This window comes from Streptomyces sp. MNU89 (assembly GCF_020982505.1).
Lineage (GTDB): Bacteria > Actinomycetota > Actinomycetes > Streptomycetales > Streptomycetaceae > Streptomyces > Streptomyces xinghaiensis.
Genome location: NZ_JAJKLL010000001.1, coordinates 1,716,699 through 1,830,775, shown reverse-complemented (window position 1 = coordinate 1,830,775; position 114,077 = coordinate 1,716,699). Strand labels below are relative to the sequence as shown.

Sequence of the window (114,077 nt, the reverse complement as noted above, 5' to 3'; positions counted from 1 at the left end):
ACGATCGTCTCCCGCGCCCGCGACCAGTCCGGTTCCGTCCAGTCGGCGCCCAGCGCGTGCGTCACGATGCCCCACACCTGGCCGGGCGGCACCTGCACAGACCCGATGGCCAAGCCCGCGGTGGCGGAGACCCCCAGGGTGACGGCCAGGACGACGAGGGTGACGGTGAGACCGGCCCGGCCCGCCCGCCTGTCGCCCTCTCGCCGTCGTCGCACGGTCTGCTCGGTGCCGGCCTCGACGACCGGGGCCGTCACGCGAAGCTCTCGGGATGGATACCGCGGGCCAGGTCCTCGACCGCGTGGGCCGAGCGGATGCCGACCAGTGTCGCGGTCAGCGGCAGGACGACGAACCGCTTGTTCCTGACGGCGGGCACGTCCTTCAGGGCGGGCTGGGAGAGCAGGAACTTCTTCTTCTGCTCGACACTCCCGGCGTCGGCGTAGTCGTAGACGGCGATGACTTCGGGCTTGCGCGCGACGACCTGCTCCCAGGAGACGTCCCCGAAGACGTCGTCGAGGTCGGCGAAGACGTTCCTGCCGCCGGCCAGCCGGATCAGTTCGGTGCCCAGGCTCTTGCCGCCCGCGGTGAAGGCGGTCTTGTCGCCGCTGTCGTAGACGAAGACGCGCGTCCCGGGTTCGTCCTCGACCTTGGTGGCGGCCTTGTCGACGCGGTCGGTGAGGTCGGCGATCAGTTCGCCGGCCCGCTCCGGGACGCCGAAGATCCGGCCGATGGTGCGGATCTCGTCGTAGGTGTCCTTCATCGTCACCCGCCTCTTCCCGCAGTATTCGCGGTTGAGGTGGGTGTCGATACCGGCGTCGGCGAACGCCTTGCGGGAGCGGCCCTCGTTCTCGGCGAAGGCGCTGCCGTAGCCGCCGTAGACGAGGTCGGGCTCGGCTTCCAGGATCGTCTCGAACGACGGTTCCTTCCTCGCCAGCTGGGGGATCGCCTTGTAGTCCTTCTCCAGCTCGGGCAGGACCGCCGAGTCGGGGAAGGCGGTGCCGACCATACGATCCTGCAGGCCGAGGGCGAGCATGAGTTCCGCCGGGTGCTGGTGGATGGTGACAACGCGGGAAGGCGGCTTGTCGTACGTCGTCTTCACACCGCAGTTGTCGACGGTGACGGGGAAGCCCGCGGCCGGCGAGGCCGTTGCCTTGGCGTCCTCGGCGGTGTCCTGCGGCGAGCCGCAGCCGGCGGTCAGCAGGGCCGCCGACAGGGCGACGGCAGCGGCCGTCGCACGCAGGGCATGCCGCTTGTGGGCAGAGGTGGACAGCGGGGGACGGGGCGTACCGTCGTACACGTGAAGCCTCCTGGGGAGTCCGCGCTCCTCGGATCGGGCCCGCGACAGGCCAGTGTCCTGACTCCCGGATCGACGCCTCCCCCTGCCTTCCCGCGCCGTGGACGCAGTGGCGTGTAAAGGGGTGCACTCCCCGGTCACAGTGGCGGGACCGTGCCGGACTCGCACCGGCTTCCTGTCTCCCGTCGCGGTGATGACCCGCCGATACTACGGTCTGGCGAGAAGCGGCCAAAAGGGCGTGCGAAACCGCCCGAGCGCCCCTGCCCGGCCCTCACGCCTCGCGGACCGCCCGCAGCACCAGCCGCTCGGCGTTCTCGTCGTAGGGGCGGCCGTCGAAGCCACCGAAGATCTCCACCCGGCCGAACCCCGCCTCCTCCACATCCGCCGCAACTCGACCGCGCGGACGTCGCCTCGGCAATCCCGGTCACCTTGGCGACACTGCGGCACGTACTGGATGTACCTGCTCAGCCAGGCGTTCGGCCGGTCCGGTCTGCTGTGGGCCCGGGGCACGGTCATGCTCGGCCTGTTGCCGTCTGGGCCCCGCCCCGCCCGGCTGCCGGTCTCCCGGCAGGTCCTGGAACGCTGGCACCGCACTTCGTCATCGTCGTCCACGTCCTGAGCGTGTGGCACACCCTGCTGTACGGCACCAATCTGGTACGGCGAGTGGCCGCGCACCGTGCCGGGGCTGCTGCAACTTCCCGTCGCCGTGCTGCGCCTGCTGCGTCCCGCCCGGCGGGCCGAGCGACTGGGCGCACCGACGCGCCGCGAGGGCGTGTCGGTGCCGGGCTGGTTGGTGCGGGCCGTCGGCCGGATGGTCGCCGGGGCCGTCGTGGTGGGGCTGCTCATCGTGGTGGCCTCCGGCCACGACGGCGGCCGGGAACGCCCGGCCGAGCCGCCCGCTACGAGTCCGCACGCTCATGAGCCCGAATGATCCGGGCCGGCCGGTCGATGGGATGATGACCGGCGACAGGGCGACGACGGTCCGAGGAAGCCGGTGCGAATCCGGCGCGGTCCCGCCACTGTGATCGGTGAGCGAACCCCGTACGTGCCACGGCCCCGTGAGGGTGGGAAGGCCGGGGCGAGCTGCGACCCGAGAGCCAGGAGACTCACGTCGTCGCCTCCTCGAAGGACACCGGGGCGGATCTCCCCGGAGAGAGGGTGGTTCGGCGTGCCCGAGACAAGGGGCGGCGAGGCGTTCGGCGCCGAGGTGGATGCGCGACCGGCCGGCGGAGTGCCGTGCCGGGTCGTCGTGTGCCGGGACTGCTGCTGCGGCACCGCCAAGGTGACCGGTGTGGACCATGCGGCACAAACCGCACGCCTGCGTACCGAGGCGCCTGTGCGCATCTCCGCCTGCCTGGACGTGTGCGACCAGGCGAACGTCGTCGTCGTACAGCCCTCCTCCGCGGGCCGGGCCGCCGGAGCCCGTCCGGTGTGGCTGGGCCTGGTCAACGACCCGGACGCGACGGAGGACATCGCCGCCTGGGTACGGGCGGGCGGCCCCGGCGTCGCGTCCCGCCCGGACATCCTCGACCTGCACACCTTCACCCCGCCGCGCCGCCGCACGGCTTCCTGAGCACCGGCGAGCGCTACGGCTCAGAGGCAGCGGGACGACGCAGCGGGCGGGATGGTGCGGGCCGGGGAAGACGACGATGACCTTGCCGTCGTGCGACGGACGGGTGGGCCCGGATCCAGCTCTGACGGTGGTGAAAGGCCAGCTGGCGAATCGTCTGGTGCCGTGCCCTTGCCGGTGTCTTCGGTGGGAGCACGGCACCTGGACATGCACCGGTGTGTGGTGAGCACTGTGCCCGCGGTCACTCCCGGGCCGAGCCGGCTGAGAGAAGGTCCGCGAGTTCGTTCTCGGCCAGTTGCAGTGGGGCGAGGCGAGCGAGGTGCTCATCACTGAGGCGCAGCATGGACGCGGCGACGTTCTCCTCGAGATGAGCGATCGAGGATGTGCCGGGGATGGGGCAGAGCACGCTCGACCGGTCCAACAGCCAGGCGAGAGCCACCTGCGCGGGCGTTGCGTTCAGCTCTGCCGCCACTTCGGCGACGATGCTGTTGGCGAGGGCCAACTGGCCACTCATGATCGGAAACCACGCGATGAAGGGAATGTGCTCCCGTTCGCAGTGCTCGAGGACGTCCTCTCCCACACGGGCCGCCACATTGAAGATATTCTGCACGGCCGCCACATCGATGACCCTCTGCGCGGACTCGATCTGGTCGACCGTGACGCTCGACAGTCCGAAGTGGGCAATTTTGCCCTCGTCCTGAAGTTCCCGCATCGCGCCTATCTGATCGTCGAACGGCACCTGAGGGTCGATACGGTGCAGGTAGAGAAGATCGATTCGATCCGTACCCAGGCGGCGGAGGCTGGCCTCACACTGCTGGCGCAGATAGGCGGGGCGTCCGATGGGCTCCCACACCCCCGGCCGTACCTGGGCCTGACCTGCTTTGGTCGCGATCAAGAGATCATCGGGGTACGGGTGCAGTGCTTCACGCAGGATCTCCTCGGTCACGCCGAAGGCATAGGAGTCCGCGGTGTCGATGTGGTTGATGCCGAGCTCGACCGCACGGCGCGCGACTCGGATCGCGTTCCCGCGGTCCGCGGGCGGTCCCCAGATCTTCTTGTCGGCGAGGCGCATCGCGCCGAACGACATGCGGTGAATCGTTCGGTCCCCGATCCGGACCGTCCCGGACCCTTCGATCTGCTGTTGTACATCGGTCATGGCTCTCATGATCCAACCGTTGGTCCAGCGCGGACCACTCGACAACGGACACAGAACTTGAACATCACGCCATGGTGGCCGTCTTCGGGCGCTGCCCTCGGGCCATGCCGAACGTGCGGCGATAACGGCCGGGCGGCATCGCCGTGAGCCGGGTGAAGTGGTAGCGGAGTGCCGCTTCCGAGCTGAAGCCACTGGTCTCGGCGATCCGGTCTATGGTCCAGGCGGTGCGCTGCAGCAGTTCCTGCGCTCTGCGCACCTTGGTACGTTGCAGCCATTCCATCGGTGAGATACCGACCGCATCGCGGAACCGGCGGGAAAAGGTGCGGGTGCTCATACAGGCGTGCTCCGCGAGGTCAGCGACCGTGGACGTCTCGTCGAGATGCTCCTCCGCCCATCGCAGGGTGTCCTGCAGAGAGCGCGTCCGGCCGGGCACCTCCCACCTCGCGTACTGTGACTGATCGCCGTCTCGGCGGAGCGGTACGACCATGAACCGTGCGATCTCCGCCGCGAGCGCCGATCCGTGGTCCTGTTCGATCAGGTGCAGCACCAGGTCCAAGGCCGCTGTGCCGCCTCCCGAGGAGAAAAGCCCGCCGTCCTCGATGAACAAGCGTTCCGGTTGCACCCGCACCATCGGGTGGAGTGCAGCGAGTTCGTCGGCCCAGTGCCAGTGCGTCGTGGCCTTCAGGCCGTCGAGCAGACCCGTGGCCGCGACGAGGAAGGTTCCCAGACACAGGGACACGACGCGCGTGTCCTTCGCGTGTGCGCGTCGGACCGTCTCGATGAGCACGTCCTGCGTATCGAGGTACTCCGGATACGCGGGCACGATCAGTGTGTGTGCCGACTCCGCCCAGGACAGGGGGCGATCAGGGAGGAGACGGAAACTCCTGGCATGCCCGGTGCGGGTGACAAGAGGGCGTTCGGGGCCAGTCACAGCGACTTCGTACAACGTGTCGCAGGCATGGTCGTTAGCGGCCGCGAACGCCTGCACGGCCAGGGCCACTTCGAACGCCCCTACGCCGTCATGACTCAGAACGGCCACGCGATGAGGGGTCGATCGACTGGTGCGTGTCATGAGGTCACCCTTCGACAATCAGACGTTTGTTGAGCGAAGGACGCGCCGGCCGAAGCGGTCCCTGAGTCTTCTCGCCAATCGATGTCTTCGACCGTGAGGCCGACTGCCACGGTCAACGCGGCGTCGGGGCCCCACCATGTCGGGTCGGCCGCTGGTGATCCGGACACCGGGCGGACTCCCCACCACTGCTTCCGTCGCGACTGCCCGCTCCGACCACTCCGGTGATGTGTTGAGCTGCCACAGTGAACGGACGCCGACCAAGGCGACGGGAGCCGAGGAGACGCGGCCGGCCTGGCCGCTGTCGTGAAGAAGCCGGGTCCGCGATCCGTGCTCCCGGTCTCCCACACGGATGTGGTCGCTGCTCGAGGGCCTTGGAGCTCCAGCCCGCGATGTCCGTGTCGGTGGTGCTCATGGCTCGCTCCTCAGACGGGTTCGGGTTTTCCGGCGGGCGATACGCGAAGTGCGCTGCTCCGGGCCGAGCGGGCGCCGGACGGCGCCGGGCGGCTTCCGCACCATCAGCTTCGGCGCGTTCGGCCACCGGAACCAGGCCGCCATCTCCCCAGGCCGACCGTACCCACGGCGAGCGCCGCCCGGCACGGTCGCGAGCGAGGAACGGCCCCGAACGACCTGCTCAGGAGGCAGGACGGTGATCATGCCCCCCCCGTGACGGTGGGTGCGCGGCACCCAGGACGCTCTCACCTGGGGGGACGGCGGCCTGGCAGCGTCGCGCCGCAGGGCCGAGGGTGGACGCATGACCAGCAACGACACGCCCCGCGATCCGCACCCGTATGTCGGGATGTGGGTGACCGCGGACGGCTACATCCGCCAGGAACTGCTGCCGAACGGCCGTTACGACGAGGCCCGCGGCAACCGCCGGAGCGCCTACACCGGCCGCTACACCGTCACCGGCAGCCACCTCGACTACGTCGACGACACCGGCTTCACCGCCACCGGCGACGTCCGCGACGGCGTCCTCTTCCACGAGCACCTCGTGCTCTACCGCGAGAACGACCCGCGCGCCCGGCAGCGAGCCCGGCATGACCGGGATGCAGCCGCAGGTGACCTGAGCCGTCACCACCAGGCTCACGAACGCCCGCGGCCCTACGGCGGCACAGCGGTCGAGCAGCTTGTCGGGCAGGCCTGCCGGTGAGCGGATCTCCCGTACGGGACCGCGAAGCCCTCGTCGCCCTGCACGCAAGCCCGAGTTCCACCGGTGCTCTGTTCACAGGGTCGCCGCCTTCGAACCGGAAGGCACGGACAGGGGCATGGCCGTGGACATGACCACCGGGCCAAGCGGGACCTGATGAGCGGACCAGCAGGCACGGCCGCGTCGATGTCCTGGTCAACAACGCCGGTGTGATGCCACTGTCCAAGCTGGAGGCACTCCGGCTCAACGAGTGGAACCGCATGATCGACGTGAACATCCGCGGCGTGCTGCACGGCATCGCTGCCGCACTGCCGGTCATGCAGGCCCAGCATCACGGTCAGTTCATCAACGTCGCCTCCATCGGCGCTCACCAGGTCTCCCCGACCGCGGCCGTCTACAGCGCCACCAAGCACGCCGTATGGGCCATCTCGGAGGGTCTGCGGCTGGAGGTCGGAGGTGGACCCTGTCACCACCAGGGACTTCTGGGTGAAGCGGACGCCGATGCCCGCAGGCGCAGGTACGCCGGGGGCGCATCGCCGGGGCGAGCTCGGCGAACGGGCTGCCGTCCGCGATCCCGGCTGGGCGAGTGGAGCTGCCGGCCGCGCCATCGCCATCGGAGTTCGCGGCTGACGTACGCCTGACCAGGCCGAGACATTGCTCTGTCCGTGACGCTCATCTGACGCTCCGGGCTTTCGGCACCGGCCGGGTGCCGGCACCCGGCCGCGAGACAGATCGCTCCACTCCGGCGCCAAGGGGTGGTACCGCCCGGCCATGTGACGGTGTGACGTGCGTCGTTCCGCGGAGGGGACCCGCGCAGCGTTCCGGCGTCGGCAGCGACGCCTGTGAGAGGTATTGACGTCGTTGAACGGTTCCCTATGATTCAGATTGGTCGATACTTCGACCCTTGTTCGTTATGTCGAACAAGAGAGCCGCTCCATCGCACAGCAGCGCATCTCCGGGCCGCACCCCCCTCGAACGTCGAGCCGCAAGGAGCCTGCCGCATGGGTATGTCATGTCATGGCCTGATCAGCCTTCCCGTCGTCGCGTGCCGGCGACCGCCACCGACTTCGTCACCGGCGCGGTCCTCCCGCTGAGGGGCGTCTCTCCCACCGCAGCCGCTCCCGCCCAGGGGTCGGCCCGCGTCACCGCCGGAAGTACGCGAACCCGGCGATCAGGGAGGGCTTCGCGGACATCGATGTCCTCCGTGCCGGAATCACCTGCTGCGCCTCGGCCTCGATCCCCCCGCTCGCCGGGCGCGCCCACCCCGGGCGCCCGTGCGGCCCGAAGGTGCCGGGCGCCACCTGTCTTTCCGGAGGTCGCGAAAGGCCGGGAAGTCACAGGCGGTCTGCCGTGGTGTCCGCGGACCGCTGCACACCGCACTGCACCGACAGTCCGGACGCCTCTCGCGAGGTCAACCGGAACCAACCGCCCAAAGATGAGGAACCCCCCATGCTCCGCAGAGGAAGTTTCAGCCGCAGGCATCCGTCTGTGGCACCGGCCGCCGTGGTTGCGGCCTTGTTCGCGTTGGCGGCGACGCTCGTCGCGCCCCCGGCTCAGGCGACTGCCGGCGGCGCCACGTGCGCTCTCCCGTCGACGTACCGGTGGACGTCGACGGGCGCACTGGCGCAGCCGGCGCACGGATGGACCTCGCTGAAGGACTTCACCGCCGTGAAGCACAACGGCAAGTACCTGGTCTACGGGACGAACTACTCGGGATCGTCGTACGGCTCGATGGCGTTCAGCCCCTTCACGAACTGGTCGGACATGGCGTGGGCCGGCCAGAACGGGATGAACCAGTCCACGGTGGCTCCCACGCTGTTCTACTTCGCGCCCAAGAACATCTGGGTGCTGGCGTACCAGTGGGGTCAGTGGCCCTTCATCTACCGCACGTCGAGCGACCCCACCAATCCCAACGGCTGGTCCTCTCCGCAGCCGCTGTTCACCGGGAGCATCTCCGGCTCCGACACCGGCCCGATCGACCAGACCCTGATCGCCGACGACCAGAACATGTACCTGTTCTTCGCCGGTGACAACGGCAAGATCTACCGGGCGAGCATGCCGATCGGGAACTTCCCGGGCAACTTCGGTTCGTCGTACACGACGATCATGAGCGACACGAAGGCCAACCTGTTCGAGGGCGTACAGGTCTACCGGGTTCAGGGACAGAACCAGTACCTCATGATCGTCGAGGCGATGGGCGCGAACGGGCGCTACTTCCGCTCCTTCACGTCCAACAGCCTGAACGGCTCGTGGACCCCGCAGGCCGCCAGTGAGAGCAACCCCTTCGCGGGCAGGGCCAACAGCGGTGCCAACTGGACCAACGACATCAGCCACGGTGACCTGGTCCGCAGCAACCCCGACCAGACCATGACCGTCGACGCCTGCAACCTGCAGTTCCTCTACCAGGGCAAGGACCCCAACGCGGGCGGCGACTACAACCGGCTGCCGTGGCGGCCGGGTGTCCTCACCCTGCAGCGCTGACCTTCCCGGACCTGCTGACCGGCGCTCACCGCCTTCGAGGGACCTCAGCCGCGCGGCGGCTGGGGTCCCTCTCACCCTGCCGATCGGCGCGTGAGCCCCGGTAGGACCTGACTCCCCGCCAGGTCACCACGGCGAGCGCGGCGAACAGGACGTTCATGCTGCACGTGAAGGTCCACTCGGCCAGTGAGCCGCCCGCGCCCGCGGCCGATTCCAGTGCGGAGAACAACCCCGTGCCCACCGGATGGAAGACGACGCACAGGAGCAGGAACACCCAGAACGGCAGCTTCTGCAGCGGGTTGGACCACGCGACGACGGCAAGGGCCAGAGCGGCCACCAGAGCGGTGAGGACATCGATTCGATCCATGGGACGATCCTTTCGCCCCGGGGACGATGCGGCGTCGGCCACCGGGAGGAACGTCGTCTGGGCCGCAGGACAGAGAACACCGGTACGGTGCGCGGAACCGGTCCCGGCCCTCCCCGGGCCCAAGGAGCCCTGGTCCCCGCGGAGGTCGGGCTCGGCTGCCGGGGGAGCCGGTTCACATCGCGGCGACCATGGTGTGGGTGTCGAGGACGGTCTCGAAGTGCACGGGGACGCCGTCCCGCAGGCGCCACAGGTGCACGAAACGAGTCCGCATCGGCTTTCCGGTCGCCAGGTTCGTGCCGCTGTAGTGGCCGAGCGCGATGACCCGGTCCCCGGCTTCCACGATCTCCGCGGGGGAGACGGTGAAGTCCCGCCACTCGGTGACGAAACGGGAGAACACGTTCTCCAGCACCTCCTCCCGCCCCCGGTATGTGCCTCCGTAGTGCAGACCCGGCGGAACGACCCATTCGATCCGCTCGTCGAGTCCCGCGAGCAGCGCGCTGACGTCACCCCGGGCGAGCGCGTCGTACAGCGCGTTCACCACCGTGCTTCCTGCGGAGGTGTGTTGGTCGTGCTGGTGCGTGGTCATGGGGGACCTCCGTGCGATGTCGGTGTGCGGCTCGGGGCGCCGGCCGGCCCGCCGCCGGGCGCGGAACGCGGTTCCGGGCGCGGCGGCCGGGCTCGTGCCCCGCCTCCGCAGATCCTTCTCGTGCACCGGCCGGCGGACATCGGCTGATCGACCTATACCGCCCGGCCGCCTGCTGCCGGCCCGGTCGCTCCGCTCGCATCGCGGCTGCCGGAGCGCGCCCTGTGCGCCGGGCCCGGCGCGGGCAGGTCCGGGGCGCCCGGGCGGGACGGTTACGCTTCTGCGGTGGAAAAGGTTCGGTTGGCCGAAGTGCTGGCGGCGCTGTCCCTGACAACCGACTTGGCCGCGGGCATGACCTTCGAGAAGGGGCTGCGCACCTGCGTCGTCGCCACCGTGTTCGCCCGCGACGTCCTCGCAGGCGACCGGGAGACCTGCCGGGTGGTCTACGAGACGGCACTGCTGCGCTCGGTCGGCTGCACGTCGTTCGCTCCCGAACTCGCGGCGATCTTCGGTGACGAGGTGGCGTTCCAGAGCGCGCTGAAGCACCTCGATCCGGGCGACGAGGTGCCGCTGACCGAGCAGTTGCTCCGGCTCGGCGACTGGACGCGTGAGCAGGCCCAGCAGTTGACGGACACGCTGATCCAGGTGCTGCCCACGGCCGGGGTGGAGGCCATGCGCAACGGCTGCGAGGCCGGCCGGGCGCTCGGTTCGGGCCTCGGCGTGCTGCCGCGGACCCTCGCGGCGTTGGACGACGTGTACGAGCGGTGGGACGGACAGGGCATTCCCCTCGGAGCGGCCGGTGAGCACCTCTCCCTCGCCGCCCGGGTCGTCCACGTGGCCGAACAGGGGGTCCTGGGCCATGCGCAGGGCGGCGAGCCGGCCGCCGTCTCACGGGTGGTCCGGCGCGCCGGCGGCCATCTCGATCCCGCACTGGCGCGTGCGTTCGCGGCCGACGCCGCGAAGGTGCTCGCTCCGCTGCGTGAACCCGACGCCGTCGCCTCCGCGGTGGCCGCCGAACCCCCGCCGTACGTCACCGTGTCCGCCGAGGAGGTCGCCGGCCTGTGCGCGGTGCTCGGCCGGTTCGTGGACCTCAAGGGCACGTGGCTGGTCGGGCACAGCGAGCACGTCGCGCGGCTGGCGGAGAGCGCCGGCCGGCTGGGAGGGCTCGCCGCCGACGAGGTGACCCGGTTGCGCTGCGCGGCGCTCCTGCACGACCTGGGGCGGGCCGGGATCTCCGCCGACGTGTGGGACCGGCCCGGGCCGTTGAGCACCGCCGACATGGAGCGGGTGAGGATGCACACGTACTGGACCGAGCGGGTGCTGGAGCGCGTGCCCGCGCTCGCTGCGCTGGCACCGGTCGCCGCCGCGCACCACGAGCGTCTCGACGGCAGTGGCTACCACCGCGGTGACGCCGGGACCCGTGTCTCTCCCGCGGCCCGCATTCTCGCCGCCGCCGACGTGTTCGCCGCGCTGACCGAGCCGCGGGCGCACCGGGAAGCCTTCACCGCCGACGAAGCCGCCCGGCACCTGACGCGGGAGGCGGACTCCGGCGCCCTGGACCGCGCCGCCTGCGACCTCGTGCTGCGGGCGGCGGGCGGACGGCCGTCCCCGCACCGCCGTCCGGCCGGGCTCACGGCTCGGGAGATCGAGGTACTGCGGCTGGCCGCCCGCGGGCTGACCAACCGCCAGATAGGTGCGGAGCTGTCCATTTCGAGCCGCACCGTGGGCCATCACCTCGGGCACATCTACGACAAGACCGGGCGGCGGACCCGGGCCGGGGTGGCCGTCTTCGCGATGGAGCAGCAGCTCCTGCCCTGACCGCCGGTTGCGACACGGCCGAGGACCGCGTCGTCACCCGCCGTGGCCGCCGTCCTGGGGGTACTGGGACCAGGCTCCCGGCCGCGCCGGAGCCTAACCTGAGCGGTATGACCACCTCGAAACTGGGCGAATACCTGCGGAGCCGGCGCGCACAGGTGACGCCGCCCGACGTCGGTCTTCCCCAGGACGGACGGCGGCGCGTCCCCGGCCTGCGCCGTGAGGAAGTCGCGATGCTGGCCCGTATCAGCGTCGACTACTACCTGCGACTGGAGCAGGGCCGTGAGCGGCACCCGTCGCCGCAGGTCCTGGACGCCCTGGGCGACGCGCTGCTGCTGGACGACGACGGCCGGCTGCACCTGTACCGGATCGCGGGCATGACCCCGCTCCCGCGCCACCAGGGCGGCATCGAGCGAGCGGACCCCCAGCTGCTGGCGCTGGCCGACCTGTGGGACCGCACACCGGCCCTGCTCCTGGGCCGCGCGTACGACGTCCTGGCCGCGAACACGCTGGGGCGGGCCGTCTTCCCCCATCTCCCGCCCGGCGCGAACGTGCTGCTCACGATGTTCCTTGACCCGTCGGTCCGCTCGTTCCACGCGCACTGGGAGAAAGCGGCGGCCAACGCGGTCGCGGGATTCCGCTTCCTGGAGGGCGCCCGGCCGAACGACCCGCGGATCCACGAGGTCCTGCGGACGGCCTCGGAGAGCAGCCGCGAGTTCGCCGACCTCTGGCAGAGGCGCGACGCACGGGGCAAGAGCGACGCCGCGAAGGTCCTGCTGCATCCCGAGGTCGGCGAGCTCACTCTGCGCATGCAGACCTTCGACGTGCGCTCCGCGCCGGGGCAGCAGCTGATCGTCTACCACGCACAGGAGGGCACCCGGACCGCGGAGGCGCTCCGTCTGCTCGGCTCGCTGGCGGCGACCGGCCACCCCGCACACCGGGACGACGCGCCGAAGCGGGCCACCTGAGGGTCCGCTCCCGGCCGCCGGTATAGGCCGATCAGCCGATGTCCGCCGGCCTGATCCCCGGGAGAATCCGCGGAGGCGGAGCACGGGCCCGGCCGCCGGGCCGCGCACGGACCGGGTGGAACGACCGGTCGCACGGGCCGCAGCCGGACCACCGGGCTCCCCACCGCTTCACTTCACCCACCGCAAGAGAACACGAGAAAAGGACCCATCGTGGCAACCAAGCGCTCAGCACACACGGCCTGGGAAGGCGACCTGCTCCACGGCAAGGGCGTCGTCACCTTCGACTCCTCCGGCATCGGCGAGCAGCCGGTGTCGTGGCCGTCGCGCGCCGAGCAGGCCAACGGAAGGACCAGCCCGGAAGAGCTGATAGCCGCCGCCCACTCCAGTTGCTTCTCCATGGCGCTGTCGCACGGCCTCGGAGAGGCGGGCACCCCGCCCACCCGGCTCGTCACCTCCGCCGACGTGACGTTCCAGCCCGGCGAGGGCATCACGGGCATCCACCTCACCGTCGAGGGCACCGTTCCCGGCATCGACAACGAGGCGTTCGTCGCCGCGGCGCAGGACGCCAAGGCCAACTGCCCGGTGAGCAAGGCCCTGTCGGGCACGACGATCACACTCTCGGCCGAACTCGTCTGACCGGACGGAGGCCTCCCGGGGGTACCGCGCGCGGCGGAAGCGCGCGGTACCCCCGCTTCGTCGTGAGTGTCGTGAGTATCGCCGGACTCCCGCGCGGACCGCGGAGCGTGTCAGCCGAGAACCACCCGGGTCCCGAGGGTGTTCAGCAGGGCGAACTGGTCGGCCGCGGCGGTGCCCGCGGGCGGGGAGCAGACGGCGATGCGCAGGTCGGCGCCGGGGACGGTGAGGGTGTCGCAGTCGACGGTGACCGGCCCGAGGTCGGGGTGGTGCACGGTCTTGCTGTCGGTGGTGTGGAAGCCGACCGTGTGGGAGTGCCAGAGGTCGTCGAAGCGGGTGCCGGCGGCGCGCAGGTCCTTGATCAGTGCCGTGAGCCGGGCGTCCTTGGGGTAGCGGGCGGCGGAGGAGCGCAGGTCGGAGACGAGGGCGGTCTCGAAGCGGTCCTCCTGAGCGGGGGTGTGGGTCACGCGGGTGGGCTGGTGGGTGAAGTGCCGCCAGGCGATGTTGCGGTCCCTGCCGCGCCAGGGGGAGGGGTCGCCCATGAGGGCGGCCCACAGGGGGTTCCAGGAGATGAGGTTCCAGGCGGCGTCGTGGACGCTGAGCGGGCTGCCGTAGAGCTGGTCGAGGAGGCGCTGGACGCTGGGCGGCAGGTGCGGGGAGATCTGGCCGGTGGTGGGCGGGGCCTGGCCGGCCAGCAGGTAGAGGTGGTCGCGTTCGGTCTCGTTCAGGCGCAGGGCGCGGGCGAGGGAGGCCAGCACCTGCGGGGAGGGGGCGGTGGCCCGGCCCCGCTCCAGGCGGACGACGTAGTCCACGGAGAGACCGGCGAGCTGGGCGAGCTCCTCGCGGCGCAGCCCGGGCGCCCGGCGCACCCCGCCGAGGGGGAGCCCCAGGTCTTCGGGGCTGGTGTGGTCGCGCCAGTGGCGCAGGGCCCGGCCGAGGGCCGCGGGATCGTCGTTCACCCCTCCATTGTCCGCCGTTCCTGAACGAACAGCCTGGTACTGGCGGACCCCCCGCTGAGGAGGGCTCTCCCTGTCCCGCCGGGTCGCCCGCAGGCTGAACCGCATGACAACCATCACCGTGATCACCGGGGCCAACAAGGGCCTCGGATACGAAACCGCCCGCCGCCTCGTCGAGGCGGGTCACACCGTCTACGCCGGAGCCCGCGACGCCCACCGCGGCGAGCAGGCGGCCAAGGCCCTCGGGGCCCGCCCGCTGCTGATCGACATCACCGACGACGCCTCCGTCGCCGCGGCCGCCGACCAGGTGCGCGCCGAGTCGGGCCGGGTGGATGTCCTGGTCAACAATGCGGGCATTGCCGGGCCGGCCGCCCCGGCCGACGAGCTGACCGCCACCGACCTGCGGCAGGTGTTCGACACCAACGTCTTCGGCGCGGTGCGCACCACCCGCGCCTTCCTGCCCCTGCTCCAGCAGGCGGCCCGGCCCGCGATCGTGAACGTCTCCAGCGCACTGGGCTCCCTGACGATCAACGCCGACCCGGCCGCCCACGCCGAACTGCTCCCCGCGTGGGCGCCGCTGCTGGCCTACAACTCCTCCAAGGCCGCACTGAACATGCTGACCGCCGTCTACGCGCAGTCGTTCCCGCAGGTCCGCGCGGTCTCGGTCGACCCCGGGTTCACCGCGACCGACCTCAACGGCCACCAGGGCACCCAGAGCGTCGAGGAGGGCGCCGCGGCGATCGTCGCCGCCATCAGGGCCGTGCCCGGCACACCGAGCCCCGCCTTCGTCGGCGCCAACGGCCCCGTGCCCTGGTAGCCGCACCGCGTTCCGGAACAGCCGGCCTCCGCCCGTCCGCCGCGACTGAGCGCGCCGCTGCTCCCCTGGGTGCGGCACGCTCAGTCGCGGAGGGCGGCCCCGGCACACGCTTCCGGGGCCGCGCGGGGAATCAGCCCCGGTGCATGATGTAGCCGACGTGGTGCAGTTCGTCACCGCGGAAGTACCCCACGGCCCAGAAGCCGAGGTCGTCCAGGTAGTCGATCCGGTCGCCGTCGATCCAGTACCGGCCCTGGTAGGCGTGCGGCCGGCCGCCGCGGGTCTCGTCGTAGCGGCCGTCGGCGGTGAGTTCCTGGTGCAGGAAGTCGTCCTGGTCGATCCAGACGCCGACCCGCGGGCTGCCGGTCAGGTCCGGTGAGGCCGGGATGCCCAGTTCGGGGGCGGTGGCCCGGCCGGGGGCGTCGCTGCCGGCCCACAGCACGGGCCGGCCGGCCGCGATCAGGGCGCGGACCTGCTCCGGCCGGGACGTGAGCGTGGCCAGGGCGCCCGGCACATCGGCGGCCAGCTCGTCGGGCACCACCACCAGGTCGCTGGTGTTGCCCGGGGTCAGCGTCGCGACGTGCTCCGAGCGCCGGCCCCGGCCGCCGGCCAGCGCCACGGTGTCCACGACGGCGGGGACGATGGTCATACCGGTGGAGTCGACGACGATGGCGTTGTCGTCCTCCGCCGCGGTGAACAGGGACGGGCCGACCGCGACGATCAGGGAGCCGACGAACAGGATGTCGGCACCGGTCATGGTCCCGATCAGCGGGTCCATCGTCAGGATGCGGGCGCCTGTGAACAGGACGGGACGCCCTGTGTCGTCCGAGAGGATCTCGTCGAGGGCCTTGGAGTTCCAGCCCGCGATGTCCGTGTCGGTGATGGTCATCTTGCTTGCTCCTCGGGCGGGTTCGGATCTGTGGGTGCGGTGTGTGTGTGGTGCGCCCAGGGCGCTGCTACGAGCCGGGCTCGGCGGTGGTGGTGCCGGGCGGCTTCCGCCTCCTCAGCTTCGGTGCGCTCCGCCACCGGAACCAGGCCGCTCTGTCACCGGGTCCACCGCACCCACGGAGCACCGCCCGGTGCGGTGGTGATCGGGAAGCGGCCCAGGACAACCGCTCGGGGACGGGAGGGCGGCCACGGCCCCGCGGAGGGTGGGTGCGCGGCACCCGGGAAGCGCTCACCCGGGGGGACGGCGGCCTGGCAGCGTCGCGCCGCAGGGCCGAGGGTGGACCCATGACCAGCAACGACACGCCCCGCGATCCGCACCCGTACGTCGGGATGTGGGTGACCGCGGACGGCTACATCCGCCAGGAACTGCTGCCGAACGGCCGTTACGACGAGGCCCGCGGCAACCGCCGGAGCGCCTACACCGGCCGCTACACCGTCACCGGCAGCCACCTCGACTACGTCGACGACACCGGCTTCACCGCCACCGGCGACGTCCGCGACGGCGTCCTCTTCCACGAGCACCTCGTGCTCTACCGCGAGAACGACCCGCGCGCCCGGAAGGGGACCCGGCCGTGATCAGGATCCAGCGGGGGGAGACCTGAGCCGCCGGCACAGGGCCAACTCTCCGCGGACACGGCGGTTGTGCCTCCGGCGACGTCTATGGAGGACCGTGCGGTGCTGCTGGTCCCGCGCCGTGGGGCCAGCATGGACCGGGACGCGCTGTCGCCGGAGCGCTGGCGCATTCTCGCGCCGGCTGGGGCGGACCCACGATGCGCTCTCCGAATGGAGTCTCGAGACCGCCGTCAGGCCGCAATCAGCGCGCTGGACTCTCCTCTCGCGGGAGGTGGCGCACGACGGCGTCAGACGCGCCGGCAGCGATCTCGAAGCTCGGAGATGACGGCCTTCTCGCGCGCGTTGACGGCACCGTCCACGGTGGCCACCCGGTCGGCCGCGTCGAGGAGGTCGCTCAGATCCCCCGGCTCGGCGTCCAGACGCTGCCACACCTCGGCGGGGTCGATGTCCACGAGGTGGGCGAGTTGTTCATCGACCACCTGATGCCGGTCCCGGACCAGCCTCACCAGGTGCCGCATCAACAGCGACTCATCGTCGGCGATCTTGCGGTCCGCCCTGATGACGAGCCATGCGACCCACAGCATCAACTGCGGGTGCCTGCTGCGCTTGCTCAGACCCTCGGCGAGTTCGATCACCCGCGCCTCGTTCCGGAACACGGCTTGCGCGTGCCGCCCCGCGAGCAGCGTCGTATAGCGGTTCAGCACAACCGCCAGGGGAACGCCGACCACGGGAATGCCGATCTTGATGACGTTGCGCTGCAGGAGGTATTTCCCGACGAACGGGAGCCCCTTCGCGGTGCTCAGTACCGCTTTGGAGTAGTAGCGCTTGATCACCGGCCGTACCACGGCCGGAACCGCCTTGACCACGCCTTTCTGGACCGCTTCCCCGCTTTTGATCGTGAAGGCCACGCGTATGAGCTTCCACATGTCCTCGGGGTCGGACAGGTCGAGCGGCACCCGGTAGAGGACGGCGATGTCGTAGGCCAGGCGGAGCTGGAGCCGGGTGGTGAACGCGACATCCACCATCATGGTCGTGACGGCGGCCGGGACAGTCGCCGGCGAGGCACCGCCAAGGCTCCCGATGGTGGCGGCGACGGCCGCCGTGTAGGCCCCGGCGGAGAGCCCGCCTTCGAGCGCGGCGTACCGAGCAGCCATCTTGATCCGCTGATCGACGATGGCATCCGCGGGTACCCCCTCGTACCGCTCCTGGAAGTACTGCCAGTCGACCTTGTCGGTGTAGGAACGCAGGGCCTCAGCGCTGAGCTTGGTGAACCAGCCGCCCGACTTGATGTCGTCCGCACTCAGCCCTTTGATGAACTTCCGTAGCTCTGCCCGCTCCTGCTCGACAACCCTCCGGTCGGCCTCGTCGTCGCCGGCGTCTTCAGCGTCGATCGGAGCTTCGATCATGGCAAGTCCCCCCAGGTGGTTCAGCGTCCCGCTGGGTTGCCTGGTGTGGATGAACCCGCTGACGTCTCGACACGGTGACTCAGTCAACAGCGAAGCTGTCGTGGATCTCACGTGAGGGGCAACCCTAGCGCGATATCAGGCGGTTGGTGCCCTCACGTCGACATCCGTTCCGACCGCCTTCACCGCGGCGGACCGCCTCACACGGCCTGGCGATCCCATGTTGGTTCGGAGCGTTGCAGCCCGAGCCCTGCATCCGGAAAGTCTTCGGCAGCCGCCTGCCACCGCTGACCGACGGGCAGCTCGACGATCAGGGCGTGGCTCGTCCGGAGCGGCAGCGCCTGCTCACGGGGAGAACGAACACCGAGTTCGGGTTCATCATCGAGCCGAACCCTATGAACGCCACCGACTTGGCCTGGTTCAAGAGCAGCGTCGATGTCAGTGCCCGCTCATAGAGTTCAGGCACTACTCGGGGAGCAGCGGAGGGGGAGCGGAAGCGTGTCCGCCAACAAGATCCAGCACAAGGTGAACCACGTCGCGCTGGTCGTGGACTGTTCGGGGTCCATGTATCAGCACCAGAGCCAGCTCATCCGCGTGGTCGACGAGTTCGTGGCGGGCCTGAAGGCCGAGTCGGACAGCCTCGGTCACGAGACGCGGATCAGCCTCTACTCCTTCGACCACCGGGTGGAGAACCTGGTCTGGGACATGGATGTGAAGCATCTGCCGTCCATGCGGGGTCTGTACAAGGTCAACAACGGTGCCACGGCTCTCATCGAGGCGTCGCTGAAGTCGCTGGACGACCTCGGTCACATCTGGGAGGAGTACGGCGAGCACAGCTTCCTGCAGATCGTGGTGACGGACGGCGAGGAGAACGCCTCCGGCGGCGACCGGCGGCACGACGGTGACATGGCCATCCTGGGCCCCTGGCTCGACAGGATCACGGCGAAGATGGGTTCGCTTCCCGGCCACTGGACGTCCGCGATCCTCGTCCCGAACTCCCTGGCGAAGCGCACCGCCCAGAACTACGGCTTCCCGGCCGGCAACATCGCCATCTGGGACGCGGATTCCCACGAGGGCGTCGAGGAGGCGATCGGCACCGTGCGCGCCGCCGCCACCAGTTTCCTCCGGGGCCGTGAGCAGGGCGTGCGCGGTACGAAGAACCTGTTCGCCGTCGGCCAGGACATATCGGTGGACGAGGTGCGGGCCACCCTCGAACCGATCCCGGCCGACCGGTACCGGCTCCTGAAGGTCGACAAGGAGATGGAGATCCGGCCCTTCGTCGACTCGCATCCGGGCGTGAGGTACGAACGCGGTGCGTGTTACTACCAGTTGGGGGCCAGAGCACTGGTGCAGCCCAACAAGGAAGTCGTCGTGGTCGAGAAGGACACCGATCGCGCCTACACGGGCGACGCGGCACGCAGCCTGCTGTTCGGGTCGGGTATCCAGGGGACCGTCTCCGTGAAGGCGGGGAACAACCCCAAGCTGGAGGTGTATGTGCAGAGCCGTTCGGTGAACAGGAAGCTCAAGCCGCAGACTCGTCTGCTCATCATGCTCTGAATTCCGGGACTGGGGTGCCGTTGGTCCGCCGCCCGGTGGACCGCCCCGTCGTAGGACGACGGGGCGGCACCGGTCGGTGGGCGTGGTGTCACCAGTTCTTGTGCCGGACCTCGCCGAGGTCGCAGAAGGTGCAGTCGGGGCTCAGGAAGTCCTCCGTGCGCCGGAACTCCTCGTCGGCCAGGCGCCAGCGCAGCCAGGCGCTGATGATGTGCCGGCCGTTGCGGGTGGCATAGACGTGGTCGGTGCCGTCGAGGACGTTGAACCACACCGGCACATCGGTGTTGGTGTAGTCGCGTTCCATGTTGGCGGTGGCGAAGTCCTCGTCACCGCCGATGTACAGGGCCGGGTTCCGGAGGTTGTCCGGGCCGTCGCCGTCGAAGGAGCCGCCGGCCACATGGATGGTGGTCTCCAGCCGCGGCTCGTCGGCCACGTCGAACGTCCCGATCGAGCCGCGGGAATGGCCGCCGAAGGCCACCTCGGAGGTGTCGAGGTCCTGGTACAGCGGGCTGCCCGGGTCGGTGTTCCGTTCCTCCAGCCAGTCGAGAGCGTCGACCATGTAGGCGCCGCTGCTGGAGGAGACCTCGCTGTAGACGACGAAGCCGTGCGAGGCCCAGAGGCGCAGCATGTCCTCGTAGTCGGCGGGAGCGGATCCCGCCCCCGGGCCCCAGACGAGGATCGGGTGGTCCACACCGTCCCGGCCCGCGTCCGCCGGGTACACCAGCCACCCGTCGTCGCCGGGGCCGGCGCCGCTGTCGACGGTCACGGCGTACGGCCCGGGCTCGGTGACGTCGTCCACCGGGGGCAGTGATCCGGGCGGCGGGTCGGTCGGGTCCCCGCCGCCCGCGGCCTCGACCAGCACGTCGTCGACGGTCAGCGTCTCCAGGGGGCTGTCGGCGTCCAGGGAGAAGCGCAGCCGCAGGTAGCGGCCGTCGGCCGAGGCCGGGAGGCGGAACGCCGCCGCACCCGTGGCGGTACGCGCCGATTCCAGTGCGGTGAACGAGCCGCCGTCGACCGAGTAGGCCGCGGTGAACGACTCCCCGGGGTCCAGCCCGTAGGCCGCCCGGGTGTAGGAGACCGTCACGCCGCTGTATCCGGCCAGGTCGATGGGCGCGGACGTGATGGCCGGGTCGGTGAACAGCGATCCGCTCAACCGCGCGCCGTAGGTGCCGACCCGGACGGAACCGGAGGCGGTGAAGGTGCCGAGCCCGTCGGAGAAGTCCTCGCTGTGGACCGGAGTGGCGGCGGACGCGGGGTTCGCGGGAGAAGCGCCGGCGGCACCCGCGGTCAGGATGCTGAGGGTCAGTGCGCCGAGGGCTCGCAGGCGCCCGCGGATGCGCGACATGTCTGGTTCCCTTCTGCCTGCGTCGACGGTCCCCGCCGACGCGCCGTTGTGTCGGTTGCGCGAGTTGTGCCTGCCGCCGATCGCTGGGGACTGTTCCGGAATCGGCCTGCGCCGATTCAAGTGGGAGTCACGGGAGGGGACATCAGTGAAACCACCGGTCCCGCCGCGGCGGGCGGGTCGCGGCGGCCGGGTCAGGAGGGCGGCGGGCCGAGGCCGGCGGGGAGGTGCAGGCGTCCGTCGTGGACTTCGGCGATCTGGTCGACGGCGGTGAGGTGGGTGCGGTCGTGGGTGACCAGGATCGTGGCGGTGGCCTGCTGGTGGGTGAGGCGGGTGATGAGGTCGAGGACGGCGGCGCCGCGTTCATGGTCGAGGGCGCTGGTGGGTTCGTCGACGAGGAGGACGGTGGGGTCGTTCATCAGGGCGCGGGCGATGTTGACGCGCTGGCGCTGGCCGCCGGAGAGCTGGTGGGGGCGGCGGCCGGCCTGGTCGGCGAGGCCGACGGCGTCGAGGAGTTCCATCGCGCGTGTGCGGGCGGTGCGGGGTTTGCGGCCGTCGATCTGAGCCATGACCTGAAGTTGCTCGGCGGCGGTGAGGGAGGGCAGCAGGTTGGGCTGCTGGAAGACGATGCCGATCTTGTGGCGGCGCAGTTCGGTCAGTTCGCCGCGGGTGAGGCCGGTGGTGCTCCGGCCGTCGATGGTGACGGTGCCGGTGTCGGGGGTGATCAGAGTGGCGGCGACCGCGAGGAGGCTGGACTTGCCGGAGCCGGAGGGGCCCACCACGGCGGTCAGACTGCCCTGGGGGACCTCCAGGCTGACCCGGTCGAGAGCGGTCAGGCGGGTGCCGCCGTCGGGATAGGTGAGGGTGATGCCGGTCAGGGTCAGGCTCATCGGGCGCTCCCCAGGGCGGTCAGCGGGTCGACGGAGGTGATACGACGGATGGACAGGGCGGCGCCGAGCGCGCCGAGGAGGACGATCACGACGGCCGGGATCAGGACGGTGGCGGGGGTGAGGAGGAACGGCACGGCAGAGCCGGACACGAGTGCGCCGAGGGCGGCGGCGATGCCGGTGCCGATCAGGGTGCCGCCGACGAGCAGGACGACTGCCTGGCCGAGGGCGTCCTTGAGCAGATTGGCAGTGGAAGCGCCCAGGGCCTTGAGGACGGCGACGTCACCGCTGCGCTGGATGGTCCAGACGGTGAAGAAGGCGCCGATGACGAGGGCGGAGATGGCGAACAGGAAGCCGCGCATCAGCTGCAGGGAGCCGTTCTCGGAGGTGTAGGAGCCGATCGCGGACAGCGAGTCGTCGGTGGAGACCGTCTTGGTGCCGGCCTGGCGGTCGGTGGCGGCCGTGTCGGCTCCGGAGGTGGTGCTCAGGGCGATGACGGTCCCGGTCGGGCCGTCGTCGTTGCCGGTGGGCGGCGCGGTCTTCTGCCAGGTGGCCAGACTGGTCCAGATCACCGGGGTGTGGCTGAAGTGGGCGTCGCCTGCGACGGCGGCCACCGTCAGACGCCGGCCTGCCAGAATAAGGGAATCGCCGGCCTTGACACCGAGATCGTCGGCAGCCGCGGTGGACAGCACCACCGCGCTGCCCGTGATCTTGTCGCTGTCCGGGGCGAGGCGGGAACCGGGCTCGACGCCGAAGGCCGAAACCCCGGTGCTCCTGTCTCCCGCGGTGGCCTTGGTCGTGGTGATCCCCAGCGGCTCGGCGCTTTCGACACCGGGCGCCTCGGACCACTTCCGCCACTGCTGCTCGGTGACAGTGGAGTCGGCGTACGACAGATCCTGACCACCACGTGGCGCCTGGAAGGCGATCTTGTCGGCGGGCAGGGACGTGATCGCGGAGATGTTCTGCCGGCCCAGTCCGGCCGTCAGCCCGGACAGCAGCCCGACCAGCAGGGTGATCAGTACGATGACGGTCCCCATCAGGGCGAAGCGCCCCTTGGCGAACCTCAGGTCTCTCCAGGCGACAAACACGGCCTTGGCCTGTCCTTTCCGGCGGTGGAAGCGGTATGACTCCACCGTCGCCGCCGGCCCCCTGTGCGCGCGTCTGGCGCAGGACGACACTTGGCGGGCCGAAAGACGGCACACGGTTTCCAACTTTCGATGGAGCCCCCAGAGCGCCGGCCTCCGTAGCCTGGAACGCACTGTGAACACCACCGCCCCCGCCCTGACCCCGACCACCCGGGCCCTGGCCTGGTGCCTGCACCTTCTGGTCGTCGGTCTGCTCGCCCTGGCCGCCGGCCGGGCCGCAACCGACGACAGGCCCCACGCCGGGTGGATCGTCGCCGTGGCCGTAGCGTGTGGCCTGGTCTATGCGGCTGGCCCGGCGCTCCCTCGGCTGAGCCGCTCGCGGCGGGCCGCCGCGCTGTGGCTGGTCGCCGTGGGCGCCTGCTGGCTGGTGCTCCTTGCCCTGTCCGCCGACGGGGTGTGGGTGGCGTTCCCGCTGTACTTTCTCCAGCTCCACCTGCTGCCCCGCCGTGCCGGCGTGGCCGCCGTGGCCGCCACCGCGGTGGTGGCCATCGCAGGCTTCGCCGTGCACCAGGACTCCTTCAGCGCCGCGATGGCGGTAGGACCGGCCCTCGGCGCCGCCGTCGCGGTGGCCGTGGTGTGGGGGTACCAGGCCCTGTACCGGGAGAGCGAACACCGCCGACGGTTGATCGAGGAACTCACCGCCACCCGCGCTGATCTGGCCGCCGCCCAGCACACCGCCGGCGTGCTCGCCGAACGCGACCGCCTGGCCCGCGAGATCCACGACACCCTCGCCCAGGGCCTCTCCAGCATCCAGCTGCTGCTGCGCGCCGCCGAACGCGCACTGCCCCAGGCCCCACAGAACGCGGCCCGCTACGTCGACCAGGCACGGCAGGCCGCCGTCGACAACCTCGCCGAGGCCCGCCGCTTCGTCGCCGCCCTCACCCCTCCCACGCTGGAAGGCACCACCCTGGCCGGCGCCCTGGAACGCCTGTGCACCACCACCTCCGCCCGGCACCGGCTCACCGCACGCTTCCGCCTCGCCGGCGACCCCGCCCCGCTCACCACCGCGCACGAGGTCGCGCTGCTGCGCATCGCCCAGTCCGCCCTGTCCAACACCGTCCGCCACGCCGAGGCCACCACCGCCGAAGTCACTCTCAGCTACCCCGGTGACCACGTCGCCCTCGACGTCGTCGACGACGGACGCGGCTTCGACCCCACCCTCCTGCCCGCCGCCGACCCTGAGGCCGGCGGGTTCGGGCTGGCCGCCATGCGCGCCCGCGCCCAGGCCCTCGGCGGCACCCTGACCATCGAATCCGCCCCAGGCCACGGCACCGCCCTGGCCGTCCAGCTGCCCTTCACCCCGCCAGCCGACACCGAGCCCGAGGCCCGCCCGTGACCGACGACACGCCCATCCGCCTGCTCTTGGCCGACGACCATCCTGTTGTACGGGCCGGACTGCGCGCCGTGCTGGAAACCGAGCCCGGCCTCGTCGTCATGGCCGAAGCCGCCACCGCCGAGGACGCTGTAACCCGCGCCGCCGAAGGCGACATCGACGTCGTCCTGATGGACCTGCAGTTCGGCAAGGGCATGGGCGGCGCCGAGGCCACCGCCCGGATCACCGCCCGCCCGGGAGCCCCCCGCGTGCTGATCGTCACCACCTACGACTCCGACGCCGACACCCTGCCCGCCATCGAAGCCGGCGCCACCGGCTATCTCCTCAAAGACGCCCCGCCCGAGGACCTGGCCGCCGCCGTACGCACCGCAGCCGCCGGACGCACCACACTCGCGCCCACCGTCGCCGACCGGCTGATGAACCGGCTCCGCACCCCGGGCACCACCCTGACCCGGCGGGAAACCGAAGTCCTCGCCCTCGTCGCCGACGGCCTGTCCAACCAGGCCATCGGCGCACGCCTCCACCTGACCGAAGGCACCGTCAAGTCCCACCTGGCGCGGGTCTACGCCAAGCTCGACGTCGACTCCCGCACCGCCGCCGTCGCCACCGCCACCGACCTGGGCCTCATCCGCCGCTGACCCAAACACGTGCGCTCATGATCACGGCTGGCCGGCCCCATCCTGCCGCCCGAGTTCCTCGGTGCTTCGACGCACAGCCCGGCCTCCTCGTCGTGCCCGACCCCGAACACCCCGGGACGGTCCGGGCCCTCGGTGCGGTGCCGAACGGACTGCGCGCCGCCGTCGGCCCGCTCGTCGCGCCCGACGAGGGGGCCCGCTCACTGCGGTGGGCTCTGGACGCCCTGGCGCTCTCCCGGCGCGGTGTCCTGCCCGGCACCGGGGTGGTGCGGTGCACCGACCACCTGGCGCGCACCGGCGCACCGGGGCCCGCGGGTCACTGCCCGGGAGCAGTCCGCCCCCTCCGTGACGCTGCGGAGGCACCCGCGAGGTCGGCGCCGGTGTCGGCGTCCCGCCGGGAGTGGCCGACGCCGTGCCAGTCCAGGCACATGACGGTCGCGTCGTCCTGGAGGTGGCCGTTGTTGGCCTCGACGATCGCCGCGATGAGAGTGCGGGCGGCCTCGCGGGGATGCAGCGCGCGGGTGCGCAGGATCAGGTCCGACAGATCGAGGCTGCTGGCGTTGCGCTCCAGCATGCCGTCGGTCAGCATCACGAGCCGGTCGCCCGGCAGCAGGTCCAGCGACTGGACCCGGTAGGTGTGCGGGACGGGGAAACCGAACGGCATGTCGATCTCCGGGGCGATCTCCCGCACCTGTCCGTTCCGCAGCCGCAGCGGCCAGGGGTGCCCGGCGTTGATGAACTCGGTCTTCCCGTCGATCAGGCTGATGCGCAGGAGCTGGCCCGTGACGTAACCCTGGCGGCCGTGCTCACGCATGGCCCGGTCGGCGTCGCGGGCCTGATCGGCGAGGCCGGCACCGGCCCGCCGTGCCCGGCGCAGGGCGCCCACCAGGAGTGTTGCCAGCAGCGCGGCGTCGACGTTGTGCCCCATGGCATCGGTGACGGAGAGCTGGACGGTGTCCCGGTCGATCACGTAGTCGAAGGTGTCGCCCCCGACGTGGTCGGCCGGCTCCAGCGCCCCGGCCACCGCGAACTGCGCCGCCTCGCACGCCAGCGACGCCGGGAGCAACCGGTGCTGGATCTCCGCGGCCAGGCTCAGCGGGATGGTACGGCGGCCCCACTGGTACACGTCGGTGAAGGACCGGTTGGCGATGACGATGTACGCCAGGGCGTGCGCGGTCTCGCCGATCTCCCGCATCACCTCCCCGTCCGGCGCCGCGGGAAGGAACAGTTCGAGGAGCCCGATGGCGTCCCCGCGGTTGGTCACCGGGGCGACGACCCTCACCAGCGCGCCGTCGCCCCTGTCCTCCACGCTCGGCCGCTGAGTGCGGATCACGTCCTCGTAGAGAGTGCCCCGGAGGGTGATGCGCCGGGCGGGTTCATCGGTGTCGACGCTGCCCGCGGCCCCCAGCCGGACGACCGAGCCGCCGGTGAAGTCGGTGATGAGGAATGACACCGAGGCGGCCCCGAGGTGTTCCCTGAGCATGCGCGCGACCACGTCGAGCGACTCCACGGGCGCAGCGGTCTCCGCCGCCGCCAGTGTCCCCGCCAAGGTCATCGGCCTGCGCGCGCCACCCCCGTTCCCGGGCGTGGTGGCCGGCTCACCGACCCCGTCGGGCCCGCTTGCGGTCACGGTGACTCCTCGCTGTTCGCTGGTGCTCGGGGACCCGGCCGGGATACGCCGGGGACCGGCGCCGAGCCCAGTGCCGGGCAGATGTCATTGCACCACAGAGCCCCTGAACGGAGGTGCTGGTTCCTGGCCGGCCGTTCGCCGAACGGTCCGGTGCCGCGCGCCGTTCGGCCGTGACGGAAGGGGGAACCCGCTTCACGTCCGCCGGACACTGGGCCGAGGAGTGAGAGGGACGACCCGAGGGAGCCCGGCATGGAAACCACCCTGGGCGAGCAGCTTCTGCTGCTTTCGCTGGACGACGAGTCGGGGGCGGAGCAGGAGTCGGCGAAGGTGGCGTTGGCGGTCTCCGCGGCCACCCTGGTGGAGCCGGCGCTGACCGGCCGGATCGATGTCACCGGTGACAAGGTCACCGTCCTCGACCGGGCACCGCTCGGTGAACCCGCCCTCGACGCCGCGCTCGCCGAGATCGCCGGCCGGGACAGGCCCGGCGGGACCGGGGACTGGATCAACCGCCTCAAGGGCGACGCGGTGGCCGGAGCCCGCAGGGGCCTGCTGGACAAGCGCCTCGTCCGGGAGGAGCGGAAGAAGGTGCCCGGCCTCTTCCCCGTGCGCCGCTACCCGGAGGCGGACGGCTCGGCGGAGGCCGTGGTGCGGCGGCGGCTGGAAGAGGTGGTCCTCGGCGGTGGGGCCCCCGACGACCGCACGGCGAGCCTGGTGGCCCTGTTGCACGGCGCGGGACTGCACCGGCTGGCCTTCCCGGACGCCGACAGGGCCGCGGTCAAGAAGGCCATGGCGGCGGTCGCGCACGGCCGGTGGTCGGCGGAGGCGGTCCGCCGCGTCATCGAGGCGGCGGAGAACGCCCTGACGGTGATCGTCACGACGACCGTGGTGACCACGACGACCATGAACGGCTGACGGCTGACGCCGGCCCGCCCCGCGGCTGTGGACCCGGGTGACGGACTGGGCGCACACCCCCGCCCCCGGCTGTCGCGGCGCTCGGCCTGGTCACCCTGCTGCTCGCCGGCGTGCTGCCGTCCCTGACCGGCCGGACTCCCGCGGGGCTGCCGACCACGCTCCCGAACAGCCCTGACGGTGTGAGCCGTTGGGGCGGTGCCGGACGGACCGCGTCTCGCTGTCTCCCGCCGGTGCCCGGCGCGACGGGGAGCGGAGGCCGTCCGCGGGCGACCGCGCCGGCGGCCGGCTCCGGGGTGCGGCTCGGCGAAGCGCGGGCGGACCCCGGGGCGCCCTCTTGCCGTCTTGACGCCCACCGCGCCGCATCTGATGGTGTGGCGGCGGGGGAGCGCTCCCATGGGCGTTCCCCCGCCCCGGTCATGAGCCGTCCAGGACAGCGAAGGGAACCGCACATGCGCAGGTCTCGTCACCTCTCCCGGCGGACGTTCCTCACGGCCTCGGCCGCGGGCGCCGTCACCACCGTGACTTCTCCGTCCCCGGCGTCCCCGGCGTCCCCGGCCCGCGCCTCGCGGCCGTCCACCGCCCCGGCCACGTACCGGACGGTGGGCCGGGTGAAGGAGGCGGCCGACGGATACGTGCGCTACAGCTGGCCCGGCATCTCCTTCGAGGGCCGTTTTCGCGGCACCGGCGTCGGCGTCGTGCTCGACGACGCCGTCAACGACTACGACGTCCAGATCGACGGAGAAACCGTCACCACCCTGGTGACCCCGGGCCGGACCATCTCGTGGATCAACGGCCTGCCGGACGGCGAACACGGTGTGCGGCTCGTCAAGCGGACGGAGAGCACCTGGGCCGTGGGCCGGTTCGGCGGGTTCACCGCCGTCGGGGGAGGCGGGATGCTGCCCGCCCCCGCGGCGCGGAGCCGGCAGATCGAGTTCATCGGAGACTCCTACACCGCCGGATACGGCAACACCTCGGACACCCGCGACTGTTCCGCCACCGGCGGTGTCGACCGGAACACCAACGCCGACCTCGCCTTCGCCGCCCTCACCGCCAAGGCCCTCGACGCCGATTACCAGCAGAACGCCTTCTCCGGCCGGGGCATGGTGCGCAACTACAACGGCGGCGAGCCCGGCACCGACTACCGCACCTACTACGACCGGGCGTTGCTGCACGTCGCGGGCGACGTGTGGGAGAAGCCGGACACCTGGACCCCGCAGGTCGTCGTCATCGGCCTGGGCATCAACGACTTCTCGACCCCGCTCGGGACGGGTGAGCCCTGGGCCACGCAGGACGATCTCATCGCCGCGTACGAGAGCGCCTACCACGGCTTCCTCGACAAGCTGCGCGCCCGCTACGGCGCCGGGACCCACCTCGTGGTCAGCGCCACCTCCGTGTCCGGCACCACCGCCTTCGCCGACACCGCCGAGCGCATTGTCCGGAACCGCGTCGCGCGGGGCGACGGCGGGGTGGGTTACTGGTACTACGACGACCCGGCCCTGGACCGCCTCGGCTGCGACTGGCACCCGTCCCTCGGTGACCACCGGATCATCTCCGGCCTGCTCGAGCAGTACCTCGCCACGCTGCCGCTGGACTGGTGAGCGGCGCGTTCACGAAGTCCGCGCCGGCGAGCGGGGTTCTCGACCCCGCGGTCGTCCTGCGGCGCGGCAACGCCGTTACGGCCGAACGGTGCCGAGGGGACGGACCGCGCGGTGTCCCGCCGCTGACAGCCGCCGGCCGGCGGTGGCCGGGCTCCCTCCGCGGACACGGTGCGGCGCACCCGTGTCCCGCCAAGTCCTGTAATCGTGCGGGTTCGGCCGGATCGATGCTTGTGCTCGGTGGTGACCCCCCTCTTCAGGGGCTTCTTAGGTTAGGCTAACCTGTGTCGCGTGTCCGGTGGTGAAGAGATATCCGCGACCCCGAGCCCCCGTGGTCATCAACTGACGGCCACCGGGGTCACCGTGGCGTACGACGGCACCGACGTCGTGCACGACGCCTCGATGACGCTGCGGCCCGGTGAGGTCACCGCCCTGGTGGGCCCGAACGGAAGCGGTAAGTCGACACTCCTGCGCACGATGGCGCGTCTGCTGCGGCCCAGGACCGCCACGCTCGTCCTCGACACGGACACCGACGGTCTCGCCCTGAGTTCCCGCGAGTTCGCGCGCCGCGTGGCCCTGCTGACCCAGGGCCGCCCCACCCCCAGCGGGCTGACGGTGCGCGACGTCGTCGAGTTCGGCCGCTACCCGTACCGGGGCCGCTGGGGCAGGGCGGACCCGGACGGCCCCGCCGCGGTGGACCGCGCACTCGCCATGACGGGCGCGTCGGAACTCGCCGACCGCGGCGCCGAGCACCTCTCCGGAGGGCAGCTCCAGCGGGTCTGGCTGGCCGGCTGCCTCGCCCAGGAGACCGGCGTGCTCCTCCTCGACGAGCCGACGACCTACCTCGACCTGCGCTACCAGGTCGAACTCCTCGACCTGATCCGCGACTTGGCGGACGACCACGGGATCGCCGTCGGCACGGTCCTGCACGACCTGGACCAGGCCGCGGCCGTCGCCGACCGGATCGTCCTGCTCGACGAGGGACGCATCGCCGCCGAGGGCCCGCCCGAGGACGTCCTGACGCCGCGGCGGCTCACCGAGACGTACGGCATCCGCATCGACGTCGACACCGACCCCGTCACCGGCCGGCTGCGCACCCGCGCCATCGGCCGGCACCACACGCGAACCGAAAGGCTCAGTGCCACCCCATGAGACGCCTCCTCCTCGCCGCGGTCACCGCCGCGGCCCTCACCCTGACCGCCTGCGGGACGACCGAGCCCGCCGCCGACGGCACGGCGGAGAAGACCGCCGAGCGCATCACCCTCACCGACGCCTCCGGTTCGGAGGTCGAGCTCGACGGGCCCGCCGAGAAGGTCGTCGGCACCGAGTGGAACATCGTCGAGAGCCTGATATCGCTGGGCGTCGACCCCGCCGGCGTCGCCGACGTCAAGGGCTACAGGACCTGGGACACCGCGGTCCCGCTGAAGAACGAGCCCAAGGACATCGGCACCCGGGGCGAGCCCAGCTTGGACACCATCGCCGCCCTGAAGCCGGACCTCGTCGTGGCCACCACCGACCTGCCGCCGGCCGCCGTGAAGCAGCTGCGCAAGATCGCCCCGGTCCTGGAGGTGCGTCCCGCCGACGCCTCCGACCCGATCGGGCAGATGACCGAGAACCTCGACCTCATCGCCGAGGCCACCGGCACCACCGAGCGGGCCGGGAAGCTGAAGAAGGAGTTCGACACCAAGATCGCCGAAGGGAGGAAGGCCCTCGCCGGCGCCGGTCTCGACGGCGTCCCGTACGCCTTCGCCGACGGCTACGTCGTCTCCAACCAGGTCTCCATCCGGCCGTTCACCAGCGGCTCGCTCATCGGCGCGGTCAACGAGAAGCTCGGCCTGGAGAACGCCTGGACCGTCAAGGGCGACAAGGCCTACGGCCTCGGCACCACCGACGTCGAAGGGCTCACCGGGCTGGACGACGACGTGCACTTCGCCTACATCGGCAACGACGGCGACAAGAACAGCAACCCCTTCGCCGGCGCCCTCGCCGACGACAAGGTGTGGACCTCGCTGCCGTTCGTGAAGAAGGACAACGTCCACCGGCTGCCCGACGGCATCTGGATGTTCGGCGGCCCCGAGTCGATGAACCAGTACATCGACTCCGTCGTCGCCGCGCTGACGCGGTAGCCCGTGACCGTCACCGCGACACCTCCCGTCACCCGTCCGGCGGCGGCACCGTCCCGGACGGGTGCGGCCGCGGTGACGGCCGCACTGCTCCTGCTGGTCACCGCCCTCGCGCTGGTGGACGTCACCGAGGGCACGGCCGCCGTGGGCGCCCCCGAGGTCTGGAAGGCGCTCACCGGCCGGGCCGACCCCGCCGACGCGTCCGTCGTCATCGCCTCGCGGCTGCCGAGGACGGCCGCCGGGCTGCTCGTCGGAGCCGTGCTCGGGGCGGCGGGCGCCGCCCTGCAGGCGGTCAGCCGCAACGTCCTCGCCTCGCCCGACACCCTCGCCGTCAACGCCGGCTCCTACCTGGCCCTGGGGCTCGCCGCCGCCACCGGCGTCTCGCTCCCGCTGCTCGCCTCCTCCGGCGTGGCCTTCGCCGGCGGTCTCGCGGCGGCGGCCGTGGTGCTCGGGCTGTCCGGCCTCGGCTCCGGCACCGTCCGCCTCGTCCTCGCGGGCAGCGCTCTCACCCTCGGCCTCACCGCCGTCACCCAGGGACTGCTCCTGCTGTTCCCGCGGGAGACGGAGGGCCTCTACGCGTGGAACCAGGGCAGCATCGCCCAGAACGGTTTCGACGGCGTCCTGCAGACGGTGCCCCTCGCCGCCGCCGGGTTCGCCGGGCTGCTGCTCCTCGCCCACCGGATCGACGCCCTGGCGCTCGGCGACGACGCGGCACGCGGCCTCGGCGTCCCGGTGCGGGCCACCCGCATCGGCGCCGTCGTGCTCGCGGCTCTCCTCTCCACGGCCGCCGTCACCCTCGCCGGGCCGATCGGCTTCGTCGGCCTGTGCGCGCCCGCCCTCGTCCGCCCCTCGCCCGCCGGTTCCGCACCTTCGCCCGGACCCGTGCCGCCGTTCCCCTGGCCGGCCTCGTCGGCGCCGCCCTGGTGCTCGGTTCGGACGTGGTGCTGCGCACGGCCGTCGAGGCCGACACCGCCGTCGCCGTGCCGACCGGCGTCGTCACCGGCCTCCTCGGCGCCGTCTTCCTGATCGTCATGGCCACCCGGCTCCGGGACACCTCCGGCGCCGCGGCCGACCGGGTGCGCATCAGGAGCCGGGCCGTCTTCCTCACCACCACGGCCGTTCTCGCGGCCCTGCTCGCCGGCGTGGTCATCGCCGCCGTCCTGCTGGGAGACGCCAAGCTGCTGCTGGGCGACGTGACCAACTGGGCGCTCGGCCGCGCCGGGCAGACCACCGGCTTCGTCCTCGACACCCGGGTGCCGCGCGTCCTCGCCGCGCTCCTCGCGGGCGGGGCGCTGGCCCTGTCCGGAACCCTCGTCCAGGCCGTGACCCGCAACCCCCTCGCGGAACCCGGCATCCTGGGCGTCTCCCACGGGGCCGCGCTGGGCGCCGTGCTGCTCGTGACGACGGTGCCGGCGGCCGGGGCGTGGAGCGTGGCCGGAGCGGCCTTCGCGGGCGCCGCGGTCAGCGCCGTTGTCGTCTTCGGGCTCGCCGCGCGCGGCGGGTTCCGCCAGAACCGGCTGGTCCTCGTCGGATTCGGCGTCGCCACCGGAACGGGCGCCCTGATCAGCCTGCTCATCGTGCTGACCGACCCCTTCAACGCGACGAAGGCGCTCACCTGGCTCTCGGGCTCCACCTACGGCCGGACCCTGCCCGACGTGGTCCCGCTCGCGGCAGCCCTCGCCGTGGGCCTGGCCGTCGCGGCCGCGCGGCGCACCGAGCTCGACCTCGTGTCGCTCGACGAGGACACCCCGCGCCTCCTCGGGCTCGGCCTCGCACGCGGGCGCCTCGGCTTCCTCTCGCTGAGCGTCCTGCTCAGCGCCACCGCCGTCGCCGCCGCGGGCACCATCGGCTTCGTGGGGCTCGTCGCCCCCCACGCGGCCCGCGCCCTCGCCGGCCGGCGGCACGCCCGGGTCGTCCCGGTCGCGGTGCTCCTGGGCGCCGTCCTGGTCTGCACCGCCGACCTGGTGGGCCGCACCGTGATCGCGCCCGCCCAGCTCGGCGCCGGCCTCATGACCGCCGTGATCGGCACCCCGTACTTCCTCCACCTGCTGGTGCGCACCCGCCGGTAGCCGCGCCGCCGCAATCGTCCCGCCGCCCCGCCGTCGCCGAATCTCAGAGCGCTCTGAGGTTCCGTCGCTAGCGTCCCCCGCATGGTGCGAGATTTCCTGATCATCGGGGCCGGACCGGCCGGACTGCAGCTCGCGGCCCTCATGGAACGCGACGGCCGCGACTACGTCGTTCTGGAGCGGGGGAGTGGACCGGGGACGTTCTTCACCCGGTATCCCCGGCACCGCCGACTCATCTCGGTCAACAAGGTGCACACCGGGTACCCGGACCCGGAACTGAGGCTGCGCATGGACTGGAACTCGCTGCTCAGTGACGATCCGGAGCTTCTCTTCACGCGCTACAGCGAGCGCTACTTCCCGCACGCCGACGACATGGTGCGCTATCTGGCCGACTTCGCGGACCGTACCGGTGTCCGCGTCGAGTACGGCACGGAGGTCGTCCGCGTCTCCCGTTCGGAGGACGGCTTCACGGCGCTCGACGGTGGCGGACGGGAGTGGCGGGCGCGGCGGATCGTCGTGGCCACCGGCGTCTCCGCCGTCAACGAGCCGCCGATCCCCGGCATCGGACTCGCCGAACGCTACGACACCTTCGACCCGGACCCGGGGTCCTTCACCGGTCAGCGGGTGCTGGTCATCGGCAAGGGCAACTCCGGCTTCGAGACGGCCGATGCCCTGATGGAGAAGGCGGCGGTGATCCACGTCGCCGGGCCGCACTCGGTGCGGATGGCCTGGCAGACCCACTTCGTCGGACATCTGCGGGCGGTGAACAACAACTTCCTGGACGGCTACCAGCTCAAGTCGCAGAACGCGGTGCTCGACGGCAGCGTGGAGAGCATCGAGCGGACCGGCGACGGCCGGTTCCGGGTGATGTTCCGCTACGCCCGGACCGCGGAGCGACTGCGCGAACTGCACTACGACCGGATCATCGCGTGCACCGGCTTCCGCTTCGACGCCTCGGTGTTCGACGCGGACTGCCGTCCCGCTCTCGTCATCGACGACCGGTTCCCCGAGCAGACCTCCGCCTTCGAGTCGGTGAACGTGCCGGGCCTGTACTTCGCCGGAACGCTGACACAGCAGCGGGACTTCAAGAGGTCGACCAACGGCTTCGTCCACGGCTTCCGGTACGGGACGCGCGCCCTGCACCGCATCCTGAACGCGCGGTACCACGGCGCGCCGTGGCCGGGTGAGCCGCTCGCCGCGGCGCCGGAGGCGATCGCCGACGCGATCACCGCCCGCGTCAACCGCTCGTCCGCCCTGTGGCAGCAGTTCGGTGTCCTCGGCGATGTCGTCAGCGTGGACGGCGACCGGGCCCGGTACGAGGAGGAGGTCCCGCTCGACTACGTCACGGACGGCCTGCTCGGTGGAGCGCCGCACCGCTTCACCGTCGATCTGGAGTACGGGCCGGACCACGACCAGGCCGACCCGTTCGACGCCACCGTGCCCCGCGTCGCGGAGAACGACGCAGACCACGCGATGGACTCCACCTACCTGCACCCCGTCGTCCGCCACTACCGCGACGGCGTCCTCTCCGGCACCCACCATCTGGCGGAGAACCTGGAGAACGACTGGAACATCCCGGTGGTCCACCAGCAGCCGCTCACCGCGTTCGTGAAGGGCTGTCTTGGCTGAGCAGTTCCCCGGCGCCGTCCTGGATCTCCTCGGCGCGGCGGGGGACCGGCCGGTGTTCGAGCACGCCGGCCGGGCGGTCTCCGGGGACGAGCTGCTCGGTATGGTGCGGCGCGCCGCGGGCTGCCTGCGGCGGCACGGCGTGGGGCCCGGCGACGGCGTCGCCATGCTGCTCGGCGTCGGGCCCGGGGCGTTCGCGGCGATCACCGCCGCGCACACGGTCGGCGCCCGCGTCGTCGGCGTGCGGCCCGGGCTGCCCGAACGCGGCCGGGCCCGGCTGCTGCGGGACACCGGTGTCACGGTCACCGACCGCGCCGGCGGCCCGGACGCCGCGCGGCCCGGCCTCGTCCTGCCGCTCGGTGAACTCCTCTCGGCGCCGGACGACGGCCGCCGGCCGCGGGTCGCGGGCCGCCCGCGGGACGTGGCCCGGCTTCTCCACACCAGCGGCAGCACGGGCGTTCCCAAGGCGTGCGCGCAGACGTACGCGGCGATGACCGCGGCGTGGGCACTCCGGCCGGACGCCTGGCCGCCGGCGATCCGTGAACTCGCCGGGCGCATGGACCGGTTCCTGGTGTTCGGCACCCTGGCGAGCCAGGTGATGATGGAGTACGGGCTGCTGGCCCTCGCGGCGGGCGGCACCCTCGTCACCGCCGACCCGCCGGACCTGCCCGGCGCGATCGTGCGGCACCGGGCGACCGCGAGCGTCATCACCGTGCCCCGGCTGGTGAAGCTGGTGGCGGACCAGCGCGCCTCGCCCGCCGATCTGAGCAGCCTGCGCGCGCTGATGGTGTCCGGCTCCCCGCTGGAGCCGGGACGCCTGCGCGAGGCCACGGACGTGCTGGGTCCGGTGGTCTTCCACGGCTACGGCCAGACCGAGACCGGCATGATCTCCATGGCCACCCCGTCCGACGCGCCCGGCTCGCTCGGCGTGCCGCCCGTCGAGCTGGAGGTCCGGGACGGCTCCGGCCGCCCGGTCCCGCCCGGCACGGACGGCGAACTGTTCGTCCGCACCCCGTCGCAGAGCACCGGCTACTGGCGCGAACCGGGCCTCACCGCCGAGGTGTTCACGGACGGCTGGGTGCGTACCCGCGACCTCGGCCGGCTCGACGCCGGCGGCCGGCTGTGGCTCACCGGGCGGACCCGCGATGTGATCATCGTGAACGCCGAGGTGCACTACGCCGGACCGGTGGAGCGGCTGCTCGCCGGTCATCCGGCGGTGGCCGAGGCGTATGTCGTCGCCGTCCCCGACGACGGCACCGGGGAGGCCGTGCACGCCTTCGTCGTGCCCGCCGCCGGTGCCGTTCCGCGCCTCGACGAGCTGCGGGCGCTGGTCGCCGGGGAACTGGGCGGGGCGTGCGCGCCGACCCGTCTGACGCTCATCGACGAGGTGCCGCTCACGCCCGCGGGCAAGCCCGACAAACGGCGGTTCACGGCGCTCCGGGGCCGGTCCGGCGACCCCTCCCCGCTCGGGCCCGGCCGCTTCCGGCATGGTGATCAAAGGCCGTGAAAACCCTCACAACCGGCATCACTGGTTCACAAACGGTCGGCAGTAGTGTCGTTGCCGTCCCAGTCAGTCCAATCTTGGGGGAAAACGCACATGGCATCGAACGCCTTAACGAAGGCCCTGTTAGGGACCCTCACCGCCGCCGCCCTCGGCATCGGCACCCTCGCCGGCGCCACCACGGCCACCGCCGCACCCGCCCAGCAGGTCCCCACCCGGACCGTCACCGTCCAGGCCGTCAACAACCTCGGCCTGACCACCGCCGAGGCCCGGAGTGTCCAGTGCTACGTCCGCGACGCCGGATTCAGCCCCGGCACGATTGACGGACAGCTCGGCACCAACAGCTGGAAGGCCTGGCAGCGCTTCCTCAACAACCGCGGCTTCAACGCCGGAACCGTCGACGGCGTCGTCGGACCCAACACCATCCGCGGCCTCCAGCGCTTCCTGACCTACATCGGCTACGACACCGGCGGCATCGACGGCATCGCCGGACCCAAGACCAAGGCCGCCTGGAAGGCGTTCTCACGCCTCGGCGGAGGCTGGTGCTGACCACCGCGCCGTGCTGACCACCGCGTCGCCGCGCAAGGCGGCGTCCCGCACCGCGTAGCAGTGCCCGGGCCCTCCGGTCTCCGCATCGGCGGAGACCGGAGGGCCGCGGGCGAGCAGGGGGCGTGAGTCCTGCCCTAAGCCCCGACGGCATCCCGCACCGTGCCCCGCGGGGCTCGTTCGCGCCGGTCGAGGAACGCCAGCAGCGGCGGCGCCATGACGGTGGTCACGATGGCGACCACCACCAGGGCGCTGAACATCGCCTGCGTCACGATCCCCGCCGCCAGACCGAGGTTGAGCGCGATCAGCTGCATCAGACCCCGCGCGTTCATGAGTGCCCCGACCCGCAGGGCCACCCCGTTCGGCTCCCCGGCGGCCCGGGCGGCGAGCCAGCAGGCGCCGAACTTCCCGGCGACGGCGACCACCACGCTCCCCGCGGTGAACAGCAGCACCGAACCGTCGCCGAGCAGGGCGAAGTCGGTGTTCAGCCCGGAGTAGGTGAAGAACAGCGGCAGGAACACCGCGCCCACCGGTTTGAGCGCGGCGACCGTGTGGTCCAGCCGCTCGGAGCGCGGGAACACCACGCCGAGGCTGAACGCGCCGAACACCGCGTACAGCCCGATGACATCGGTGTACCAGGCCGCCAGGAACAGGGCGCCGACCAGTACCGGCAGCAGGTTCTCCGGCGCCGTCCGGTCGGCGAGCAGCGAGGTGCGGTCATGCAGGCGGAGGAACACCGCCATCGCCACCAGGAGGCCGAACGCGCCCGCGACGGCGATCGACACCAGCCCGGCGCTGCCGGCGGCGATGCTGAACACAGCGGCGAGGAGCACCCACGCCACGGCGTCGTCGACGGCACCGGCGCCCAGGGCGATCGACCCGAACCGGCTGCCGGTCAGGCCCCGTTCACTGATGATGCGGGCCAGCATCGGGAACGCGGTCACGGCGAGCGCGACGCCGGTGAACAGGGCCGACACCACCAGCGGCACGCCCTCGGCCAGGACGCCGCTGCGCTCGCCGGCCACGACGACGAGGGCCGCGCCGAGCAGCACCGGGACCAGCACCCCGGCCGCGGAGATCAGCCCGACGGGCCGGGCGACGCCGCGCAGCCGGTCGACGCGGAAGTCCCAGCCGACGTGGAACATGAACGCGACCAGGCCGATCTGCCCGACCACATAGAGGACCGGGCGCAGTTCCCCCGGGAAGAGACCCGCCTCCACGCCGGGGAGCAGGGCGCCGAGCACCGACGGGCCGAGGACCACCCCGGCGAGCATCTCGCCGACGACGGGCGGTTGCCCGAGCGGGCGCAGCAGCCGGCTCACGAGCCGGCAGACGGCCAGGATCACCACGACGGAGAGGAAGAAGGCGGGCGCGAGCTCCGCGGGCGTCATCCGCCTTCCCCTTCCGGGCGGCCCGGGACGGGGCGGGCGACCGGGCAGCGCGTGGCCGGCCGCTCCTCGAAATGGCGTGCGGCCGGCCGCAGCCGGCGGGCGTGCAGCACCATGACCGTGCCGAGAACCAGTTGGCGCACGCCCCGGGTGACGTCCTCGACCCCGTCCCGCAGCCGGAGATACGTCCGCAGCGCCCCGAGCCGGCGGGCCCCGGGGGAGAGGCCGCGCGGAATCAGCAGGCAGGGGGCGCGGTGCGGCAGGGATCTGGTGTGCGAGGCGGTGGAGTCGAGCCGGTACCGGCCGAGCACCTCGCGGACCGCGGCCCGCAGCACCACCGGGGACAGCCGCCACGCCGGGCAGGGCCGGTTCGCGGCCACCCCGAACGGGATGTGGTGGGCGTGCTTGGCGGACAGGGTGGTCCAGCGGTCCGGGTCGAACACCTCCGGCCGGTCGTATCCCGTGGCGTGGTAGCCGGGGTAGCTGAAGCACACCACGGAGCCGGCGGGCAGCACGGTGTCCGCGTCGAGGGGGATCTCGCCGGTGGTGATGCGGTGTGCGATGCCGAACAGCGGGTAGAGCCGCATCGTCTCGTCGAGCACCCGGGTGAGGTACCGCTCGTCCGAGGGGTCGGCCGACAGGCGCTGCTGCACCGGGTGGTGGCGGGCGAGGGCGAGCAGGACGTGCGCGGTCGCCTCGGACAGCTGGACCACGGCGGTGTTGAAGAAGGTCCCCTGCAGATAGTGCACCTGTTCCCCGGGCGTCAGTGTCTCCGGCAGCCGGTGCGGTACGTCGCCGGCCGCGACCCGTGCGTGCAGATACGCGGTGAGCCGGGCCCGGCGCCGCGGATGGCGCAGGCCGGTGCACTTCAGGGCGGTGACCACGTCGTTCGCGTGCGCGGTGATCAGCTCGCGGGCGTGCGGCGGGCACGGCTCCCTGAACACCAGTTCGTAGCAGAAGGCGGCCCACGCGGGCATCACCAGGTCCCGCAGCCGGACGAGGCTGATCCGGGTGTCCGGCAGCGCGTCCAGCACCTGCGCGACGGCGCGGCCGGCCGCCGCGGCGAGACCGGCGGAGTTCCCGGTGAGGATGCGGCGGGTGGCCGCGGCCACGTCCTCGTAGCGCTCGCCGGCCTCCAGGTGCTCCTGGTGCACCTCCGGTCCCGGGGACAGCCAGTACCAGAACAGGTCGGACAGGCCTGCCCCCGCGCTTCGCCCGTTCGCGGACGGATGGCAGTACACCCGCTCGAACACCTCCGGCCCGTACCCGGCGCCCGGCAGGGTCACCACCCGGTCGCCGTTGACCTTCTCGAAGATGCGCACGCGCAGCGCCACCACGCCGCGCGGCAGCCACCAGCCGTCCGCGGCGGCCCTCTTGGGCTCTCCGCTCACCCCGTCTCCGCTCACCACGTCTCCTCCCTCCGGACGACCATGTCCCCGCGCAGATCGGCGTTCCGGCGCCCCCCGCACAGGGCGAGCGTGTGGTCGTACTCGTCGCGCAGCGCCGTGAGGACCCGCCGGACCCCGGCCTCGCCCTCGGCGGCCAGGCCCCACACCACCGGCCGCCCGACGCCCACGGCCGACGCGCCCAGCGCGAGCGCGACGGCGATGTCCCCGCCCCGCCGCACACCGCCGTCCAGCAGGACCGGGACGCGGCCCGCGACCGCGCGGGCGACCGCGGGCAGGCAGTCCACCGCCGCCGGGACGGTGTCGCACTGGCGGCCGCCGTGGTTGGAGACGATCACCCCGGCGGCGCCGTGCTCGACGGCCAGCAGCGCGTCCCGCGGGTGCAGAACCCCCTTGAGCAGGACGGGGAGTGCGGTCATCCGCCGGGTGCGGTCGATGTCCCGCCACGAGACCGCCGGGGACATGGCGATGGCGGCGGGCCGGCCGGGCGGGGCACCGGGCAGGCCGCGCATGTTCTCCGCGGCGTATCCGGGCGGCAGGTCGGTGAACCCGTTGCGCAGGTCCCTGGTGTGCCGGCCGAAGACCGGTGAGTCGACCGTGAGCACCAGCGCCGTGCACCCCGCGTCCTCGGCACGCCGGACGAGCGTCTCGGTGACGTCGCGGCGGGGGTTCGGATAGAGCTGGAACCACACGGCCGGGTCCGCGGCCGTCTCGCGCGCGGCCGCGACGACGTCGGCGACGGCCGTGGTCGCGGCCGTCCCCGTGACCAGGACGGCTCCCTCGGCCGCGGCGGCGCGGGCCGTGGCGCGTTCGCCGTGCCGGTGCGCCAGCCGGTGGAACGCGGTCGGCGCGACGACCACGGGGGACGCCCCCGGGGCCCCCGGCAGGCCGACGGCGGTGTCCCGCTCCTCGCTGCCGCGCAGCACCCTCGGCAGCAGCGCGTACCGGTCGAAGGCCCGTTCGTTCGCGGCGAGGACCCGCTCCTCGCCCGCGCCGCCCGCCACGTAGTCGTAGGTGACCGGGTCCAGAGCCGCGCGGGCCGCGTCGTGCAGCTCGCGGAGCGTCACGGCACCACCCGGGCGTGCGACGGGGCCACCGGGGAGGCCGGGTTCGCGGGGGCCGCCGGGCGGAGCCGGCCGGTCAGGAAGGCGCGGAGCGGGGCGCGGTGGATCTCCTCGCTGTCCCACTCGTTCTCCAGGTTCTCCGTGAGGTGGTGCTCGGCGGTGAACTCCCCGCCCCGGTACCAGCGGAGGACCGGGTGCAGATAGCGGCCGTCGAGCCCCCGCACGTCCTGCTGGGACGTGCGGCCCGCGCGGACGTCGAAGGGGTCCACCCGGTCGTGGTCGGCCCCGTACTCCAGGGTGATCACCGCGTGGGCGGCCACCTCCCCGAAGTCGCCGGCCCGGACGGCGTCCGGCACCTGGCCGACCGGGACCTCCTCGGCGTAGCGCATCGTCCCGTCGGGGGCGGTCAGCAGCAGGTCGCCGAGGACACCGAACTGCTGCCACAGCGCCGAGGACCGGTTGACGCGGGTGATGACCGCGTCCACGGCCCGCTCCACGGTGTCCCCGAGGTCCGTCACCGGCCAGGGCTCCCCGTGGTGGCGCTGCCGCAGCACCCGGTGCAGGGCGCGGACCGAGTAGCGGAAACCGTGGATGAAACCGGTGGTGGCCTTGCGGAACTCCCGGGCCTGCATCAGCGTCCCGGCGAAGTACAGACCGGGCACGTCGACCGACTCGCCGACGGGCGTCACGGCCGGGAAGCGCCCGTTGACCGCCAGCCCGGGCCGGCAGCCGTCGTCGAACAGCGAGGCGTCGAAGCGGAATCCGGTCGCGACGATCACGCGGTCGTACCGGATCTCCCGGACCGCCTCGTCGACCCGCTCGAAGGCGACCGGCACGCGGTACCCGTCCGCGTCGCGGCGGACGGCGAGCACCCGGCCGTCGAGGACCGCGTTCTGCGACTTGAGCTGGTAGCTGTCCAGGAAGTTGTTGTTCACCGCACGCAGGTGCCCGACGTAGTGCGACTGCCACGCCAGCCGCAACGACCCCGGGCCGACGACATGGATGACCGCCGCGGTCTCCATCAGGGCGTCGGCCGTCTCGAAACCGGAGTTGCCGCGGCCGATGACGAGCACCCGCTGCCCGGTGAAGGACTCCGGGTCCGGGTCGAAGGTGTCGTAGCGTTCGGCCAGTTCGATGCCCGGGACCGGCGGCAGATACGGCAGGGACACCCCGGTGGCGGCCACCAGGCGCCGCGCCCGCCACGTCCGTCCGGTGCGGTCGAGCGCCGCGAACCCGTCGTCCGAGCGGGAGACGCGGACGATCTCGGTGCCGTACTCGACGCGCGCCCCGGTCCGGTCCGCGAAGTCCGCGAGGTAGCGCACCATGGTGTCGGCCGGTGGGAAGTACCGTCGGCTGTAGCGGGTGAACAGCAGGTCCGGATCGTCGCTCAGCAGGGAGTTCCAGTCCATCCGCAGCCGCAGCTCCGGATCCTCGTATCCGGTGTGCACCTTGTTGACCGAGATGAGTTGACGGTGCCGGGGGAACCGCGTGAAGAAGGTGCCGGGACCACCGCCGCGCTCCAGAACGACGTAGTCCGCACCGTCCCGCTCCAGGAACGCGGCGAGCTGCAGCCCCGCGGGTCCCGCTCCGATGATCAAATAGTCGTACGCCATGGCCCCGGAAGCTATCCACCGCATCTCAGAGCGCTCTGAGATTGCCCCGTTACGTTTCCGCCGTGCTGACCACCACGGACACCGTCCCGCTCACCGGCCCCCCGGACTCCGCCGCCCTGCGCCGCGCGGCGGCACCGCTCACCGTCACCGTCGACGACGAGGTCCGCGCACGCGTCACCCGGGGCCGCCGCTTCTTCCACGCGGCACGCCACGGCAACGGCAGCGGCGGCGGGGACCGACGGATCTACGGCGCCACCACGGGCTTCGGCGCCCTCGCCGGATTCGCCGGCCGCGCCGACGAGGCCGACCAGTGCGACAACACCCTGGCGCACCTCGGCGCGGGCCAGGGCCCGGACCTGCCGCCCGGCATCGTCCGGGCCGCCCTGCTGCTGCGCACCTCGTCACTCGCCCGGGGCCTCTCCGGCGTGTCCGTCGAGGTCGTCGAGCGGCTCGCCGCCATGTTCGCCACGACGTTCTGCCCGGCCGTCCCCCGCTACGGATCGGTCGGGGCGAGCGGCGACCTGATCCCCCTCGCCTACGCCACCCAGGCGCTGCGCGGCCGCGGACACGCCTACCTGGACGGCCGCCGGATGGCGGCCGCCGCCGCGCTGGCCGGAGCCGGACTGCGCCCGCTCGCCCTCGACGGCCGCGACGCGCTCGCGCTCGTCAACGGCACCTCCGTCACCACCGCGGCCACGGCACTCGCCCGCGACGCCGTCCGGGCCGCGCACCGCGCCCTCACCGCGCTCACCTGCCTGCTGGCCGACGTGCTCGGCTGCGACCCCGGCTTCCTCGACGCCGACCTGATGCGCGCCTACGGTCACCCCGGCGCGGTCGACGTCGCCGCGCGGATGCGCCGGACGCTCACCGGCACCGCGCCCTCCGGCACCCGCCCCCTGCAGGAGCCGTACAGCATCCGCTGCGCCCCGCAGCTGCTCGGCGCCGCGGAGGACGCGCTGCGTTACGTCGACGGCGTGGTCGCCGCCGACCTCGGCGGCGTCAGCGACAACCCGCTGTTCTTCCCCGGCGGCACGGGGAGGGGCGGCGGGGACGGCACGGCGGCTGAGGGCAAGGTGGTGCACGGCGGGAACTTCTTCGGGCAGCCCGCCGCGTTCGCCGCCGACGTGCTCGCCTCCGTCACCGCCCAGCTGGGCAACCTCGCCGAACGCCAGCTCGACCTGCTGGTGGACCCGGCGCGCAACGGAGGGCTGCCGCCGATGCTCGCCACCACCCCGGGCACCCAGCACGGCCTGCAGGGCGTGCAGTTGGCCACCACCGCGTTCGTCGCGGAGATCCGCCGCGCCGCGGCACCGGCCGGCGTGCAGAGCCTGCCGACGAACCTGCACACCCAGGATGTCGTCCCGTTCGGCACCCAGGCGGCCCTGCGCTCCCATGACATGGCGGAACTGCTCGGCCTGCTGTGCGGGTCGCTCGCGCTCGGACTGCGCCAGGCCGTCTACGTCGGAGCCCGCCGCCCCACCGCGCCCCGGTGCGCCGCACTCCTCGACGCCCTCAGCGAGGCGGTGCCCCCGGTCGACCCGGACCGCCCGCTGGACGCGGACGTCCGCGCCGCGGCAGACCTCCTCGCCACGCCCGGCCTCCTCGCCACGAGCGGCTCCCCGGCCACGAGCGCACCGCCCGCCACGGGCGACCGGCCCTGACCCGCCGCCACCGGCCCTTCGGGGCGGGCGGACGCCCGGACTCGGGAAGCCGGATGGTGAACCGCGCGCCCCGCCCCGGGCGGCCTGTGGCGGCGACCGTGCCGTGGTGGCCGGCGACGATCTCCTTCAGCAGCGCCAGCCCCAGCCCGTACCGGCCGCCGTCGCCGCCGCGGTGGAAGCGCTGGAACAGGCGTTCCGCCTCGGCCGGGTCGAAGCCGGCCCCGGTGTCCGTGACGGTCAGCTCGACCACGCCGCCCGCCCGCGCCAGGGACATCTCGATCCGCCCGCCCGGCGGGGTGTGCCCGATGGCGTTGGCCAGCAGTTCGCCGACCGCGCGGCGCAGCGCGGACTCCACCCCGTCGACGTACAGGCGGTGTGGCGGCCGCGCCACGACCACGGTGAGCCCGCGGTCCCGCGTCCGGTCGGCCTCCTCGGCGGCCACCGACCGGGCCAGTTCGGCCAGTTCGACCGGACGGCACTCGGACCGCCGTGCCGGATTCGCGCCGAGGCTCGCCGACAGCAGCAGATCATCGATCACCTCGCCGAACCGGCCGACCGAGCCGACCAGCCCGGCCAGCCCGTCACGGTGCGGGGCCGGCAGGTTCTCGGCGGCCGCCTGCCGTGCCAGTACCTGCGCCTTCGTGTACACCCGGGTGATCGGGGTGCGCAGCTCGTGGCTGGCGTCCGTGACGAACCGGCGCTGCCGCGTGAGCGCCTCGGCCAGCGGGGCCACCGCCCGGCGCCCGAGGACCAGCCCGGTCAGGGCCGCGGCGACCAACCCCACGAGCTCGGCGACGCCCAGGGCGGACCACAGGTGGGCGCGGTCGGCCAGCTGGAAGCGCAGATCGAACACCGCCTGGACCACGGCGCCGTCCGCCCGCCGCTCCGTGCGCACCAGATAGATGGTGTGGTTCCGCTCCACGGTGCGCTCCACGGCCCGGTGGGTCCGGCCCACCCGGTCGACGTCGGCGCGCAGGGGGAAGCCGGCCGGGGCGTTCGCCAGCGGCTCCACCCCGGCGGCGAACAGCCAGGTGCACACCGGCGGGCTCGACAGGTCCCCGTACTGGGCGCCGTAGCGCAGCTCCCGCCACACCTGGTCGTTCTGGGCGCGCACCATCACCGTGTGGGCGATCCCGCCGATGGCCGTGACCAGGAGCGTGATGATCCCCCCGGTGACGAGGGCGATCCGCAGCCGTGCCCGGCGCACCGCCGCCCACTCCGTCTTCGCCGACGCCCTCACAGCGACCCCAGCCGGTAGCCGAGTCCGCGGACCGTGCGCACCACCTGCCGGCCGAGCTTGCGGCGCAGGTAGTAGACATAGGTGTCGACGATGGAGGACGCGGGCGCCTCCTGGAACACCAGCCGGCGCAGCTCCGGCCGGGAATGGACGAGGTTGGGGCGCGAGGCCAGCGCCCACAGCAGGGCGAACTCCCGTGCGGCGAGGGCGATCCGCTCACCGTCGGCCAGTTCGACCTCCCGGGGGCCGACGTACAGCCGGCCCGAGCCGATGCGGAGCACGTCGGTCGCGTCGCGCCCTCTGCGGCACAGGGCCCGTAACCGGGCGCTCAGTTCGTCGAGTTCGAACGGCTTGACCAGATAGTCGTCGGCGCCGGCGTCGAGCCCGTCGACCCGGTCGTGCACGGTCCCCAGCGCGGTCAGCAGCAGCACCGGGGCGCGGACCGCCCGGGACCGCAGCCTGCCCAGCAGGTCGAGGCCGTCCAGCGCCGGCAGCCGCCGGTCGACGACCAGGGCGTCGTACCGCCGGGTCAGACCGAGGTGCAGGCCCCGCTGCCCGTCGGTCGCGACATCGACGGAGTAGCCCTCGTCCCGCAGCACCCCGGAGAGCAGGGACACCAGCTCCCGGTCGTCCTCGATCAGCAGCAGCCGCCACGGGTCCCGCGCACGTCCCTGTGCCACCGTCCCACTCCCCTTCACCTCCCCGCCGCCCCGCCAACGACCGGGCCCGGCACGGAGATTCCCGGATCCGGGCGGGGTGCGGCCGGGACGGGGGCCCGACCGGCGGGATCGCGCCACCGCGCGGTAACCCGTCAGTCGCCCCGGGCGGCACGCCGCCGACGCGGCGGTCCCCTCCCGGCCGGGGCCGCACCCCCGGGCGCAGGACGATCCGGTCCCGCCGGCGGCCCGCGGCACGGACGGTGGACGCCCGGCGGACCGGCCCCTAGGTTCGCCGCATGGGAGACGTCTCGCGCCGGCGCCTGATCCTCCTCGACGCGGCGGCCGCACTCGGGTTCGCCCTGCTCCCGCAGTTGTCGGTGCTGCGGCCGGACACCGGCGGCACACCCGGCGGGCTCACCGCCTGGCTGCTCTCGCTCGCCGCCGCGCTGCCGCTCGCCGCCCGCCGGCTGTGGCCCGTCCCGGTCCTCGCGGCCGTGCTCGCCGCCTCCTGTGCCGCTCTTGCCGCCGGTCTCGGCCCGGCCGTCCTCCTCGCTCCCGCGTACGCGCTCTACCCGGTCGCCACGACGCGGCAGAGACGGCCCGGGCGGTCGGCCGTCCTCATCGGCGGGGCCAGCGCGGGCGGCGCGGCCCTGCTGGCGGTGACGGGCGGGCAGGCGTACGAGGGCGGGACCCTGGCGGTGCAGCTGCTGTTCGGCCTGCTGGTACTCGGCGCCACCTGGGCCGCGGGGACGGCGGTCCGGGAGCGGCGGGAGAGCCTGCGCCGGGCCATCGAACAGGCGGCCGAGCAGGCGAAGACCGAGGAGCGCATGCGGATCGCCCGGGACATCCACGACGTCGTCACGCACAGCGTGGGCCTCATCGCGATCAAGGCCGGTGTCGCCAACCACGTGGTCGCCACGCGTCCCGAGGAGGCGCGCGAGGCCCTGACGGTCATCGAGGAGGTCAGCCGCAGGGCACTGCGCGACATGCGGGCCACCCTCAAGGTGCTGCGCCGGGAGCCGGGCGGGGGAGCGCAGGACCTCCGGCCGGTCCGCGGCCTGCCGGACCTGCCCTCCCTGGCCCGCACGGCCGAGGCGGCGGGTGTCCGGGTCGACCTGCGGACCGACCGCGCGGAGGAACCGCCGGACGGCGTGGCGCTGGCGGCGTACCGGATCGTGCAGGAGGCCCTGACCAACGTCGTCAAACACGCCGCCCCGACCCGGTGCCTGGTCCGTGTGACGGCGCGGGAGGGCGTACTGACGATCGACGTCACCGACGACGGCCCCGGGCCCGGGCGCCGGGCGGCCGTGCCCGGCGGTGGCATGGGCCTCGTCGGGATGGCGGAACGGGCTGCCGCCCACGGCGGGACCCTCACCGCCGGGCCCCGCCCGGGTGCCGACGGCTTCCGGGTCCTCGGGACACTGCCCTACTGACCTCCGTTCCCCGGCGTGCGTCCCGGCGTCCGTTCCGGCGCGCGCCTCTGGCATGCGCTCCCGGCATGGCCCCCGGGCACGGGCTCCAGGTATGGCCGAAACCGCTCTCATACCCCGGTATGGGTCCGTCCCGGGAGAGCGGCCCGGCCGCTCCCGACCCCGGTCCGATGTGCCCGGGCGGCGGCGGCCGGAAGACTCGTCCCGTGATTGACGTCGAGAACCTGACCAAACGGTACGGGCCGACCACTGTCGTGGGCGGCCTCACCTTCACGGTGCGGCCCGGAGCCGTCACCGGCTTCCTCGGTCCCAACGGCGCCGGGAAGTCGACGACGATGCGGATGATGCTCGGCCTGACCCGCCCGGACGCCGGATCCGCACGGGTCGGCGGGCGGCCCTACAGCGAACTGACCCATCCGCTCCGGCACGTCGGCGCCCTGCTGGAGACCTCGGCCCCGCACCGCGGCCTGACCGCGCGCGACCACCTGCTCTGGCTCGCCCGGAGCAACCGGATCGCCCGGGGCCGGGTCCGCGAGGTCCTGGAGACGGTGGGCCTCGCGGACGCGGCCCGGCGGCGCGTCGGCACCTTCTCCCTCGGCATGGGCCAGCGGCTCGGCCTGGCCGCCGCCCTGCTCGGCGACCCGCCCGTGCTGGTGCTCGACGAGCCCGTCAACGGCCTCGACACGGAGGGCATCCGGTGGCTGCGCGACCTGCTGCGCTCGATGGCCGCCGAGGGCCGGACCGTCCTCGTCTCCAGCCACCTCATGGCCGAGATGTCCATGGTCGCCGACCACCTGGTCGTCATCAGCCGCGGCCGGCTCCTGGCGGACACCGGCATGGCGGACTTCATGCGGCGCCACGGACGGCCGTACGTGCGCGTGCGTACTCCGCACGCCGAACGGTTCGGCAGGGAACTGGAACGCCACGGTGCCACCCCGTCCCGTACCCCCCACGGCGCCCTGGACGTGGTCGGCATGGCGGCCGCGGAGATCAGCCGGCTCGCGGCGGAGGAGGGCTTCCCGCTCCATGAACTGAGCACTCACGCGGGCTCGCTGGAGGAGATCTACCTCCAGGTCATCGGCGAAGAAACCGGCGGGGGAGGAGCCGCCGGCGGGGGAGAGCCCGGCAGGGAAGCCGGCGGCCGGGAAGGAAGGAACACCCATGTCTGAGACGCTCGCGGCCGTCCGTGCCGAGACCACCAAGCTGCGCGGGATCCGCGGCACGCAGCACTCGCTGCTGCTCTTCGCCGGCCTCAGCATCCTCATCGCCGCCCTAGGAGGCTGGTCCGCTAAGGGCGCGCTGGAATCCGGCAACCCGAGTCTGCGCTCGGACTTCACCCCCCGGCAGGCCGGGCTGGACGGTGTCCTCTACGGCCAGTTGGCGCTGATCGTGTTCGGCGTGCTTGTCGTCACCAGCGAATACAGCTCCGGCATGATGCGCGTCTCGCTGCTCGCCGTGCCCCGGCGCGGCCGGCTCTACGCCGCGAAGATGGCCGTCACCGCTGTGGCCGCGGCGGCCGTCGCCGTCCCCGTCACCGTCCTCGGCTATCTGGTCACCCAGCTGGCGCTCGGCTCGCACGGCGCCACGCTCGGCGCGAGCGGCGTCCCGCGCGCCCTGGCCGGCGCGGCCGTCTACCTCACGTTGATGTGCCTCTTCGCGGCCGCCACGGCGTCGATCGCCCGGAATGCCGTCATCCCGCTGGCCGTCCTGCTGCCGATGGTGCTCGCCGGGACGCACATCCTCTCCCTCATCGGAGCGACCAGGGAGATGGCCCGGTACTTCCCCGACCGGGCCGGAAGGGAGCTGCTCACCGTCGGCTCGTCGGACACGGTCTTCGGTTTCACGGTGCTGCTGGCCTGGACCGTCGCGGCGCTCGTCTGGGGCTGGGTCCGCCACCACCGCTGGGACGGCTGACGCGGGGACCGGCGTACCGTGAAATGCCGTGGCGGTGAGGCGAGTTGATGCTGATGCCGCAACCGGTGGAACGGGCGCAGGCCGTGGCGTCCGACGAGCAGGCGGGGACGAGAGGAATGGCCCAGTCGGTCCGGGTGCTGATCGCCGACGACCAGGCGCTGCTGCGCGGAAGCTTCCGTGTGCTGGTCGATTCCACACCCGGCATGGAGGTCGTCGGCGAGGCGGGCGACGGCGCCGCGGCGGTGCGGCTCGCCCGCGAACTCGTCCCCGATGTCGTCCTGATGGACCTGCGGATGCCGGTCCTGGACGGCATCGCGGCGACCCGGGAGATCTGCTCGGACGAGACGCTGGCCGGTGTCCGGGTGCTCGCCCTCACCATGTTCGACATGGACGAGTACGTGTACCCGGCTCTCCAGGCGGGCGCCAGCGGTTTCCTGCTGAAGGACGCCTCGCCGTCCGACCTGGTCGGCGGCATCCGCGTCATCGCCACCGGGGAGGGCGTCCTGGCCCCGACGGTCACCCGGCGCCTGATCCGCACCTTCTCCCGCCGCGGCGAGGCCGCCCGGCCGGCGCCGCGGCTCGTCGGACTCACCAAGCGGGAACAGGAAGTCCTCGTGCTGATCGCCAACGGGCTGTCCAACGCGGAGATCGCCGAGCGCCTCGTCATCAGCATGCCGACGGTGAAGACCCATGTCGGCAGCCTCCTGGCCAAGCTGCACGCCCGGGACCGCGCGCAGCTCGTCATCATCGCCTACGAGAGCGGCCTCGCGGAGCGCGGTATGCCGTCGTGACCCCCGGTTCGCCCAAGTCCCCCCGGGGCGGGCAGGACTCGGCGGACGTGGCCAACGGTGGCGGAACCGAACCGAGTTGGCCGGCCCGTCAGCGCATCCGCCCCTCAGCCGCTCCGTACGGCGCGGCGGGAGCGGGCCAGTGCCGGCCCGCCGAGGGATGTGGCGATCAGCCCCAGCAGCAGGGCCACGACGGACCCGCCGAGCCCGTTGCCGGTGCCGAGACCGCCGCCGGCGGTGGCCGCGAACAGCCCGCCGAGGACCATGGCCACCGGACCCGCGGTCAGGGCCACGAGGGCTTTGCGCCGCCCGTTGCCGGTGCCCGAACGACCGCCGGGGCGGGCCAGGGCCAGCGCTCCGGCCACCACCCCGATCAACCCCGCCACGGCGGCCGCGGTGCCCCCGAACCGCCCGGAGGCCAGAGGGCCGGCGGCCTCCTGGACCGGTGTGTGCGCGGCCGCCGGTGCGGCGAGCACGAGGACGGCGAGGACGAGCCCGCCGAGCAGGGCGGCGCCGGTCATCGCGGGCTTGTCCCGGAACGGCCCCGGGGTTCTCGAACTGCTCATGTCCCACTCCTCTTTCACGCGTCTCGGCCGGGCCTTCGCCCACCGTCCGATCGTGGCCGCCCGGGGTGTCGCCGGTCGTCCCGCAGGCGGACGCACTCCGTGCTGCCGCCGGGGGCGCAGCCGGCTGCCGCGGCTGCCGCAGTCGCGGCGGAAGTACCGCAGGCGCGGTAGGCGGCCGGTCGTCCATGAGCGGGATCCGCCGTCGGCGGCCCCGGGCTAGGGTGCCCGCATGGACACAGGGCGGTTCGGGGTCCCCGCCGGTGCCGCGGACGGGGTGATCGCCGTCGGTGTCGCGGCGGCGCTGCTGGTCACCGGGGTGTCCGGGCAGCAGTCCGCCACCGGCCCCGCGCCGCTCGGCCACGGACTGCTGGTCGCCGGCGGCCTGGCGCTGGCCGCCCGCCGCAGGGCGCCGGTTCCCGTCCTGGCCGTCACCGGGCTGTGCGCGGTGGGCTACCAGGCGGCGGGCTTCGATGTGCCCGCCGTCGCCTACCTGTTCGCCGTCTACGCCGCCGTACGGGCGGGGCACCGCACCGCCACGATCGTCGCGTCCGTCGTCATGCTGGCCGCCCTTCCGCTCGCGGCCCTGGTCTCCCTGCACGACACGGGCGAGGCCCTCGCGCGGGCCCGCGGTGCCCTGGAGCTGGCCTGGCTGATCGCGGCCGGCGCGGCCGGTGAGGCGCTGCGGCAGGCCGAGCGGCGGGCGGACGAGGCCGAACGCACGCGCGAGGAGACCGCGCGGCGCCGCGCCGACGAGGAGCGGCTGCACATCGCGCGGGAACTGCACGACTCGCTCACCCACCAGATCTCGGTCATCAAGCTGCAGAGCGAGGTCGCCGTCCATGTGGCCCGCAAGCGCGGCGAACAGGTGCCGGAGGCCCTGCTGGCCATCCAGGAAGCCGGGCGCGAGGCGGCCCGGGAACTGCGCGCGACCCTGGAGGCGCTGCGCGACGACGGCACGTCCCCGCCGCCCGGGCTCGACGACCTCCCGGACTGGTGGAGCGGGCGGGCCGGGCGGGGCTGGAGGCGTCGCTGACCATCGAGGGACGGCGGGAGGACGTGCCGGCCGCGGTGAGCCGGACCGTCTACCGGATCGTCCAGGAGGCGCTGACGAACACCGCCCGGCACGCCGCCGCGGCCACCGCCTCGGTCCGGGTCGACTGCCGGCCGGACGTCCTCGCGGTCCGCGTCGACGACGACGGCGCGGCCACCCCGGACGCCGCCCCGGTGCCCGGCGTCGGGCTGCTGGGGATGCGCGAACGCGTCACCGCGCTCGGCGGCCGGCTGCGCGCGGAGCCGCGCGACGGGGGCGGCTTCACCGTCCGGGCCGAACTCCCCGTGGACCGGGCGCCGTGATCCGCGTCCTGCTGGTCGACGACCAGCCGCTGGTGCGCAGCGGGTTCCGCGCCCTCCTCGATCTGGAGGACGACATCGAGGCGGTGGCCGAGGCGGGCGACGGCGCGGAGGGCCTGGCCCTCGCCCGGGAGCATCTGCCCGACGTCGTGCTCATCGACATCCGGATGCCGGTGATGGACGGCATCGAGGCGACCCGGCGCATCGCCGCCGACCCGGCGCTGTCCCGGGTGCACGTCGTCGTCCTGACCAACTACGGCATGGACGAGTACGTCTTCCACGCGCTGCGCGCGGGTGCCGCCGGGTTCCTCGTCAAGGACATCGTGCCGGACGACTTCCTTCACGCGGTGCGCGTCGCGGCCCGCGGCGACGCCCTGCTCGCACCGTCCATCACCCGCAAGCTGATCGACCGGTATGTCACCCAGCCCCTCCCCGGCGACCCGGGCACCGGGCTGGAGGAGCTCACCAACCGCGAACGCGAGGCCGTCGCCCTGGTCGCGCAGGGACTGTCCAACGACCAGATCGCGGCCCGCATGGTGATCAGCTCACTGACCGCGAAGACCCACGTCAACCGGGCGATGACCAAGCTCCACGCCCGCGACCGCGCGCAGCTCGTCGTCCTCGCGTACGAATCCGGCTTGGTCACTCCGCGCAGCCGGTGATCAGGCCAAAAAATTATGATGGCTGCAACTATGATAGTTGTAGCTATCATAGTTGTTGGAGGTGTTGCGGTGGCCAAGCCGGAGCGACTGTTCGCGCGGGACGCCGAGTGGCGCGAGCTGGAGAGATTCGCCGCGTCGGAGCAGCAGGGTGCCTCGCTGGGGCTCGTGTACGGGCGGCGGCGGCAGGGGAAGACGCTGATGCTGGAGCTGCTGGCGCGCCAGTCGCGGGGTTTTCTCTTCGCGGCGACGCAGCAGAGCGAGGCACAGAATCTCGCGGATCTGGGCTCGGCGTACTCGGCGTTCCGCGGGCTGCGGCGGCCGGTGCTGTTCGCCGACTGGCGGGAGGCGCTGGACGAGCTGCTGCGGATCGGTGAGGACGCCCCGGTGCCAGTGGTGATCGACGAGTTTCCGTATCTGGTGTCGGCGTCCCCCGCCCTGCCCTCCTATCTGCAGCAGGCTCTCAGCCCGCTGAGCCATGCCAAGGAGCACACCCGGACCCGGCTGATCCTGTGCGGCAGCGCGCTGACCACGATGGCGCAGCTGCTGGGCGGAGGCGCCCCGCTACGCGGGCGGGCGAGCATGGAGCTGGTGGTACGGCCTTTCCGGTTCCGGGAGGCGGCCTCCTTCTGGGGCGTGGAGGACGACCCGGAGCTGGCGTTCCGGCTCCACGCGCTGGTGGGCGGGACCCCGGCGTACAAGGAGATGTGCGGGGGTACCGGGCCGGCGGACCTCGCGGACTTCGACGGGTGGGTTGCCCGCCGCTTGCTCAACCCGGCCTCCGCCATGTTCCGCGAAGGCGGGCTGCTGCTGCGTGAGGAGCCCTCGATCTCGAATCCGACCTCGTACGCGGCGGTCCTGGCGGCGGTCAGTGCCGGGCATCACCGCAGGTCGGAGATCGGGGGTCTCCTGGGACGGCCGAGCGGCGCGCTGGCGCACCTGCTCTCCGGGCTCCGGGACATCGGCCTGCTGGAGCAGGTCGAGGACGCCATAAGAGACAAGCGCAGTGTTTTCCGGGTCGCCGAGCCCGCGGTGCGGTTGTACCAGCTGCTGATCCAGCGGCACGAGCCGGAGCTGGTGGTGGGCCGGGCCGACCGGGTCTGGGCGGACAACGCCGACACCGTCGCCGGGAAGATCTACGGCCCGCACTTCGAGGAACTGGCCCGCCGGTGGTGCTTCGAACACGCCGCACCAGAGAGCCTGGGCGGCCGGGCAACCTGGGTGCGCCCGACCGAGATCGCCTGCCGGGAGCACCGCCGCGGGCACGAGCTGGATCTCGTGGTGGCGGAGTCACCAGCGTTCGGGCCCGAGCGGATCACCGCGATCGGTGAGGCCAAGGGGACCGCCACCCCCGTAGGTCTGCCGCAGTTGGAACGGCTGGAACACCTGCGTGGGCTGCTGCCGAGCGCCCGGGTGGGGGCACTGCCCAAACTCCTGCTCTTCGCCCGCTCCGGCTTCACCGAGGACCTGCGCCGCGAGGCCGGCCGGCGCGGCGACGTCGAACTCGTCGACCTGTGGCGGATGTACCGGGGAGAGTGACGCGGGGGTAGGAGGGCGGGACGCGTTGAAGGCCGGACTCGGTGGAAGCCATGGCAGGGCGCCGCCCGGGATGGCGCGCCGCCCCGGTCCCTGCACATGGCACCACTGCCGGACCCGCCATCACTCTCAGGAGGACGCCCGCCGTGCAGCCGCTTTCCGCTGTTCCTCTGCTCCATTCTTCCGCGGTGGTCGGCATCGGCTCGCGGCAGGCGTGGTACCCCGCCGGAGCCCCGCCCGACGGGTCCCGCCCTCCCGGGGCGGAACGCCGCGGCGTGCTCAGCCGGCCGCGGCCCCGAACCACTGGGGCAGCCGGCCGAGCAGGTCCCGCTGGTCGTCGCCGACCCACGCCACATGGCCGTCCGGCCGCAGCAGCACCGCGGGGACGTCCAGTTCCTCGCCGGCGTCGATGACGTCGACGACGTGGTCCACCCGGTCCTCCCAGCCGGCCACCGACAGGCGGCCGGTCTGGTCAAGCAGCAGCCCCCGGCCGCCGTGCATCAGCCCGTAGAGGCGCCCCCGCCGCAGCCGCACGTCCCGCAGCCGCCGGCCGAGGAGTTCATGGCCCTCGCCGAAGTCGTAGCGGACCGCGACCGCGGTGATCTTCTCGATCAGATACCGGTTCACCTCCTCGAACTCCATCAGTTCGGCCAGCAGCCGGCGCACGGCCCGGGGGCCCGGCTCGGAGGACAGCAGCTCCATCTGGGCGCGGGTGTTGTCGAGCACGGCGGCAGCCACCGGGTGCCGTTCGGTGTGGTAGCTGTCCAGCAGCCCTTCCGGTGCCCAGCCGCGGACCTCGGCGGCCAGTTTCCAGCCGAGATTGAACGCGTCCTGGACGCCGAGGTTGAGCCCCTGTCCGCCGGTCGGCGGGTGGATGTGCGCCGCGTCGCCGGCCAGCAGCACCCGGCCGGTGCGGTAGCGCTCGGCCAGCCGGGTGGCGTCACCGAAGCGGGAGAGCCGGCGCGGTGAGTGCACGCCCAGGTCGGTACCGGCGAACTTCCGCACCTGCCGCTTGAGTTCCTCCAGGGTCGGCGGGGCCGTGCGGTCCTCGGCCACTCCCTCGGCCGGCACGATGAGCCGGTACACCCCGTCCCCCAGGGGCATGGTGCCGAACCGCCACTGCGTTCTGCGGACCTCCGCCACCACGGCGGCCAGCTCCTCCGGTCCGACGCCCACCTCCACCTCGCCCAGCAGCGTCTCGACCCGGCTGGGCTCGCCGGGGAAGCCGACGCCGAGCAGCTTGCGCACCGTGCTGCGGCCGCCGTCGCAGCCGACGAGATAGCGCGCGCGGAGCCGTGACCCGTCTCCCAGTTCGGCGGTCACCCCGTCCTCGTCCTGGCTCAGCCCGGTCAGTTCGCGGCCGCGCAGGATCTCGGCCCCGAGCCCGGTGGCGTGCTCGGTCAGCAGGCGCTCGGTGACCACCTGCGGGATGGCGAGGACGTACGAGTGCGCGGTGTCCAGCCGCTCGGGCCAGGACGTGCCGAGGCCCGCGAAGAAACCGCCGACCGCGTACTTCTTGCCGAGCGCGAGGAACTCCTTCAGCAGGCCGCGCTGGTCCATCACCTCGACGCTGCGGGCGTGCAGGCCCTGCGCGCGGGAGTGCGCGGTCGGCTCGGCCAGCTTCTCCACCACGACCACGTGCACGCCGTGCAGCCGCAACTCGGCGGCCAGCATCAGGCCGGTCGGTCCGCCACCGGCGATGATCACGTCAATCATGAAACCCCCCATTTCGACAAGGCTGTATCTCGGCCGGCCGCTCGGCGCGGTCGGGCACCGGGCACGTCGCACGTCGTCCGGTGCTCTCCGGTGTCCCCTGCGCACAAAGCTGTACGTAGTCCGCGTATCCCCGATTTCCGCAGGTTCCGGCCTCGGGCGGAGATTCTGCAGCACGACCGGGGCCTTGCCGCAAGGCCCCCCGTGCGCTATACGTTGAGAGTGGCAAGGAGAGCCGATCTCCTTGCCTTTCGTCTTGTGCGGTCCGTCCCCTGCCCGACGGCGAGCTCGGCCGCGTCGGGGAGGCCCACACCCTCGTGGTGCCCGGCGGCCGTGGCACGGTCGGCCCCGATCCGGCTGTGGCGCGGCGGATCGGGGGACTGGCGCCTGCGGCCCTCGTGGAGTCCCTGCGCGCGAGCAACCTCGTCGTCAGCCCCTGACCTTGCCCGGCCGGCCGCTCGCGCAGTGGGTCCCGGCACCGTCGCCGGCTCCGTCCCCGTGCCCCGGGCCGGCCCGCGTCCTTGACCTCAGCTCCGGTTCACGTACAACGCTCGAGGCATGAAGATCACAGACAGCGGCACCATCCTTTTCCGCAACACCATGCGCATCACCGACGGCCACCTCGACGGCTTCCGGCGCGCCATCGCCCAGGCCGTGGGCTTCGCGCACGAGCACGGCCCCCAGCTCATGGTGGAGGTCTTCCTCGACGAGGAGCGGATGCTCGCGCACAGCTTCCAGCTCTACCGCGACTCCGAGGCGATCCGCACCCACTGGCGGCTGGCGGACCCGTACATCCGCGAGGTGATGGAGCACTGCACCGTGCAGCACTTCGAGGTGTTCGGTGCACCGGACCACGACATCGTGGCGGCCCTCAAGACCCCCGGCGGCGCGTCCTTCCCCGTCACCGTCTCGCCCCGCCTCGCCGGCTTCAGCGGCCTGGGGACGCCGTGAGGCATCCGGACGGGTGTACCGGCCCCGGCGTTGCGAGGCAGGCGGCGGGGTCCGTGACCCCGACTCTGCGCACCGAGCGACTGCTTCCGGAGCCCCACGTCCCCGAGGACGAAGAAGGCTTCGTCGCGCTGCTCCAGGACACCAGGGTGTCGTGATGGATGGGCGACGGGTCGGCGTCCGAAGCCTCGGACCGGGCCCTGTTCGGGCGGATCCTCACGAAGGTCTATGCCCGGAACGCCGGTGTCACGCCGCCCGAACTTGTCGCCCTGGTGGAGGGGCCCGGCGCGCCGGCGCCCGGGCGGGCCCTCGAACTCGGCTGCGGCACCGGGACCAACGCGGTGTATCCGGCCCGGCACGGCTGGCGGGTGGCGGTCGTCGACCTCGACGTTCCGGTTCTGGTTCTGGTTCACGCTGCACCGCACCGCGGACGGAGCGGCGTGAGGACCGTCGTGAGGTGAGAGGCCCGCGATGCCGGCCGCTGAAACGTGCGCCGGCATCCCGGACACCGCGGGGCATCTCACCTCGGCTGGTCCACCCGAGGCAAAAAAATCCGCCGGCGATGTCGAGAACCGGCGACCGGCTCCGTCCCCGTGGTGAACGCGACCACAATGGGCCGCACCCGCTCTGAGGAGAGAGACACGATGGCCAAGTACCTGCTGCTCAAGCACTACCGCGGCGCGCCGGCCGCGGTCAACGACGTACCCATGGACCAGTGGACGCCGGAGGAGATCTCGGCCCACATGCAGTACATGCAGGACTTCGCGGACCGGCTGGAGAAGACCGGCGAGTTCGTCGGCGGCCAGGCGCTGGCCCCCGAGGGGGCGTGGGTCCGCTACGACGGCGAGGGCCGCCCGCCGGTCACCGACGGCCCGTTCGCCGAGACCAAGGACCTCATCGCCGGCTGGATGGTGATCGACGTCGACGGCTACGACCGCGCCGTCGAGCTGGCCGGGGAACTGTCGGCCGCCCCCGGCAAGGGCGGCAAGCCGATCCACGAGTGGCTGGAGGTGCGCCCGTTCCTGACCGCGCCGCCCACCGTCACGGAGTGACCTGAGGTGAACGAGGTCCTCCTCCGGAGCCTCATACCGGGCGTCATCGCGATCCTCGTCCGCCGCGGAGCCGACTTCGCGGCGGCCGAGGACGCCGTGCAGGAAGCGCTGGTCGAGGCGCTTCGCACCTGGCCGGCGAACGGCTCCGCGAACTCCCCGAACTCCCCGCGTTCCGGCGACGCTTCGGGTTCTTCGGGCTCCTCGGGCTCTTCGGGCGGCGGGCGGCCCGTACGGGACCCGAAGGGCTGGCTGGTCACCGTGGCCTGGCGCCGGTTCCTCGACGCGGCCCGGGCGGACGCCGCCCGCCGCCGGCGCGAGGAGCTCCTCGACGAGGAGCCGGCGCCCGGAGCCGCGCCCGCGGTGGACGACACGCTCCAGCTCTACTTCCTGTGCGCCCACCCGTCGCTGACGCCGTCCTCCGCGGTCGCGCTCACCCTGCGCGCCGTCGGCGGGCTGACCACCCGTCAGATCGCCCGGGCCTACCTGGTGCCCGAGGCCACCATGGCCCAGCGCATCAGCCGGGCCAAACGCACCGTCTCCGGCGTGCGGTTCGACCGTCCCGGCGACGTCGCCACCGTGCTGCGCGTCCTCTACCTGGTCTTCAACGAGGGCTACTCCGGCGACGTCGACCTCGCCGCCGAGGCCATCCGCCTCACCCGGCAGCTCGCCGCCGCGATCGACCACCCCGAGGTGGCGGGGCTGCTCGCTCTCATGCTGCTTCACCACGCCCGGCGCGCCGCCCGGACCGCGCCCGACGGCAGCCTCGTGCCGCTCGCCTGGCAGGACCGCGGGCGGTGGGACACCGCGTCGATCGCCGAGGGCATCGGCATCCTGCAGGCGGCTCTCGCCCGCGACCGGCTGGGCGAGTTCCAGGCCCAGGCCGCCATCGCGGCCCTGCACGCCGACGCGCCCACCGCCGGGGAGACCGACTGGGTGCAGATCGTCGAGTGGTACGACGAACTCGTACGCCTGAACGACAGTCCCGTCGTCCGGCTCAACCGCGCGGTCGCCGTCGGCGAGGCGGACGGACCGCGCGCCGGCCTGGCCGCACTCGCGGCAGTGGACGACGCCTCCGCCACAAAGTCTTCGAGCAGGGGGCACCGCATCCCCCGGTACACCGCGGTCGCGGCGTACCTCCACGAGCGCGACGGCGACCTGGCGACGGCGGCACGGCTGTACGCCGAGGCGGCCCGCCAGGCACCCAACCTCGCCGAGCGCGACCACCTGACCCGCCAGGCCGCCCGGCTCAACGCCCGCCGGTGACGCACCGACGGCACGCGCCCGCCTTCCCGCGTCACCTGACGGGGTCGCGGCCCGTGGCCGGAGGGCCGGCCTCCCCGGGAGGCGGCGGGCCGTACACAGTCCCGGCCTCGCATCCGGCCTCAGCAGTCGAACACCGACCAGCAGATGTCGTTGCGCAGCCGCTGGTCGTCCAGGACGAGCTCGCGGATCGCCGCCGGGAGCTGATCGCGCTGCCATTGGCACTCGAGTCGTCCCGCCGCCTCGCTCTCGCCCTCCGGCGCCGCGGCCCGCGCGGCCTTGACCGCGTAGGCGGCCGCGCCGAGTTCGTGCGCGGCGACGTGGGCGACGGCCCCGGCCTGACCGGCGGCGTACGCGGCATGCCGTGCCGCCCCGCGCAGGTCCCTGGCCGCTCCCATCGCATGACCGCCCGCCGCGCGGGCCCGCATCATCGTCACCTCGCCCCGCGCCCAAGCCCGGGCGTGCCCGATCGCCCGGCGCGGTCGCGGGTCCCCGGGCCGGGCCGACTCGAAGAGGCCGAGCACGTGCTCCGCGCAGGAGGCGGCCCAGAGAGCGAGGAGACGGTGATCCGCGTCCGTGAGAGTCCCCCCGCGGCGGATCGTCACGAAGCGGGGGTCGCGGACCTTCGGGAGGATCACGACGCGCTCCCCGTCCTCTGCGCCTCGGCGCCACTCCCCGCGGTAGGGCCCGGCGGCCGGCCGGCCGCCAGGCGCAGGGAATGGTCCAGCGCGCTCATCAGCCGGGCGACGCGACTGCTGCCGCCTGTCGCGGGCGGGTAGCGGCGGAGCACGTCGATGAGCACCGGTGTCGCACGCTGCCGCGACCGTTCCAGCAGGGCGTCCCCGATCGCGGGGTCTCCGCCCGACTCCAGCTCCCCGACGCGCGCGGCGCTCGCGGAGGCCCGCAGGATGTGCCCGACCTGGTGGGCCCGGGCGATGGGGTGCAGATAGGCGGCCGACGCGGCATCACCGGCGGATCGTGCGGCCAGGCGGGCGGCCTCGGAGGGCGCGGACCGGGCGGCTCGATGGGCGTCGAGGGAGGTGACGCGCTGCAGTGCCGTCCGGTTGGCGCCGTTGATGAACTCCCAGGCCGCGTCGATCGCTTCACGGGGGCGCGGGTCGCCGGGAACGGCCTGCTCGAAGACCGGCAGGACATCCTCCGCGTGCCGGACCGCGTAACGCGCCACGACGCGCAGTTCGTCCAGCGTCAGGTCGAAGTCCCCGGACACGGTGTGCCTGTTCTGTGCCATGCCCCTGAATCGTATCCTTGAACGCCCGGTGGAGACTCTGCGACGAAGTCTCCGCCTCCTTGGGTGCCGAACCCTCAACCGGAGGTCAGATGCGGCCCGTGGACCTGGCCCGCCGGCACGGCCTCTCCACGCAGGCGGTCCGCAACTACGAGGACGCCGGCATCATCCCGCCGGCTCACCGCGGCCCGACCGGATACCGGGAGTACACCGCCACCCATGCCGCCGGGCTCGCGGCCCACCTGGCGCTCGTCCCCGCCTTCGGCCACTCGGCGAGCCGGCGCATCATGCGGGCCGTCACCGGCGGCCGGCTCGACGAAGCCCTGGAGTGCGTCGACGAGGGGCACGCACTCCTGGCGCGCGACCGCGCCACACTGCGAACCGTCGAAGCGGCGCTCTCGTCGCTCGGAGCCGTCACTCCGACCGCGACGGCCACCCCGGCCGCGACCGCCACCCCGGCCGCGACCGCCACTCCGGCCGAGACCTCCGCGACCTCCGCGACCGCCGCGGCGGCCGGCACCCGGGCGCCGTTCGGCATCGGTGAACTCGCCCGCCATCTCGGGCTCAACCCGGCCACCCTGCGTGCTTGGGAACGCGCCGGCGTCCTCACCCCGCGACGTGACCCCCGCACCGGGCACCGCCAGTACCTCGCGCCGGACGTGCGCGACGCCGAACTGGCGCACCTGCTGCGCCGGGGAGGCCAGGCCCTGGCCACCATCGCCACCGTCCTCGGGGAACTCCGCGACGCCGGCAGCCTCGAAGCGCTGGCCGCCACCCTGGAAGGATGGCGGCGCGACCTCACGTCCCGCGGAACGGCCCAGCTGTACGCCGCCGGCCGGCTCTCCGCCTACCTCGACGCCCTGGACCGATCCGCGAGAACCGGCTGAGCCGAGCCGCGAAGCGCGAAGACTCACGCCACGCCCACGACGGAGAATGCTCGGTGAGGGATCACGGCTTCGCACGAGTGCTCGGCCCGCGACGGGGAGGGCGTGCCCGGTGCGGGCGAAAGGGGCTTGCCGGCCTCGGCGTCGCATGCATGGCCGGCGCCCGGTCGAGAACCCCACCAGAGCTTCAACGCGCAGGCCACATCGAGGAGTCGAGTTGTTACGTTGTGAGGCGGTCGGCAAGCGTTACGGCAGGGGACGGTGGGTCCTCAGCGACGTGGACATGCGGGTCTCGGCCGGCGATGTCCTCGCGGTGGTGGGCGGCAACGGTTCGGGGAAGTCGACCCTGCTGAGAATCCTCGCGGGACTCTCGCGGCCCACCTCCGGGACCGTGTCGGGCCGGCCGCCGAACATCGGCTACGTACCGGACCGCTTCACCGCCCATGACCGCATCCCGGCTCTCTCCTACCTCACCCACATGGGCCGCATCCGTGGCCTGCCGACTGCCGCCGCCCGGGCCCGAGGAGGTCACCTGCTGGAGCGGCTGTCCCTGGTGGGCGGCCGGGAGGCGTCGCTGCGGACGCTGTCGAAGGGCAACGCGCAGAAGGTGGCGCTGGCCCAGGCCCTGCTCGTCCGGCCCGAATTGCTGGTCCTGGACGAACCCTGGTCGGGTCTGGACGCCTCGGCCCACGGTGTCCTGGCCGAGTTGATCGGCGAAGTGGCCTCCCAGGGCGGGGCGGTGGTCTTCACCGACCACCACGAGGCGGTCCTGAAGGCGCACGCCGGCGGTGTCTACGCCATCAGCGACGGCCGGGTGACCTGGCGTGGCGGTCCGCACACCGGGATTCGCACCTCACTGGTCGAGCTGGTCCTGACCGCGCCGCCCACGGGTGTCATACCGGCCGAGGTGAACTGGCCCGCGCTGCCGGGCGTGGCAGGCACCGCCCGGCGGGGCGATGCGGTCGTCCTGCGGGTCGCGCGGGAGCACTCGGACGCCGTGCTGCTGACAGCGCTGCGGCACCGGTGGTCGGTGGCGGGCCTGGCCGAGGCCGCGGACGAGCCCGGTACCCGGGCCGATACGAGGGGGACAGCCCTGTGATCGCCCTGGTCCGCTACACGTTCACGGTGATGCTGCTCTCCCAGCGCTACCTCGCGCCGCTGCTGCTGTTCATCGGCCTGGTGGCCGTGCTGACGAGCAGTGACACCGGACCGCTCACCGCGACCTACTCCTCGGTGGCCGGCGCCATGCTTCTGTGCTCGGTCTGGCTGACCATGGCCCTGACCGGTCTCGAGGACCAGCCGCACCGCTCGATCGTCGTCGTCAGCGCAGGCAGCCATCTGCGCGTCCTGCTCGCGACGGCCGGGACGGCCGCCGTGTGGTGCCTGCTGCTGACGGCTGCCGGTCTGGCGCTGCCGCTGCTGTTCGGGGCCCGCACACCCGGCCTCGCGGACCTGGCCCTGGGGACCATGGCCCAACTCACCTCCGCCGTCACCGGCATGGCCATCGGGCTGCTCTGCTCACGGCTCGTGTTCCGGCGGCAGGGCTACGCGCTGGTCGCCGTCCTGCTGCTTCTGCTGGCCGTGCTGCTGGGCAAGGGCGTTTCCCCGGTCAACATCATGCTGACCCACCTGCAGAACGCGCCGGACTCGGCGGGTGCCCTGGTCACCACGAGCGTCCTGCTCGCCGTCGCCGCGGGCTTCTTGGCGGCCGCACTGGCCATCACCCATGCGATCACCCGCAGAAAGGCGTGAGCCACTCGCGCTGACCGCCGCCTGTCCGGTGGCCCGGCCGGATCACCGGACAGGCCCGCCCGATCGGCGGCGGGGGAGTTTCGAAGGGAGGACAGCGGCCTGCTCTTGCCGACGCTGTGCGGGCGTGGCCGCATCGACGAAGGCGTAGCTGATTCCGGACGGCACACCGCTGCCGCCGGAACGGTAAGGCTTCACTTTCTGTTCGCCGGCCGTCTGCCGGACGGTTGGCCTGGTGAAAGCGCGGGGTCATGAGCTGTCCGGCTGTTCGTGTGGTGCGCCGGGTACTTTTTCTTGCCGGGAAGTGCCCAAAAGGACTGGGGCCTTCGAAGCGGACATGCGTTCCCCCGGGCAAAGACCGGCACGAAGACCCACGGCATTCATGTGGCTGGAAATCCGAGGAGATTGTTGACGGCTGATTCTGGTCTGGGCCGATGAGGAAGGCTCTGCTTGACTGGCCGTTGCCGTTGCCGCACGAATGCTTCCGGGGGGAATGGGGCGGATGCAGGGGCGGCCACCGGCGGCGCCGGATTCATCGCCGGATCAGCCTCGTTGAGCGGGTGCGCTTCTTCCACAGCACAGTGGTTTCCACAGCAGGGGAGTGGGTTTTCAGTGGGTGTTTCGTCGGATTACCCTGACGTTCCCGAATGGGTCGCGAAACCCGAGGGTTATCAGGCAGGGGCCGTCACCAAGTACAAGGGCAACATCTTCCGTGCCGCCTTCTGGGCCGCGGAGCCGGGGGTGGGGGACGCCAACACGAATGGCTGGCGGTTCTTCGACGAACTGTACGACGAGACCTCGAACACGCCCGCCCAGCAGTCGAAAGTCATCGCCTACATCCCGACGTGGCGCACAGCGGACGGATTCGACTACGGCAATGGCGAGATGTATCAGTACATCACGCACGGCATCATCGCGTTCCTGACGTTCAGCGAGACCAACCCCGGCGAGTTCGACCCCACGTCGGTCGCGGACGTCGGGACCATCCTCCCGGACGTGGTCATCGCCGCACATCTGGCCAACACCAAGATCATGGTCGCGCTGGGCGGCGCGAACGACTACGCCTTCCTGGACCTGATGACGGCCGTCGGGAACGATCCGGCCGCCCCGCAACTCGAACAGGCCGTGCGCAAGGTGGTGGACTTCGTCACCGCCAACGGCCTGGACGGCGTCGACCTCGATCTGGAGTGCTGGTGGGGCAGGCCCGGCGAGCCGGACCAGGGCGGCCGGACGAAGAGCGACGGGCCGCATCCCGCGGGACGGGGCCTGACGCTGTTCGCCCAGAGGCTGAAGCAGGCCATGCCCGACAAGATCGTGTCGGCGGCCGTCTTCGGCACCTCCTGGTACGGGAACAACTACGATCCCGAGGTCGCCGACCACGTCGACTGGCTCGGGGTCATGACCTATGACTTCACCGGCTCGTGGGACCGGTCTCCGGTGGGCCCGCACTCCGCCCTGCTCAAGATCCGTAGCGAGGACACCTCGGGCGTTCGCGAGTCGGATGTCTACCAGGAGACGTACCTTCCCGAACAGCACGGCGGCTGGCCGGGCCCCAGAACGGGCGGCTCCTCCACGGAAGCGGACAACATCGAGAACAATCCGATCCTGTCCGTCGAGGACTCTCTCTGGTATTGGACGAACCCTCTCTTCGTGAACCATCAGGGGGCGGGGCAGAAGGTGGCCCGCGACAAGATCGCGGCAGGAGTGCCGGTCTACGGCTATGACTTCGCCGCGGCCAAGGACCCGGACGACCTGACCGGGGAGGTCCCCCCGGGCTACAAGGTGCTGCGGTACAAGGAAATCCTGGACGCGTTCCCGGACGCTCATCAAGCCGGGAAGGCGAACATCAAGGTGCCCGGAAGCACCCCCCGGCCCGCCCTCAACGAACCCCTGCCTCCGGGCGACTACCCGTACGCCCACAACATCCATTTCGAGACCCCGGACACCGCCGTCACCAAGCTCGACTTCCTCCAGAACGTGGGAGCCCAGGGCGTCATCATCTGGGAACTCTCCAATGACGTCTGGGACAACGGCAAGAGCATCATCAAGGCCCTCTACCGCGCCTCCGGCCATCCCGAGCCCGAGCCCGTCACGCAGCCACCGACCGTGGTGGCCAGCCACTGCCTGTGGGACTCCGTCGGCTTCCTGGGCTTCTCGACCGACGCCCTTCAGTTCAAGGACGACGGCATCATCCGGCCCGGTGTGCGGCAGTTCTCGGCCCGGCTGTGGAACATCCCCGACGGCGCGGACTGGGTGGACGTCGCCCAGCGCTCCCCGGCGGTGATCAAGAGGCAGTACTTCAACAGGCCGACCCGCATCGTCGACAAGGGCGCTCTGGGACTCTGGGGGGAGTTCGACGTCCTCGAGTCGGTCGATGCCCCGGCCTGGTACTGGGGCCACATGGAAGCGGAGGAGGGCGGCCCGTCCGGGTATACGCGGTACCGGTCGCGCCTGTGGGGGCTTTCCCTGAGTGACGACTGGAAAGCCGGCGCGAGGCAGACCCCGGCGCTCATCGAAGGCCAGTATTTCGACCAGCCTACGGAAATCGACGACCAGGGAATCGGCGGCCTCTACGGCCTTTTCGACGTCAGCAACGAGCCGCGCACCGTGCCGGCGTTGGTCACGCAGGCCCTGGGGTCCAACGACTGCTCCTACTGCCTGATCGGCACCATCCCTTCGCAGGGCGACAATGTGGCGATGGTGAACCTGACGACCTCGATGCTCGTCAGGGAGGGCACTCCGTACCTCTACTCGGCGGTCATGCGGGACGACGACTCGGTGGAATTCCCCGAGGGAGTCGTCATGACCCTCCAGGACCCCGGCGGGACCACCTACGACCACGAGGTCCAGGACGCCGGCACCTTCGTCATGATGTCCGGGTCCTCGATCCGGTGCCTGATCATCAAGGACCCGCAACCGGGCAACTGGACCATGCACATGAGCGCGCCGAGCGGCACCGGATTCCGCTGCGAATGCAACACCGTGCCGAGCGAGGACGTCTTCGACACCATGGTGGAGACCTGGCAGAAGCTCGGCGGGACGCAGGGCATCGCCCCCCGGGACATCAGCGGGGGCCAGGTCGCGGCCTATCTGGCCGTGGCGGCGATCACGCTCATGGTTCCCTTCCCGCTGAACCTGGCCACCAGATTCCTGATCCTGGCCGTCACCGGAGTCGGATGGCTGGGCTTCTCGAACTCGGGCACCAAGGACGCCGTGTCACGGAACATGGCGGAAGCCGCGGGAATCCTGTCCAAGGTGATGAAGGATCTCCAGGAGGAAGGCTTCTCCGCACTGCGGAAATACGTCTACCTGGTCGGAAAGAACATCTCCTACGAGGAGTACCAGGTGATTCTCCGGTACCCCGGGAATCTCTTCCACTGGCTCGGGGTGCACCGCAGGGTGTTCCAGGTCGTCGAGCACATGACGGACGCGGAGGAGCAGAACGCCGTACGCCACGTGTACTGGCAGTGCCTGCTCAAGAAGAGGCTGGGCGAGGAGTTCGCCGTCGCGATGGGCGACGCGCACGAACTCGGCCGCCCGGGCTCCGACGCGGACAACAGGGCGGACGAGATCAACAATGTCATCGGTCTCCGGCTCGCGGACGAAGTGGAGTCCGAGGAGGAGTGCCTGGAACGCGCCCGCGAGATGTGGGCGGCGGGAGAACTGGCCACGCGCGTGGACCTGGAGGGCGACCCGACCTGATTCCGGCGCCACCGTTCGGGGGCCGGCCGGTCATGGGGACCAGGACCGGTCGGCCGGCACTCCTCGACGAGCCCTATCGCCAGGTCGGCGACTCGCGGGCGCCACAGCCGAGTGGCCGGTCGGCACGTCCACGATCTCCCGAAGCACGAAGCCGGCCATCTCCGGGTCACGGACCAGTGCGTCGGACCGTCGCGGACGCGACTCGTCCACCTGTGTTGCCCTCCCGCACGCGTCATCAGTGCCCGTGCTCCACCACCATCCGGTGCCACCGAGCGGACGCCGAGCGGCGGATCACCGCCAACTCGGGGACGGCCCGTGCGGTGGCTTGTAGGGGACGGGGCGGCCGGTGTGGGCGTCGAGCAGGACGCGGTCGCCCACGGGCCGGTCCGGTTTCACCGTCACCTGCTGCATCTTGGCCTGCTTGGTGCAGTACCCGGTGTCCTCGCGGCCCTTGACGGAGGCCGACAGCACCACGCTGCCGTGTGTTTCCAGGACGTCCACCACGGGGCCGTCGTCGCAGACTCCGTGCAGCGCGACCACGGTCACGGATCGCCCGTCGCCGGAGACCTCGACCAGCCGGTCGAGCGGATAGCCGGGGACGCCGTCGGCCCGCCGGATCGGCGGCCGGGGAAGTTCCGACGGGAGGACGGCGGCCTGCTTGAGGGGAGAGTCGTACCCCTTCAGGTGGAACAGCCAGGCCGATACCACCGCCGGCCCGCGGCTGGTGGCCACGCTCATCTCCCCGAGCTCCGCCCCCGTCACCGTCAGGTGCGGCCGTCCGCCGGCGCGACCGCGCGACAGGGTCTTGTACGCCTCCTCCGCCCCCACCAGCGGCCGGTTGAGCGAACCGCCCTTCGCCCAGGCCACCCGGCCCTCCTTCGGCGAGGCGGCGAGCAACTTCCCGTCCAGGACGAAGCGGTGGTCCCGGAATGCCTGCTCGTCAGCCGTGCTCCGCAGGCCGCCCCGCGGCAGCCGGATCACGTCGCCCATGGGGTGGAAGCCGGCACGCCAGGCGGTGGCGGCCTCCGACCCGTCCCAGGCCGCGGCGACCCGCCGGGCACGCTGCGCCCGTGCCTCCGCGTCGCCGTCCTCGGCCCCCTTTCCGCTGCCGCAACCGGAGACGGCCCCCAGGCCGGCGGCGGTCATGGCAAGCGCGGCGAGCAGGCTGACGGAGGGCGATGTCCGGACACGCATGTGACCTCCCGGGCGAACGGAGCGGCAGGCTGTCCGGTCCTCTGACGCGGCTGGGCGGGGACGGGTTTCACCGGCCGCGGCAGACGACAGGACCGCATCGAGGTGCCGTATGACCTAGCTGCCCGGGACGGCACCGATATGTGTTAGCACCTGGCCGGCAAGTTCCCGCGGGGGCAGCTCGCCGTCCAGGAACACGGTGTTGTCGGGCAGGACATCGACCGCGGCCGTGCACGGTCCGATCCTGTCCTTGCACCAGCGCCGGACGCGCTCGTCCTGCTCGGGATCGTGGGGGGTGAAACTCCGGCCGTCGATCCGCTTCTCCAGGATCTCGCGGGAAACCTGGAGGAAGAAGTGGTGGACGGTGATGCCCGCGCCCTTCAATACGCCGAAGATCTCACCGGCATACTGCGGGTTGACCAGGGTCATGGGCACCAGAACGGGGCGGCGGTACTCCTCGACGAGGCCCACCGCCAGGTCCGCGACCTGGCGTCGCCACAGCCGCAGATCCTGGAAGTCGCCGGTCGGCACCTCCACGATCTCCCGCAGTACGTAACCGACCATCTCCGGGTCGTGGACCAGTGCCTCGGGCCATCGCCGGCGCAACTCGTCCACCAGTGTCGTCTTCCCGCTGCCGAACGCACCGTTCACCCAGACGAGCAAGACGATTCCCCCACCTGTTGCCGGTCCCGCGCGTCGGGCCGGAGCGCCGAAGTGCCCGGATCAGCCTGCCGGCCCGCGCCTTCCGTCTACGCCGGAGTCAGGGACGGCTTGGCCTTCAGCCCGCCGTTGTCCTCGCAGCCCAGTTCCTTCGCCATGGCCAGGGAGAAGGAGTGGGCGACGGTGGCGTGGGCGTCCTTCAGTGCCTCCAGTTCCTCCGTATCGCCCTCGGGTTCCGTGGGCCTGCCTCCGGGCTCGACCATGATGGTGATGTGTTGGGGCGTGGTGCCGGTCAGTTCCTCTGCGCGGCAGGCGAAGGTGATGAACGCGACGTCCGGTGCGGTGCCGGCCTTTTCGCCCATCGGCAGCAGGGTGAACTTCGCGGCGGTGTCGTCGTCCGGCGCGCTGTCGTCCCAGTACCAGCGGATCCGCAGTTCCTTGACCGGAGCGTCGGCAGGCGGGTAGATCCGGCAGATGTCCCCGCCGAAATCGTCCCTGCGGCTCAGTTCCCTCGCGGCGGCCGCTACCGTGGACTTCTCGCTGGATGGGTCGAACCGTGCCGAGCCCATGATCACTTGGAGAGCTTCGCCCGCCTCCGCGGAAACGGCGTTGCCGCCGCAGAGGCGTTCGGCCGCCACGGAGGTGTCGGCTTCCTTCCCGCCGCTCCCGTCGTCCCCTCCGCTGCAACCCGCCACGGCGAGTACCAGAGTGCCAGCCACGGCCGCACAGAGGAGCCCTCGCGTCCCTCTACGACTGGTCACGGTAACCATCAGCATCCTTCGTCGTCGTTCGGCATCGTCCGCCCCGCCTCGGCCCGTCCCTGGCCTCAGCCCGTCTCCGGGTCGTTGCCCTGCTGGTTCTCGCGCTCGTTGCCCGTCGAGTAGCCGAGTCTCATGGACTCCTTGAGGTCCTGGCCGAAATCGCTGTCGGTATCCACGCCATTGCGCCGCATGAAGGCCTCCATCGGCGCCTCGGCCATGCTCTCACCCGCAGAGTAGATCTTGAATTTCTCTTCCCGGACGATGTCCTCCACCTTCTCCTTGTGCTCGTCCACCGAGTTGTCGGAGACGTCGCCGACCATCTGGCTGATGCCCTGTTCCAGGGCACTGCTCGCGGTGTCCGTCGCCAGCGGGATGAGGACCGCCGCCGTGCCACGCACGCACCGCCGTCGAGGGGTGGAGAGTCAACTCCCGCCGCCGGAACTGAACTTCCCCGCAGCAGAGTGCATAGGCGCCAGCACTCCCGGGCCGGTCCTGCGGACTGTGTTGTACGGGGAGCCCGGCCCACTCGCAAGCCTCGGGTACCGCCAACGCTTCCTCACCGGGCGGGGCCCTCATCGTCCTGGGCCGATACGGGTCAGCGCTGCATCAGCCAGTTCCCGCGGGGTCAGTTCGCCGTCCAGGAAGACCGTGTTGCCGGGCAGGGTGCCGGCAGCGGCCATGCAGGCCTCGATTCCGTCCATGGCCCCGCGCCGGCCCTGCTCCTCCCGATCGGGATAGCCCGGGAAGAAGCTCCGCCCGCCGATCCGTTGCTTCAGGATCTTCCGGGGAAACCTTTGAGGGAGAAGTGGTGAACGCCGACACCCGCGTCCCTCAGCACGCCGAAGACTTCGCCGACGTAGCGGGGGTTGGCCAGGGTCGTGGGGGTCAGGACCGGGCGGCCGCCGAAGAACGCGGGAGCGGGGTGGTTCGCTTCACCCGGTCACGAAGGTCGTCACGCTTCGAGCCGGAAGCGTGCCCGTGAAGGAGCGGTTCGACACGGTGATCCCGCCCTGCGGGGCGAGGGTTCTGCCGGCGTCCGTCAGCCAGGACGACACGCTGGGCGCCGTGGTGTTCGTCAGGGTGAACGTCTGACTCACCTGCGAGGCGCCCTTGTTGACGGCGACGATGACCACCTTGGAGCCACCGCCCGTGTACGCGGATGTGTAGACGTTCGGCTGAGGGTTCGCGGCCGTATTGATCCGCACATATCCCGGGCGGACGAATTTCGAGAAGTGTGCCATGCAGGCACCGCGCTTGCTGATGCGGCCGTCCTCCCTCATAGGGCCGTAGCTCCGCCGGATGTACCACCACACGTACGCCTGGAACTCGGCGTCCACCAGGGCCCGGTGGATGTGTTCTCCCACATCGAGCGCCTGGGGCCAGAGGTCCGCCGAATCGCTGCTGTTGGGGTGGTAGACCTCGGTCATCCACAGTTCCTTGCCGACGCCCTTCTCCCTGAAGAGGGGGTAGGGGAAGTTCTGGTTCGGGGTTCCGTAGAGGTGAGCTCCGAGAATGTCCAGGTTGGCGAGTGCCTGGGGGTCGTTGAGGATCGGGTCCGAGAAGCTCTTCACGTACTGGAACGACTCCGGGGCGATGACCCTGGTGCCGATCGAGCCGGCGTTCTCCCGGAGGAACCGGATCATCTCGTTCGGGGTCCACCACGTCCAGTCCTGGGCGTAATCGGGCTCGTTCTGCACCGATACCGCATACAGGTCCACGCCGTTGTCCGCCATGAACCCGGAGAAGTCGTTGAGATGCTGCGCATAAGCGCCGTACATGTCATAGCGGAGCCGCCTCGCGTTGGTCTGGTTGCCGCGGACGAAGGTCTCGGTCATGTGCGCGGGGGGATTCCACGGTGACGCGATGACGGTCGCCCCGTGCTCGACCGCGCGCTTCGCCGTCGCCACCTCGCGGCTCCAGTTGGCCCGGTTCTCGTGGACGGGGATTCTCAGCACGGAAAACCCCAGTTGTCCCTCGCCGTTGCCGAATGCCGTGTCCCTCTGGGCGGGTGTCAGGTCGCTGATCCAGACCGTGTGGTTCATGCCGCCGAAGCCCCGGATCGTCTGCCGCGCCGCGGAGGGGTCGACGATCACGTCAGCGGCCGGCGCGGCCGCCGCGGCCGGTGCTCCGGACGCTCCCGCGGCCGGCGGGGCCGCCGCGAGGAGCGGAAGGGCGCCCATCGCCGCCAGAACAGACCTCCGGCTCGGGGATTCCGGCCCGCTGGCCGTGGGCTCATCCCGGCGTAACGTCATGATTCCTCCTGAACCGATGTATTGGTCTGTGCCGTTCGGGTCTTCTGGTGCGGTCGACGTCATTCCCCGTCTCCCCACCCCCCGTTATGGCATGGGGCGGGGGTGGGTGACGGTATTGCCCCGAGTGCCTTTCCCTGTCTTGCGGCGCATTGCCTTGGGAGCGTTCCCATGCGTAGACGTGATCGCGGAATGTGCCTTCATGGCGGTGGTGAACGCAGATGCTGCCTCGGTCTGCCCTGTGAAGTGCCGGGAAACGCGGGGCCGGCTGCCGGATGGCGTCGGTGGTTCGATATTGCGAACGGTGCGCGAGATTCCGGATCGCTGGCACGGTAACGGCCCAACTCCCGGCCGTCAAGCCGTCCTTGAGCGCTTTCCGCTCGCTGCCCCGGGACCGTCGGCACTCCAAGCCCCAGCGTCCGCACGCAGGCAAGGCCGGCGAACGCCCACGACCGAAGGGCGGGGACACGGGTTCGGGAGGGGTCCTCCGGAGCCGCTACCGGGGGAGTCGCAGGTCCGTGCAGCCGTGCCGGTCCGCCGACCGCTTGGCGAACTCGGTGAGCGCCGGCAGGCCGAAGGTCTCCTCGCGGGGTTCGTTCTCCTTGTCCATGTGGTACTCCACGCTCGCTTCCGGAGGGATGGACACGGAGAGGTGGGCGCGAGCCGGGTCGCCGGGGCAGTGGGCGGTCGCCCACATCGAGTACTTCGTCCGCCCTGCCTCCCCGTACGCCTCCTGCTTCCGCCGCGTGCGTTCCGCGAAGGGGCCGAAGTCGGCCGCGAGGACGTATGGGGTGTTGAAGGGGCCCAACTCGCCGCTGACTTCGCAGCGTTCACTGACCGCCGAAGCGCTCGTCGGTGTTTCCGTCACCGTGTCGAACCGCTTGTCGCGGGCGAACGGCAGACCGGCGCACGTGCCTTCGGCCCGCCCGGTGTCCCGTGGCCCCGCCGGAGCCGGGAGTTCCGTGACGCGTGCGCCCTTCTCGACAACGCAGTTCCAGCGGTCGGCGGCCTTGACGACGGTGGCGGTGGCGAACCGCACCCACTCCTCGTCCATACCGAACCAGCCGTCCTCGGGCCGTTCACGCTGGCCACTGGGAAAATACGGGGAGATGGTGACGGCGACTGCCGCATCGCCACCCCGGCAGTCGGACACGATCCGGATCGAATGTCCGGTGGTCACTCCCCGCCAGCCGCCCGGCAGAGGAACCGGCAGCCGATCGCCCTTCAACGGCAGCAGCACTCTGTCCAGGTTCAGGGTGCGGAGGTTGTCCCGGGTCACGCGGACGACCGTCACGTCCGTGAGCCCGAGCATGCAACGGTGCGCTTCAGACCCGTACCGTTGGTCCAACCGCAGGTCGGTCTCGTGCCACAACCCGTCGTACAGCTCGCTCCGCTCGTGGGCGAGAAGGCCGCCGCAGTACGTCTTCATCGCCTTCTCGAAACGCCAGCGGGCCGCCGTTCCGCTCTCGCGCCACCAGATCCAGGACGCCACCAGGGACAGGGCGACAACCGCCGCCGTCCATGACATCCACCGCACCGTGCCGGCCCGCGCCACACCGCCCCCGTTGGCTCGTTTGTCGTGCCCCTGCCCGTCCGATGACGCTATCAAGACCGGGCTTCACCGCGCCGACGCCGAACCGGCTCCAACCCGGCAACAGCCCGGAGGGGCGCGTATGGGGGCGCGACCGGACCCCGCCGATCCCCACCCCGGCAGGGTGAGGCACACCCCGGCGGCGGTGCGCATACTCGACCCCATGAACAAGCACGGGCACCTCGCCGAGTTCCTCCAGGCACGCCGGAGCCGACTGCGCCCCGACGACGTTGGGTTACAGACCTACGGCGAGCGGCGCCGGGTGCCGGGGCTTCGGCGCGAGGAACTGGCGATGCTCGCGGGCATCAGCGCGCCCTACTACGCCCGCCTGGAGCAGGGCCAGTCACGGAACGCCTCGCGCGAGGTGCTCGACGCCATAGCGAGCGCCCTGCGCCTGGACGAATCCGAGCGTGCCCATCTGCACGACCTCGCCCGCGCACCGAAACGGCGCAGAGCCGCGGCCCGGCCGCGGGCCGAGCGCATCACCCCGGCGACCAGCGCCCTGCTGGCGGCCATCGAGGGCACACCCGCCATCGTCCTGGGCCGTCGCAGCGATGTCCTGGCCTGGAACAGGCAAGGTCACGCGCTGTTCGCCGGCCATCTCGATCCGGACAGCCCCAACACACCGGCCCGGCGGCCGAACATGGCCAGGCTGGTGTTCCTCGACGCGCACACCCGCGAGCTGTACGCCGACTGGTCCGCCAAGGCCAGGGCCGTGGTCGGCAATCTGCGCCTGACAGCCGGCCGGTACCCGGACGATCCCCTCCTGACCGGGCTCATCGGCGAACTGACCATGCGCAGCCCGGAGTTCGCCACGATGTGGGCCGATCACCGGGTCCTGATCTGCGATGCCGCCGACTTCGAGATGCGCCATCCCCTGGTCGGGGCACTGACCGTCACCCAGCAGACACTGCAGAGCCCGCAGGGCAACGGTCCGTCCCTGGTGGTGGCCACGGCTGCCCCCGGCTCCCCCTCCGCGGAAGCCCTCGCTCTGCTCGCCCATGGCACCGCACCGCCGGAAGCGGCCCAGCCGCGCCGGGATGCCGAACCCCGCACCGCCTGACCTGAACCGCCTGATCCGCACCGCCTGACGCGAGCCACTTCGTCGGCCGAGGGCGCCCGCAGCCTGCGTATCCGCCACAGCGTCCCGCCACCGGGCTGCCCCCACACCCCTCGGCCACTTCTCCCGGAACGCCTCCAGGCCACGGGGCCGCACCCCGGCTGCCGCCTGCCCGAAAACAGTGAAGGAACCCGGCCGCGGCGACGAGGTCCTCGCCGGCCTCAACGCCCCCGACAAGAGCGTGCGCATCCGGCCCGACAGCACTACCACCACGCTCATGGACACCGGCCACGGACCGCAGAACCCCACCTCCGTCGCGCTGCGCGGCAAGGACGTGTACGTGCTCAGCGCCGCCTGCACCACCGCGACCGATCCCAGACTGCTGCGTGCCCGCCCGAGCGGCCGCCACCGGCAGGACCCGTCCACGAAACGATACGAATACAGGAGCACACACCATGAGTGACATGACGCTCGGCGACGTCGAGGTGACCCGGGTCGAGGAGCTGCACGGCCCGGTCGGCATGACCCCGGACGTATTCTTCCCGGGCTCGCCGAAGGAGGACTGGGTCGAACACCGGCCCGTGCTCGTCCCGGACTTCCTCAACGACGAGACCGGGATATGCGAGGTCGCCGTGCAGACGTGGGTGCTGCGCAGCGAGGGCAAGACCATCCTGGTCGACACCGGGGTCGGCAATCACAAGGAGCGTCCCTACGCACCGTCCTGGGGCCACCTGGATCTCGACTTCCTCGGCAACCTCGAGCGGGCAGGCGTGCGCCCCGACGATGTCGACATCGTCGTCAACACCCACCTGCACGTCGACCACGTCGGCTGGAACACCCGCCTGGAGGGCCGGACCTGGGTGCCCACCTTCCGCAACGCCACGTACCTGATGCCCGAGGCCGACTTCGAGTTCTGGAACCCGGCCAACAACCCGAAGATCGCCGGCGGGGTCAACCAGAACGTCTTCGAGGACAGCGTCGCGCCGGTACACGCCGCCGGCCAGGTCCTGCTCTGGGAATCCGGTCACGAGATCGACGCCAACCTGCGTCTGCAGGCAACACCCGGCCACACGCCGGGATCGAGCGTCGTCATGCTGGCCTCCGGCTCCGAGCGCGCGGTCTTCGTCGGCGACCTGATGCACTCCCCCTTCCAAGTCATGCGGCCGGAGCACAACAGCTGCTTCTGCGAGGACGCGCCGGCGGCCCGCAGGACCCGGCAGGAGATCCTCGGCTGGGCCGCCGACAGCAACGCACTCGTCCTGCCCGCCCACTTCGCGGGACACGGCGCGCTGGAGGTGGAACGCAGCGGCGGCTCGTTCGGCATCAAGCGGTGGGCCCCGTTCGACCGGCTCTGACCTCCCGCCGGCCCACCACCACGGCCAGGTGCCCTGGTGGTGGGCCACGCAGCAGCAGACACGGCAGCAGCAGACACGGCAGCAGCAGACAAGGCAGAGGCACGCGGAAAGGCACCACTGTGAACCACGTGAACCCCCACCACCCCCACCCGGACCCCGGCCCCGTCGTGACCACCGCCCAGGGGGCGGTCCGCGGCCTGCGCCTGGGCGGCACCACCGCCTTCCTGAACATCCCTTACGCCGCCCCTCCTCTCGGCGCCGGCCGATTCGCGCCGCCGCAGCCGCACGCGTCCTGGGACGGCGTACGAGACGGCACCGTGCCCGGGCCCAACGCGCCGCAGTCCGAGCGCAAGCTCGGCAGTGTCGACATGTCCCCCTACTTCGGTGCAGGTTGGAGCCGCGGGGAGGACTACCTCACCGTCAACGTCTGGACACCCGAAGCCGCGGGCAGCCACAGCGACAACCGCGGCCACAGCCACCGGCCCGTCATGGTCTTCGTCCACGGCGGCGGGTTCGTCGCCGGATCGACGCGGTCCGCGATGTACGACGGTTCCGGCTTCGCCCGCGACGGTGTCGTCCTCGTCACCCTGAACTACCGGCTCGGCATCGCCGGGTTCCTCGACATCCCCGGAGCACCCGCCAACCGCGGCCTGCTCGATGTTGTCGCCGCGCTGCGCTGGGTCCGGGACAACATCGCCGCCTTCGGCGGTGATCCGCGCAACGTCACCCTCTTCGGCCAGTCGGCCGGGGCAACCATCGTCGGCGGCGTCCTCGCCACCCCCGAGGCCACGGGCCTCTTCCACCGGGCGATCGTCCAGAGCGGCAACGGCCTGGGGGCGTTCACGGCCGAACAGGCCGCCCGCGTCACCCGGGCGGCGGCCGGGGCCCTGGGCATCGAGCCCCACGCCGACGCCTTCGCGGGCATCTCCGACGAGCGTCTGGTCGAGGCGGCCAACCGGCTCGCGGGCATCGACCTGCGGACCGAGACGCACCGCGACCCCCTGATCGGGCTCAGCCCCTTCAGTCTCGTCCTCGACACACAGCCCGCCGAATCCGTCGCCGCCGGCCTCGGTGCCGACGTCGACCTGCTCATCGGGAGCAACACCGAGGAGGGAAACCTCTACCTGGCCCCCGTGGGCGCGTACTCCACCTCGACCGCCGAGGATGTCCACGCGGCGGCGGCCCGCTCGCACCCGGATCCGGCGCGGCTCGTCGAGACGTACCGGAAGGCCCGCCCCGGGGCGTCCTTCGGCGAGCTGCGGTCCGCCATCATGGGCGACGCCGCGTTCGGCGCGGGGAGTCGGGCACTGGCGGATGCTCATGCCAGCCGTTCCCAATCCGCCACCTTCGCCTACGAGTTCGCGTGGCGCTCCCACGCCCTGGACGGAGAGCTCGGCGCCGCCCACGCGGTAGAGCTGCCCTTCGTCTTCGATCTGGCGCATCTTCCGCAGCTGCACGGACCGGGCGGCCTGCTCGGCCCCGACAAGCCCCCCGCGGATCTCGCCGCCCGGGTGCACGAGGCGTGGACCCGGTTCGCGGGGACGGGCGACCCCGGCTGGGACCGGTACGACAGCGAGCGCCGGGCCACGATGCGCATCGACGCGCAGTGGACCCAGACCGACGACCCCCGCGGCCGGGAACGACGGGCCTGGACCTGACCGACGGCGTACGCATCGCTCCGCACACCCCGGATCAGATCGGATGGAAGGACCAGAAGACCCCGACCTCCCAGTCGAGCGTGATCCATTCGCGGGGATCGCCGATGTCCCGGTTCATCACCGCCAGCGTGTCCTTCTGCCAACCGGCACGGGTCCTCGGGCCGGTTGCCGCGAAGGAGTACACGTCATCCAGGAGGCGCACGACAGCGTCCTCCCATGCGGCTCGAGTCAGTGTTCGCATTATCTTTCCAAGCGGGATCGGTCAGCGCGCCAGCGACCCGTGGATATGCGGTTCTGCCGGAGTCGAGCTGGGACAAGGTCGGCGGGATCCAGGGCAGCCGGGTCGTATTCTCCGGCGAGGCTCCAGTGTCGACCGTTGAAGCCGTCGTCCAAAAGGGTTCAGCGGATCGTGCGGGCCTGGCGAGGCTTCTGACGCACTCGGCTCGGCAGGTCGCCGAGAAGGCCGGCTGTGCAGCACCGGCTCGCACCGGTGTTCCCGCTCTCGCCGCTCCGGAGTCTCTGCGTAAGACGGATGCGCGGAACGCATGTGGTCTGAAGGGATTCTCGCTGCCCGAGGAAGCCGTGCCGACCGACCGTGCCGAGCCGGCCCTGAAGGGCACATTTCAGAACTTCCTCGACGCAGCGGCCGACACCTACTCCTGCCCGCGGGTCGACCTGCCCTGATGGGGGAGGGCTGACCGGAGCGTTCTCATGGTGACCACCTATCGCCTCTCCTCCTGATCAGGGGGCAAGGCAAAGGCGCGGTAGAGCACCGTCGGCCCCCGGCGCGTGAACACCGGGGGCCGGGCTGCGGCGCCGGGGCTACCGTTCCTTCGGCTCGTCGCCTCCGTAGGAGCGGCGGGCCGCGTCGGCGGCCTTGTCGGTCTGGGCGTCGTACTTGTCGCCCGTCCGCTCATCGGCCATGCGCTCGGACCTCTCGACGCCCTTGTCGGCCTGGTCCGGGTGGCCCTTCGCCGCCTGCTTGGCCTTCTTCGCCATATCGCCCAGTTTCCCCATGGGACACCTCCCGGGGTCTCGCGTACGTCGTACCAAGCCTCCGGGTACCCGCCGCACCCCGTACCTCACCTCCGAGTTTCCGCAGGTGGCACCAGCCCCCGAATCGGGAGAGCCCTGCCGGTCCGCAGGGGACCGGCAGGGCTCTCGGGTACGGACGGCCGCCGTCAGACGCCCCGGTCCGACGAGGCCAGCCCGACGAAGCCCGTCCATGCCTCGCGCGAGACGCGGATGACGGGGCCGGCCGCGTCCTTCGAGTCCCGGACGTGCACAACTCCCGTACCGGCGGCTACCTCGACACATTCGCCGCCCTCGGTTCCGCTGTAGCTACTCGTGAACCAGGCGAGGCCGGAGGCGACGGTCGAGGACTCAGCGTTGGTCATAGCGATCCCAGCAACCCTTCGATGAACTCCGTTGACTCTCGCGGACTGAGAGCCTGGGATCGGATGATCCCATAGAGTGCGGCGGCCAGGACCCCCTGCTCCGGGTCAGTTTGCAGAGAGCCGATTCCTCGCGCCTCGGCATACACGAACTTCTTGCCGTCCTTGCGTGTGACGACGGTGAACGGCCCGTTCACGCCCGCGTTGTCCTCGCGGTCGAGTGGCATGACCTGGATCTCGACGTTGCGCTTCTGGCCGATCAACAGCAGGTGCTCCAGTTGGCCGCGCAGCACAGCCTTGCCCCCGTACGGGCGTCGGAGAAGCGACTCGTCGAGCACGAAGCTCAGGAATGGCGCGGGGCGACGATCGAAGATGTTCTGCCGGGCCAATCGGGCCATCACCCGCTGCTCGATCGTCTCCTCGTCCAGCGGAGGACGCCTCATGGCGAGCAGCGCCCGCATGTACTCCTCGGTCTGAAGCAGACCGTTGAGCACATGCACGTTGTACGAGAGCAGCTCAACGGCCTCCTTTTCCAGGGCCGCCATCCCCTGAAAGAACACCGGGTACTGCGCCTGCTCGATCTGCTCTTTCCACACGGTCAGCAGTCCGCCCGCCGCCAGTACCTCGTCCGCCCGCTCGATCGTTCGGGACGACGGAATCCTCCGCCCCTGTTCGAAGGCCGCGATGCTGGAGGCCGTGTAGCCCAACTGCTGTCCGAAATCCGCGCGTTCCATGCCGCTCCGCAGCCGCAGCATCTTCATGCTCCGCCCGAAGGCGACGACCACCCCTTGGCCGGACCTGTCCGCGGCCCGCGGAGCCGTGCCGTCGTCGTTGTCCCAGCCGTCCCCGACATGCACCGGTGCCTCGTCGACCGCCATCGCAGTTCCCCGCCTTCGTGTCCGTACGCCACTCGCGCCAGTTGGCTGTTCTGCCTCCCTGGCTCAACGCGGACGACGGGGCGCCGTCACGCCGCTCGCCGCGTACCCGTATCGGCGTCGCGCGTACAGACGGCCATTGACGGCGGTCACCGGGTTGCGTTGTGACTGATCGCGTTGCGCGGTAGCCGGGCCACACGCTCCGCTCCACGGTCACGAGTACATGCCGGGCCGGGGCTGGAGGGATCGGCGGAGAAGAGTTCGAGTCTCCGGGCTGTCAGTCGGCCCGGCGGCCCGTCCACGGGACGGTCGGCTGGAGCACGGCCTCGGTCAGGGCCCGGCTGCGCAGGGCGGTGACCTGCTGGTACTCGGGGTCGGCGACCATGCGGCTGAAGACTTCGCGGCTGGGGTAGCGGACCAGCAGGACTGCGTCCCACGCCTGGCCCTCCTCGGCGACCAGCGGCGTGGTGCCGTCGCCGGCGTAGAGCAGTTCGGCCCCGTAGCGTTCCAGGAACTTCTGCGTCCGCCGGGCGTACTCGGCGTACGAGGAGCGGCCGTCCTCCGTGAACCGCAGCAGGTTGAGCATGACGACGGGGCCGCCCGGGTCCTCCGCCACCATCCGTGCGAGGTCGGCTCCCGAGGGATCGATTGCCATCCGGCTTCCCCTTCTCGTCGTCTCGTCGGGGGTGGTTCCCGCCGCCGAAGCGGCGCGGGGAACCGCCCGCTTCTGCGGCGTCCTGGCGGCGCCGCAGCAGCTTAACCGGATATGCCGATCCTGGATACCGGCCGGTCGGTTTCAGGTGTGGGCGCTTCCTGCTCCGGGTGCGTGGCGCCGCCGGGTGCCCTGTGTACGGGGGCGTCGCCCGGCTCAGCGCTCGTACAGCCCGTACAGCGTGCCGCTCGCGAGCTGCCGGTCGTCCACGGCGGAGTGGACTTCGCCGGTGGTCGCACCGTCGCGGAGGGAGACCGGGCCGGGGAGGGCGTAGAGGCGGAAGAAGTACCGGTGGGCCCGGTCGCCGGGCGGCGGGTACGGGCCTCCCCAGCCCCGGTCCCCGAAGCCGTTCGTCAGGGGCGTGCCGCCCGGGGGCGTCTGCCCGGCCTCCACGCCTCCCGAGGCCGGGTCGATGGCGGTGACCAGCCAGTGGAGGAAGGTGCCCCTCGGTGCGTCCGGGTCCTCGCAGAGCAGGAGGAGTTCCGCCGCCTCCTGCGGCACCCCGGACCAGCTCAGCGGGGGAGAGAGGTTGTCGCCGTCCCTGGCGTACGTGCGTGGGATGAAGGACTCGCCGCTGAAGGCAGTACTGCGGAGTTCGATATCGGCCATGCGGCGGCGAGTACCCGTATGCGGGGTGGATGTGCGCGCAATCTGCCAGGGGTCCGCCCGGGGCCGCTTCGGGTGCGGCCGGGGCCGGGCCGGAACAGACTGGAGACGGGCGGGTCCCGGACGGCCGGGCCTCGGACCGCCCCTGTACGACAGGCGAGAGGGCGTGATCATGAAGAAGAACGAGGAGCGCAAGGCGGCGTACCTGCGCGAGAGCGGACGCAAGGACGTCACCCCGCGCCAGCGGCGGCGCCTGAAGAAGAAGGCCGGGCAGGGCAAGGAGTGAGCCGCCGGTCCACGACCGGCTCCGAGGCCGGCCGGCCCCCGGCTGCCGTCGCGGCCGGGGCCGGGGCTGTGGCGCCGAGCCCGGGACCCCGCGCGGGCCCGTTGTCCCAAGCCGGACCCGCGCGGAGAACCGGACGGCGCGGCGCCGCTCCCTTCCGCTCCTGGGAACGGCAACGCGCGGGAGGTGCCGACGCCATGCGGACGGCGGTGGCCCCGGACCTCCCCGGGCGGCCACCGCCGGTCCCGGAACCAGCATGAAACGAACACGGGGCCGCTTCAACGGATGCGGCCGCCGCGAAGCCGGAGCCAAGCGCCAGATAACCGGCCCTTAACGACCGGCCCGGGCGCGGACCCTCCTAGCGCCCGGGCCGGGCAGGCGAACCCCGCCCGCCGCCGTCACCGCCAGCGCGCCGAGCAGCGCGAGGACGGCGGCCGGGGCGAGCACCGCCCACGGGGCGCGTTCCGCGTACGGCTGGTTCTCGGCCAGCAGCAGGCCCCACTCGGGGGACGGGGGCTGGGCGCCCAGCCCGAGGAAACCGAGGGCCGCCAGGCTCAGCGCGATACCCGGCAGCCGGAGCAGCGCGTGGCGGACCACGGGCGGCAGGACGGCCGGCAGCAGCACACGGGCCAGCAGATACCCGGGTCCGGCGCCGAGCGCCTGGGTGGCCGCCAGATGGGTGGCCGCCCGTTCCTGGCGCAGCAGGGCGGACGTGTGGGCGGCGAGCGGGGACCAGGCGACGACGGCCACGGCCAGCGCCGGGGTCCACGGGCCGCTGCCCGCGATCCCGGTGACGAGCAGACCGGCCAGGACGGGCGGTACGGCGTTGACGGTGTCGGCCACCGGCCCGGACAGCCGCGGCAGCAGCCCCAGCAGCACTCCGGCCGCGAGGGCGGCGGCGCTCACCGCGAAGGCCGTGCCGAGGGTGGTCAGCGCGCCGTGCGCGGTCCGGGCCAGGATGTCCCGCCCGAGGGCGTCGGTGCCGAACAGGTGGGTCGCGGACGGGGGCTGGAGGCGCGCGGTGGTGTCCAGCGCGAACGGGTCGTGCGGCAGGCCGAGGCCGATGACGGCGAGGAGCACCGCCCCGTACAGCAGCGGCAGGGCGCGGGGCGCGGACGCGGCCGGAGGGTGCAGGCTGTGCAGGGCGCCGCCGCGCAGGGCGGGCCCGATGAGCAGCCGGGTTCCGAGCCGGGCCAGGGCAGCGGCGGTGGCCGCGAGCAGGACCAGGGCGAGCACACCGGTCTGCAGGACGGGCAGGTCCTGGGCGAGGGCGGCGCGCAGCGTCAGCCGGCCGAGCCCCGGGATGTCGAAGACCTGTTCCACGGCGACCGACCCTGCGGTCAGGCCGACCACGAACAGCCCCGCGGTGGGCAGCAGTCCGGGCAGGCAGCGCCGCACCGTCTGCCGGGCCACGGACCCCGGGGGAATGCCGCGCGCGGCGGCGGCACGGGCCCACGGCTCGGCGAACGCGGCGGGCAGCAGATCGTCCAGCATCCGCCCGAGAACCGCCCCGGCGGGGAGGCCCAGGGCGAGCGAGGGCAGCACCATCCACTGCGGGCCGTACCAGCCCAGGGCGGGCAGCCAGCCGAGTTGCACCCCGACCACCGAGGCCAGTACGGACGCGACGAGGAAGTCGGGCAGGGCGGCGAGCACGGCAGGACCGGTACCGCCGGTGCGGCCCGCGCCGCCCGTGCCACCGGTGCGGCCCGTGCCGCCGCCCGCACCGCCGCCCGTGCCGGGACCGCGCTGGCCGAGCCGGCGCCGCGAGCCGAGCCACACCGTCCGCGCGCACACCGCGGCGGCCGTGGCCACGGCGACCGTGAGGGCGCCGGCCATCAGCAGCAGCGAGACCCCGAGCGCCTGTGCGACGGCGGGCAGCACCTCCGTACCGGAGACCCAGGAGCGGCCCGCGTCGCCGTGCGGCAGCCCGCCCAGCCAGCGCCCGAGCAACATCAACGGTCCGTCACCGAGGCCGAGTTCGTCGCGGATGGCGCGCAGCGTCCCGGGGTCCGGGTCGCGCTCCGCCGAGCGCGCCCTGAGCACGGTCAGCGCGGGGTCGGTGCGCGCCAGCCAGGGGAGCAGCCCGATCGCGCACACCAGGGCCGCCATGAGCACGGCGCGCCACAGCAGGGACGGGCCGCCGCCCCGCGCCAGGGTGCGCAGGACGGCGGGTATGCCCCCGGTGCGGCCGGCCCGGACGGTGCCGCCGGCGGCGCCGGCCCTGTCGGGGCGGCAGGTGCTGCTGCCGGTGTCGGCGGGGCGGCCGGAGCGACCGGCGCCCCTGGCGCCCCCGGTGTCCCCGGAGCCACCCGCCCGGCCGGAAGCGGCGGCGGTCAGCGCCGGGTTCCCGTGGAGACGAACTGCCGTTCGTACGGGTCGAGCAGCGTCCCCTTCACCGACGCGGCGACCCCCGTGACGGCCTTCAGGTGCACGAGCGGGATCTCCGCGTCCGTTCCGAGGATCGCCGCCTCGGCCTTCATGGCGGCGTCCTGCCGCTTGGCGGGGTCGGTCTCCGCCTGGGCGGCGGCGATGAGCCGGTCGGCCTTCTCGTCGCACAGGAACGACAGGTTGTAGCCGCCGTCGCAGGAGTAGTCGCTCACCAGGACGCTGACCGGGTCGCCGGTGTCCAGCATCATGTTGCGGGAGGCCACGACGGCGTCGAACTTCCCTGCGAGCAGGTCGCTTTCGAGCCGTGCGTAGGTGCGCACCTCCAGCCCGACCCGGAATCCGGCCTTCTCCAGCTGCTGCTGGAGCACCTGGGCGGTCTCGGCCAGTTCGGGGCGGTCGTCGTACGCGGCGAGGGTGATGCGCGTGCCCCTCGGTTCGGTGGCCTCCGCCCGCCCGGCCGGCTCGCTGCGCTTGCCGCCGGCCCAGGCCAGGCCCGGTCCGTAGAGGCCCCGGGCGGGTTGGGCGTGCCCTTCGTGGACGCCCTCGGCGACGGCCGAGGCGTCGACGGCCTCGCGCGCGGCGGCCCGCAGCCCGGCGTCCGTGAAGGCGCCGGAGCCGGTGTTGAGACGCAGGCTGGTGTTGCGCGCGGTGTCCGTCTCGTGGACGGTGCCCTCGTCCAGGGAGGCGATCTGGGCGACGGGGAGCGACTCGGCGATGTCCGCGTCGCCGGCGCGCAGGGCGTTGGCGCGCGCCGTGCCGTCGGAGACGAACCTGACGTCGATCCCCGCGGCTTGGGCGCGGCCGCCCCAGTAGTCGTCGAAGCGGTCGAGGGTGGCGGCCGTCTCCCCGGTGGTGCCGGTGAGTTCGAAGGGGCCGGTGGCGGTGCCGGCCGGGTTCACGGTGCCCTTCTCGCCGTACGCCTTGGGCGAGAACACCGAGAGGCTCGGGTTGCTCAGCCGGAGCGGGAGCACCGGGTCGGGCTCGTCGGTGCGCACCCGGACCCGGTCCTCGCCCACGGCGTCGGCGGTCAGCCGCACACCGGACAGCGCGGCAGGGGCCGGGGCGGCGCCGACGGCGTGGTTCAGGGAGGAGGCCACGGCCTGCGCGGTGACCTCACCGCCGTCCTGGAACGCGGCCTCGCGCAGCGTGAACACCCAGCTTCGGCCGCCCTTCTCGCGGCTCCACGACTCGGCGAGCGCGGGCGCCGCGGCGCCGTTAGCGTCGAGCCGGGTCAGGCCCTCGGCGACGCCGAGGCGGGACAGGGCGAAGGCGTCCTGGCCGTGGGGCGAGTAGTTCTCGGTCGGCTGGAAGGCGAGGACGACACGCAGGCGCCCGGCCTCACCGGAGGCGGACGAGTCCGAGGAGGACGACGACGCACCGCCGGCGGAGAAGCAACTGGAGAGCAGGGGGACGAGCAGCAGCAGTCCGGCGGTCAGCCGGCTCCGGGGCGATGTCATCGTGTCTCGTTCTCGTCTTTCCGGTGTGTTCGGGGGGCGCGGGGCGCGACCGGCCACATCGTAAACGATTGTCGTTTTCATTTACGCGCCGGGGGTCACGGCATCGGAATCTCGAAGTGGAGGACCCCCTGCCCGCCCCCGGCCCCTCCTCCCGCTCGTCGCACACCAGCGTGCCCAGCGACCGCCACAGCGCCTCCGCGCCCGGCGACGCGGGGTCGGTGTGCAGGTAGACCGAGCGGTAGTCGCCGTCGGCCGCGGCGAACTCCATCAACTCGCCCACGAGTTGACGTGCGAGCCCACGGCGCCGGTACTCCGGGCGTACGTACACGCGCCGCAACTGGGCCGTCTCGCCCGACGGGTAGCGCTCGGCCAGCGGCCGGGGGTTCGGCGGGTGGGCCGGGCCCCGTGCGTCCAGCGCTGCCGTGGCGGCGACGCGCCCGTCGCGCTCGTCGACGGCCACGAGCAGCGTGTGCCGGGGCGGGGCCAGGTAGAAGTGCTCGGGATCGATGATGTCGGCGTGCCAGTGCGGCACGTATCCGGTGCCGAAGTCCCGGTAGACGGCGTCCAGCATCACGGCCCGTGCCCCACCGAGGTCGTCCGGGGTCGCGGTTCTGATGCAGGGTTTACGCATCTGCACATCATATGCAATAAGGGCCGGCTGTTTGCTCACGGTCCGGTCGCCGGCTCGGCGCTTCCGCTCGCCGCCGTACGTGGCACGGGACCGGGGCCGGTACAGGGGAGCGCCGGGGAGGTCCGGTCACCGCACGGCGGAAGACCCGGAACGGAGCCGGGAACCGGCCCGCCGCTCGCGCAGTCCGGACAGTCATGCGCGTGACGATGATCCTGCCCGCCCTGACCGAGGCGGCCGGCCCGCTCTTCCGGCCGGTCACGTACTCGCTCTTCCCGCCGCTGGGACCGGGGGCCGTCGCGGGTACCTCGGCCCGGACGACGAGGTGACGCTGTACGACGCCGTGGCCGGCGCCACCGGGGACGCGGCGCCCGCGCCCGGCACACCGCACGAGGGCGGTGGCGCCGGGCGCGGACCCGGACGGACCGTCCGTGCCGGAAAGCGCGGCGCCGTCTCAGTCGGTGGCGGCCTCTCCCGGGCCCGGCACGTTGCGGAAGCGGAACGGCTCCGGCTCGCGGCCGGGCTGGATGAACCAGCACTCCCCGGTGGCGTCCCCGGTGAGGATGCGCAGGACCGTGTCGGCCACGACCTGCGCCGGGATGATCGGCAGGTGCTGTGAGGAGAGCATCTCCCGGATCGGGTCGATGATCCGCGACTCGGCGAAGCCCGGGCAGATCGCGTTGAAGCGGACGCCCTCCGGTGCCAGGGCCGGGCCCAGCGAGCGGGCCAGGCCCACCACGGCGTGCTTGTTGGCGGCGTACAGCGGGTCGAACGGCACCGCCGTCAGGCCCGCCAGGGAGGCCGTCGCCACGATCGAACCGCCGCCGCGGGCCCGCAGCGCCGGCAGCACGGCGTGGGCGCCGTAGACGACGCCGTCGAGGTTGGCGCCCATCGCCCGGCGGTACAGGGCCGGGTCGAAGTCGTCGCCGATGCCGCAGCCCGTCGCCACGCCCGCGTTCAGGAAGGCGATGTCGACGCCGCCGCAGCGCTCCACGGCGAAGTCCACCAGCGCGCGGTTGGCGTCCAGGTCCGAGACGTCGCAGGCGCGGAAGTGGCCGCCGACGAGCTCGGCCACCTCCTTGCCGCCCGCCGCGTCCAGGTCGGCGACGACGATCTCGGCGCCCGCCTCCGCCAGCGTCAGCGCGGTGGCGCGGCCCAGGCCGGACGCGCCTCCGGTGACGACGGCGACCTTGCCGCTCAGCGGCTTCCCCGGCTTCCCCTGCTGCCCTTCCGCCCGCGCTCCGGCGGGTCCCGCGGCCGTCACGACAGCTCCAGGACGAGCTTGCCGACGTTCTCGCCGCGGAAGAGCATCTGCAGGGTCTCCGGGAAGTCGTCCACGGTGCCCTTGACCACGTGCTCCTTCACCTTGAGCCGGCCGTCGCCGATCCAGCCGGCGATCTCCTGCGCGGCCTCCGGGTAGCGCTTGGCGTAGTCGAAGACGACGAAGCCCTCCATGCGCGCCCGGCGGACGAGCAGCGAGAGGTAGTTCGACGGGCCGCTGACCGGCGTCTCGTTGTTGTACTGGCTGATGGCGCCGCAGATCACCACGCGTGCGCGCATCGCCAGCCGGGTGAGCGCCGCGTCGAGTATCTCGCCGCCGACGTTGTCGAAGTAGACGTCGATGCCGTCCGGCGTCTGCTCGCGCAGGGCACGCTTGACGTCCCCGGCGCGGTAGTCGATCGCCGCGTCGAACCCGAGTTCGTCGGTCAGCAGGGCGCACTTCTCCGCGCCGCCCGCGATGCCGACCACCCGGCAGCCCTTCACCTTGGCGATCTGGCCGACGATGGAGCCGACCGCGCCCGCGGCGCCGGAGACGACGACGGTCTCGCCGTCCTTGAGCGCGCCGACGTCCAGCAGGCCGAAGTAGGCGGTCATGCCGGGCATGCCCAGCGCGCCGAGGTAGGTCGAGGCCGGCGCCAGGCCCACGTCGATCTTCAGGGCGCCCTTGCCGTCGGAGACGACGTGCTCCTGGACGCCGAAGGTGCCGACGACGTGGTCACCGGGCCGGTAGTCGGGGTGGTTGGAGGCGGTGACCTCGACCACGGAACCCGCCCGCATCACCTCACCGAGGCCGACGGGCGGCAGATAGGAGGGCCGGTCGTCGAGCCAGCCGCGCATCGCGGGGTCCAGCGAGATGAAGCGGGTGCGGCCGGCGAACCGGCCCTCGCCCGGCTCCTCGGCGGGCGCCGTGGCGTGCTCCCAGTCCTCGGGCCGTACCTCGCCGACGGGACGTGCTGCCAGACGGATCTGGCGGTTGGTCGCTGACATGAAGCCTCCTGTTGAGTGCCGCGCAACCAGCACCATACCGACCGGTACGTACGATGCGGCGTGTGGCATGCGCCACAACGGGCGCCGGGACGGTGTCGGGGGCACCCGTCACCACGGGCGCCCCTCCGTCACCCGGGCGGCCGTCCCGTCGCGGAGACCGGGCGCGGCGGCAGGCCGGAGCGGCCGGCCCGGGAGCCCGCGTAGGCCGACTCCCGGAAACCGCTGAGGCGGGAGGTCGGCCGCAGGCCCGGCAGGGCGTTGAGGTACGGGTCGTACGAGGACGTGGTCCCGGGCGGGGCGTCCGACGGCGGCCCGGTGGTCAACGTGCCCAGGGCGCGCCAGGGTTCACCGTCCCGGACGGTGCAGAGCACGAACACGAGGGGCTCCTTCCGCAGTGCCTGCCGCAGCCCGGCCAGATCGCCGCGGACGCGGGGCGAGCCCGGGGCCGGCGTGAGCGCCAGCAGGCGGCGGTGGGTCCCGACCCGGTAGGAGAGGAGCGTGGAGTACGGCCCCGCCATGGCGTTTCTGCGGGCGAGCGGCAGGTGGCGGGTCCGGCGTCCGCCGCCGCTCGTGGTGAACAGCAGGTCCAGCGGACGGCCGGGACCGCCCGCGTCGATCACGCGGAGCGCGAGGCCGAGACCGTCCGGGCACCATTCGGGTACACCGGCCGCCCGTGACCAGCGGACTTCCGTCCGGTAGCGGCCGGGCCGGTCGAGCCAGGGCTCGCCCAGGGCCGGGCCTGCGGGGACGACGGCCAGGGTGCCGGTGAACCGGACCCCGGCGGGGTGCAGCGCGGGCGCGCCGCGCCACCGTGCCACGCGGCCGGCCAGGGAGGCGGTGGCGCGGTGGCGCAGGGCCCGGGCCGCCGGGAAGGCCGTGGAGGTCGTGGAGGCCGTCATGCGGGATCTCCCTCACTGCCGTCCGCCGCGGCGCTGCGTCACCGCGGCGGGTGGGAACGTCGCGGAGGCGGGTGCCCGCGTCGGCGCCGGTGAACCGCCGCCCCCGGCATGTCGCTGCTCGGGGGCGGGTGTACGGCGCGGGGAGGGGAAGCGGCGGCCCTCGTCCGCCGCCCCGGCCGGCGGGACGGCCGGCGGGACGGCGGACGACGACTACGGGCAGGCGGTCGGCCCGGGAGGTGCGGCCGGAACCGGACCGCCCGGAACCGGGCCGCCGGATCAGACCGCCGGGGCCGGGTAGGTCGGGTACTCCACCCCGGAGACGTACTGGACGACGCGGACGACCTGGCAGGAGTAGCCGAACTCGTTGTCGTACCAGAGGTAGAGGATCGCGTTGTCGCCCTCGACCTTGGTGGCGCCGGCGTCGACGATCGAGGCGTGCCGCGAGCCGATGAAGTCGTTCGAGACCGCGTCGGGGGCGCTGGTGAAGTCGATCTGGCGCTTGAGCGGCGAGGTCAGCGACACCTCGCGCAGGTGGTCGAGGACCTCCTGGCGGGTGGTCTCCCGCGCGAGCTGGAGGTTGAGGATCGCGATCGAGACGTCCGGCACCGGGACGCGGATCGAACTGCCCGTGATCTTCGCCTGGAGGTCCGGCAGCGCCTTGGCGACGGCGGAGGCGGCACCGGTCTCGGTGATGACCATGTTGAGCGGCGCCGAGCGGCCGCGGCGGTCGGACTTGTGGTAATTGTCCAGCAGGTTCTGGTCGTTGGTGAACGAGTGGACGGTCTCCACATGGCCGCGCAGCACGCCGTACTCGTCCGCCATCGCCTTCAGCGGCGGGACGATCGCGTTGGTGGTGCAGGAGGCGCAGGAGAGAATCTGCTCGTCCGGCTTGATCGTGTCGTGGTTGACGCCGTGGACGATGTTGGGCACGTCGCCCTTGCCCGGGGCGGTGAGGACGACCTTGTCGATGCCGGGGCGGAGGTGGTTCGACAGCCCCTCGCGGTCCCGCCACCGGCCGGTGTTGTCGATGAGGATGGCGTCCTTGATCCCGTACGCCGTGTAGTCCACCGACGTCGGGTCGTCGGAGTAGATCACCTTGATCTCGTTGCCGTTGGCGACGAGCGTGCTGTTCGCCTCGTCCACGGTGATCGTGCCCTGGAACTGGCCGTGGATGGAGTCGCGGCGCAGCAGCGAGGCGCGCTTGACGATGTCCTGGCCGCCGCCGTTGCGGACGACGATGGCGCGCAGCCGCAGGCCGTTGCCGGAGCCGGCCTTCTCGATGAGCAGACGGGCGACGAGGCGGCCGATGCGGCCGAAGCCGTAGAGGACGACATCGCGCGGCTCACGGCGCTCGATCTTGTTCGCACCCGTGGCACCGGCGACGGACCGGGCGGTGAACTCCTCCACCGAGAGGCCGCGGTCGTCCGCCTTGTACGTCGCGGCGAGCATGCCGATGTCGATCTGGGACGGGCCGAGGTCGAGCGTGGTGAGCGTCCGCAGGAACGGCATCGTCTCGGTGACGGACAACTCCGCGCCGGCGATCTGGCGGGCGAAACGGTGGGTCTTGAGGATGCTCACCACCGACTTGTTCACGAGGGAGCGGCTGTGCAGCAGGACCGTGACGTCCCGCTCCCGGTGCAACGTCCCGATCATCGGGATCATCGATTCCGCGATCTCTTCGCGGTTCTTCCAGTTGGTGAACGAGTCCACGGTGGCAGTCACTGGTCCATCTTTCGAGCTAGGCGGTGCTCATATGCTAACCGGCTGCTCTTCCGGTCCTTCCGGCGGTATGCCTGGTCGGAGCGGGTGTGAGCGGGACCATGGCCGCGCGGGACGGGGCGGGGGTGCCGCCGGGACGAACCGGTCCGGGGCGGTGGGGAGTTGCCGGGGATTCACTCGGGGCGCGCGGTGGCGCGGTCCCGCTCCGGTCCCCGGACCGGCCCCGTTCCCCGCCGGAGGCCTCGTCGCCTGCGCTTCCGCCTCCGTCTCCGTCACCGTCCGCGGTGCCGCCGCGGTCGTGCTCCCCGTTCCGGCCGTGCCTCCTGCGGCGCATCACGAGATGGACGACGAGCGCCACCACCGCGGCGGCCAGGACGATCTTGGAGGAGAGGCCCACGTACGTCTCCACCACATGCCAGCGGTCCCCGAGCCAGTAACCCGCCATGATCAGGGCCGAGTTCCACAGCAGGCTGCCCAGCGTCGTCAGCAGGACGAAGACCCGGAAAGGCATCCGCACCACTCCGGCCGGGACGGAGATGAGGCTGCGGAAGACCGGCACCATGCGGCCCAGGAAGACCGCCTTGGTGCCGTGCCGCCCGAACCACGCCTCCGTGCGCTCCAGGTCGGCGGGCTTCAGCAGCGGGACCCTCACCCACAGCCGGTGCAGGCGCTCATGGCCGAGCCACATCCCGGCCCAGTACAGGAGCACCGCGCCCGTGACCGAGCCCAGCGTCGTCCAGAAGATCGCCGAGGGCAGACCGAGCACGCCCCGCCCGGCGGCGAAGCCGGTCAGCGGCAGCACGACCTCGCTGGGCAGCGGCGGAAAGATGTTCTCCAGGGCGATCGCCAGCCCGGCTCCCGGCCCGCCCATCGTCTCGACGAGATCCGTGGCCCAGCCCGCGAGGCCGCCGGGGGACTGCTGAGCCTCGGCCGAGATCATGCCGTGCATCCGTGCTCTCCCGTCAGCAGGTCGGATCCTGCCGGTGAGGGCGCCCGCCCTCCATGGCCCTCCGGTCCCGGGACGCGCTCCCGCCGGACGCCGCCGGGGCCCGCCGGACCGCGGCGGGCGGAGCGGCGGCCGGGGCGGGGCGCCCACCGCGGCCCCGCTCCCCGGGTGCCGCCGCCCGCCGCCGGGCCACACCCCCGGAACGGTGCGGCCGACGCCGTGGTGCGCCGGTCGCGCTGTGCCCGGTGGCCCGGTATGGGGTGATCGACGGCCATAAGCCGCCTTCTTGCCCGTTCCGGCGCCCCGAAACCGCCGGCCGGCGCGTCCCGCTGCCCGAGGGGCGGCCGCGGCGGCCGGGGACTGCTCCACCGGGCGCTCCTTGCGCAAGTGTCTGAAACTTTTTTCAAGCCAACTTGCCGCTGAGCGGTGAGAGTTGTCGCTGACGTACCGTTCGTTGGCATATCTGCCCGGTCTTGCCGCCCCCTGGGGAGGGCGGAAGCGTGGCCTGTGGTTCCCCGCGGGTGGGGCGGGCAAGCCCTTGCGGCGGAGGGCGGAGTGTCGTGGCCTGCGAGGGAAGTCGTCACTCCGGCTCTCCGCCCGGCGCCTGGGGAAGCGCGATCGCCCTTGCGCAACTGGCGCAATTTCTTTCAGTCTCCAGGCGCCGCTCCTACGCTCGGGCTCGTTCCATTCGGCACGTCGAAGGAGGGTCCCCATGTTCACTCTGTCGCGCTCGATCGCACGGGCCTCGGTGCCGGTGCTGCTCGCCGCCGCCGCGGGACTCGCGCAGCCCGGTGCGGCGTACGGCTCCCCCGCCGGTGAGCCGGGGGAGCCGGTATCGGCGACGGCGCCCGCCTGTGTCCAGTACGCGGCGAGCTGGCGCTACACGTTCGTCACCAACAACTGCGACACCCCGCAGCGGCTCACCGTCCGCTACCGCGATGCCGCCACCCCGCCCTGCCGGACCGCGGCCCCCGGCGACACCGTGACGTTCCCCGGCTACGGCGTCGGCGGCGACGAGGTGCTGGGAGTGAACCTCTGCTCGTGCGAGGCCGGTTGAGGTCCGGTCCGGTGCTCCGGGGCGCGCGTTCGCGCGGCCGTCTCCCCGGTCCGCCCGGCCGGTCCTGCGCCCGTGCGGCCGTTCCGTGGGGGCGCTTTCGAGACGTCGCGGCATCCCGGGGAAGCCGGGGTGCCGCTTCTCTTCCGCGCCGGGGTCCGCACCCCTAACATGGGAGCGCTCCCACCCGGTCGGCCGGATCCGGAGCGTGCGACACCCCACGCCCGAACCCCGAGCCGGCCGCCCTCCTCCGCCCGCCCGCGCGGACACCAGTTTCTCCCTCATCCCGAGGCTGACCGCCTCGACCGGACTTCGCGGGCGCGGTGGACGCGCGTACGGCATCGTCGGGAGCGCCGCGCGCGCCAGCAGTGACCGGCCGGGAGCCCGGTGTTGACCGAGGCCCGGCACAGATCCGATGTCAGCGGGGCGGCGCCGGGGTGGCGCGCCGGGCCCCGTACGAATCGATTGGAGAACCATGTCTGGTGTTCTTGCCGCCGGCGGCGCGGCCGCGGCGTTATTCGCCTCTGTGCTCGCGGGCCAGAGCGCGCCGGCGGAAGCGGCCGTACCGGCCGAGCAGGCGCAGGTCGGCATCATCACCGTCAACGGCTCGGGTTGCCCCGCGGGTACGGCCGCCGTCGCCGTATCACCGGACAACTCGTCCGTGATCGTGAGCTACAGCGACTACCTCGCCCGGACGGGTGCCGGCGCCGACGCCGCCGACCAACGCAAGAACTGCCAGCTCGCCCTGGACGTGCGGGTCCCGTCGGGCTGGACGTACACCATCACCGGTGCCGAGCACCGCGGCTACACGCACCTGGTGAAGGGGGCCACGGGCCTTCAGCAGTCGCAGTACTACTTCCAGGGCTCCTCGGAGACGGCCGTCAACTCGCGCACCTTCACCGGGCCGTACGACGGCGAGTGGAGCATCTCGGAGAACACCCCGGCCGCCGAGCAGGTCTGGGCGCCCTGCGGCGCCAAGCGGCTGCTGAACATCAACACCGAGCTGCGGGTGGACGCCGGCTCCTCGGGCGCCAACGCGGCCAACATCATGGCCATGGAGTCGACCAAGGTCCCGGGCGCCACCTACAAGCTCAAGTGGAAGCGGTGCTAGGACCCGGCTGACGGGATGTCCGCCGGCGCGCCCGCGCGCGCCGTACGGACGGGAGGCCGCCCACCGGCCAGGGCTCCGGCCGGCGGGCGGTCTCCGCATGTCATTTCTCTCCCGGTCTCTTCTTCGTGGTCCGCGTACCTCCCTGTACGACTCCGGTGCCCGCCGTGTGTCCTCGGCTGCGACTCAGTCCGTGGCGGCGGCCCGGCGGCGCCGGTTGAAGACCGCCGCGCCCCCGGCGAAGGCCGCGAGGGCCGCGCCGGCCGCGGCGGTGGTGGTGGTGACCGCCGTGGTGGAGGCGGCCGGCCGCTCCCCGGCCGAGACCACCTTCCGGGTCCCACCGGTCACGTCGCGGCGCCCGGCGGCGGCCGGGGCGGCGTGCTTCCCGTGCCCGGCCTGCTCCCCGTGGACCGTGTGCTCGCCGTGGACCGCGTGCCCGTCGTGGACCGGCTGGGCGCCGGTGTTCTCGAACGTCTCCCCGGCCGCCGCGACCTCGCCCGCGGACAGCGTGCCGGAGCCCAGGCCGGTGACCTCCCGCCTCCGGCGCCAACGCGGCGCGCCCCGAACGGCTCCGTCCCCGCGCGCATCCGGTACTGCCGGGCATGCCACTGCCGCACCCGTCGGGCAGGGGGCCGGCGGGACGAACAGGACATCTCCCGGGGCGTCTTGTGTGGCTTCGCCCCGGGTGTCAGTGGTTCTCAGTAGTGTCTTCGCATGTGTATTTCCCGGCTCCGGGGCAAGAACGATGCCTACGAGCCCACCACTAGGAGGTCAGGTGAACGGCCGTTACGACGTCACTGATCAGCAGTGGGAAGGACTCGCCGAGGTCGTCCCGCTGCGCGGCGACACCGCATGGCCGTCCTGGCCGGGCCACCCGGCGCTGCCGGGCGAGGAGGAACGGGTGGCGGACACGCGCCGGTTCGTGGTGCTGAGAGTGCAGGTCTTCGCCGACGCGCGCGATGTCGCGGAGCATCTCATGGGCCGCACGCCGGTGCTGCTGGACCTCACCGGCGCCGATTCGGACGTCGCCAAGCGCATCCTCGACTTCTCCAGCGGGGTCGTCTTCGGCCTCGGCGCGGGGATGCACCGGGTCGACCGGGACGTCTTCCTGCTGACCCCGGCGGGCACGGAGGTCGCCGAGCCCCGGCTGGGCGCGGGGGCCCGGGAGTAACCGCCCGGCGGTTGGCGGGAGTTGTGGATCGATCCGGCGAGGTGGCCTCCGGGGCCGTCTTCGCGTACCCCGATCGTAGGAAGATCCGGAAGATGTAACGGTTCGCCGTGTGGCGGGCCGCTTACGGTCCCGCCATGGATCTCGACCTGCCCATTCCGCCCGCCCCCGTCCGGCCCGTTCTCACCGAACTCCGCCTGCCCGCCTATAAATCGCACCGCGGCACCGTGCTTCCGCTCGCCCCGCTGACCTTCCTCACCGGCCCCAGCGGGAGCGGCAAATCGGCCGCCCTGGAGGCCATGGCGGCACTGGCGCGGCTGGGCGCGGGCGCCCCGCTCGGCGAGGTGTTCCCCGATCCGGCCTCCTGCGTGCCGGAGTGGGCGGTGGCCGGCGGCCGGCAGGGGCGCGGCTTCCGGATCGGCTGCACGGTCGACGGCCCCGCCGGTCCCGTCCGCCTCGACGTGGCCGTCCGGGCGGAGCCCGAACTCCGGCTCCAAGGCGAGCGGTTGACGGCCGACGGCCGGGTCCTGCTGACCACCGCCCTCCGCGACCCCCGCTGCCGCTCCGTCCAGGCCGAGTGGCACACCGCCGGTTCGGCGCGGGTGACCAGGGCGCCGCTGCCCGACGACCGGCTCGGCACGGCGCTGCTGCCGCTGCGGGTTGCGGGGACGACGGAGGGCCAGCGGCAGGTGCTGGCCGCGGCCGAGCAGGTCCTGGTCGCGTTGCGCTCGTCCTTCGCCTGTGATCCCCGCCCCGGCCGGATGCGGTCGCCGGTCGCCGTCGGCGAGGGCCGCCTGCGGCGCGGCTGCGGGAATCTCGCCGAGGTCCTGCGGCGTACCCGCGGCGAGTGCGGGACCCGGCACGCCGCCCTCGTCGCCGCCTCCCGTACCGGCTGCGCCGGCGCCGTCGAGGACCTGGCGGTGGAGGACCTCGCCGACGGCACGGTACGGGCGGTGCTGCGGCGCGGCGCGCACACCGCGACCCCCGTGGAGCGGCTCGGCGACGGCGAGTTGCGCTATCTGGCCTTGGCGCTGGTGCTGCTGACCGGGCCGGGCGTCCTGGACGTGGACCCGGTTGCGGAGGTGTTGTCGGCCCGCCAGGTGCTCACCGTCCTGGCGGACGACTTCGACCGCAGCCTGGACCGGCGGCAGACGGCGGAACTGCTGGCGCTGGCGGCCCGGATGACCCGGCGCGGGCACATCCGGCTGCTGGGCGCCCTGCGGGAGGGGACCCCGGTACCCGGCGTGGAGGGCACGGACGGTGGGGGCACGCCAGTGGACCGGAGGGAGCGGGCGGCGCGCGAGGAGCCGGCGGCGCCGGGGGGGCCGGCGCGGTGCGGGTGGTACATCTGGCGGATGAACGAGACGACCCCCGGGGCCGGGACCGGCCGTGAACTGCCCGCGCTGCGACGCCGGCTCGCCGCCTTCGCGGCGGCGCGCGACTGGCAGCCGTACCACACACCGAAGAACCTGGCGGCGGCGCTGAGCGTCGAGGCGGCGGAGCTGCTGGAGATCTTCCAGTGGCTCACGCCGGAGGAGTCGGCTCGGGTGATGGCCGACCCGGAGCGGGCGCACCGGGTCGAGGACGAGGTGGCCGACGTCCTGGCGTATCTGCTGCAGTTCTGCGAGGTGCTGGACATCGATCCGGCCGCGGCCCTGGCGGCCAAGATCGACCGCAATGAGCGGCGCTTCCCGGTGCCGGAGGGGCCCGGGCGGCGGGCGCGGTCCAGGGGTCGGCGGGGCCGTTCAGGGATGAATCGAAGGACCGGAACCTTGATCGCAACTCTCCGTAGTGGAAAGCTAATCAACACGGGAACTATTGTCCACAGATTCGGAAAAACCCTGGTCTCCTGACTGCTGGTCAGTCACTCTAGGTGATGGCAGTGATCGCTCCAAGGAGGGAGGTGGACCCATGGACGCAGCTCGGCTGATCGAGGACACCCGGCACGGCCTCGCTCGGGCCCGGGCCCCGCAGGAGATCGTTGCCGAGGCATGGCAGGCGCAGGCGCTGGCGGAGGCCGTGGGCACCCATCTTCTGCTCTACGGTCCGCAGGAGTTCGAGACCGAGGCCCGGGGGCTGAGCGAGGCGGGCGGCCGGCTGCGCGGCTCACTCCCGGAGACGGCGCGGCGTGCGGGCCGCGTGCGGGCCGCACGGTTGTCGGACGTCCAGGACCAGCGGCGGGTGCTCATCGGGCTGGGAGCGCTCCTGGGAGAGGTGGGGATCGCGCTGGTGGGGGTGGCGTGCTCGGCCGAAGTGGAGAGCTTCTACTGGATGTGCATGGAAGTGATCGACGCGGTGGACGAGTCGGGGGACCGGGTCGGCGGATTGCTGCGGCAGCTCGAGGAGCTGGAGCAGCCGCGTTCGGACTCGGCCGCGTGGCCGTCCTGAGACCGCCACCGGGCGGCTCGGCGGAGCGGTGGCCGCCACCCCGGGGCGGCCACCCCGGGCCGCCGTCCGGATCGGCGTCCGGATCGCCGTCCGGCCGTGCCCGGGAGGCGCCGTCCGCCGCGCCGTGACACGGCGGACGACCGCGCTCCCGCGTCCGCGCCGGGGCTCAGTCCAGCTGCGGCATGACCTCGGTGGCGATCAGTTCCAGCTGGTCGAGGTCGGAGAGATCCAGCAGTTGCAGATAGATGCGCTCCGAACCGGCCTCCCGGTAGCGGCCGATGCGTTCGACGATCTCGCCCGGTGAACCGCACAGCCCGTTCTCCCGCAGCTGGTCCACCTCCCGCCGGATGGCCTCGGCCCGCCGGGCGACCTCCGCGTCGCTCCTTCCCGCACAGATCACCAGGGCGTTGGAGTAAACGAGTTCGGACGGATCGCGTCCCGCCTCCTCGGCGGCGGCGCGGACCCGGGCGAACTGCCGCTCCGTGTCCCCGGGCAGCGCGAACGGCACATTGAACTCGTCGGCGAAGCGCGCCGCGAGCGCCGGCGTCCGCTTGGCGCCGAGCCCGCCCACCAGCACCGGCACCTTCCGCTGGGCCGGCTTCGGCAGCGCGGGGGAGTCGGAGAGCTGGTAGAAGCGGCCGTCGTAGTCGAAGCGCTCGCCGACCGGGGTGCGCCACAGACCGGTGATGACCTCCAGCTGCTCCTCCAGCCGCGCCAGCTTCTCCTTGGGGAAGGGGATGCCGTACGCGGCGTGTTCCTCGGCGTACCAGCCCGCGCCCAGGCCGAATTCGACCCGGCCGCCGGACATCTGGTCGACCTGCGCGACCTGGATGGCGAGTACCCCGGGGAGCCGGAAGGTCCCCGCGGTCATCAGCGTGCCGAGACGGATGCGCTCGGTCTCCCGGGCCAGCCCGGCCAGGGTGATCCAGGCGTCCGTCGGACCGGGCAGACCGTCGGCGCTCCCCATGTGCAGATAGTGGTCGGACCGGAAGAAGGCGCTGTAGCCCAGATCCTCGGTGGCCTTGGCCACGCGCAGCAGGGTGGCGTAGTCGGCCCCCTGCTGGGGCTCGGTGAAAACTCGGAGATCCATGTCCCCCATCTTGCCCGCGGAGTGCGGCGGAACCGCAGGGAACCGCCGGGTCCCGGACGGGTGGGGGAGGTGCCGCCTGCGTACGAGGAGGCGTCGGGGCGGAGCGGGAGGGACGGCGCCCGGCGGGCGGGGAGGTGGCTCGGCGGAGGGCTGGGGGCGGCATCGGTTCGCCCCGTTTCCCCGGGCCGTCGCCTGTCCGCTTCGGTCCGTCGCCGGTCCGTCTCGGTCCGTTCCCGATCCGCCTGGTCCGGGCCGGCCGGGGCCGGGCGGCGCGGTCGCGGTTCGCAGCCCGTAACCTGGAACGCCCGAGGTCAAGAGCGGGACTACGCGGGCCGGGACCGGTTCCGCCACGACGGACGCCGTCCCGCTCCAGCCCGCCCGTCCAGCTTCACCCCGCCCGTCCCGTTCCGCACCCGGCCGCTCCGCCCCGGCCGGTTCAGCACCGACCGCCGCCGCAACCGTCCGTCCGAGTGAGGTGACAGCCGCCGTGTCCGTACCCGCCCGCCCGCTCGCGGCCGCCCTCGCCGACGGGCCCGTCGTCCTCGACGGAGGGCTGTCCAACCAGCTCGCCGCCCAGGGCTGCGACCTCTCCGACCCGCTCTGGTCGGCCCGGCTGCTGGCCGACGACCCCGGGCAGATCGAGGCCGCCCACACCGCCTGTCTCCGGGCGGGCGCCCAAGTCCTCATCACCGCGAGCTACCAGGCCACCTTCGAGGGCTTCGCCCGGCGCGGCCTCGGCCGGGCGGAGACCGCGGAACTGCTGCGCCGCAGCGTGCGGCTGGCCCGCCGGGCGGTGGAACGGAGCGCGGCGGAGCGGGACACGGCGGGGGAGGTCCACGTCGCCGCGTCCGTCGGGCCGTACGGGGCGATGCTCGCCGACGGCAGCGAGTACCGGGGCCGGTACGGGCTGGGCGTGCGCGCCCTGGAGCGGTTCCACCGGCCGCGGATCGAGGCGCTGGCCGAGGCCGGGCCGGACGCCCTGGCCCTGGAGACCGTCCCCGACACGGACGAGGCGGAGGCCCTGCTCGCCGCGGCCGAGGGCACCGGCCTGCCCGTCTGGCTGTCGTACACGGTCTCCGGCGCGGCGACCCGGGCCGGGCAGCCGCTCGCCGAGGCGTTCCGGGTCGCCGCCGGCCGCGGGCAGGTCGTCGCGGTGGGCGTCAACTGCTGCGATCCGCGCGACGCGGACGACGCGGTCCCGCTCGCCGCCCGGGTGACCGGCAAGCCCGTCGTCGTCTATCCGAACAGCGGCGAGACCTGGGACGCGGCGGCCCGCGACTGGCGCGGACCGGGCACCTACGATCCGGCGCGCGCCCCCGTCTGGCGGGACTCCGGCGCGCGGCTCATCGGCGGCTGCTGCCGGGTGGGGCCGGAACGGATCGCGGAGGTGGCCCGGAGCCTCGCCGGCCGCGCCACCGGTGCCACCGGACCGTGAAATCCCCTGGTCGGGCGGGCCGCCGTCCGGCGATATCCACAAGCGACAGGGCCAGGCGGCTGCTCATGCCGCAGCGCGCCGGTATGCCACGCCACAGGAAGAAGCGCGAGACTGCGCCGACGGTCAACTTCTCGGCCGTGAACGGACCGTGCTGGTTGGCTCAGTCGGTCACACCGGTTCATGCTCTCCTGTGCGGCGGCCTTCCGCGCCGCCCGGAGTCACATCCACCGCAGGGCTGCGGTGCGGGACCGTTGACGGGGCCCCACGCCGGGACAGGCCCGGCGACATCCGCCCGGTCAACGCCATCTGAGCCGTATCCCCCGGCAAGTGGCAAGCAAGGCCGGTTCTCGTGCCTCCGGCACCGACTTTCTGATGGTCGCGCGCATGCATGCGCCCAAGCGGCGGCACCAGCGCTCGGAACGGCCCCGCCCGGTGGGCCCCTTGTCCTTCGGTATCGGAAACGGCGACGCACAGAACTGGGGGGCCGCCTCGTCCGCGACTCGGCGGTCGTACCCCTGGGTCGGTCAACCTGCGCACACGAACAAGCTCAACCGCCGCGACCCCAGCGGCCGGAGCGGACGTCACCGTGCATCCAACCGCCCGGACGACCGCCCCGGCGAACCTTCCCGGTCAGAGCGCTAGCGGAGGACGACGTCGCGGCCCGGGCCGCCTTCGACGGTGTCCTTCCCGGGGCCGCCGCTGACCAGGTCGTCGCCGTCCTCGCCGTGCAGTGTGTCGTCGCCGGGGCCGCCGAGGACGATGTCGTGGCCGTCCCCGCCCATGGCGTGGTCGTCGCCCGGGCCGGCGTACACGATGTCCGCACCGCCGTACGCCTCGATCATGTCGTCGCCCCGGCCACCCCACAGCCGCTGGCCGCTGTCGTCGCCCATCAGGTGGTCCGTGCCGTCGCCGCCGTCCAGGACCGCGCGCCCCATGACGATGTCGTCGCCCGCGTCGCCCCGTACCGTGTGCGCGCTGTGGGCGTGCAGCGTGTCGTCACCGGGGCCGCCACGGACGGTGGTGACCCCGGGGTCGCTGGTGACGAGCGTGTCGTCCCGGTCGCCGAGGAAGATGTCGATCCTGTCCGGCCGGGAGCTGCCGGTGGGCAGTTCGCAGACGACGAAGGTGTCGTCGCCGGGTTCGAGGTACGCGCAGTGGTCGCCGGGGTCGAGGGGGACCGCGTCGCGGAAGCCGATCCGCCGGACTCCGGCGCCGAGATCCATGGGGATCACGTGGAGGTCGCTGGCCTGTCCCGCGGCGGCGGTGAAGACGATCGACTGAGTCGCCCAGTCGGCGCCGACGCGGGCCTTCGCCACGGTGGTGGCGGGGCGGCGGCTGCCGGGGCGGCGGCGAGGCCGGTGGCTAGCAGGGTCACGGCGATCGCGCGGGCGCTGGATCCGTGTCGGTTCATGGGTCCTCATCTCGATGCGGCGGACGGTGGGGCGGCCTGCTCGGGGTTTCCGACTGCAGGGCACCGGGCGGGCGGTCGTGACGGCGGCGTCCTCGTGACCGCGCCTCCCGAACGGGGCCGGTGGCGGGGTGTTCGGGGATCCTGTCCGCGGCCGGCGCACTCCGGTGCCCGGACGTCCTCACGGCGGCGCCGGCCGGCCCCACTCGTCGGCCGCCACCACGAGACAGGCCGCGACCAGGACGACGTTCTTGATGATGTACTGGCCCTCCAGGGTGGGGACCGGCGCGATCCCCTGCCACATCTCCCCCGGGAGCAGCAGGAGCGCGGAGAAGACGCCGGCCATGTGGACGAAGAACCCCACCAGGGCCATGCGGAGCAGCACTCCCGTGACGAGGCCGAGGCCGATGGCCGTCTCGGACGCCGCCAGCACAGGGAGCACCACGTCCGGCGGCAGCAGACCGAAGGTGAGCTTCGACGCGGTCCGGACGGCGACCCCCTCGGCAGGGCTGGCCGCGGGGAAGAACTTGGGGACGCCGAACCAGAGGAACACCGCGCCCACGCAGACCCTGAGGAGCCCCGGGCCGCGCCGCTGGACCCGCCCGCCGTACCCCGTTCCTTCCGGGGCGGGCCCCCGAGGAGGGCACGGGCTTTGCTCACCAACGCTCTCCACCGCCGTACCCACCCTTTCGCACGTGCTCGCACGCTGTCGTCCGGAAGGCTCCCGGCCGCCGGGCGACCGGAGAGGAGGAGGCTCCCGGTGCCCGGAGCGGGCGGTGCACCGTCCGCTCCGGGCACCGGGACACCACCCGGCCCCGGGAGGGCCGGGTGGTGCGGAACCCGCCTCAGCTCACGTTCACGTCCACGCAGGCGTAGAAGGCGTTGGCGGTGTCAGCGATGTTCCACACCGCCAGCACCTTCTGCTTGCCGGTCAGGCTGCCGAAGTTCACCTGGTGGGTGACGGTGGCGCCCGGCCGGGCGCCACCGTCGTTGAACTCCGCGATCTTCCGGCCACCGGCGTAGTACTGCCAGGTGCTGGTGGCGTGCCGTGCCGTCAGCCGCCAGTTGAAGCTGGTCGTCCGGCTGACCGGGGTGACCTTCCAGCCCTTGCTGTCGTTGTCGAGCTCGGCGAAGCGGGCGTTCCCTCCGCTGCAGCTCATCAGGCCCTTGGGGCCCTCGACGCTCTGCGGCTCGTACTTGATGGAACCGCAGGAGACCAGGCCGGCGGCACACTGGGCCTGCCGGCTGGGGGGCGAGGATATGTAACCGTGTGCGCTCGCGCTGCCGGCCGGCAGGCTCACGACCAGGAGCGGGGCGATCCCCGCGCCGATGGCGGCGGCCAGCATCTTCTTGCTCTTCATGACAACTCCTGTGTGGGGGTTGGGACCCGCCGGCCCGAAAGCAGACAGGCATGAGCATGTCAAGCAGAGCCTCCATGGCCGTGGAGTGGTCATGGGGGGGTGGCGGAAGCATAACGCGTTTGGTCTAGACCAAACCAGTGCTCGGGCACGACCGTCCGAAGTGTCTTTTGATCGGTCTCGGAGGCCTTTGCCGCTTTCGTCGTTGCGTGCGGGGCGTCACGGGGTCACAGAGTGGTAGAGACCTCTTGTTCGCGGGTTCACGGAGCCCTAGCCTCCCCCATGTTGTTCAGAGCACAACAGCCATTGCGTATGCTGCAACGCTCGGAGGATCGCTCCATGAAGCTCCCCGCCCGCCTCGCCGCTCTCGCGGCCGCCGCCCTGGTCGTGACCGCCTGCGCACCCCAGGCTTCCGACAACTCCACCTCCGGCACGGACCAGAAGACGGGCACCCTGCGTGTCTGGCTCTTCCAGGAGGTCGGCAACAAGCCGAAGGAAGAGGTCGTCGCCTCAGTCGTCGCTTCCTTCGAAAAGGCCCACGAGGGCACGAAGGTCGACGTCGAGTACATCCCCGTCGAAACCCGTGCCCAACGTGTGAAGGCCGCCTTCAACGACCCGGAGTCCGCCCCCGACGTCATGGAGTACGGCAACACGGACACCGCCGGCTACGTTCACGACGGCGGACTCCTCGACGTGACGGAGGAGTTCGCCGGCTGGAGTGCGGCCAAGGACACCGACCCCACCGCCCGGCAGGCGGTCACCGTGGACGGCAAGGTCTACGGCGCCCCCTTCTACGTCGGCGTCCGCGCCTTGTACTACCGCACCGACATCTTCGAGGAACTGGGTCTGCCCGTTCCGAAGACCATGACCGAACTGGCATCGACGGCCCGCAAGATCCGCGCCGCGAAGCCCGGTCTGTACGGCCTGGTCGTGGGCGGCGCCTACACCTACGGCGCGATGCCCTTTGTCTGGGCCGGCGGAGGTGAACTCGCCACCGGCAAGAACGGTTCGTACGCCTCGGCCATCGACAGCGCCGCCGCCCAGAAGGGCATCAAGACGTACACCTCGCTCTTCGGCGACGACAACTGCCCCGCAGCCAAGTGCGCCGGGATGGGCGGCAACGACACGGTCACCGCGTTCGCCGCCGGCAAGGCGGGCATGGCGATCGGCGGCGACTTCAGCCACACCGCTGTCGAGGCGGGGAAGGTGAAGGGCAAGTACGCGGTCGTACCGCTGCCGGGTGTGACAGCCGGATCGATCGCGCCGGCGTTCGCGGGCGGCAACAACATCGGCGTGCTGAAGAGCACCACGCACCGCACGCTCGCCGTCGAGCTGATGAAGGAGCTCGCCGCGAAGAAGACGCAGGCCGAACTCTTCGACGCGATGGGCTTCCTGCCCACCTTCACGGACGTACGGCAGCAGGTGGCGGCCGAGGAGCCGTTCGTCAGGCCCTTCGTGCAGACGCTCGCCGCGGGCACCAAGTTCGTCCCGGCCTCGCCCGCCTGGGCGCGGATCGACTCCTCGCTGGTGCTGCCGACCATGTTCCAGGAGATCGTCAGCGGCAAGAAGGACGTGGCGGCGGCCTCGGAGGACGCGGCGAAGAAGATGAACGACGCGTTCAGCTCCGCCGGATGACACCGATGAACGACCACACACCGGGGGGCGCGTCATCGGACGGCCTTCCGGGCGACTCCGCGCGGGCGTCGCTGCCCGCGGTGGTGCGCCCCGGTCCGGCAGCCTCGCCCCGCCCGGAACTTCCGGCCCCTCCCCGGACGGGCCGGCCTCCGGAGGGCTTCCGGCCGCGGGTCCCGACGGGGCGGTCACCGGCCGCCCCGCCGAGCCCGCCGGACCTCCCCTCGCTCCCGCAGGCGTGCCGGCACAAGGCAAGCCGGCGCGTGCCCGCACCGGATGGACCCCGTGGCTCTACCTCGCCCCCGCCCTCGTCGTCCTCGGTGCCCTGCTCGCCTACCCCATCTACCAGCTCGGCCTGATCTCGGTCTTCCGGTTCACCCAGGCCCAGGTCAGCGGCGGCGAACCGACCGTCTTCCAAGGGCTTGACAACTATGCCGAGCTGTTCGGGGACGAGCAGTTCTGGCAAGTGCTGCTGGCGACCGTCCTCTTCGCGACTGCGTGTGTCGCCTCGACGCTGGCCGCGGGCTGCACGCTCGCCGTGCTCCTCACGCGCGTGCGCGCGCTGCCGCGGCTCGCCCTGATGCTGGCCGCGCTCGGCGCCTGGGCCACCCCCGCGGTGACCGGGTCCACGGTCTGGCTGTTCCTCTTCGACCCCGACTTCGGCCCGGTGAACCGGATCCTCGGGATCGGCGACCACTCGTGGACGTACGGGCGCTACAGCGCCTTCTTCCTCGTCCTGCTCGAAGTCGTCTGGTGCTCCTTCCCGTTCGTGATGGTGACGGTGTACGCCGGCATCCGCGCCGTACCCGCCGAGGTGTTGGAGGCCGCCGCCCTGGACGGCGCCTCGCAGTGGCGGATCTGGCGCTCCGTGCTCGCGCCGATGCTGCGGCCGATCCTGACCGTCGTCACCATCCAATCGGTGATCTGGGACTTCAAGGTCTTCACCCAGATCTACGTCATGACGAACGGCGGCGGCATCGCGGGCCAGAACCTGGTCCTGAACGTGTACGCCTACCAACAGGCGTTCGCATCGTCCGAGTACGGCCTCGGTTCGGCGATCGGCGTGGTGATGCTGCTGATCCTGCTGGCCGTCACGCTCGTCTACCTGCGGTTGCTGCGCCGGCAGGGGGAGGAACTGTGAATTCTGTACGGGGGCGTGTACAGCGCCCGTGGCGACTGGCCGCCGAGGCCTCGGCCCTGCTGGTCGCGGCTGTCGTGGCCTTCCCCCTCTACTGGATGGTGCTCGGCGCGTTCAAACCGGCCGGGGAGATCGAGTCGAGCGAACCGCGGCCGTGGACCACGTCACCTTCCCTGGAGTCCTTCCAGCGCGTCTTCGGGCAGCAGGAGTTCGGCCGCTACTTCGTCAACAGCCTTGTCGTCGCCGGTACCGTGGTGGTCGCCTCGGCGCTGATCGCGTTCCTCGCGGCGACCGCCGTGACGCGCTTCCGCTTCCGCTTCCGGACCACTTTGCTGATCATGTTTCTGGCGGCCCAGATGGTGCCCGTGGAGGCCCTGACGATCCCGATGTTCTTCCTCATGCGGGACTTCGGTCAGCTGAACACGCTGGGATCGCTGATCCTGCCGCACCTCGCCTTCTCGCTGCCCTTCGCGATCTGGATGCTGCGAGGGTTCGTGAAGGCCGTGCCGGAGGCGCTGGAGGAGGCCGCGTACATCGACGGGGCGAGCCGTGCGCGGTTCCTGTGGCAGATCCTCTTCCCCCTGGTCTTCCCCGGCCTCGTGGCCACGAGTGTGTTCTCCTTCATCTCGGCCTGGAACGACTTCCTGTTCGCCAAGTCCTTCATCATCAGCGACACATCCCAGTCGACCCTGCCGATGGCGCTGCTGGTGTACATGAAGCCGGACGATCCCGACTGGGGCGGTGTGATGGCCGCCTCCACGGTGATGACGCTCCCGGTTCTGGTCTTCTTCGTCTTGGTACAACGACGGCTGGTCTCCGGGCTGGGCGGAGCGGTCAAGGACTGACATGACCTCACTGACGCACCTGATTCCTGCGGCGCAGAGCGTCACGACGCGGGGCGATGAGACGTTCGTCCTCGACGAGGACACCACGCTCACAGCGAGTCCGGGCCTGGGCGGTGAAGAGCGCTGGCTGCGCATGACACTGCAGGCGGCCACCGGTCTGCCGCTGCGCGAGGGCGTACCCGGCCCGCGGGGAGGTGCGGCGGACAACTCCATCGGGCTGCACCACGACCCCAGCCTGCCGTCCGAGGGCTACCGGATCACCATCCGCGACAACCGAACGCTGATCGGCAGCGCGGACACCGCCGGCGCCTTCTGGGGCGCACAGACCCTGCGCCAGCTGCTCGGCCCCGACGCCCACCGCCGGGCACTCCTGCGTCCCACCCGCTGGGAACTGCCGGAAGCCGAGATCCGGGACCGCCCCCGCTTCCGCTGGCGCGGCCTCCTCCTCGACGTCGCCAGGCACTTCATGCCCAAGGACGGCGTGCTGCGCTACCTGGACCTGATGGCCGCACACAAACTCAACGTCCTGCACCTGCACCTGACGGACGACCAGGGCTGGCGTGTCGAGATCAAGCGCCACCCGAAGCTGACCGGGATCGCATCCTGGCGGCCGCGCACGAAACGGGGCCACCGGGCCTCGCCCCTGTGGGTGGAGACACCGCACGGCGGCTACTACACCCAGGACGACATCCGGGAGATCGTCGCCTACGCCGCGGACCGGCACATCACCGTCGTCCCGGAGATCGACGTACCCGGGCATTCACAGGCCGCCATCGCCGCCTATCCGGAACTGGGCAACACCGATGTCATCGACACCACCGCCCTCACCGTCTGGGACACCTGGGGCATCTCTCCGAACGTGCTCGCCCCCGGTGACACCACACTGCGCTTCTACGAGGGGGTGTTCGAGGAGATCCTCGACCTCTTCCCCTCGGAGTTCATCCACGTAGGGGGTGACGAGTGTGCCAAGGACCAGTGGCGGCGCTCGCCTTCCGCGCAGGCCCGCATCAAGGACCTCGGGCTCGCCGGCGAGGACGGACTGCAGTCGTGGTTCATCGGTCACTTCGACCGGTGGCTCTCCGCGCGCGGGCGGCGGCTGATCGGCTGGGACGAGATCCTGGAGGGCGGGCCGGCCCCGGGGGCCGCGGTGTCGTCCTGGCGTGGCCGCGCCGGCGGGATCGCCGCCGCGCGGGCCGGGCACGACGTCGTCATGTGCCCCGAGCAACAGGTGTACCTGGACCACCGGCAGGCCGAAGGCGACGACGAGCCCGTGCCCATCGGGTACGTGCGCACCCTGGAGGATGTCTACCGGTTCGAACCCGTGCCGCCGGAGCTCACGGCCGAACAGGCCCGGCACGTGCTCGGTACGCAGGCCAACGTGTGGACCGAGGCGATGGAGGACCAGGCGCGCGTGGACTACCAGACGTTCCCCAGGCTCGCGGCGTTCGCGGAGGTGGCCTGGAGTGCTCTCGCGGCGCCGGGCGAGCGGGACTTCGTCGACTTCGAGCGGCGGATGACCGTCCATTACGCGCGGCTGGACGCCCTGGGGGTGGGATACCGGCCACCGGACGGGCCGAAGCCGTGGCAGAAGCGGCCCGGCGTGCTCGGGCGGCCGCTCGACGGGCCGCCGCCTCCCGGATGAGCCCCGGACCGCCGGGGACAGGCGGGCCGGCGGCGAAGGCCGGACCCGGTGAGGTGCCGTCCCTCACCGGGTCCGGCGGACCGCCCGCCCGGCCAGTTCGTCCGTGCGTCTGCCGTCCTCGATGACGAACCTGCCGTCGATCAGGACGTGGGGGATGCCGGTCGGCAGGGTGCGGGGGCTGTCGAAGGTGGAGCCTGCCGCGACGGTGCCGGGGTCGAAGAGGACGAGGTCCGCCCGGTATCCCTCGCGGACCAGCCCGCGGTCCGGCAGCCGCAGCCGTGCGGCCGGCCGGGACGTGAGATGGGCGACCGTCTCCTCCAGGGACAGGACGCCCAGTTCACGGGCGTACCGGCCGAGGTAGCGCGGGAAGGTCCCGTATGCCCGCGGGTGGGGCTTGTCCCCTTGGAGGATCCCGTCGCTCCCGCCGGTGTGGATGCGGTGGCGCATGATCGCGCGGACGTTCTCCTCATGGCCGACGTGCTGGAGGATCGTGGAGCCGAGCCGGTCGGCGAGCAGCAGACCGCGGGCGGTGGCCCAGGGTTCCTCGCCGCGCCGGGCGGCACTCTCGGCGACGGTCCTGCCGACGAAGGGCGCGAGCGAGGGCTCGCAGACGCCCGATATCTCGATCGTGTCCCACTCGACGGGCACCCCGTGGCAGCCGTCGGAGCCGATGGCCTCCATGTGGTGGCGGATCAGCTCCGCGGTGGCGTCATCGGCGAGCCGCGCCCGGGTCGCTTCCGGGCCGCCCTCGCTCGCCCAACTCGGCAGGATCGCGACGAGCGTGGTGCAGCCAGGGGTGTACGGATAGGTGTCGAGGGAGATGTCGGCGCCCGCGTCCAGCGCGTCGTCGAGCAGCGTGAGCAGTTCGGGCGCCCGGCCCCGGTTCACGCCGAAGTTCAGGGTGGCGTGGGCAAGATGGAGAGGGCAGCCGGCGTTCCGGGCGAGCCGGACCATCTCCTCGTACGCCTGAAGGGCACCGGCCCCGTAACTGCGGTGGTGGGGGCAGTAATAGCCACCGTACGAGGCCACGACCCGGCACAGTTCGGTGAGTTCGGAGCCGGTCGCGTACATGCCCGGCGTGTACGTCAGGCCCGAGGACATGCCGACGGCGCCCTGTTCCAGGCCCTCGGCGACGAGCTGCTTCATGCGCCCGAGCTCGGCCGGGGTGGCGGGGCGGTCGTCCCAGCCGACCGCGTACATCCGGACCGTGCCCTGCGGGACCAGGTACGCGGCGTTGACGGCCGCGCCCTGCCGGTCGATGCGGTCGAGGTACTCGCCGACCGTGCGCCAGTCGATGTCCATGCCGGTGCCGTCGCCGTTCCATCCCGCGACGGCCGCGCGCACGCCGGCGAGCGTGCGGTCGTCGACGGGCGCGTACGACAGCCCGTCCTGTCCCAGGACTTCGAGCGTCACGCCCTGCGCGGCCTTGGCGCTGTGGTCCGGGTCGCGCAGGAGCGCGAGGTCGCTGTGGGCGTGCATGTCGATGAAGCCCGGGCACAGGGCGAGGCCGTGCGCCTCCAGGACGCGGCGTCCCGTGGGACGGTCGCCCCCTGCTTCGGCCTCCCTGGTGACGGCGGCGATCCGGCCGTTTCGGATGCCGACGTCGGCGCGGTAGGAGTCACCGCCGGCGCCGTCGATGACGCGTACGTCACGGATGACGAGATCCACGGTGTGCCTTTCGGTACGGGCCGGTCCGCGAGGGTCCGGGTCCTTGCCGGGACGAGTGCCGGCGGGCCCGGGAGCGGTGTCAGGAGAAGGCGCGGATGTGGTCCAGCCGGTGGAGGCCTTCGACGGCGTTGGTGGCGGGCATGGTGCGCTTCCCCCTGCCCGGGTATTGCACAGTCTGCAACAGCCATTGCGTGTACCGCTCGCCGGTGTCTAACATCCCGGCCCATGCCAGGTCAATGGAGCAGGTGCCGGGCGACGATCCCCGAAGGAGCGCAGGAGTGACCGCCGCAACCGCAGCAGTGGACGGTGGCGTCGTCGACGTCGTCTGCCTCGGCGAGTCCATGGTCACCTTCCTGCCCTCCCGCCCGGGACGTCTCGCCGACGTACCGTCCTTCGCCCGCGCCATCGGCGGCGCGGAGTCCAATGTGGCCTGCGCACTGGCCGCGGCCGGCCACTCGGTGAAGTGGGTCAGCCGGGTCGGAGCCGACGGCTTCGGCGACCATCTGATCGCGGCGGTCGCCGCCTACGGTGTCGACGTCAGCGCGGTCCGGCGGGACGCGGACCGGCCCACCGGCGTCTACTTCCGCACGGCGACCGACCGGGCCACACCGGCGCATGAGGTCGTCTACTACCGCGCCGGTTCCGCGGCCTCGGTGATGTCCCCGGCCAATGTCCCGCAGGAGGATCTCGATGGGGCGCGGATCCTGCACCTCTCCGGCATGACGGCGGCGCTCTCCGCGGAGTGCCTGGCGCTGATGCGTCATCTGACCGCCCGCCGGGCCGGTCGTCCGCTGCTCTCCTTCGACGTCAACCACCGCCCGGGACTCGGCCGGGACGACCCTGCCGTGTCCCTCGAACTCGCCTGCCGGGCCGACCTTTTGTTCGTGGGGGAGGACGAGGCGGCGCACGCGTGGGGCCTTGACGGGCCCGCGGCGATCCGCGAGGCGCTGCCGGAGCCCGCCGTCCTCGTCGTCAAACAGGGGGCACGCGGAGCGGTGGCGTACGCCCGTGAGCCGGAGCCCTGTGCACCGGAGGTGTGCCGCGACACCGCCACCCGCGCACCCGCCCCGCGTGTGGACGTCATCGACCCGGTCGGTGCGGGCGACGCCTTCGCGGCCGGCTTCCTGTCGGCGACGCTGCGCGCTCTGCCCGTGGGCGCCCGGCTGCGGCACGGCCACTTGATGGCCGCGGCCGCCCTCACCGTCCCCGGCGACCTCGGCAGCCCGCCGCCCGCCGGCCCACCGGGCCGCCACGATTCCGCGGCCCGCGACGTGGCACCTCTCACCCTCGCCTGCGCGGACCGCCTGGCAGCCCTCGACGACGAGCACTGGGGGACACTTCACCTCGGCCCCGGCTGGACGACAGCCGCGCAGGCCACGGAGGAGGTACGTACAGCATGAGCCAGACCGTCGACCGCGCCCTCAGCATTCTGCCGCTGCTCGCACAGGGGCCCGCCGACCTCGGACAGGTGGCCGAGCAGCTCGGCGTCCACAAGTCCACCGCCCTGCGTCTTCTGCGCACGCTGCACGAGCACGGACTCGTCTACCGCTTGCAGGACCAGCGCTACCGCCTGGGTGCCAGGCTCTTCGCCCTCGCGCAGGAAGCCCTGGAGAACCTCGACATCCGCGAGATCGCCCACCCGCACCTCGTGGCCCTCAACGAGAGCTGCGGGCACACGGTGCACCTCGCCGTGTACGAGGACGACGAGGTCCTCTACCTCGACAAGGTCGACAGCCGCTACGCCGTCCGCATGTACTCGCGGATCGGCAAGCCCGTCGCCATCACCGCCGCCGCCGTGGCCAAGCTGCTCCTCGCCGACCTGCCGGAGGCCGAGCGCCGAGCCCTCGCCGCACGCCTCGACTTCCCGCGCTACACGCCCCGTTCGATCCCCAACGCCGCCGCTTTCCTCAAGGAGTTGGCGGCCGTACGCGAACAGGGCTGGGCCACCGACCTCGGTGGCCACGAGGAGTCCATCAACTGCGTGGCAGCCCCCATCCGCGGAGCCGACGGCCGCGTCGTCGCCGCCATGTCGGTCTCCGCGCCCAACGTCGTCGTCACCGCCGAGGAACTTCTCAGCCTGCTCCCGCTGGTGCGCCGCACCGCCGACTCCATCAGCCAGGAGTACTCCGGCGGCATGCCGCGTCAGCCCACCCCATCCGAGGACACCAGATGAACGAGAAGACCGCGATCACCCCCGCCACCCACACCGTCCCGCCCGCAGCGTTCTCCCACGGCGTCCGCAAGGGCAACATTTTCCAGGTCGCCGGCCAGGTGGGCTTCCTCCCCGCCGCCGAGGGCCGGGCGCCCACCGTCGCCGGGCCGACCCTGCGCGAGCAGACCCTGCAGACCCTCGCCAACGTCGCCTCCGTCCTACGGGAGGGCGGCGCGAGCTGGGACGACGTGCTGATGATCCGCGTCTACCTCACGGACACGGACCACTTCGCCGAGATGAATGAGATCTACAACGCCCACTTCGAAGAACAGGGCCTGCGGCAGGCCCCCGCCGCCCGCACAACGGTCTACGTCAATCTCCCCGCGGAACTCCTCATCGAGATCGACGCCCTGGCGGTCCTCGGCTAGGACCCTCTTCACTTCCCGCCCGGACCGACGTGCGCCGCCGCGCGCCGCCGGCCCCGCCGGTCCGGCTTCTGAGCGCCGCTGCCTCCCGGGCGAGGGAGGTGACCCGCGCCCAGTCCCGCGTCGCGATGGCTTCACGGGGCGCCATCCATGTGCCGCCCACACAGCCGACGTTCGGCAGTGCGAGGTACGCGGGCGCCGAGGCGCGCGAGATCCCTCCGGTGGGGCAGAAACGGGCCTGAGGCAGCGGTTCCGCGAGCGATCCCAGATAGGCGGTGCCGCCCGCCGCCTCGGCGGGAAAGAACTTCATCTCGCTCACCCCGCGCTCCAGCAGTGCGACGACCTCCGATGTGGTGGAGACCCCCGGCAGGAAGGGCGCCCCCGACGACGCCATCGCGTCCAGCAGCCCCGCTGTCCATCCGGGGCTCACCAGAAAGCGCGCCCCGGCGGCGACCGCCCCCGTCACGGCCGACGACGAGAGGACCGTGCCGGCGCCGACCACCGCATCGGGCACCTCCTCCGCGACAGCCCGGAGCGCGTCGAGCGCGGCAGGCGTGCGAAGGGTGACCTCGATGACGTGCAGCCCACCCGCGACCAAGGCGCGGGCCAGGGGTACGGCGTCGGCGGCGTTGTCGATGACGACGACGGGGATGACGGGCGGCGCGAGGGCGAGCACGGAGACCATACCGGCATCCTTCTCACCGGTCCCGCGGGACGCAATGAGTGTTGTGGAGGGTGCAACACCCGGGGTGAGGTCCGTTGCGGAGCAGACGGTAAGCCCCGGTTCGCACGGCCGTGCGACACTCCGAGGCCGAGGACGACCGCGGTGCGGGCGCCGGCGGCCCGCCTCGGCCAGGATGGAGGCATGGCGTTCCATGTGGATTCCGAGGCCGGGCGGCTCCGCCGCGTCATCCTGCACCGTCCCGGCAGGGAGCTGAAACGGCTCACTCCCGGCAACAAGGACACCCTGCTCTTCGACGAACTGCTCTGGGTGAGCCGCGCGCAGGAGGAGCACGACGGGTTCGCGGAGGTGCTGCGCGGACGCGGCGTGGAGGTCCACCTGTTCGAGGAGTTGCTGGGCGAGAGCCTGGACATCACGCGGGCCCGGGAGATGGTGCTCGACCGCACCTTCGACGAACGGGAGTACGGGCCGCTGGCCACCGGGCATCTGCGCGGGCTGTTCGAGGAGTTGCCCGGCCCTGAGCTGGCCCGGGCGCTGATCGGCGGCGTGACCAAACGGGAGTTCCTGGAGCGGTACGCCGAGCCGGCGTCGGTCCGCTTCCACGTGATGGACCCGGACGACTTCCTGATCGCGCCCCTGCCCAACCACCTCTTCACCCGGGACACCTCGGCCTGGATCTACGACGGGGTGGCGATCAACGCGATGCGCTGGCCGGCCCGGCAGCGCGAGACCGTGCACTTCGCCGCCGTCTACCGGCACCACCCGCTCTTCCGCGGCGACCGCGCGGGCGGCTTCCGCGTCTGGTCCGAGGGCGAGGGCGACCACCCCTCCACCATCGAGGGCGGTGACGTGCTCGTCCTCGGCAACGGAGCGGTTCTGATCGGGATGAGCGAGCGCACCACGCCGCAGGCGGTGGAGATGCTGGCGCGGGGCCTGTTCGCGGCTGGCTCGGCCCGTACGATCGTGGCGCTCGACATGCCCAAGGGCCGGGCGTTCATGCACCTGGACACGGTGATGACCATGGTCGACGGCGACACCTTCACCCAGTACGCGGGCCTGGGCATGCTCCGCTCGTACACCATCGAACCGGGCGCGGAGGTGCAGGACCTCAAGGTCACCGACCATCCGCCGGAGCACATGCACCGGGCCGTCGCGGCGGCGCTCGGGCTGGACCGCATCCGGGTCCTCACCGCGGTCCAGGACGTGCACGCGGCCGAGCGCGAGCAGTGGGACGACGCCTGCAACGTCCTCGCCGTGGAGCCGGGGGTCGTGGTCGCGTACGAGCGGAACTCCACGACCAACGCGTACCTGCGCGACCAGGGGGTCGAGGTCATCGAGATCCCCGGCAGCGAACTGGGGCGGGGAGGGGCGGGCCGCGCTGCATGAGCTGCCCGGTCGAACGGGACCCGGTGCGGCGGTGACGGCCCCGGCGGGGCGGTCCGGGGCCGCTCCGCCAACCGGGGCCCGGGGCTCCGGGATCACTCGGGACGGATCACCCTGGCCAGCGTATAGCGATGCGGGGTATCGTATAGTCTTCCACCGCGCCGGACGGCGCCCCGCCACCCCACCATCGTCAGTGACCGAGGAGCTTCCCCATGGCGACAGACCTCACGGGCCGCCACTTCCTCAAGGAGCTGGACTTCAGCGCCGAGGAATTCCGCCATCTCCTGGCGCTGGCAGCGGAGTTGAA

Annotated in this window: 99 protein-coding genes, 13 pseudogenes and 2 riboswitches (2 of these 114 cut by a window edge); of the genes and pseudogenes, 60 read left to right on the top strand and 52 right to left on the bottom strand. The window is 72.3% G+C overall.

Annotation, left to right across the window (positions count from 1 at the left end):
• From E4N63_RS07820 to E4N63_RS07810, 3 genes are all read right to left on the bottom strand, one after another.
• On the bottom strand, positions 1-254 hold the 5' portion of the coding sequence (locus E4N63_RS07820; RefSeq protein ID WP_374112709.1) for a FecCD family ABC transporter permease. It extends 862 nt beyond the left edge of the window; the window shows 254 of its 1,116 coding nt (coding positions 1-254); it begins with the start codon at positions 252-254; its stop codon lies off the left edge, out of view.
• On the bottom strand, positions 251-1,294 hold the full coding sequence (locus E4N63_RS07815) for an ABC transporter substrate-binding protein (protein ID WP_125621654.1): 1,044 nt from the start codon (positions 1,292-1,294) through the stop codon (positions 251-253). Before E4N63_RS07815 ends, E4N63_RS07820 begins: the two co-directional genes overlap by 4 nt.
• Positions 1,295-1,323: 29 nt before the next feature.
• Positions 1,324-1,508, bottom strand: a riboswitch (cobalamin riboswitch).
• Between the two features lie 54 nt (positions 1,509-1,562).
• Positions 1,563-1,709 carry a hypothetical protein gene (locus E4N63_RS07810; protein WP_185831063.1) on the bottom strand — a complete coding sequence of 49 codons (147 nt, stop codon included), beginning with the start codon at positions 1,707-1,709 and terminating at the stop codon, positions 1,563-1,565.
• Between E4N63_RS07810 and E4N63_RS07805 the strand changes: the two are divergent.
• Positions 1,671-2,222, top strand: a pseudogene (locus tag E4N63_RS07805) (hypothetical protein). The gene E4N63_RS07810 and the pseudogene E4N63_RS07805 sit on opposite strands and share 39 nt — an antisense overlap.
• Positions 2,223-2,275: 53 nt before the next feature.
• Positions 2,276-2,399: riboswitch (cobalamin riboswitch) on the top strand.
• A 99-nt stretch (positions 2,400-2,498) separates the two neighbouring features.
• Positions 2,499-2,864: a (2Fe-2S) ferredoxin domain-containing protein gene (locus E4N63_RS07800; protein WP_125621761.1), complete on the top strand. Its 366-nt coding sequence runs from the start codon at positions 2,499-2,501 to the stop codon at positions 2,862-2,864.
• Positions 2,865-3,102: 238 nt separating this feature from the next.
• Here E4N63_RS07800 and E4N63_RS07795 read toward each other — a convergent pair whose 3' ends face one another.
• Both E4N63_RS07795 and E4N63_RS07790 read right to left on the bottom strand, forming a co-directional pair.
• The gene (locus E4N63_RS07795; protein WP_230240306.1) at positions 3,103-4,017 is read right to left on the bottom strand and encodes an aldo/keto reductase; all 915 of its coding nucleotides are present in this window, start codon (positions 4,015-4,017) and stop codon (positions 3,103-3,105) included.
• Positions 4,018-4,081: 64 nt separating this feature from the next.
• A complete protein-coding gene (locus E4N63_RS07790; RefSeq protein ID WP_125621656.1) occupies positions 4,082-5,089 on the bottom strand; it encodes a GlxA family transcriptional regulator in 1,008 nt (335 codons plus the stop codon).
• 751 nt (positions 5,090-5,840) lie between these two features.
• Here E4N63_RS07790 and E4N63_RS07785 point away from each other — a divergent pair.
• The 3 genes and pseudogenes from E4N63_RS07785 to E4N63_RS07775 form a co-directional block, all read left to right on the top strand.
• Positions 5,841-6,110 (top strand): annotated as a pseudogene (locus tag E4N63_RS07785) (Atu4866 domain-containing protein); the annotation flags it as partial.
• Positions 6,111-6,406: 296 nt separating this feature from the next.
• Positions 6,407-6,694: pseudogene (locus E4N63_RS07780) on the top strand (SDR family oxidoreductase); the annotation flags it as partial.
• A gap of 892 nt (positions 6,695-7,586) precedes the next feature.
• Positions 7,587-8,717, top strand: coding sequence for a non-reducing end alpha-L-arabinofuranosidase family hydrolase (locus E4N63_RS07775; RefSeq protein ID WP_308188664.1), 1,131 nt, complete (start codon positions 7,587-7,589; stop codon positions 8,715-8,717).
• A gap of 25 nt (positions 8,718-8,742) precedes the next feature.
• Here E4N63_RS07775 and E4N63_RS07770 read toward each other — a convergent pair whose 3' ends face one another.
• Together E4N63_RS07770 and E4N63_RS07765 are read right to left on the bottom strand one after the other, a co-directional pair.
• The gene (locus E4N63_RS07770) at positions 8,743-9,081 is read right to left on the bottom strand and encodes a hypothetical protein (protein WP_125621658.1); all 339 of its coding nucleotides are present in this window, start codon (positions 9,079-9,081) and stop codon (positions 8,743-8,745) included.
• A gap of 172 nt (positions 9,082-9,253) precedes the next feature.
• Complete coding sequence (locus tag E4N63_RS07765) at positions 9,254-9,667, bottom strand: nuclear transport factor 2 family protein (protein ID WP_125621660.1); 414 nt, start codon at positions 9,665-9,667, stop codon at positions 9,254-9,256.
• A 282-nt stretch (positions 9,668-9,949) separates the two neighbouring features.
• Between E4N63_RS07765 and E4N63_RS31010 the strand changes: the two genes are divergently transcribed.
• The 3 genes from E4N63_RS31010 to E4N63_RS07745 all read left to right on the top strand — a co-directional run bounded on the left by E4N63_RS31010 (position 9,950) and on the right by E4N63_RS07745 (position 13,083).
• The gene (locus E4N63_RS31010; RefSeq protein ID WP_308188663.1) at positions 9,950-11,482 is read left to right on the top strand and encodes an HD domain-containing phosphohydrolase; all 1,533 of its coding nucleotides are present in this window, start codon (positions 9,950-9,952) and stop codon (positions 11,480-11,482) included.
• 107 nt (positions 11,483-11,589) lie between these two features.
• Entirely contained in the window at positions 11,590-12,447 is an 858-nt protein-coding gene (locus tag E4N63_RS07750) for a helix-turn-helix transcriptional regulator (protein WP_125621664.1), read from the top strand.
• 210 nt (positions 12,448-12,657) lie between these two features.
• Positions 12,658-13,083 (top strand): OsmC family protein, encoded by a 426-nt coding sequence (locus tag E4N63_RS07745; protein ID WP_125621666.1) that lies wholly within the window; start codon positions 12,658-12,660, stop codon positions 13,081-13,083.
• A 110-nt stretch (positions 13,084-13,193) separates the two neighbouring features.
• Here E4N63_RS07745 and E4N63_RS07740 read toward each other — a convergent pair whose 3' ends face one another.
• A complete protein-coding gene (locus tag E4N63_RS07740; RefSeq protein ID WP_230240305.1) occupies positions 13,194-14,039 on the bottom strand; it encodes a helix-turn-helix domain-containing protein in 846 nt (281 codons plus the stop codon).
• 103 nt (positions 14,040-14,142) lie between these two features.
• Between E4N63_RS07740 and E4N63_RS07735 the strand changes: the two genes are divergently transcribed.
• On the top strand, positions 14,143-14,853 hold the full coding sequence (locus tag E4N63_RS07735; protein ID WP_230240304.1) for an SDR family NAD(P)-dependent oxidoreductase: 711 nt from the start codon (positions 14,143-14,145) through the stop codon (positions 14,851-14,853).
• A 130-nt stretch (positions 14,854-14,983) separates the two neighbouring features.
• On the opposite strand, the gene E4N63_RS07730 is transcribed toward E4N63_RS07735, so the two are convergent.
• Positions 14,984-15,739, bottom strand: coding sequence for an Atu4866 domain-containing protein (locus tag E4N63_RS07730; RefSeq protein ID WP_230240303.1), 756 nt, complete (start codon positions 15,737-15,739; stop codon positions 14,984-14,986).
• Between the two features lie 344 nt (positions 15,740-16,083).
• Here E4N63_RS07730 and E4N63_RS07725 point away from each other — a divergent pair, with 344 nt between their 5' ends.
• Positions 16,084-16,374, top strand: a complete 291-nt coding sequence (locus E4N63_RS07725) for an Atu4866 domain-containing protein (protein ID WP_230240302.1) — start codon at positions 16,084-16,086, stop codon at positions 16,372-16,374.
• Positions 16,375-16,658: 284 nt separating this feature from the next.
• Here the strand turns inward: E4N63_RS07725 and E4N63_RS07720 are convergent, their stop codons facing one another.
• The gene (locus E4N63_RS07720; RefSeq protein ID WP_125621675.1) at positions 16,659-17,777 is read right to left on the bottom strand and encodes a hypothetical protein; all 1,119 of its coding nucleotides are present in this window, start codon (positions 17,775-17,777) and stop codon (positions 16,659-16,661) included.
• A gap of 233 nt (positions 17,778-18,010) precedes the next feature.
• Between E4N63_RS07720 and E4N63_RS07715 the strand changes: the two genes are divergently transcribed.
• Together E4N63_RS07715 and E4N63_RS07710 are read left to right on the top strand one after the other, a co-directional pair.
• The gene (locus E4N63_RS07715; protein WP_125621677.1) at positions 18,011-18,229 is read left to right on the top strand and encodes a hypothetical protein; all 219 of its coding nucleotides are present in this window, start codon (positions 18,011-18,013) and stop codon (positions 18,227-18,229) included.
• A gap of 43 nt (positions 18,230-18,272) precedes the next feature.
• A complete protein-coding gene (locus E4N63_RS07710) occupies positions 18,273-19,331 on the top strand; it encodes a vWA domain-containing protein (protein ID WP_125621679.1) in 1,059 nt (352 codons plus the stop codon).
• 88 nt (positions 19,332-19,419) lie between these two features.
• Here the strand turns inward: E4N63_RS07710 and E4N63_RS07705 are convergent, their stop codons facing one another.
• The 3 genes from E4N63_RS07705 to E4N63_RS07695 form a co-directional block, all read right to left on the bottom strand.
• Positions 19,420-20,673: a hypothetical protein gene (locus tag E4N63_RS07705; protein WP_230240301.1), complete on the bottom strand. Its 1,254-nt coding sequence runs from the start codon at positions 20,671-20,673 to the stop codon at positions 19,420-19,422.
• Between the two features lie 191 nt (positions 20,674-20,864).
• Positions 20,865-21,560: an ABC transporter ATP-binding protein gene (locus E4N63_RS07700; RefSeq protein WP_230240300.1), complete on the bottom strand. Its 696-nt coding sequence runs from the start codon at positions 21,558-21,560 to the stop codon at positions 20,865-20,867.
• Complete coding sequence (locus tag E4N63_RS07695; RefSeq protein ID WP_125621684.1) at positions 21,557-22,645, bottom strand: ABC transporter permease; 1,089 nt, start codon at positions 22,643-22,645, stop codon at positions 21,557-21,559. Before E4N63_RS07695 ends, E4N63_RS07700 begins: the two co-directional genes overlap by 4 nt.
• 172 nt (positions 22,646-22,817) lie before the next feature.
• Here E4N63_RS07695 and E4N63_RS07690 point away from each other — a divergent pair, with 172 nt between their 5' ends.
• Complete coding sequence (locus E4N63_RS07690; protein WP_230240299.1) at positions 22,818-24,038, top strand: sensor histidine kinase; 1,221 nt, start codon at positions 22,818-22,820, stop codon at positions 24,036-24,038.
• Entirely contained in the window at positions 24,035-24,673 is a 639-nt protein-coding gene (locus E4N63_RS07685; protein WP_125621688.1) for a response regulator transcription factor, read from the top strand. Before E4N63_RS07690 ends, E4N63_RS07685 begins: the two co-directional genes overlap by 4 nt.
• Positions 24,674-24,986: 313 nt before the next feature.
• On the opposite strand, the gene E4N63_RS07680 is transcribed toward E4N63_RS07685, so the two are convergent.
• A complete protein-coding gene (locus E4N63_RS07680) occupies positions 24,987-26,225 on the bottom strand; it encodes a PP2C family protein-serine/threonine phosphatase (protein WP_125621765.1) in 1,239 nt (412 codons plus the stop codon).
• A gap of 324 nt (positions 26,226-26,549) precedes the next feature.
• Here E4N63_RS07680 and E4N63_RS07675 point away from each other — a divergent pair, with 324 nt between their 5' ends.
• From E4N63_RS07675 to E4N63_RS07640, 8 genes and pseudogenes are all read left to right on the top strand, one after another.
• Positions 26,550-27,212, top strand: a complete 663-nt coding sequence (locus E4N63_RS07675; protein WP_230240298.1) for a GPP34 family phosphoprotein — start codon at positions 26,550-26,552, stop codon at positions 27,210-27,212.
• 449 nt (positions 27,213-27,661) lie between these two features.
• Positions 27,662-28,810, top strand: coding sequence for an SGNH/GDSL hydrolase family protein (locus E4N63_RS07670; protein WP_230240297.1), 1,149 nt, complete (start codon positions 27,662-27,664; stop codon positions 28,808-28,810).
• 288 nt (positions 28,811-29,098) lie between these two features.
• A complete protein-coding gene (locus E4N63_RS07665; RefSeq protein WP_230240296.1) occupies positions 29,099-29,959 on the top strand; it encodes an ABC transporter ATP-binding protein in 861 nt (286 codons plus the stop codon).
• Positions 29,956-30,933 carry an iron-siderophore ABC transporter substrate-binding protein gene (locus E4N63_RS07660; protein WP_230240295.1) on the top strand — a complete coding sequence of 326 codons (978 nt, stop codon included), beginning with the start codon at positions 29,956-29,958 and terminating at the stop codon, positions 30,931-30,933. Before E4N63_RS07665 ends, E4N63_RS07660 begins: the two co-directional genes overlap by 4 nt.
• 3 nt (positions 30,934-30,936) lie before the next feature.
• Positions 30,937-32,999 (top strand): annotated as a pseudogene (locus tag E4N63_RS07655) (iron ABC transporter permease).
• Positions 33,000-33,080: 81 nt separating this feature from the next.
• Positions 33,081-34,625 (top strand): NAD(P)-binding domain-containing protein, encoded by a 1,545-nt coding sequence (locus E4N63_RS07650; RefSeq protein ID WP_230240294.1) that lies wholly within the window; start codon positions 33,081-33,083, stop codon positions 34,623-34,625.
• Entirely contained in the window at positions 34,618-36,129 is a 1,512-nt protein-coding gene (locus tag E4N63_RS07645) for a class I adenylate-forming enzyme family protein (RefSeq protein WP_230240293.1), read from the top strand. Before E4N63_RS07650 ends, E4N63_RS07645 begins: the two co-directional genes overlap by 8 nt.
• Positions 36,130-36,219: 90 nt before the next feature.
• On the top strand, positions 36,220-36,672 hold the full coding sequence (locus E4N63_RS07640) for a peptidoglycan-binding domain-containing protein (RefSeq protein ID WP_125621704.1): 453 nt from the start codon (positions 36,220-36,222) through the stop codon (positions 36,670-36,672).
• Positions 36,673-36,806: 134 nt separating this feature from the next.
• On the opposite strand, the gene E4N63_RS07635 is transcribed toward E4N63_RS07640, so the two are convergent.
• From E4N63_RS07635 to E4N63_RS07620, 4 genes are read right to left on the bottom strand one after another with little or no spacing between them, the layout of a single operon-like run.
• Entirely contained in the window at positions 36,807-38,060 is a 1,254-nt protein-coding gene (locus E4N63_RS07635) for a cation:proton antiporter (protein WP_125621706.1), read from the bottom strand.
• The gene (locus E4N63_RS07630) at positions 38,057-39,463 is read right to left on the bottom strand and encodes a cytochrome P450 (RefSeq protein WP_230240292.1); all 1,407 of its coding nucleotides are present in this window, start codon (positions 39,461-39,463) and stop codon (positions 38,057-38,059) included. Before E4N63_RS07630 ends, E4N63_RS07635 begins: the two co-directional genes overlap by 4 nt.
• Positions 39,460-40,530, bottom strand: coding sequence for an alpha-hydroxy acid oxidase (locus E4N63_RS07625; protein WP_230240291.1), 1,071 nt, complete (start codon positions 40,528-40,530; stop codon positions 39,460-39,462). Before E4N63_RS07625 ends, E4N63_RS07630 begins: the two co-directional genes overlap by 4 nt.
• The gene (locus E4N63_RS07620) at positions 40,527-42,140 is read right to left on the bottom strand and encodes an NAD(P)-binding domain-containing protein (protein ID WP_125621710.1); all 1,614 of its coding nucleotides are present in this window, start codon (positions 42,138-42,140) and stop codon (positions 40,527-40,529) included. The genes E4N63_RS07625 and E4N63_RS07620 overlap by 4 nt, the downstream gene beginning before the upstream one ends.
• A 62-nt stretch (positions 42,141-42,202) precedes the next feature.
• On the opposite strand from E4N63_RS07620, the gene E4N63_RS07615 reads away from it, so the two are divergent.
• Positions 42,203-43,801, top strand: coding sequence for an aromatic amino acid ammonia-lyase (locus E4N63_RS07615; protein WP_230240290.1), 1,599 nt, complete (start codon positions 42,203-42,205; stop codon positions 43,799-43,801).
• A 100-nt stretch (positions 43,802-43,901) separates the two neighbouring features.
• Here E4N63_RS07615 and E4N63_RS07610 read toward each other — a convergent pair.
• Positions 43,902-44,918: pseudogene (locus E4N63_RS07610) on the bottom strand (sensor histidine kinase); the annotation flags it as partial.
• 119 nt (positions 44,919-45,037) lie between these two features.
• Complete coding sequence (locus E4N63_RS07605) at positions 45,038-45,718, bottom strand: response regulator transcription factor (protein ID WP_308188662.1); 681 nt, start codon at positions 45,716-45,718, stop codon at positions 45,038-45,040.
• A gap of 275 nt (positions 45,719-45,993) precedes the next feature.
• Between E4N63_RS07605 and E4N63_RS07600 the strand changes: the two genes are divergently transcribed.
• The 4 genes from E4N63_RS07600 to E4N63_RS07585 all read left to right on the top strand — a co-directional run bounded on the left by E4N63_RS07600 (position 45,994) and on the right by E4N63_RS07585 (position 49,832).
• On the top strand, positions 45,994-47,130 hold the full coding sequence (locus E4N63_RS07600; RefSeq protein WP_125621712.1) for a sensor histidine kinase: 1,137 nt from the start codon (positions 45,994-45,996) through the stop codon (positions 47,128-47,130).
• Positions 47,131-47,333: 203 nt separating this feature from the next.
• Positions 47,334-48,296: an ABC transporter ATP-binding protein gene (locus E4N63_RS07595; RefSeq protein ID WP_230240289.1), complete on the top strand. Its 963-nt coding sequence runs from the start codon at positions 47,334-47,336 to the stop codon at positions 48,294-48,296.
• Entirely contained in the window at positions 48,289-49,041 is a 753-nt protein-coding gene (locus tag E4N63_RS07590; RefSeq protein WP_230240288.1) for an ABC transporter permease, read from the top strand. The genes E4N63_RS07595 and E4N63_RS07590 overlap by 8 nt, the downstream gene beginning before the upstream one ends.
• Before the next feature lie 116 nt (positions 49,042-49,157).
• Positions 49,158-49,832 carry a response regulator transcription factor gene (locus tag E4N63_RS07585; RefSeq protein ID WP_230242395.1) on the top strand — a complete coding sequence of 225 codons (675 nt, stop codon included), beginning with the start codon at positions 49,158-49,160 and terminating at the stop codon, positions 49,830-49,832.
• Positions 49,833-49,936: 104 nt separating this feature from the next.
• On the opposite strand, the gene E4N63_RS07580 is transcribed toward E4N63_RS07585, so the two are convergent.
• Positions 49,937-50,395: a DUF6223 family protein gene (locus E4N63_RS07580; protein ID WP_230240287.1), complete on the bottom strand. Its 459-nt coding sequence runs from the start codon at positions 50,393-50,395 to the stop codon at positions 49,937-49,939.
• 229 nt (positions 50,396-50,624) lie between these two features.
• Here E4N63_RS07580 and E4N63_RS07575 point away from each other — a divergent pair.
• From E4N63_RS07575 to E4N63_RS07565, 3 genes and pseudogenes are all read left to right on the top strand, one after another.
• Positions 50,625-51,748: pseudogene (locus E4N63_RS07575) on the top strand (sensor histidine kinase).
• Positions 51,745-52,407 (top strand): response regulator transcription factor, encoded by a 663-nt coding sequence (locus E4N63_RS07570; RefSeq protein ID WP_230240286.1) that lies wholly within the window; start codon positions 51,745-51,747, stop codon positions 52,405-52,407. Before E4N63_RS07575 ends, E4N63_RS07570 begins: the two are co-directional and overlap by 4 nt.
• 69 nt (positions 52,408-52,476) lie before the next feature.
• Positions 52,477-53,943 (top strand): ATP-binding protein, encoded by a 1,467-nt coding sequence (locus E4N63_RS07565; RefSeq protein WP_230240285.1) that lies wholly within the window; start codon positions 52,477-52,479, stop codon positions 53,941-53,943.
• Between the two features lie 276 nt (positions 53,944-54,219).
• Here E4N63_RS07565 and rox read toward each other — a convergent pair whose 3' ends face one another.
• The gene (rox, locus tag E4N63_RS07560) at positions 54,220-55,656 is read right to left on the bottom strand and encodes a rifampin monooxygenase (RefSeq protein WP_230240284.1); all 1,437 of its coding nucleotides are present in this window, start codon (positions 55,654-55,656) and stop codon (positions 54,220-54,222) included.
• A 555-nt stretch (positions 55,657-56,211) separates the two neighbouring features.
• On the opposite strand from rox, the gene E4N63_RS07555 reads away from it, so the two are divergent.
• From E4N63_RS07555 to E4N63_RS07540, 4 genes and pseudogenes are all read left to right on the top strand, one after another.
• Complete coding sequence (locus E4N63_RS07555) at positions 56,212-56,604, top strand: hypothetical protein (RefSeq protein ID WP_230240283.1); 393 nt, start codon at positions 56,212-56,214, stop codon at positions 56,602-56,604.
• 53 nt (positions 56,605-56,657) lie between these two features.
• Positions 56,658-56,840 (top strand): annotated as a pseudogene (locus E4N63_RS07550) (GNAT family N-acetyltransferase); the annotation flags it as partial.
• Between the two features lie 405 nt (positions 56,841-57,245).
• Positions 57,246-57,653, top strand: a complete 408-nt coding sequence (locus tag E4N63_RS07545) for a YciI family protein (protein ID WP_125621779.1) — start codon at positions 57,246-57,248, stop codon at positions 57,651-57,653.
• A 6-nt stretch (positions 57,654-57,659) separates the two neighbouring features.
• On the top strand, positions 57,660-58,916 hold the full coding sequence (locus E4N63_RS07540; RefSeq protein ID WP_230240282.1) for an RNA polymerase sigma factor: 1,257 nt from the start codon (positions 57,660-57,662) through the stop codon (positions 58,914-58,916).
• A gap of 119 nt (positions 58,917-59,035) precedes the next feature.
• Here the strand turns inward: E4N63_RS07540 and E4N63_RS07535 are convergent, their stop codons facing one another.
• A complete protein-coding gene (locus tag E4N63_RS07535) occupies positions 59,036-59,551 on the bottom strand; it encodes a putative immunity protein (protein ID WP_125621729.1) in 516 nt (171 codons plus the stop codon).
• Entirely contained in the window at positions 59,548-60,162 is a 615-nt protein-coding gene (locus E4N63_RS07530) for a putative immunity protein (RefSeq protein WP_228430137.1), read from the bottom strand. Before E4N63_RS07530 ends, E4N63_RS07535 begins: the two co-directional genes overlap by 4 nt.
• A gap of 89 nt (positions 60,163-60,251) precedes the next feature.
• Here E4N63_RS07530 and E4N63_RS07520 point away from each other — a divergent pair, with 89 nt between their 5' ends.
• The 4 genes from E4N63_RS07520 (at position 60,252) to E4N63_RS07505 (ending at position 66,494) form a co-directional block, all read left to right on the top strand.
• The gene (locus E4N63_RS07520) at positions 60,252-61,046 is read left to right on the top strand and encodes a MerR family DNA-binding transcriptional regulator (RefSeq protein ID WP_230240281.1); all 795 of its coding nucleotides are present in this window, start codon (positions 60,252-60,254) and stop codon (positions 61,044-61,046) included.
• 214 nt (positions 61,047-61,260) lie between these two features.
• Positions 61,261-62,142 carry an ATP-binding cassette domain-containing protein gene (locus tag E4N63_RS07515; protein WP_268270984.1) on the top strand — a complete coding sequence of 294 codons (882 nt, stop codon included), beginning with the start codon at positions 61,261-61,263 and terminating at the stop codon, positions 62,140-62,142.
• Positions 62,139-62,795 (top strand): hypothetical protein, encoded by a 657-nt coding sequence (locus E4N63_RS07510; RefSeq protein WP_230240280.1) that lies wholly within the window; start codon positions 62,139-62,141, stop codon positions 62,793-62,795. The genes E4N63_RS07515 and E4N63_RS07510 overlap by 4 nt, the downstream gene beginning before the upstream one ends.
• A 609-nt stretch (positions 62,796-63,404) precedes the next feature.
• Positions 63,405-66,494 (top strand): glycoside hydrolase family 18 protein, encoded by a 3,090-nt coding sequence (locus tag E4N63_RS07505; RefSeq protein ID WP_230240279.1) that lies wholly within the window; start codon positions 63,405-63,407, stop codon positions 66,492-66,494.
• A gap of 291 nt (positions 66,495-66,785) precedes the next feature.
• Here the strand turns inward: E4N63_RS07505 and E4N63_RS07495 are convergent, their stop codons facing one another.
• From E4N63_RS07495 to E4N63_RS07470, 7 genes and pseudogenes are all read right to left on the bottom strand, one after another.
• Positions 66,786-67,688 carry a hypothetical protein gene (locus E4N63_RS07495; protein ID WP_230240278.1) on the bottom strand — a complete coding sequence of 301 codons (903 nt, stop codon included), beginning with the start codon at positions 67,686-67,688 and terminating at the stop codon, positions 66,786-66,788.
• Between the two features lie 114 nt (positions 67,689-67,802).
• Entirely contained in the window at positions 67,803-68,348 is a 546-nt protein-coding gene (locus E4N63_RS07490) for an AAA family ATPase (RefSeq protein WP_230240277.1), read from the bottom strand.
• Between the two features lie 86 nt (positions 68,349-68,434).
• Positions 68,435-69,064, bottom strand: coding sequence for a hypothetical protein (locus tag E4N63_RS07485; RefSeq protein ID WP_230240276.1), 630 nt, complete (start codon positions 69,062-69,064; stop codon positions 68,435-68,437).
• Positions 69,065-69,171: 107 nt separating this feature from the next.
• Positions 69,172-69,498: pseudogene (locus E4N63_RS07480) on the bottom strand (hypothetical protein); the annotation flags it as partial.
• Positions 69,499-69,678: 180 nt separating this feature from the next.
• A complete protein-coding gene (locus E4N63_RS30525; protein ID WP_268270981.1) occupies positions 69,679-69,807 on the bottom strand; it encodes a hypothetical protein in 129 nt (42 codons plus the stop codon).
• Between the two features lie 231 nt (positions 69,808-70,038).
• The gene (locus E4N63_RS07475; protein ID WP_374112707.1) at positions 70,039-71,286 is read right to left on the bottom strand and encodes a glucuronoxylanase; all 1,248 of its coding nucleotides are present in this window, start codon (positions 71,284-71,286) and stop codon (positions 70,039-70,041) included.
• 565 nt (positions 71,287-71,851) lie between these two features.
• Positions 71,852-72,883, bottom strand: a complete 1,032-nt coding sequence (locus tag E4N63_RS07470; RefSeq protein WP_230240274.1) for a hypothetical protein — start codon at positions 72,881-72,883, stop codon at positions 71,852-71,854.
• Between the two features lie 226 nt (positions 72,884-73,109).
• Between E4N63_RS07470 and E4N63_RS07465 the strand changes: the two genes are divergently transcribed.
• The 4 genes from E4N63_RS07465 to E4N63_RS07450 all read left to right on the top strand — a co-directional run bounded on the left by E4N63_RS07465 (position 73,110) and on the right by E4N63_RS07450 (position 77,019).
• On the top strand, positions 73,110-74,009 hold the full coding sequence (locus tag E4N63_RS07465) for a helix-turn-helix domain-containing protein (RefSeq protein ID WP_230240273.1): 900 nt from the start codon (positions 73,110-73,112) through the stop codon (positions 74,007-74,009).
• Positions 74,010-74,187: 178 nt separating this feature from the next.
• Positions 74,188-74,469 carry a hypothetical protein gene (locus E4N63_RS07460; protein WP_230240272.1) on the top strand — a complete coding sequence of 94 codons (282 nt, stop codon included), beginning with the start codon at positions 74,188-74,190 and terminating at the stop codon, positions 74,467-74,469.
• Positions 74,462-75,361, top strand: a complete 900-nt coding sequence (locus E4N63_RS07455) for an MBL fold metallo-hydrolase (protein WP_230240271.1) — start codon at positions 74,462-74,464, stop codon at positions 75,359-75,361. The genes E4N63_RS07460 and E4N63_RS07455 overlap by 8 nt, the downstream gene beginning before the upstream one ends.
• Before the next feature lie 128 nt (positions 75,362-75,489).
• Positions 75,490-77,019, top strand: a complete 1,530-nt coding sequence (locus tag E4N63_RS07450; protein WP_230240270.1) for a carboxylesterase/lipase family protein — start codon at positions 75,490-75,492, stop codon at positions 77,017-77,019.
• A 34-nt stretch (positions 77,020-77,053) separates the two neighbouring features.
• On the opposite strand, the gene E4N63_RS07445 is transcribed toward E4N63_RS07450, so the two are convergent.
• Positions 77,054-77,221 (bottom strand): hypothetical protein, encoded by a 168-nt coding sequence (locus E4N63_RS07445; RefSeq protein ID WP_185831309.1) that lies wholly within the window; start codon positions 77,219-77,221, stop codon positions 77,054-77,056.
• A gap of 14 nt (positions 77,222-77,235) precedes the next feature.
• Between E4N63_RS07445 and E4N63_RS07440 the strand changes: the two genes are divergently transcribed.
• Positions 77,236-77,703, top strand: a complete 468-nt coding sequence (locus E4N63_RS07440) for a hypothetical protein (RefSeq protein ID WP_125625581.1) — start codon at positions 77,236-77,238, stop codon at positions 77,701-77,703.
• Between the two features lie 138 nt (positions 77,704-77,841).
• On the opposite strand, the gene E4N63_RS07435 is transcribed toward E4N63_RS07440, so the two are convergent.
• The 8 genes and pseudogenes from E4N63_RS07435 to E4N63_RS07400 form a co-directional block, all read right to left on the bottom strand.
• Complete coding sequence (locus E4N63_RS07435) at positions 77,842-78,036, bottom strand: antitoxin (protein ID WP_125625582.1); 195 nt, start codon at positions 78,034-78,036, stop codon at positions 77,842-77,844.
• Positions 78,037-78,200: 164 nt separating this feature from the next.
• Positions 78,201-78,416, bottom strand: coding sequence for a DUF397 domain-containing protein (locus E4N63_RS07430; protein WP_125625583.1), 216 nt, complete (start codon positions 78,414-78,416; stop codon positions 78,201-78,203).
• A complete protein-coding gene (locus E4N63_RS07425; RefSeq protein ID WP_125625584.1) occupies positions 78,413-79,291 on the bottom strand; it encodes a helix-turn-helix transcriptional regulator in 879 nt (292 codons plus the stop codon). Before E4N63_RS07425 ends, E4N63_RS07430 begins: the two co-directional genes overlap by 4 nt.
• Positions 79,292-79,565: 274 nt before the next feature.
• On the bottom strand, positions 79,566-79,943 hold the full coding sequence (locus tag E4N63_RS07420; RefSeq protein WP_125625585.1) for a DUF1330 domain-containing protein: 378 nt from the start codon (positions 79,941-79,943) through the stop codon (positions 79,566-79,568).
• A gap of 213 nt (positions 79,944-80,156) precedes the next feature.
• Complete coding sequence (locus tag E4N63_RS07415) at positions 80,157-80,609, bottom strand: YbhB/YbcL family Raf kinase inhibitor-like protein (RefSeq protein ID WP_230240269.1); 453 nt, start codon at positions 80,607-80,609, stop codon at positions 80,157-80,159.
• A gap of 610 nt (positions 80,610-81,219) precedes the next feature.
• Positions 81,220-82,998 (bottom strand): ABC transporter permease subunit, encoded by a 1,779-nt coding sequence (locus E4N63_RS07410; RefSeq protein WP_230240268.1) that lies wholly within the window; start codon positions 82,996-82,998, stop codon positions 81,220-81,222.
• Between the two features lie 224 nt (positions 82,999-83,222).
• On the bottom strand, positions 83,223-84,734 hold the full coding sequence (locus E4N63_RS07405; RefSeq protein WP_230240267.1) for an ABC transporter substrate-binding protein: 1,512 nt from the start codon (positions 84,732-84,734) through the stop codon (positions 83,223-83,225).
• A gap of 95 nt (positions 84,735-84,829) precedes the next feature.
• Positions 84,830-85,365 (bottom strand): annotated as a pseudogene (locus E4N63_RS07400) (GNAT family N-acetyltransferase).
• 200 nt (positions 85,366-85,565) lie between these two features.
• On the opposite strand from E4N63_RS07400, the gene E4N63_RS30520 reads away from it, so the two are divergent.
• Complete coding sequence (locus E4N63_RS30520; protein WP_267134236.1) at positions 85,566-85,691, top strand: hypothetical protein; 126 nt, start codon at positions 85,566-85,568, stop codon at positions 85,689-85,691.
• Between the two features lie 125 nt (positions 85,692-85,816).
• Here E4N63_RS30520 and E4N63_RS07395 read toward each other — a convergent pair whose 3' ends face one another.
• From E4N63_RS07395 to E4N63_RS07375, 5 genes and pseudogenes are all read right to left on the bottom strand, one after another.
• On the bottom strand, positions 85,817-86,626 hold the full coding sequence (locus tag E4N63_RS07395) for an SDR family oxidoreductase (protein ID WP_228430157.1): 810 nt from the start codon (positions 86,624-86,626) through the stop codon (positions 85,817-85,819).
• Positions 86,623-87,630 (bottom strand): NADP-dependent oxidoreductase, encoded by a 1,008-nt coding sequence (locus tag E4N63_RS07390; protein WP_230240266.1) that lies wholly within the window; start codon positions 87,628-87,630, stop codon positions 86,623-86,625. Before E4N63_RS07390 ends, E4N63_RS07395 begins: the two co-directional genes overlap by 4 nt.
• A gap of 128 nt (positions 87,631-87,758) precedes the next feature.
• A complete protein-coding gene (locus E4N63_RS07385; RefSeq protein ID WP_230240265.1) occupies positions 87,759-88,529 on the bottom strand; it encodes a phosphodiesterase in 771 nt (256 codons plus the stop codon).
• A 276-nt stretch (positions 88,530-88,805) separates the two neighbouring features.
• Positions 88,806-90,251, bottom strand: a complete 1,446-nt coding sequence (locus E4N63_RS07380) for a glyceraldehyde-3-phosphate dehydrogenase (RefSeq protein ID WP_125625589.1) — start codon at positions 90,249-90,251, stop codon at positions 88,806-88,808.
• Between the two features lie 289 nt (positions 90,252-90,540).
• Positions 90,541-91,197 (bottom strand): annotated as a pseudogene (locus E4N63_RS07375) (DedA family protein); the annotation flags it as partial.
• 709 nt (positions 91,198-91,906) lie between these two features.
• On the opposite strand from E4N63_RS07375, the gene E4N63_RS07370 reads away from it, so the two are divergent.
• A complete protein-coding gene (locus tag E4N63_RS07370) occupies positions 91,907-92,251 on the top strand; it encodes an alpha-amylase (protein WP_230240264.1) in 345 nt (114 codons plus the stop codon).
• A 472-nt stretch (positions 92,252-92,723) separates the two neighbouring features.
• Complete coding sequence (locus E4N63_RS07365; RefSeq protein WP_125626466.1) at positions 92,724-93,359, top strand: DUF4360 domain-containing protein; 636 nt, start codon at positions 92,724-92,726, stop codon at positions 93,357-93,359.
• A gap of 183 nt (positions 93,360-93,542) precedes the next feature.
• Here the strand turns inward: E4N63_RS07365 and E4N63_RS07360 are convergent, their stop codons facing one another.
• Positions 93,543-93,965 carry a hypothetical protein gene (locus E4N63_RS07360; protein ID WP_230240263.1) on the bottom strand — a complete coding sequence of 141 codons (423 nt, stop codon included), beginning with the start codon at positions 93,963-93,965 and terminating at the stop codon, positions 93,543-93,545.
• Positions 93,966-94,101: 136 nt separating this feature from the next.
• On the opposite strand from E4N63_RS07360, the gene E4N63_RS07355 reads away from it, so the two are divergent.
• The 4 genes and pseudogenes from E4N63_RS07355 (at position 94,102) to E4N63_RS07340 (ending at position 96,912) form a co-directional block, all read left to right on the top strand.
• Entirely contained in the window at positions 94,102-94,527 is a 426-nt protein-coding gene (locus E4N63_RS07355; protein ID WP_185831367.1) for a cell division protein SepF, read from the top strand.
• A 134-nt stretch (positions 94,528-94,661) separates the two neighbouring features.
• Positions 94,662-95,777 (top strand): annotated as a pseudogene (locus E4N63_RS07350) (ATP-binding protein); the annotation flags it as partial.
• A 102-nt stretch (positions 95,778-95,879) separates the two neighbouring features.
• A complete protein-coding gene (locus tag E4N63_RS07345) occupies positions 95,880-96,377 on the top strand; it encodes a nucleotide pyrophosphohydrolase (protein WP_230242393.1) in 498 nt (165 codons plus the stop codon).
• Between the two features lie 58 nt (positions 96,378-96,435).
• The gene (locus E4N63_RS07340; RefSeq protein WP_125626462.1) at positions 96,436-96,912 is read left to right on the top strand and encodes a DUF6099 family protein; all 477 of its coding nucleotides are present in this window, start codon (positions 96,436-96,438) and stop codon (positions 96,910-96,912) included.
• Positions 96,913-97,078: 166 nt separating this feature from the next.
• On the opposite strand, the gene E4N63_RS07335 is transcribed toward E4N63_RS07340, so the two are convergent.
• Positions 97,079-98,002, bottom strand: a complete 924-nt coding sequence (locus E4N63_RS07335; RefSeq protein WP_230240262.1) for an LLM class F420-dependent oxidoreductase — start codon at positions 98,000-98,002, stop codon at positions 97,079-97,081.
• 487 nt (positions 98,003-98,489) lie between these two features.
• On the opposite strand from E4N63_RS07335, the gene mmuM reads away from it, so the two are divergent.
• Complete coding sequence (gene mmuM / locus E4N63_RS07330; protein ID WP_230240261.1) at positions 98,490-99,437, top strand: homocysteine S-methyltransferase; 948 nt, start codon at positions 98,490-98,492, stop codon at positions 99,435-99,437.
• Positions 99,438-100,075: 638 nt separating this feature from the next.
• On the opposite strand, the pseudogene E4N63_RS07325 reads toward mmuM, so the two are convergent.
• From E4N63_RS07325 to E4N63_RS07315, 3 genes and pseudogenes are all read right to left on the bottom strand, one after another.
• Positions 100,076-100,848 (bottom strand): annotated as a pseudogene (locus E4N63_RS07325) (calcium-binding protein).
• A 178-nt stretch (positions 100,849-101,026) separates the two neighbouring features.
• Positions 101,027-101,518: a DoxX family protein gene (locus tag E4N63_RS07320; protein WP_230240260.1), complete on the bottom strand. Its 492-nt coding sequence runs from the start codon at positions 101,516-101,518 to the stop codon at positions 101,027-101,029.
• Positions 101,519-101,690: 172 nt separating this feature from the next.
• Complete coding sequence (locus E4N63_RS07315; protein WP_230240259.1) at positions 101,691-102,206, bottom strand: lytic polysaccharide monooxygenase auxiliary activity family 9 protein; 516 nt, start codon at positions 102,204-102,206, stop codon at positions 101,691-101,693.
• A gap of 336 nt (positions 102,207-102,542) precedes the next feature.
• On the opposite strand from E4N63_RS07315, the gene E4N63_RS07310 reads away from it, so the two are divergent.
• The 4 genes from E4N63_RS07310 to E4N63_RS07295 all read left to right on the top strand — a co-directional run bounded on the left by E4N63_RS07310 (position 102,543) and on the right by E4N63_RS07295 (position 107,460).
• A complete protein-coding gene (locus E4N63_RS07310; protein ID WP_230240258.1) occupies positions 102,543-103,838 on the top strand; it encodes an extracellular solute-binding protein in 1,296 nt (431 codons plus the stop codon).
• Positions 103,839-104,073: 235 nt separating this feature from the next.
• Positions 104,074-104,976 carry a carbohydrate ABC transporter permease gene (locus E4N63_RS07305; RefSeq protein WP_230240257.1) on the top strand — a complete coding sequence of 301 codons (903 nt, stop codon included), beginning with the start codon at positions 104,074-104,076 and terminating at the stop codon, positions 104,974-104,976.
• Complete coding sequence (locus tag E4N63_RS07300) at positions 104,973-105,818, top strand: carbohydrate ABC transporter permease (RefSeq protein WP_230240256.1); 846 nt, start codon at positions 104,973-104,975, stop codon at positions 105,816-105,818. Before E4N63_RS07305 ends, E4N63_RS07300 begins: the two co-directional genes overlap by 4 nt.
• Before the next feature lies 1 nt (position 105,819).
• On the top strand, positions 105,820-107,460 hold the full coding sequence (locus E4N63_RS07295) for a beta-N-acetylhexosaminidase (protein ID WP_230240255.1): 1,641 nt from the start codon (positions 105,820-105,822) through the stop codon (positions 107,458-107,460).
• 63 nt (positions 107,461-107,523) lie between these two features.
• On the opposite strand, the gene E4N63_RS07290 is transcribed toward E4N63_RS07295, so the two are convergent.
• On the bottom strand, positions 107,524-109,128 hold the full coding sequence (locus E4N63_RS07290; RefSeq protein ID WP_230240254.1) for an amidohydrolase family protein: 1,605 nt from the start codon (positions 109,126-109,128) through the stop codon (positions 107,524-107,526).
• A 236-nt stretch (positions 109,129-109,364) separates the two neighbouring features.
• Here E4N63_RS07290 and E4N63_RS07285 point away from each other — a divergent pair, with 236 nt between their 5' ends.
• The 3 genes from E4N63_RS07285 to E4N63_RS07275 are packed head-to-tail and all read left to right on the top strand — an operon-like array spanning position 109,365 to position 111,708.
• Positions 109,365-110,528, top strand: a complete 1,164-nt coding sequence (locus E4N63_RS07285) for a sugar kinase (RefSeq protein WP_374112706.1) — start codon at positions 109,365-109,367, stop codon at positions 110,526-110,528.
• Positions 110,525-111,301 (top strand): IclR family transcriptional regulator, encoded by a 777-nt coding sequence (locus tag E4N63_RS07280; protein WP_230240253.1) that lies wholly within the window; start codon positions 110,525-110,527, stop codon positions 111,299-111,301. The genes E4N63_RS07285 and E4N63_RS07280 overlap by 4 nt, the downstream gene beginning before the upstream one ends.
• Positions 111,298-111,708, top strand: a complete 411-nt coding sequence (locus tag E4N63_RS07275) for a RidA family protein (protein WP_230240252.1) — start codon at positions 111,298-111,300, stop codon at positions 111,706-111,708. The genes E4N63_RS07280 and E4N63_RS07275 overlap by 4 nt, the downstream gene beginning before the upstream one ends.
• Here the strand turns inward: E4N63_RS07275 and eda are convergent.
• Entirely contained in the window at positions 111,674-112,390 is a 717-nt protein-coding gene (gene eda, locus E4N63_RS07270) for a bifunctional 4-hydroxy-2-oxoglutarate aldolase/2-dehydro-3-deoxy-phosphogluconate aldolase (RefSeq protein ID WP_230240251.1), read from the bottom strand. The genes E4N63_RS07275 and eda overlap by 35 nt on opposite strands.
• A gap of 180 nt (positions 112,391-112,570) precedes the next feature.
• Between eda and E4N63_RS07265 the strand changes: the two are divergent.
• Together E4N63_RS07265 and argF are read left to right on the top strand one after the other, a co-directional pair.
• Positions 112,571-113,808: pseudogene (locus tag E4N63_RS07265) on the top strand (arginine deiminase).
• A gap of 174 nt (positions 113,809-113,982) precedes the next feature.
• A protein-coding gene (argF, locus tag E4N63_RS07260) for an ornithine carbamoyltransferase (protein ID WP_125625476.1) crosses the window boundary here: on the top strand, positions 113,983-114,077 show its start. The gene runs 913 nt beyond the window's last position; only the first 95 of its 1,008 coding nucleotides appear in the window; it begins with the start codon at positions 113,983-113,985; its stop codon lies beyond the right edge, outside the window.

Coding starts and splice junctions, on each gene's coding strand:
- E4N63_RS07530 (WP_228430137.1), bottom strand. CDS start 60,162: ATGGCACAGAACAGGCACACCGTGTCCGGGGACTTCGACCTGACGCTG.
- E4N63_RS07750 (WP_125621664.1), top strand. CDS start 11,590: ATGACCACCTCGAAACTGGGCGAATACCTGCGGAGCCGGCGCGCACAG.
- E4N63_RS07365 (WP_125626466.1), top strand. CDS start 92,724: ATGTCTGGTGTTCTTGCCGCCGGCGGCGCGGCCGCGGCGTTATTCGCC.
- E4N63_RS07465 (WP_230240273.1), top strand. CDS start 73,110: ATGAACAAGCACGGGCACCTCGCCGAGTTCCTCCAGGCACGCCGGAGC.
- E4N63_RS07725 (WP_230240302.1), top strand. CDS start 16,084: ATGACCAGCAACGACACGCCCCGCGATCCGCACCCGTACGTCGGGATG.
- rox (WP_230240284.1), bottom strand. CDS start 55,656: ATGATTGACGTGATCATCGCCGGTGGCGGACCGACCGGCCTGATGCTG.
- E4N63_RS07275 (WP_230240252.1), top strand. CDS start 111,298: ATGAACGAGAAGACCGCGATCACCCCCGCCACCCACACCGTCCCGCCC.
- E4N63_RS07545 (WP_125621779.1), top strand. CDS start 57,246: ATGGCCAAGTACCTGCTGCTCAAGCACTACCGCGGCGCGCCGGCCGCG.
- E4N63_RS07415 (WP_230240269.1), bottom strand. CDS start 80,609: ATGGCCGATATCGAACTCCGCAGTACTGCCTTCAGCGGCGAGTCCTTC.
- E4N63_RS07660 (WP_230240295.1), top strand. CDS start 29,956: ATGAGACGCCTCCTCCTCGCCGCGGTCACCGCCGCGGCCCTCACCCTG.
- E4N63_RS07585 (WP_230242395.1), top strand. CDS start 49,158: ATGGCCCAGTCGGTCCGGGTGCTGATCGCCGACGACCAGGCGCTGCTG.
- E4N63_RS07735 (WP_230240304.1), top strand. CDS start 14,143: ATGACAACCATCACCGTGATCACCGGGGCCAACAAGGGCCTCGGATAC.
- E4N63_RS07580 (WP_230240287.1), bottom strand. CDS start 50,395: ATGAGCAGTTCGAGAACCCCGGGGCCGTTCCGGGACAAGCCCGCGATG.
- E4N63_RS07670 (WP_230240297.1), top strand. CDS start 27,662: ATGCGCAGGTCTCGTCACCTCTCCCGGCGGACGTTCCTCACGGCCTCG.
- E4N63_RS07635 (WP_125621706.1), bottom strand. CDS start 38,060: ATGACGCCCGCGGAGCTCGCGCCCGCCTTCTTCCTCTCCGTCGTGGTG.
- E4N63_RS07430 (WP_125625583.1), bottom strand. CDS start 78,416: ATGACCAACGCTGAGTCCTCGACCGTCGCCTCCGGCCTCGCCTGGTTC.
- E4N63_RS07405 (WP_230240267.1), bottom strand. CDS start 84,734: ATGACATCGCCCCGGAGCCGGCTGACCGCCGGACTGCTGCTGCTCGTC.
- E4N63_RS07425 (WP_125625584.1), bottom strand. CDS start 79,291: ATGGCGGTCGACGAGGCACCGGTGCATGTCGGGGACGGCTGGGACAAC.
- E4N63_RS30525 (WP_268270981.1), bottom strand. CDS start 69,807: ATGGACGGAATCGAGGCCTGCATGGCCGCTGCCGGCACCCTGCCCGGC.
- E4N63_RS07700 (WP_230240300.1), bottom strand. CDS start 21,560: ATGAGCCTGACCCTGACCGGCATCACCCTCACCTATCCCGACGGCGGC.
- E4N63_RS07795 (WP_230240306.1), bottom strand. CDS start 4,017: ATGACCGATGTACAACAGCAGATCGAAGGGTCCGGGACGGTCCGGATC.
- E4N63_RS07345 (WP_230242393.1), top strand. CDS start 95,880: ATGAACGAGACGACCCCCGGGGCCGGGACCGGCCGTGAACTGCCCGCG.
- E4N63_RS07420 (WP_125625585.1), bottom strand. CDS start 79,943: ATGGCAATCGATCCCTCGGGAGCCGACCTCGCACGGATGGTGGCGGAG.
- E4N63_RS07770 (WP_125621658.1), bottom strand. CDS start 9,081: ATGGATCGAATCGATGTCCTCACCGCTCTGGTGGCCGCTCTGGCCCTT.
- E4N63_RS07790 (WP_125621656.1), bottom strand. CDS start 5,089: ATGACACGCACCAGTCGATCGACCCCTCATCGCGTGGCCGTTCTGAGT.
- E4N63_RS07520 (WP_230240281.1), top strand. CDS start 60,252: ATGCGGCCCGTGGACCTGGCCCGCCGGCACGGCCTCTCCACGCAGGCG.
- E4N63_RS07705 (WP_230240301.1), bottom strand. CDS start 20,673: ATGTCGCGCATCCGCGGGCGCCTGCGAGCCCTCGGCGCACTGACCCTC.
- E4N63_RS07390 (WP_230240266.1), bottom strand. CDS start 87,630: ATGTCAGCGACCAACCGCCAGATCCGTCTGGCAGCACGTCCCGTCGGC.
- E4N63_RS07680 (WP_125621765.1), bottom strand. CDS start 26,225: ATGACCTTGGCGGGGACACTGGCGGCGGCGGAGACCGCTGCGCCCGTG.
- E4N63_RS07730 (WP_230240303.1), bottom strand. CDS start 15,739: ATGACCATCACCGACACGGACATCGCGGGCTGGAACTCCAAGGCCCTC.
- E4N63_RS07335 (WP_230240262.1), bottom strand. CDS start 98,002: ATGGATCTCCGAGTTTTCACCGAGCCCCAGCAGGGGGCCGACTACGCC.
- eda (WP_230240251.1), bottom strand. CDS start 112,390: ATGGTCTCCGTGCTCGCCCTCGCGCCGCCCGTCATCCCCGTCGTCGTC.
- E4N63_RS07355 (WP_185831367.1), top strand. CDS start 94,102: ATGCCTACGAGCCCACCACTAGGAGGTCAGGTGAACGGCCGTTACGAC.
- E4N63_RS07600 (WP_125621712.1), top strand. CDS start 45,994: ATGGGAGACGTCTCGCGCCGGCGCCTGATCCTCCTCGACGCGGCGGCC.
- E4N63_RS07370 (WP_230240264.1), top strand. CDS start 91,907: ATGTTCACTCTGTCGCGCTCGATCGCACGGGCCTCGGTGCCGGTGCTG.
- E4N63_RS07455 (WP_230240271.1), top strand. CDS start 74,462: ATGAGTGACATGACGCTCGGCGACGTCGAGGTGACCCGGGTCGAGGAG.
- E4N63_RS07720 (WP_125621675.1), bottom strand. CDS start 17,777: ATGATCGAAGCTCCGATCGACGCTGAAGACGCCGGCGACGACGAGGCC.
- E4N63_RS07555 (WP_230240283.1), top strand. CDS start 56,212: ATGAAGATCACAGACAGCGGCACCATCCTTTTCCGCAACACCATGCGC.
- E4N63_RS07620 (WP_125621710.1), bottom strand. CDS start 42,140: ATGGCGTACGACTATTTGATCATCGGAGCGGGACCCGCGGGGCTGCAG.
- E4N63_RS07435 (WP_125625582.1), bottom strand. CDS start 78,036: ATGGGGAAACTGGGCGATATGGCGAAGAAGGCCAAGCAGGCGGCGAAG.
- E4N63_RS07340 (WP_125626462.1), top strand. CDS start 96,436: ATGGACGCAGCTCGGCTGATCGAGGACACCCGGCACGGCCTCGCTCGG.
- E4N63_RS07295 (WP_230240255.1), top strand. CDS start 105,820: ATGACCTCACTGACGCACCTGATTCCTGCGGCGCAGAGCGTCACGACG.
- E4N63_RS07675 (WP_230240298.1), top strand. CDS start 26,550: ATGGAAACCACCCTGGGCGAGCAGCTTCTGCTGCTTTCGCTGGACGAC.
- E4N63_RS07285 (WP_374112706.1), top strand. CDS start 109,365: ATGGAGCAGGTGCCGGGCGACGATCCCCGAAGGAGCGCAGGAGTGACC.
- E4N63_RS07640 (WP_125621704.1), top strand. CDS start 36,220: ATGGCATCGAACGCCTTAACGAAGGCCCTGTTAGGGACCCTCACCGCC.
- E4N63_RS07410 (WP_230240268.1), bottom strand. CDS start 82,998: ATGGCGGCCCTGGTGTGCGCGATCGGGCTGCTCCCCTGGCTGGCGCGC.
- E4N63_RS07440 (WP_125625581.1), top strand. CDS start 77,236: ATGCGGCTCGAGTCAGTGTTCGCATTATCTTTCCAAGCGGGATCGGTC.
- E4N63_RS07470 (WP_230240274.1), bottom strand. CDS start 72,883: ATGTCATGGACGGCGGCGGTTGTCGCCCTGTCCCTGGTGGCGTCCTGG.
- E4N63_RS07765 (WP_125621660.1), bottom strand. CDS start 9,667: ATGACCACGCACCAGCACGACCAACACACCTCCGCAGGAAGCACGGTG.
- E4N63_RS07385 (WP_230240265.1), bottom strand. CDS start 88,529: ATGACGGCCTCCACGACCTCCACGGCCTTCCCGGCGGCCCGGGCCCTG.
- E4N63_RS07495 (WP_230240278.1), bottom strand. CDS start 67,688: ATGCGTGTCCGGACATCGCCCTCCGTCAGCCTGCTCGCCGCGCTTGCC.
- E4N63_RS07310 (WP_230240258.1), top strand. CDS start 102,543: ATGAAGCTCCCCGCCCGCCTCGCCGCTCTCGCGGCCGCCGCCCTGGTC.
- E4N63_RS07475 (WP_374112707.1), bottom strand. CDS start 71,286: ATGGGCGCCCTTCCGCTCCTCGCGGCGGCCCCGCCGGCCGCGGGAGCG.
- E4N63_RS07590 (WP_230240288.1), top strand. CDS start 48,289: ATGTCTGAGACGCTCGCGGCCGTCCGTGCCGAGACCACCAAGCTGCGC.
- E4N63_RS07650 (WP_230240294.1), top strand. CDS start 33,081: ATGGTGCGAGATTTCCTGATCATCGGGGCCGGACCGGCCGGACTGCAG.
- E4N63_RS07280 (WP_230240253.1), top strand. CDS start 110,525: ATGAGCCAGACCGTCGACCGCGCCCTCAGCATTCTGCCGCTGCTCGCA.
- E4N63_RS07315 (WP_230240259.1), bottom strand. CDS start 102,206: ATGAAGAGCAAGAAGATGCTGGCCGCCGCCATCGGCGCGGGGATCGCC.